The organism is Rhodopseudomonas sp. G2_2311, from assembly GCF_047501505.1.
In the GTDB taxonomy this organism is placed as follows: domain Bacteria; phylum Pseudomonadota; class Alphaproteobacteria; order Rhizobiales; family Xanthobacteraceae; genus Rhodopseudomonas; species Rhodopseudomonas palustris_H.
Genome location: NZ_JAZDRK010000004.1, coordinates 1 through 108,063, shown reverse-complemented (window position 1 = coordinate 108,063; position 108,063 = coordinate 1). Strand labels below are relative to the sequence as shown.

At 65.1% G+C, this 108,063-nt stretch carries 101 protein-coding genes, 1 pseudogene and 1 riboswitch; of the genes and pseudogenes, 62 read left to right on the top strand and 40 right to left on the bottom strand.

Going from position 1 to position 108,063, the window contains the following annotated elements:
• Positions 1 to 922: pseudogene (locus VRZ08_RS08245) on the bottom strand (histidine kinase); the annotation flags it as partial.
• Positions 923 to 1,189: 267 nt separating this feature from the next.
• Between VRZ08_RS08245 and VRZ08_RS08240 the strand changes: the two are divergent.
• From VRZ08_RS08240 to VRZ08_RS08165, 16 genes are all read left to right on the top strand, one after another.
• On the top strand, positions 1,190 to 2,986 hold the full coding sequence (locus VRZ08_RS08240; protein WP_264074382.1) for a flagellar hook-basal body complex protein: 1,797 nt from the start codon (positions 1,190 to 1,192) through the stop codon (positions 2,984 to 2,986).
• 38 nt (positions 2,987 to 3,024) lie between these two features.
• Positions 3,025 to 4,896, top strand: coding sequence for a flagellar hook-associated protein FlgK (gene flgK, locus VRZ08_RS08235; protein ID WP_414532245.1), 1,872 nt, complete (start codon positions 3,025 to 3,027; stop codon positions 4,894 to 4,896).
• An 8-nt stretch (positions 4,897 to 4,904) separates the two neighbouring features.
• Complete coding sequence (locus VRZ08_RS08230) at positions 4,905 to 6,512, top strand: flagellar biosynthesis protein FlgL (RefSeq protein WP_264074380.1); 1,608 nt, start codon at positions 4,905 to 4,907, stop codon at positions 6,510 to 6,512.
• Between the two features lie 307 nt (positions 6,513 to 6,819).
• Positions 6,820 to 9,486: a DUF1522 domain-containing protein gene (locus VRZ08_RS08225; protein WP_346295415.1), complete on the top strand. Its 2,667-nt coding sequence runs from the start codon at positions 6,820 to 6,822 to the stop codon at positions 9,484 to 9,486.
• A gap of 155 nt (positions 9,487 to 9,641) precedes the next feature.
• Positions 9,642 to 10,562 (top strand): FkbM family methyltransferase, encoded by a 921-nt coding sequence (locus VRZ08_RS08220; protein ID WP_414532244.1) that lies wholly within the window; start codon positions 9,642 to 9,644, stop codon positions 10,560 to 10,562.
• Between the two features lie 122 nt (positions 10,563 to 10,684).
• Positions 10,685 to 11,353, top strand: a complete 669-nt coding sequence (locus tag VRZ08_RS08215; protein WP_011159463.1) for an SIS domain-containing protein — start codon at positions 10,685 to 10,687, stop codon at positions 11,351 to 11,353.
• A 141-nt stretch (positions 11,354 to 11,494) separates the two neighbouring features.
• Complete coding sequence (locus tag VRZ08_RS08210; protein WP_107356620.1) at positions 11,495 to 12,433, top strand: NAD-dependent epimerase/dehydratase family protein; 939 nt, start codon at positions 11,495 to 11,497, stop codon at positions 12,431 to 12,433.
• Positions 12,430 to 13,467 (top strand): GDP-mannose 4,6-dehydratase, encoded by a 1,038-nt coding sequence (locus VRZ08_RS08205; protein ID WP_107356619.1) that lies wholly within the window; start codon positions 12,430 to 12,432, stop codon positions 13,465 to 13,467. Before VRZ08_RS08210 ends, VRZ08_RS08205 begins: the two co-directional genes overlap by 4 nt.
• 8 nt (positions 13,468 to 13,475) lie before the next feature.
• On the top strand, positions 13,476 to 14,135 hold the full coding sequence (locus tag VRZ08_RS08200; protein ID WP_414532243.1) for a class I SAM-dependent methyltransferase: 660 nt from the start codon (positions 13,476 to 13,478) through the stop codon (positions 14,133 to 14,135).
• Positions 14,132 to 15,109 (top strand): thiamine pyrophosphate-dependent dehydrogenase E1 component subunit alpha, encoded by a 978-nt coding sequence (locus VRZ08_RS08195; protein WP_414532242.1) that lies wholly within the window; start codon positions 14,132 to 14,134, stop codon positions 15,107 to 15,109. The genes VRZ08_RS08200 and VRZ08_RS08195 overlap by 4 nt, the downstream gene beginning before the upstream one ends.
• A gap of 11 nt (positions 15,110 to 15,120) precedes the next feature.
• Positions 15,121 to 16,173 (top strand): alpha-ketoacid dehydrogenase subunit beta, encoded by a 1,053-nt coding sequence (locus VRZ08_RS08190; protein ID WP_414532241.1) that lies wholly within the window; start codon positions 15,121 to 15,123, stop codon positions 16,171 to 16,173.
• A 180-nt stretch (positions 16,174 to 16,353) separates the two neighbouring features.
• Entirely contained in the window at positions 16,354 to 17,409 is a 1,056-nt protein-coding gene (locus VRZ08_RS08185) for a zinc-binding dehydrogenase (protein WP_414532240.1), read from the top strand.
• Positions 17,410 to 17,414: 5 nt separating this feature from the next.
• On the top strand, positions 17,415 to 18,899 hold the full coding sequence (locus tag VRZ08_RS08180; protein WP_414532239.1) for a PfkB family carbohydrate kinase: 1,485 nt from the start codon (positions 17,415 to 17,417) through the stop codon (positions 18,897 to 18,899).
• On the top strand, positions 18,896 to 19,846 hold the full coding sequence (locus VRZ08_RS08175) for a nucleotidyltransferase family protein (RefSeq protein ID WP_414532238.1): 951 nt from the start codon (positions 18,896 to 18,898) through the stop codon (positions 19,844 to 19,846). Before VRZ08_RS08180 ends, VRZ08_RS08175 begins: the two co-directional genes overlap by 4 nt.
• On the top strand, positions 19,843 to 20,649 hold the full coding sequence (locus VRZ08_RS08170; protein WP_414532237.1) for an SDR family NAD(P)-dependent oxidoreductase: 807 nt from the start codon (positions 19,843 to 19,845) through the stop codon (positions 20,647 to 20,649). The genes VRZ08_RS08175 and VRZ08_RS08170 overlap by 4 nt, the downstream gene beginning before the upstream one ends.
• A gap of 23 nt (positions 20,650 to 20,672) precedes the next feature.
• Positions 20,673 to 22,475, top strand: a complete 1,803-nt coding sequence (locus tag VRZ08_RS08165) for a thiamine pyrophosphate-binding protein (RefSeq protein ID WP_414532236.1) — start codon at positions 20,673 to 20,675, stop codon at positions 22,473 to 22,475.
• Positions 22,476 to 22,487: 12 nt separating this feature from the next.
• On the opposite strand, the gene VRZ08_RS08160 is transcribed toward VRZ08_RS08165, so the two are convergent.
• Positions 22,488 to 24,635, bottom strand: coding sequence for a tetratricopeptide repeat protein (locus VRZ08_RS08160; protein ID WP_414532235.1), 2,148 nt, complete (start codon positions 24,633 to 24,635; stop codon positions 22,488 to 22,490).
• Between the two features lie 521 nt (positions 24,636 to 25,156).
• On the opposite strand from VRZ08_RS08160, the gene VRZ08_RS08155 reads away from it, so the two are divergent.
• The 3 genes from VRZ08_RS08155 to flaF all read left to right on the top strand — a co-directional run bounded on the left by VRZ08_RS08155 (position 25,157) and on the right by flaF (position 28,784).
• Positions 25,157 to 27,817, top strand: coding sequence for a DUF1522 domain-containing protein (locus tag VRZ08_RS08155; RefSeq protein ID WP_414532234.1), 2,661 nt, complete (start codon positions 25,157 to 25,159; stop codon positions 27,815 to 27,817).
• A 214-nt stretch (positions 27,818 to 28,031) separates the two neighbouring features.
• Positions 28,032 to 28,412, top strand: coding sequence for a flagellar biosynthesis repressor FlbT (gene flbT, locus VRZ08_RS08150; protein ID WP_264074367.1), 381 nt, complete (start codon positions 28,032 to 28,034; stop codon positions 28,410 to 28,412).
• A gap of 3 nt (positions 28,413 to 28,415) precedes the next feature.
• Positions 28,416 to 28,784 (top strand): flagellar biosynthesis regulator FlaF, encoded by a 369-nt coding sequence (gene flaF / locus VRZ08_RS08145; protein ID WP_107345617.1) that lies wholly within the window; start codon positions 28,416 to 28,418, stop codon positions 28,782 to 28,784.
• 110 nt (positions 28,785 to 28,894) lie between these two features.
• On the opposite strand, the gene VRZ08_RS08140 is transcribed toward flaF, so the two are convergent.
• From VRZ08_RS08140 to VRZ08_RS08125, 4 genes are all read right to left on the bottom strand, one after another.
• Positions 28,895 to 29,266 carry a hypothetical protein gene (locus tag VRZ08_RS08140; RefSeq protein ID WP_164636656.1) on the bottom strand — a complete coding sequence of 124 codons (372 nt, stop codon included), beginning with the start codon at positions 29,264 to 29,266 and terminating at the stop codon, positions 28,895 to 28,897.
• Positions 29,267 to 29,445: 179 nt separating this feature from the next.
• The gene (locus VRZ08_RS08135) at positions 29,446 to 29,937 is read right to left on the bottom strand and encodes a hypothetical protein (protein WP_414532233.1); all 492 of its coding nucleotides are present in this window, start codon (positions 29,935 to 29,937) and stop codon (positions 29,446 to 29,448) included.
• Positions 29,938 to 29,954: 17 nt separating this feature from the next.
• A complete protein-coding gene (gene flgJ / locus VRZ08_RS08130; protein ID WP_414532232.1) occupies positions 29,955 to 30,290 on the bottom strand; it encodes a flagellar assembly peptidoglycan hydrolase FlgJ in 336 nt (111 codons plus the stop codon).
• The gene (locus VRZ08_RS08125) at positions 30,290 to 31,411 is read right to left on the bottom strand and encodes a flagellar basal body P-ring protein FlgI (RefSeq protein ID WP_107345613.1); all 1,122 of its coding nucleotides are present in this window, start codon (positions 31,409 to 31,411) and stop codon (positions 30,290 to 30,292) included. The genes flgJ and VRZ08_RS08125 overlap by 1 nt, the downstream gene beginning before the upstream one ends.
• A gap of 297 nt (positions 31,412 to 31,708) precedes the next feature.
• On the opposite strand from VRZ08_RS08125, the gene VRZ08_RS08120 reads away from it, so the two are divergent.
• Entirely contained in the window at positions 31,709 to 32,119 is a 411-nt protein-coding gene (locus tag VRZ08_RS08120) for a flagellar assembly protein FliX (RefSeq protein WP_011159444.1), read from the top strand.
• 138 nt (positions 32,120 to 32,257) lie between these two features.
• Positions 32,258 to 32,668 carry an RNA polymerase-binding protein DksA gene (dksA, locus tag VRZ08_RS08115; protein WP_107345612.1) on the top strand — a complete coding sequence of 137 codons (411 nt, stop codon included), beginning with the start codon at positions 32,258 to 32,260 and terminating at the stop codon, positions 32,666 to 32,668.
• A 110-nt stretch (positions 32,669 to 32,778) separates the two neighbouring features.
• On the opposite strand, the gene VRZ08_RS08110 is transcribed toward dksA, so the two are convergent.
• On the bottom strand, positions 32,779 to 33,060 hold the full coding sequence (locus VRZ08_RS08110) for a DUF3551 domain-containing protein (RefSeq protein WP_164571951.1): 282 nt from the start codon (positions 33,058 to 33,060) through the stop codon (positions 32,779 to 32,781).
• 197 nt (positions 33,061 to 33,257) lie between these two features.
• A complete protein-coding gene (locus VRZ08_RS08105) occupies positions 33,258 to 33,821 on the bottom strand; it encodes a TetR family transcriptional regulator (RefSeq protein ID WP_263989383.1) in 564 nt (187 codons plus the stop codon).
• Positions 33,822 to 33,975: 154 nt separating this feature from the next.
• On the opposite strand from VRZ08_RS08105, the gene VRZ08_RS08100 reads away from it, so the two are divergent.
• Together VRZ08_RS08100 and VRZ08_RS08095 are read left to right on the top strand one after the other, a co-directional pair.
• Positions 33,976 to 35,163, top strand: coding sequence for an efflux RND transporter periplasmic adaptor subunit (locus tag VRZ08_RS08100; protein ID WP_414532231.1), 1,188 nt, complete (start codon positions 33,976 to 33,978; stop codon positions 35,161 to 35,163).
• A 12-nt stretch (positions 35,164 to 35,175) separates the two neighbouring features.
• On the top strand, positions 35,176 to 38,307 hold the full coding sequence (locus VRZ08_RS08095) for a multidrug efflux RND transporter permease subunit (protein WP_414532230.1): 3,132 nt from the start codon (positions 35,176 to 35,178) through the stop codon (positions 38,305 to 38,307).
• A gap of 198 nt (positions 38,308 to 38,505) precedes the next feature.
• Here the strand turns inward: VRZ08_RS08095 and flgH are convergent, their stop codons facing one another.
• Genes flgH through flgF form a run of 4 tightly spaced genes read right to left on the bottom strand, consistent with a single transcriptional unit; the run spans position 38,506 to position 41,872 of the window.
• Positions 38,506 to 39,264 carry a flagellar basal body L-ring protein FlgH gene (gene flgH / locus VRZ08_RS08090; RefSeq protein ID WP_011159438.1) on the bottom strand — a complete coding sequence of 253 codons (759 nt, stop codon included), beginning with the start codon at positions 39,262 to 39,264 and terminating at the stop codon, positions 38,506 to 38,508.
• Positions 39,265 to 39,269: 5 nt separating this feature from the next.
• A complete protein-coding gene (gene flgA, locus VRZ08_RS08085; protein WP_414532229.1) occupies positions 39,270 to 40,298 on the bottom strand; it encodes a flagellar basal body P-ring formation chaperone FlgA in 1,029 nt (342 codons plus the stop codon).
• Positions 40,299 to 40,309: 11 nt separating this feature from the next.
• Positions 40,310 to 41,098, bottom strand: a complete 789-nt coding sequence (gene flgG, locus VRZ08_RS08080; protein WP_011159436.1) for a flagellar basal-body rod protein FlgG — start codon at positions 41,096 to 41,098, stop codon at positions 40,310 to 40,312.
• A 12-nt stretch (positions 41,099 to 41,110) separates the two neighbouring features.
• Positions 41,111 to 41,872, bottom strand: coding sequence for a flagellar basal-body rod protein FlgF (flgF, locus tag VRZ08_RS08075; RefSeq protein WP_107345605.1), 762 nt, complete (start codon positions 41,870 to 41,872; stop codon positions 41,111 to 41,113).
• Positions 41,873 to 42,236: 364 nt separating this feature from the next.
• Here flgF and fliL point away from each other — a divergent pair, with 364 nt between their 5' ends.
• The 6 genes from fliL to VRZ08_RS08045 all read left to right on the top strand — a co-directional run bounded on the left by fliL (position 42,237) and on the right by VRZ08_RS08045 (position 47,483).
• On the top strand, positions 42,237 to 42,737 hold the full coding sequence (gene fliL / locus VRZ08_RS08070) for a flagellar basal body-associated protein FliL (RefSeq protein ID WP_107345604.1): 501 nt from the start codon (positions 42,237 to 42,239) through the stop codon (positions 42,735 to 42,737).
• A 6-nt stretch (positions 42,738 to 42,743) separates the two neighbouring features.
• Entirely contained in the window at positions 42,744 to 43,946 is a 1,203-nt protein-coding gene (gene fliM / locus VRZ08_RS08065; RefSeq protein WP_011159433.1) for a flagellar motor switch protein FliM, read from the top strand.
• On the top strand, positions 43,943 to 44,374 hold the full coding sequence (locus VRZ08_RS08060) for a DUF6468 domain-containing protein (protein ID WP_107345603.1): 432 nt from the start codon (positions 43,943 to 43,945) through the stop codon (positions 44,372 to 44,374). The genes fliM and VRZ08_RS08060 overlap by 4 nt, the downstream gene beginning before the upstream one ends.
• Positions 44,371 to 45,135: a MotE family protein gene (locus tag VRZ08_RS08055; protein ID WP_107345602.1), complete on the top strand. Its 765-nt coding sequence runs from the start codon at positions 44,371 to 44,373 to the stop codon at positions 45,133 to 45,135. Before VRZ08_RS08060 ends, VRZ08_RS08055 begins: the two co-directional genes overlap by 4 nt.
• Before the next feature lie 175 nt (positions 45,136 to 45,310).
• Complete coding sequence (locus VRZ08_RS08050; protein ID WP_414532228.1) at positions 45,311 to 45,934, top strand: TetR/AcrR family transcriptional regulator; 624 nt, start codon at positions 45,311 to 45,313, stop codon at positions 45,932 to 45,934.
• A 25-nt stretch (positions 45,935 to 45,959) separates the two neighbouring features.
• Positions 45,960 to 47,483 carry a carboxylesterase/lipase family protein gene (locus VRZ08_RS08045; protein WP_414532227.1) on the top strand — a complete coding sequence of 508 codons (1,524 nt, stop codon included), beginning with the start codon at positions 45,960 to 45,962 and terminating at the stop codon, positions 47,481 to 47,483.
• Between the two features lie 29 nt (positions 47,484 to 47,512).
• On the opposite strand, the gene VRZ08_RS08040 is transcribed toward VRZ08_RS08045, so the two are convergent.
• Positions 47,513 to 47,842, bottom strand: coding sequence for a GrlR family regulatory protein (locus VRZ08_RS08040; protein WP_263989375.1), 330 nt, complete (start codon positions 47,840 to 47,842; stop codon positions 47,513 to 47,515).
• A gap of 477 nt (positions 47,843 to 48,319) precedes the next feature.
• On the opposite strand from VRZ08_RS08040, the gene VRZ08_RS08035 reads away from it, so the two are divergent.
• A complete protein-coding gene (locus VRZ08_RS08035) occupies positions 48,320 to 52,063 on the top strand; it encodes a tetratricopeptide repeat protein (protein ID WP_414532226.1) in 3,744 nt (1,247 codons plus the stop codon).
• A gap of 169 nt (positions 52,064 to 52,232) precedes the next feature.
• Here VRZ08_RS08035 and fliP read toward each other — a convergent pair whose 3' ends face one another.
• Both fliP and VRZ08_RS08025 read right to left on the bottom strand, forming a co-directional pair.
• Positions 52,233 to 52,997 carry a flagellar type III secretion system pore protein FliP gene (gene fliP / locus VRZ08_RS08030; RefSeq protein ID WP_414532225.1) on the bottom strand — a complete coding sequence of 255 codons (765 nt, stop codon included), beginning with the start codon at positions 52,995 to 52,997 and terminating at the stop codon, positions 52,233 to 52,235.
• On the bottom strand, positions 52,994 to 54,142 hold the full coding sequence (locus tag VRZ08_RS08025) for a flagellar biosynthetic protein FliO (RefSeq protein WP_414532224.1): 1,149 nt from the start codon (positions 54,140 to 54,142) through the stop codon (positions 52,994 to 52,996). Before VRZ08_RS08025 ends, fliP begins: the two co-directional genes overlap by 4 nt.
• Positions 54,143 to 54,461: 319 nt before the next feature.
• Here VRZ08_RS08025 and flgB point away from each other — a divergent pair, with 319 nt between their 5' ends.
• From flgB to VRZ08_RS07980, 9 genes are all read left to right on the top strand, one after another.
• Positions 54,462 to 54,869, top strand: a complete 408-nt coding sequence (flgB, locus tag VRZ08_RS08020; protein ID WP_012497251.1) for a flagellar basal body rod protein FlgB — start codon at positions 54,462 to 54,464, stop codon at positions 54,867 to 54,869.
• A gap of 21 nt (positions 54,870 to 54,890) precedes the next feature.
• On the top strand, positions 54,891 to 55,316 hold the full coding sequence (gene flgC, locus VRZ08_RS08015; protein WP_011159423.1) for a flagellar basal body rod protein FlgC: 426 nt from the start codon (positions 54,891 to 54,893) through the stop codon (positions 55,314 to 55,316).
• A gap of 35 nt (positions 55,317 to 55,351) precedes the next feature.
• A complete protein-coding gene (gene fliE / locus VRZ08_RS08010) occupies positions 55,352 to 55,657 on the top strand; it encodes a flagellar hook-basal body complex protein FliE (protein WP_011159422.1) in 306 nt (101 codons plus the stop codon).
• A gap of 163 nt (positions 55,658 to 55,820) precedes the next feature.
• On the top strand, positions 55,821 to 56,084 hold the full coding sequence (fliQ, locus tag VRZ08_RS08005) for a flagellar biosynthesis protein FliQ (protein ID WP_011159421.1): 264 nt from the start codon (positions 55,821 to 55,823) through the stop codon (positions 56,082 to 56,084).
• A 106-nt stretch (positions 56,085 to 56,190) separates the two neighbouring features.
• Complete coding sequence (gene fliR, locus VRZ08_RS08000) at positions 56,191 to 56,958, top strand: flagellar biosynthetic protein FliR (protein WP_107346693.1); 768 nt, start codon at positions 56,191 to 56,193, stop codon at positions 56,956 to 56,958.
• A gap of 26 nt (positions 56,959 to 56,984) precedes the next feature.
• Positions 56,985 to 58,058, top strand: a complete 1,074-nt coding sequence (flhB, locus tag VRZ08_RS07995) for a flagellar biosynthesis protein FlhB (protein ID WP_263989373.1) — start codon at positions 56,985 to 56,987, stop codon at positions 58,056 to 58,058.
• A 187-nt stretch (positions 58,059 to 58,245) separates the two neighbouring features.
• Positions 58,246 to 60,810, top strand: coding sequence for a cell cycle histidine kinase CckA (cckA, locus tag VRZ08_RS07990; RefSeq protein WP_414532448.1), 2,565 nt, complete (start codon positions 58,246 to 58,248; stop codon positions 60,808 to 60,810).
• Between the two features lie 329 nt (positions 60,811 to 61,139).
• A complete protein-coding gene (locus VRZ08_RS07985; protein ID WP_264053136.1) occupies positions 61,140 to 62,171 on the top strand; it encodes a Tim44 domain-containing protein in 1,032 nt (343 codons plus the stop codon).
• A 123-nt stretch (positions 62,172 to 62,294) separates the two neighbouring features.
• Positions 62,295 to 63,005, top strand: a complete 711-nt coding sequence (locus VRZ08_RS07980; protein WP_414532223.1) for a glutathione S-transferase — start codon at positions 62,295 to 62,297, stop codon at positions 63,003 to 63,005.
• A gap of 158 nt (positions 63,006 to 63,163) precedes the next feature.
• Here VRZ08_RS07980 and VRZ08_RS07975 read toward each other — a convergent pair whose 3' ends face one another.
• The 3 genes from VRZ08_RS07975 to VRZ08_RS07965 form a co-directional block, all read right to left on the bottom strand.
• Complete coding sequence (locus VRZ08_RS07975; protein WP_414532222.1) at positions 63,164 to 63,523, bottom strand: GFA family protein; 360 nt, start codon at positions 63,521 to 63,523, stop codon at positions 63,164 to 63,166.
• 148 nt (positions 63,524 to 63,671) lie between these two features.
• The gene (locus VRZ08_RS07970) at positions 63,672 to 63,842 is read right to left on the bottom strand and encodes a hypothetical protein (protein ID WP_199851760.1); all 171 of its coding nucleotides are present in this window, start codon (positions 63,840 to 63,842) and stop codon (positions 63,672 to 63,674) included.
• A 216-nt stretch (positions 63,843 to 64,058) separates the two neighbouring features.
• Complete coding sequence (locus VRZ08_RS07965; protein WP_414532221.1) at positions 64,059 to 64,523, bottom strand: hypothetical protein; 465 nt, start codon at positions 64,521 to 64,523, stop codon at positions 64,059 to 64,061.
• A 448-nt stretch (positions 64,524 to 64,971) separates the two neighbouring features.
• Here VRZ08_RS07965 and VRZ08_RS07960 point away from each other — a divergent pair, with 448 nt between their 5' ends.
• Complete coding sequence (locus VRZ08_RS07960; protein WP_414532220.1) at positions 64,972 to 66,468, top strand: hypothetical protein; 1,497 nt, start codon at positions 64,972 to 64,974, stop codon at positions 66,466 to 66,468.
• Between the two features lie 89 nt (positions 66,469 to 66,557).
• The gene (locus VRZ08_RS07955; protein WP_414532219.1) at positions 66,558 to 68,213 is read left to right on the top strand and encodes a fumarate hydratase; all 1,656 of its coding nucleotides are present in this window, start codon (positions 66,558 to 66,560) and stop codon (positions 68,211 to 68,213) included.
• Between the two features lie 360 nt (positions 68,214 to 68,573).
• Here the strand turns inward: VRZ08_RS07955 and VRZ08_RS07950 are convergent, their stop codons facing one another.
• Positions 68,574 to 68,870: a hypothetical protein gene (locus VRZ08_RS07950; RefSeq protein WP_011159411.1), complete on the bottom strand. Its 297-nt coding sequence runs from the start codon at positions 68,868 to 68,870 to the stop codon at positions 68,574 to 68,576.
• 260 nt (positions 68,871 to 69,130) lie between these two features.
• Here VRZ08_RS07950 and VRZ08_RS07945 point away from each other — a divergent pair, with 260 nt between their 5' ends.
• A complete protein-coding gene (locus VRZ08_RS07945; RefSeq protein WP_414532218.1) occupies positions 69,131 to 69,841 on the top strand; it encodes an Ig-like domain-containing protein in 711 nt (236 codons plus the stop codon).
• Positions 69,842 to 69,848: 7 nt separating this feature from the next.
• On the opposite strand, the gene VRZ08_RS07940 is transcribed toward VRZ08_RS07945, so the two are convergent.
• Both VRZ08_RS07940 and VRZ08_RS07935 read right to left on the bottom strand, forming a co-directional pair.
• Positions 69,849 to 70,448: an inner membrane-spanning protein YciB gene (locus VRZ08_RS07940; RefSeq protein ID WP_414532217.1), complete on the bottom strand. Its 600-nt coding sequence runs from the start codon at positions 70,446 to 70,448 to the stop codon at positions 69,849 to 69,851.
• Positions 70,449 to 70,601: 153 nt separating this feature from the next.
• On the bottom strand, positions 70,602 to 71,231 hold the full coding sequence (locus VRZ08_RS07935) for a hypothetical protein (protein ID WP_414532216.1): 630 nt from the start codon (positions 71,229 to 71,231) through the stop codon (positions 70,602 to 70,604).
• A 141-nt stretch (positions 71,232 to 71,372) separates the two neighbouring features.
• Between VRZ08_RS07935 and VRZ08_RS07930 the strand changes: the two genes are divergently transcribed.
• Positions 71,373 to 72,113, top strand: coding sequence for an SET domain-containing protein (locus VRZ08_RS07930; protein ID WP_414532215.1), 741 nt, complete (start codon positions 71,373 to 71,375; stop codon positions 72,111 to 72,113).
• 119 nt (positions 72,114 to 72,232) lie between these two features.
• Here the strand turns inward: VRZ08_RS07930 and VRZ08_RS07925 are convergent, their stop codons facing one another.
• Positions 72,233 to 72,646 (bottom strand): hypothetical protein, encoded by a 414-nt coding sequence (locus VRZ08_RS07925; RefSeq protein WP_414532214.1) that lies wholly within the window; start codon positions 72,644 to 72,646, stop codon positions 72,233 to 72,235.
• Positions 72,647 to 72,781: 135 nt separating this feature from the next.
• Here VRZ08_RS07925 and VRZ08_RS07920 point away from each other — a divergent pair, with 135 nt between their 5' ends.
• Entirely contained in the window at positions 72,782 to 73,603 is an 822-nt protein-coding gene (locus VRZ08_RS07920) for a helix-turn-helix domain-containing protein (RefSeq protein ID WP_414532213.1), read from the top strand.
• A gap of 72 nt (positions 73,604 to 73,675) precedes the next feature.
• Positions 73,676 to 74,341: a DsbA family oxidoreductase gene (locus tag VRZ08_RS07915; RefSeq protein ID WP_414532212.1), complete on the top strand. Its 666-nt coding sequence runs from the start codon at positions 73,676 to 73,678 to the stop codon at positions 74,339 to 74,341.
• Here VRZ08_RS07915 and VRZ08_RS07910 read toward each other — a convergent pair whose 3' ends face one another.
• On the bottom strand, positions 74,342 to 75,496 hold the full coding sequence (locus tag VRZ08_RS07910; protein WP_414532211.1) for a GNAT family N-acetyltransferase: 1,155 nt from the start codon (positions 75,494 to 75,496) through the stop codon (positions 74,342 to 74,344).
• A 229-nt stretch (positions 75,497 to 75,725) separates the two neighbouring features.
• Here VRZ08_RS07910 and VRZ08_RS07905 point away from each other — a divergent pair, with 229 nt between their 5' ends.
• Positions 75,726 to 77,180: a caspase family protein gene (locus VRZ08_RS07905; protein ID WP_414532210.1), complete on the top strand. Its 1,455-nt coding sequence runs from the start codon at positions 75,726 to 75,728 to the stop codon at positions 77,178 to 77,180.
• A 56-nt stretch (positions 77,181 to 77,236) separates the two neighbouring features.
• Here the strand turns inward: VRZ08_RS07905 and VRZ08_RS07900 are convergent, their stop codons facing one another.
• Entirely contained in the window at positions 77,237 to 77,698 is a 462-nt protein-coding gene (locus tag VRZ08_RS07900; protein ID WP_414532209.1) for a PaaI family thioesterase, read from the bottom strand.
• Between the two features lie 128 nt (positions 77,699 to 77,826).
• Between VRZ08_RS07900 and VRZ08_RS07895 the strand changes: the two genes are divergently transcribed.
• From VRZ08_RS07895 to VRZ08_RS07885, 3 genes are all read left to right on the top strand, one after another.
• A complete protein-coding gene (locus tag VRZ08_RS07895; protein ID WP_107345578.1) occupies positions 77,827 to 77,955 on the top strand; it encodes a peptidylprolyl isomerase in 129 nt (42 codons plus the stop codon).
• Positions 77,956 to 77,994: 39 nt separating this feature from the next.
• Positions 77,995 to 78,261: a hypothetical protein gene (locus tag VRZ08_RS07890; RefSeq protein ID WP_107345577.1), complete on the top strand. Its 267-nt coding sequence runs from the start codon at positions 77,995 to 77,997 to the stop codon at positions 78,259 to 78,261.
• A gap of 160 nt (positions 78,262 to 78,421) precedes the next feature.
• A complete protein-coding gene (locus VRZ08_RS07885; RefSeq protein WP_107345576.1) occupies positions 78,422 to 79,099 on the top strand; it encodes a Crp/Fnr family transcriptional regulator in 678 nt (225 codons plus the stop codon).
• 72 nt (positions 79,100 to 79,171) lie between these two features.
• Here VRZ08_RS07885 and VRZ08_RS07880 read toward each other — a convergent pair whose 3' ends face one another.
• The 3 genes from VRZ08_RS07880 to VRZ08_RS07870 form a co-directional block, all read right to left on the bottom strand.
• On the bottom strand, positions 79,172 to 79,312 hold the full coding sequence (locus VRZ08_RS07880) for a hypothetical protein (RefSeq protein ID WP_414532208.1): 141 nt from the start codon (positions 79,310 to 79,312) through the stop codon (positions 79,172 to 79,174).
• 293 nt (positions 79,313 to 79,605) lie between these two features.
• Complete coding sequence (locus VRZ08_RS07875; RefSeq protein WP_107345575.1) at positions 79,606 to 79,992, bottom strand: hypothetical protein; 387 nt, start codon at positions 79,990 to 79,992, stop codon at positions 79,606 to 79,608.
• A 387-nt stretch (positions 79,993 to 80,379) separates the two neighbouring features.
• Entirely contained in the window at positions 80,380 to 80,526 is a 147-nt protein-coding gene (locus VRZ08_RS07870; RefSeq protein WP_164571538.1) for a hypothetical protein, read from the bottom strand.
• A gap of 293 nt (positions 80,527 to 80,819) precedes the next feature.
• Between VRZ08_RS07870 and VRZ08_RS07865 the strand changes: the two genes are divergently transcribed.
• Positions 80,820 to 81,008: a hypothetical protein gene (locus tag VRZ08_RS07865; protein WP_414532207.1), complete on the top strand. Its 189-nt coding sequence runs from the start codon at positions 80,820 to 80,822 to the stop codon at positions 81,006 to 81,008.
• A gap of 17 nt (positions 81,009 to 81,025) precedes the next feature.
• On the opposite strand, the gene VRZ08_RS07860 is transcribed toward VRZ08_RS07865, so the two are convergent.
• Together VRZ08_RS07860 and VRZ08_RS07855 are read right to left on the bottom strand one after the other, a co-directional pair.
• The gene (locus tag VRZ08_RS07860) at positions 81,026 to 81,283 is read right to left on the bottom strand and encodes a hypothetical protein (RefSeq protein ID WP_414532206.1); all 258 of its coding nucleotides are present in this window, start codon (positions 81,281 to 81,283) and stop codon (positions 81,026 to 81,028) included.
• Positions 81,284 to 81,710: 427 nt separating this feature from the next.
• Positions 81,711 to 82,385, bottom strand: a complete 675-nt coding sequence (locus VRZ08_RS07855) for a hypothetical protein (RefSeq protein ID WP_414532205.1) — start codon at positions 82,383 to 82,385, stop codon at positions 81,711 to 81,713.
• A 43-nt stretch (positions 82,386 to 82,428) separates the two neighbouring features.
• On the opposite strand from VRZ08_RS07855, the gene VRZ08_RS07850 reads away from it, so the two are divergent.
• Together VRZ08_RS07850 and VRZ08_RS07845 are read left to right on the top strand one after the other, a co-directional pair.
• Positions 82,429 to 82,662 carry a hypothetical protein gene (locus VRZ08_RS07850; protein WP_414532204.1) on the top strand — a complete coding sequence of 78 codons (234 nt, stop codon included), beginning with the start codon at positions 82,429 to 82,431 and terminating at the stop codon, positions 82,660 to 82,662.
• A gap of 240 nt (positions 82,663 to 82,902) precedes the next feature.
• The gene (locus VRZ08_RS07845) at positions 82,903 to 83,091 is read left to right on the top strand and encodes a hypothetical protein (RefSeq protein ID WP_414532203.1); all 189 of its coding nucleotides are present in this window, start codon (positions 82,903 to 82,905) and stop codon (positions 83,089 to 83,091) included.
• Between the two features lie 24 nt (positions 83,092 to 83,115).
• On the opposite strand, the gene VRZ08_RS07840 is transcribed toward VRZ08_RS07845, so the two are convergent.
• A complete protein-coding gene (locus tag VRZ08_RS07840) occupies positions 83,116 to 83,349 on the bottom strand; it encodes a hypothetical protein (protein ID WP_414532202.1) in 234 nt (77 codons plus the stop codon).
• A 188-nt stretch (positions 83,350 to 83,537) separates the two neighbouring features.
• Between VRZ08_RS07840 and recA the strand changes: the two genes are divergently transcribed.
• On the top strand, positions 83,538 to 84,629 hold the full coding sequence (recA, locus tag VRZ08_RS07835) for a recombinase RecA (RefSeq protein WP_107345572.1): 1,092 nt from the start codon (positions 83,538 to 83,540) through the stop codon (positions 84,627 to 84,629).
• A gap of 383 nt (positions 84,630 to 85,012) precedes the next feature.
• Here recA and gcvP read toward each other — a convergent pair whose 3' ends face one another.
• The 3 genes from gcvP to gcvT all read right to left on the bottom strand — a co-directional run bounded on the left by gcvP (position 85,013) and on the right by gcvT (position 89,624).
• Positions 85,013 to 87,919, bottom strand: coding sequence for an aminomethyl-transferring glycine dehydrogenase (gene gcvP, locus VRZ08_RS07830; RefSeq protein WP_414532201.1), 2,907 nt, complete (start codon positions 87,917 to 87,919; stop codon positions 85,013 to 85,015).
• Between the two features lie 181 nt (positions 87,920 to 88,100).
• Positions 88,101 to 88,466 carry a glycine cleavage system protein GcvH gene (gene gcvH, locus VRZ08_RS07825; protein ID WP_013501273.1) on the bottom strand — a complete coding sequence of 122 codons (366 nt, stop codon included), beginning with the start codon at positions 88,464 to 88,466 and terminating at the stop codon, positions 88,101 to 88,103.
• Between the two features lie 9 nt (positions 88,467 to 88,475).
• Positions 88,476 to 89,624: a glycine cleavage system aminomethyltransferase GcvT gene (gene gcvT / locus VRZ08_RS07820; RefSeq protein WP_414532200.1), complete on the bottom strand. Its 1,149-nt coding sequence runs from the start codon at positions 89,622 to 89,624 to the stop codon at positions 88,476 to 88,478.
• 133 nt (positions 89,625 to 89,757) lie between these two features.
• Positions 89,758 to 89,863: riboswitch (glycine riboswitch) on the bottom strand.
• 228 nt (positions 89,864 to 90,091) lie between these two features.
• Between gcvT and alaS the strand changes: the two genes are divergently transcribed.
• Together alaS and VRZ08_RS07810 are read left to right on the top strand one after the other, a co-directional pair.
• The gene (gene alaS, locus VRZ08_RS07815; protein WP_414532199.1) at positions 90,092 to 92,761 is read left to right on the top strand and encodes an alanine--tRNA ligase; all 2,670 of its coding nucleotides are present in this window, start codon (positions 90,092 to 90,094) and stop codon (positions 92,759 to 92,761) included.
• A 1-nt stretch (position 92,762) separates the two neighbouring features.
• On the top strand, positions 92,763 to 93,518 hold the full coding sequence (locus VRZ08_RS07810; RefSeq protein WP_414532198.1) for a GNAT family N-acetyltransferase: 756 nt from the start codon (positions 92,763 to 92,765) through the stop codon (positions 93,516 to 93,518).
• A 160-nt stretch (positions 93,519 to 93,678) separates the two neighbouring features.
• Here the strand turns inward: VRZ08_RS07810 and VRZ08_RS07805 are convergent, their stop codons facing one another.
• A complete protein-coding gene (locus VRZ08_RS07805) occupies positions 93,679 to 95,457 on the bottom strand; it encodes a cation:proton antiporter (protein ID WP_264053114.1) in 1,779 nt (592 codons plus the stop codon).
• A 165-nt stretch (positions 95,458 to 95,622) separates the two neighbouring features.
• On the opposite strand from VRZ08_RS07805, the gene ybaL reads away from it, so the two are divergent.
• Positions 95,623 to 97,374, top strand: coding sequence for a YbaL family putative K(+) efflux transporter (ybaL, locus tag VRZ08_RS07800; RefSeq protein WP_414532197.1), 1,752 nt, complete (start codon positions 95,623 to 95,625; stop codon positions 97,372 to 97,374).
• A 30-nt stretch (positions 97,375 to 97,404) separates the two neighbouring features.
• Here the strand turns inward: ybaL and VRZ08_RS07795 are convergent, their stop codons facing one another.
• The 6 genes from VRZ08_RS07795 to VRZ08_RS07770 all read right to left on the bottom strand — a co-directional run bounded on the left by VRZ08_RS07795 (position 97,405) and on the right by VRZ08_RS07770 (position 104,182).
• The gene (locus tag VRZ08_RS07795; protein ID WP_414532196.1) at positions 97,405 to 98,487 is read right to left on the bottom strand and encodes a PepSY-associated TM helix domain-containing protein; all 1,083 of its coding nucleotides are present in this window, start codon (positions 98,485 to 98,487) and stop codon (positions 97,405 to 97,407) included.
• Positions 98,488 to 98,507: 20 nt separating this feature from the next.
• On the bottom strand, positions 98,508 to 99,038 hold the full coding sequence (locus VRZ08_RS07790; RefSeq protein ID WP_414532195.1) for a hypothetical protein: 531 nt from the start codon (positions 99,036 to 99,038) through the stop codon (positions 98,508 to 98,510).
• 18 nt (positions 99,039 to 99,056) lie between these two features.
• Positions 99,057 to 101,279, bottom strand: coding sequence for a TonB-dependent siderophore receptor (locus VRZ08_RS07785; RefSeq protein ID WP_414532194.1), 2,223 nt, complete (start codon positions 101,277 to 101,279; stop codon positions 99,057 to 99,059).
• Between the two features lie 227 nt (positions 101,280 to 101,506).
• Complete coding sequence (locus tag VRZ08_RS07780; protein WP_414532447.1) at positions 101,507 to 102,367, bottom strand: helix-turn-helix transcriptional regulator; 861 nt, start codon at positions 102,365 to 102,367, stop codon at positions 101,507 to 101,509.
• Positions 102,368 to 102,497: 130 nt separating this feature from the next.
• Positions 102,498 to 102,830 (bottom strand): YnfA family protein, encoded by a 333-nt coding sequence (locus tag VRZ08_RS07775; RefSeq protein WP_346295369.1) that lies wholly within the window; start codon positions 102,828 to 102,830, stop codon positions 102,498 to 102,500.
• A gap of 128 nt (positions 102,831 to 102,958) precedes the next feature.
• Positions 102,959 to 104,182 carry an NADP-dependent isocitrate dehydrogenase gene (locus VRZ08_RS07770; protein ID WP_414532193.1) on the bottom strand — a complete coding sequence of 408 codons (1,224 nt, stop codon included), beginning with the start codon at positions 104,180 to 104,182 and terminating at the stop codon, positions 102,959 to 102,961.
• Between the two features lie 390 nt (positions 104,183 to 104,572).
• Here VRZ08_RS07770 and VRZ08_RS07765 point away from each other — a divergent pair, with 390 nt between their 5' ends.
• The 6 genes from VRZ08_RS07765 to greA all read left to right on the top strand — a co-directional run.
• Positions 104,573 to 105,769 (top strand): TrmJ/YjtD family RNA methyltransferase, encoded by a 1,197-nt coding sequence (locus tag VRZ08_RS07765; protein ID WP_414532192.1) that lies wholly within the window; start codon positions 104,573 to 104,575, stop codon positions 105,767 to 105,769.
• 63 nt (positions 105,770 to 105,832) lie between these two features.
• Positions 105,833 to 106,069: an antitoxin gene (locus VRZ08_RS07760; RefSeq protein WP_414532191.1), complete on the top strand. Its 237-nt coding sequence runs from the start codon at positions 105,833 to 105,835 to the stop codon at positions 106,067 to 106,069.
• Complete coding sequence (locus VRZ08_RS07755; protein ID WP_414532190.1) at positions 106,066 to 106,467, top strand: type II toxin-antitoxin system VapC family toxin; 402 nt, start codon at positions 106,066 to 106,068, stop codon at positions 106,465 to 106,467. The genes VRZ08_RS07760 and VRZ08_RS07755 overlap by 4 nt, the downstream gene beginning before the upstream one ends.
• Positions 106,468 to 106,583: 116 nt before the next feature.
• Positions 106,584 to 106,985, top strand: a complete 402-nt coding sequence (locus VRZ08_RS07750) for a DUF2147 domain-containing protein (protein ID WP_107345561.1) — start codon at positions 106,584 to 106,586, stop codon at positions 106,983 to 106,985.
• Positions 106,986 to 107,522: a mismatch-specific DNA-glycosylase gene (locus VRZ08_RS07745; RefSeq protein WP_414532189.1), complete on the top strand. Its 537-nt coding sequence runs from the start codon at positions 106,986 to 106,988 to the stop codon at positions 107,520 to 107,522.
• Positions 107,523 to 107,582: 60 nt separating this feature from the next.
• Positions 107,583 to 108,063 (top strand): transcription elongation factor GreA (gene greA / locus VRZ08_RS07740; RefSeq protein WP_414532188.1); only part of this gene is annotated, 481 nt, incomplete at its 3' end.

Here is a 108,063-nt window from a genome sequence, read left to right as displayed (position 1 = left end):
TGCGGTGCCGGGGGCGGGCGGGGGCGGAGCGGCGCGCCCGGCCCCCCCCGCGCGGCGGGGGCGCCGGCCCCCCCCCCCCCCCGGTCGGAAACGTGATCCCGAACCGGCCATAGAGATCCGGCACCACGACCGGCGCGTTGAGACGGAAGGCTTCGGCGACCGGCCATGGCTCGTCGCCGTCCGCGAGCGACAGCGTTGGCTTTACCGCGGGGTGCCCGGCATCGATCCCGGATGCAGCGGCCAGTTCGGCGTGAGCGCCGCCGAGGTCGGTCAGATAGATCAGCGCGAACGGCAGGTCCTGGGGATTGGTGGCAAGCGCCGCAGCGCTGCGTTCACATGCCTGGCCGATGCTGCGGGATTGGGCTGCGCTGGCGGCCAGGTCGCGCAGCAGCGACAGTTGCCGTTCGGTGATGACCCGCTGCGTATCGTCGGTGTTGGCGCAGAAAATGCCGCCCGGCGAGCCGTCGTCGGTCGGAATCGGGCTGTAGGAGAAGGTGTAGTAGGTCTCCTCGGGAAAGCCGTTGCGCTCCATGATCAGGAGCTGGGCTTCCACATATGTGCCCTCGTGGCCGCTCGTCGCCTTGGCCAGCAGCGGGGCGATGTCCTCCCAGATTTCCGACCAGACTTCCGAGGTCGGCCGGCCGAGCGCCCATGGGTGCTTGCCGCCGATGATCGACTTGTAGGGATCGTTGTAGAGATAAGTCAGCTCCGGGCCCCAGCCGATCCAGATCGGCTGTTGCGAGGTCAGCATGATGCGAACTGCGGTCTTGAGCGCCTGCGGCCAGCTCTCCGGCGGCCCGATCGGGGTCGATGCCCAATCGAACGCGCGCATTAGCGACGCTAGTTCGCCGCGGCCCAGAAAAAGACTGTCTGGGACCGCGTCTGTGCGGCCCAGGTGCCCGCCGGGCGTATTTTCAGCCAAGTGATCCCCCGATCAACCCCTCGCTGTCCCGGTTCGCAACGCGCGGGCTTGGGTTTGGTTCCCCGCCGTCAAAGGGGCTCCTTTCGCCAAATGGTCCCGGCAATAGTTGCCCGACCCGGCAAAACCGCCCCGGCCTCAGGACCCGTAGCTAATCGCCAACTATATGAAATGACTTCGTTTTGTCCGTTGGCACGAGGCTTGCGGGAAGCCTCATTGGATCTTGCTGTCAACAGCCGCCACGGGCGGCCGCATCGGGAGAAGTCAGTAATGGGTATTTTCGGCGCTCTCACCACGTCGGTCGCGGGCCTGCGCTCCAACTCCTATGCGCTGGAGAACATCTCCGGAAACATCGCCAACTCGCAGACCACGGCATTCAAGCGCATCGACACCTCGTTCCTGGACCTGATCCCGCAGGCCGGCAACAACCAGCAGCTCGCCGGCTCAGTGACTGCAGGATCGCGGCTGACCAACACCACGCAGGGCTCGGTGCAGTCCGCCTCGGTGTCGACCTACATGGCGATCAACGGCGAAGGCTTCTTCGTGGTGCAGAAGCCGAGCTCGTTCAGCGACAACAACCCGATCTTCCCAGGCGTCGACAATTTCACCCGCCGCGGCGACTTCTCGCTCGACAAGAACGGCTATCTGGTGAACGGCGCCGGCTACTATCTGGAAGGCGTCAAGATCGACCCGACCACCGGCAACCCGGTCGGTGGCAGCCCGGGCGTCCTGAAGTTTCAGAACGACTTCCTGCCCTCGCAGGCCACCACCAAGATCAGCTACCGCGCCAACTTGGCCTCCTATCCGCTGACCACCAAGCACGACAAGTCGATCCCCGGCTCGGAACTGCTGCGCGCGGCTGACTTCGCTACCAACCCGCAGGTTCTCGGCACCACTCCGCCCCCGTTCAGCGACAACACCAAGACCGGACTGCAGATCAACAACAAGCAGGGTGTCCCGATCACCGGCGCGACCAAGCTGAGCGGCGTCGCCGGCAGCGACTCGATCGGCGTCGACTTCGCAGTGGGCAACACCATCACGGTGAACGGCACGGCCATTACCTTCACGGCTTCGGGCGGCACCGACGATGCGACCCACATCCCGATCGACTCCACGATCGCCAACCTGTTGAGCAAGATCGATGCGATCTCCGCCGGCGGTGCGGCGTCGACTGTGACTTCGGGCGCGGTGGTGCTGCACACCGGCGTCGCCAGCGATCTGGCCATGACGTCCGGCGCTGCGGCGTTTGCCTCGCTCGGCCTCACCAGTCCCGTCAACGTGGTCCGCAACGGCGGTGGTTCGGTCGGTACCGGCAAGGTGACCGGCGTCGACAACCAGACGTTCCTCGACGAGTCGGTTTCTGGCGGATCCACCACGGCCTATGATGGCAATGGCGCGCCGGTGAACGTGCAGTTCCGCTGGGCCAAGGTCGACTCCGCTACGCTCGGCACTGGCCACACCGACGTCTGGAACCTGTTCTATCAGGTCAATCCGAATGCGACCGGCACGCAGACGGCGTGGCAGAACGTCAATACCAACTTCACCTTCGCCTCCAACGGTCAGATGAGCCCGGTGATCGGCCAGATCACGCTGACCGGCCTGACCGTGTCGGGTGTGTCGCTGGGCGACGTGACGATGGCATTCGGCACCGGCGGTCTGACGCAGTTCTCCGACACCAACGGCAACGTCCAGGTCAACCAGCTGCAGCAGGACGGCTACTCGGCCGGCCAGCTCGTCAGCGTGTCGGTCAGTAACGACGGCCGCGTGGTCGGTGCCTATTCCAACGGCCGCAATATCGACCTCGCCGAAGTGTCGGTCGCGACCTTCAACGGTGCGAACTTCCTCAAGCGCACTGATGGCGGCGCCTTCGAAATCACCAATGAATCCGGCCAGCCTTTGTACGGCAAGGGCGGCTCGGTGTCGGGCTCGTCACTGGAATCGTCGAACACCGACATCGCTGACGAATTCACCAAGCTGATCGTCACGCAGCAGGCCTATTCGGCGAACACCAAGGTGATCACCACGGCCAATACCATGGTGCAGGATCTGCTCAACGTGATGCGCTAGGCGGTGCGGTCCGCCCTCCAACCCCCGGGTAGGTAGTCATGAGTCTCGGAGACGCACTCGCTATTGCAATGGCCGGCCTTCGGGTGAACCAGGCGACGATGTCGCTGGTGTCATCCAACGTCGCCAATGCAGAGACGCCCGGCTATGTCCGCAAGACGGTCAACCAGTCGGCGGTGAATGCTGGCGAGACCGGAACCAGCGTCAAGGTCGTCGGTGTCGACCGTCAGCTCGATGACTACATTCTGGCCCAGCTTCGAACCGAGACTTCGGGAGGAGCCTACGCGTCATTGCGCTCTGACTTCCTGAAGCAGCTGCAGGGGCTGTTCGGCGATCCGAACTCCACCGGCACGCTCGAAAGCTCCTACAACGGCCTCACCACCGCGCTGCAGGCGCTTGCAACCAGCCCGGACAGCACCTCTGCGCGGATTGCGGTGCTGAACGCCGCGCAGGCGATTTCCAGCAATCTGAACTCGACGTCCAACGGCATCCAAACGCTGCGCGCCGGTTGCGAAACCGGCATCGCCGACGCAGTGACCACCGCGAACAATTTGATGCAGCAGATCGCCAACATCAACACCCATATCCAGGCCAATCCGCTCGGCGGCACATCGACCGATGCGGCCACCTCGGCGATGCTCGATCAGCGCGATCAGGCGATCAATCAGCTGTCGCAACTGATGGACATCCGCGTGGTGACCAACGGCGCCAATCAGGTGACGGTGTTCACCGGATCCGGCGTGCAGCTCGTCGGCATGGAGGCGGCGACGCTGAGCTTCAATGCGCAGGGTACGGTTTCGCCGACTACGGTGTGGAATCCAAACACGGCAATCAGCGATCTCGGCTCGATCCGGGTCGGCTACGCCAACGGCTCGTCTTCCGATCTGACCAGCTCGTTGAAATCCGGTAAGCTGGCTGCCTATGTCGAGCTGCGCGACAAGACACTGGTTCAGGCTCAGACCCAGCTCGATCAGTTCGCGGCGTCGCTGTCGAGCGCGCTGTCGGACAAGACGACGGCCGGCACGGCGGTCACCTCCGGCACCCAGGCGGGCTTCAATCTCGATCTGTCGTCGATGAAGACCGGCAACACCGTCAACATCTCGTACACCGATACCCTGACCGGTGCGCAGCATACGGTGACGGTGGTGCGGGTCGATGATCCGTCGGTGCTGCCGCTGCCGCAGAACGCCACGGCCGATCCGAACGACTACGCGGTCGGGATCGATTTCTCCGGCCTGTCCGGCTCGGTGGTGTCGCAGCTCAATGCGGCGCTCAACAGCCGCAACCTGCAGTTCAGCGGCACCGCGCCGAATATCACGGTGCTGAACAACGCTGGCTTCTCGACGATTACGGCAGCCTCCGTCACCACCACGGAGACGTCACTGACCGGCGGCACCGCGTCGGTGCCGCTGTTCAACGACAACGGAGCGGCTTACACCGGCGCGATCAACGGCTACGGCAGCCAGATGACCGGCTTCGCGCAGCGGATCTCGGTCAATGCCGATCTGATCAAGGATAACTCCCGGCTTGTGGTGTATTCGACCTCGCCTCTGACAGCCGCCGGCGACACCACGCGGCCGGACTTCCTGGTCAAGCAGCTCAACACCAGCAAGTATCTGTACTCGGCGAAGACCGGAATTGGTTCGGATGCGGCACCTTATAAGGGCACGCTGCTGAGCTATTTGCAGCAGTTCGTCAGCCAGCAGGGCTCCAACGCGGCGGCGGCGAAGCAGCTGTCGGAGGGCCAGAATGTGGTGCTGAACACGCTGCAGCAGAAGTTCTCGACGTCCTCCGGCGTCAACATGGACGAGGAGATGGCGCATCTGCTGTCGCTGCAGAATGCCTACGCGGCGAATGCGCGTGTGATGTCGACCATCAACCAGATGTATCAGTCCCTGATGCAGGCGATTTGAGGCGAGCCATGGCGATCGACGGCGTAAGCGGGCGTACTTCCTACATCGGCACCGGGATCCTCAATCTCCGCAGCCAGATCGATGATTTGAGCCAGCAGCTCTCGAGCGGGCGGATCTCGAACACTTATGCCGGCGACGGCACCGGCCGCAGCCTTGCGATCGGCCTACGCGCGCAGATGTCGAACATCGCCAGCTACGGCGACACGATGACCAACATCACCACCCGCATCAGCGTGGCGAACCTGTCGCTGCAGCGGATGGCGACGATCAACAGCGAGGTGAAGGGCGCGGCGGTGAGCGCCGGTTCGACGCTGGACAACACCGGTCAGACTCCGGGCCAAAAGACCGCGTCGCTCGATTTCTTCGACTCGGTCGACATGCTGAACGCACAGGTCGGCGATCGCTATCTGTTCGGCGGCCGGATCACCGACACCGCGCCGGTCACCGCGGCCGACAAAATCATGAACGGGGATGGCGCGGCGATCGCCGGGCTTAAGCAGGTGATCAGCGAACGCCACGATGCCGACGTCGGTACCAACGGCATGGGCCGTACGATCGTGTCGACCGGCGCGACTGTCACAACCGTGCAGATCGGGGAGGACTTCGCGGCCAATCCGTATGCCACTCCGACCCCGATCGGGCCGTCGCCGTTCGGCATGAAGCTGAATGCGGTTTCGACCACGATCAGCGGCGCGGTGGTGACGCAGCCGACCGAGACGCCGCCGACCACCCCGCCCGCGGCCCCCAATCCGAAGGCGATGTCGATCGACCTCAATGGTGTCATTCCGAACGAGGGCGACACCGTGAAGTTCACGTTCGACATGCCGGACGGAACGCAGGAGACCATCACGCTGACCGCGTCGTCAAAGACGCCGCTGCCGGACGGCTGTTTTGCGATCGATCAGGGCACGCCGACCGCAGTGCCGCCGGTGGCGCCTTCACCGTCCGTCACCGCGGCCAATCTGCAGACAGCACTGACGGCTGCAGTGAAGAAGATGGCCAATGGGCCGCTGGCGGCGGCCTCGGCGATCAAGGCCGGCGACGACTTCTTCAACAACACCCCGCCGCTGCGGGTCGCAGGTACCGCGCCGTTCGGCGCTGCCACGGCGCAAGTCGCCGGCACCAAAGCTAATACCATTTTCTGGTATAACGGTGAGCCGGACTCGGCGACAGACCCAGCCCGTGGCACGGCGGTTGCCAAGATCGATGACGCCATCACGGTGCAATACGGTGCCCGAGCCGATGAGCAGGCGCTGCGCAAGCAGTTGCAGACCGTGGCGGTGTTCGCGGCGGTGACCACCTCGGCGACCGATCCCTATAGTTCCGGCAAGATCGCTGCGCTCAACCAGCGTGTGGCTGCTAATCTGGCGGTCGTTCCCGGCCAGCAGTCGATCCAGAATATGCAGGCGGAGTTGGCCGGCGCTCAGGCTTCGATCAAGGCCACGGCTAACCGGCAGACGCAAAGCAAGGCCCTGGCGCAGACCATGCTGAGTTCGATTGAAGGCATCAACAACGATGAGGTCGCGACCAAGCTTTTGGCGCTACAGACCGCGCTCCAGGCCTCGTATCAGACGACGTCGAAACTCTATCAGCTCAGCCTCGTCAAGTTTCTCTAGTTAATTATCTCTGAACGGCGGGCCGCCGCTCCGGCGGCCCCGCGGCGACCGATTTGGCGCCGCTTGGCTGTTCCAGCTGCAGCCCAAGTCCTCCTAAACGCTCACTGATCCCAGCAAACCACGTAGTCTTGCGAGGCTGCGGGGCGCGTCTCGACGCCCGTGTCATCTTGCACAAACCAGTGATTTTACGGGCGATTCCTTCCGTTAAACCCGGTTCTCTACCTTTACGTATTTTTAGAGTCTGGCCGGCAAGGTTCCGCGACCGATCAAGAAGATCGCGTTTGCACACCAGGAAGGTAGCATCACAATGTCCGGTATCGTTCTATCCAACGCCGTTCGCCAGAATCTTTCTTCGCTCCAGGCCACGGCTGACTTGCTCGCCACCACCCAAAGCCGCCTCTCGTCCGGCAAGAAGGTGAACACGGCGCTCGACAATCCGACCAACTTCTTCACCGCCGCTTCGCTCGACAGCCGCGCCAGCGACATCAACAACCTGCTCGATGGCATCGGCAACGGCGTGCAGATCCTGCAGGCCGCCAATACCGGCATCACCTCGCTGAACAAGCTGGTGGACAGCGCCAAGTCGATCGCCAACCAGGCCCTGCAGACGACCTCCGGCTACGCCACCAAGTCGAACGTGTCGGCGACCATCTCTGGCGCCACCGCTGACGACCTGCGCGGCACCCAGAGCTACTCGAACGCGGTTGCCACCGGCAACGTGATCTTCGACGGCACCGCGGGCGGCAGCACCGCGGCGTCCGGCACCGACACCCTCGGTGGCGCGATCGTCAGCATCGCGGCGGGTACGGCTGTGACCGTGCTCGGCGCCGCTGACAACACCGCGCTCGGCAGCGTCCTCAGCGTCGGCACCGCCGCCGCCACCGCGGCCGGCTCCAACCTGATCAGCGACCTCACCAACGGTTCGACCACCACGGCGACCGGTCCGGCTGCGGGCGACTCGATCACGGTGAACGGCAAGACCATCACCTTCACTACCGCCGGTGCCGCCAGCAAGGACAGCAACGGCAACTACACGATCGGTCTCGACCAGACCCTGACCAAGCTGGCCAACACGATCGACGATATCAACGGCAACACCGGCCATTCGTCGACCATCACCGCCGGCAAGCTGGAACTGCACTCGGGCACCAACAGCCCGCTGACCATCGGCGACAACGCCGGCGGCGCCGTGCTGGCCAAGCTCGGCCTGACCGCGCAGACCGTCGACACCGCGGCTGCGACCGCCTCGGCCAACATCTCGGCCACGACGCAGCTGTTCAACACCCATGGTGGTCTTACCACCGCGGCGATCGCTGACGGCACCCAGCTGACGGTCAACGGCAAGACGATTACGTTCAAGACCTCCGACGCTCCGCAGGGCAACAACATCCCGACGGGCACCGGCGTTCTCGGCCGTATCGGCACCGACGGCAACGGCAACTCGACGATCTATCTCGGCGACCAGACCAAGTTCAGCAACGCGACCGTTGGTGACCTGCTGACCGCGATCGATCTGGCCAACGGCGTCAAGTCGGCGACCATCTCGTCGGGTGTCGCAACGATCAGCACCAACTCCGGCCAGACCGCTTCGGACGTCACCGGTGGTATCACCACCATCCGCAGCTCGACCGGCGCTGACCTCAACGTCACCGGCTGGACCGACCTGTTCAAGAACCTCGGTCTGACCAGCGCCACCGGTACCGGTCCGCTGACTCTCACCAAGCAGCGCACCACCAGCGGCACCACGATGGGCACGCTGATCGCGGACGGCTCCACGCTGAACGTGAACGGCAAGACCATCACCTTCAAGAACGCCGCTGTTCCGACCGCGTCGTCGACCCACCAGGGCATCTCCGGCAACGTCGAGACCGACGGCCAGGGCAATTCGACCGTGTACCTGCAGAAGGGCACGATCGATGACGTCCTGAAGGCCATCGACCTCGCCACCGGCGTCCGCACCGCCGCGCTCGGTGTCTCCGGTGCGACGATCTCGACCGCCAACGGCACGGCCAACTCGTCGATCACGAGCGGCTCGCTGAAGCTGTCGACCGGCCTTGCCTCCGACCTTAGCATCACCGGCACCGGCAACGCGCTGGCCGCCCTCGGCCTCACTGGCCCGAGCGGCAGCTCCAGCTCGTTCTCCGCGGCTCGTGGCGCTTCGGCCGGCAGCCTGAACGGCAAGACGCTGACCTTCACCTCCTTCAACGGCGGTGCGGCCACCAACGTCACCTTCGGCGACGGCACCAACGGCACCGTCAAGTCGCTCGCTCAGCTGAACGCTGCGCTGGCGTCCAACAACCTGACGGCGTCGATCGACAACGCCTCCGGCAAGCTCACGATCGCAGCGTCGAACGACTACGCTTCCCACACTCTGGGTGGCTCGGACGGCGGCGTGATCGGCGGCACTCTGGCTTCGACCCTGACCTTCTCGGTGCCGAACGCGCCGGTGGTCGACGTCAATGCCCAGACCACCCGCGCCGGCCTGGTCAAGCAGTTCAACGACGTGCTCGACCAGATCAAGACCACGGCTCAGGACGCTTCGTTCAACGGTGTCAACCTGCTGAACGGCGACACCCTGAAGCTGGTGTTCAACGAAACCGGCAAGTCGACGATCTCGATCCAGGGCGTCACCTTCAACCCGACCGGCCTCGGCCTGTCGAACCTGAGCTCTGGCGTCGACTTCATCGACAACAACGCCACCAACGCCGTGCTGAGCAAGCTGAGCACAGCTTCGACCGCCCTGCGGTCGCAGGCCTCCGCGTTCGGTTCGAACCTGTCGATCGTGCAGGCCCGTCAGGACTTCTCGAAGAGCCTGATCAACGTGCTGCAGACCGGTTCGTCGAACCTGACGCTGGCCGACACCAACGAGGAAGCGGCGAACAGCCAGGCGCTGACGACCCGCCAGTCGATCGCGGTGTCCGCGCTGTCGCTGGCCAACCAGTCTCAGCAGGGCGTGCTGCAGCTCCTCCGCTAATCGCCGCGTAGCTGATCGAACGACTGAGGGCGGCGGGGGCGACCCCGCCGCCTTTCTTTCTGCCCCGGCTGCCGCCGTCCCGACGTTCGTGTTGCGGACAGGGATGCAGTAAGGTGCAGGTGATTCGGGCTCATCTTTTTCAACGGCGCCGTTGCATGACCGATACCGCTCCGAGGGCCGATTCCAGTGCTGCGCCGGCGCCACATGCGCCGGGGCCCGACCGGATCCTCGCTGATATCATCACCGCTCTGCCCGAGCTGGCGCGGCATCACGCGCCGGGCGGAGCCGCCTATACGGCCTTGGCCTCGGCCGCGCGCAGCGCGGTGGTGGCGCTGTTCGCCGGCGGCGGCACCGACGTGCCGTTCGGGCCTTTCGGACCGATCAGTTTTCCGTATCACCGGATGGGAGCGGTGGACTCGCTCGACCTGTTCGGGCTCGACGAGCTGATCCTGTTTTCGTTCTACTGGCAGAACCGCGGTCGCTATCGGCGCGTCGCCGACATCGGCGGCAATATCGGCCTGCATAGCCTGGTGATGGCGCGCTGCGGCTTTACGGTCGAAACCTACGAGCCGGACCCCGAACATATCGCACTATTCCAGGCCAATATGCGCGCCAACGGAGTCACCACCGTCCACGTCAACGAGGCGGCGGTGTCGGCGCAAGCGGGTGAGGCGGAGTTCCTCCGGCTGCGCGGCAATACCACGGGCAGCCATATCGCCGGCGCCAAGCTCGATCCCTATGGTGAGATCGATCGCTTCAAGGTGCGGCTTGCCGCTTTCGATGATATCGCCGCAAAGGCCGACTTCGCCAAGATCGACGCCGAAGGCCACGAGGCGGTGATCATCACCTCGCTGCCGCGCGAGCGCTGGGCGACGATCGACGTCATGCTCGAGATCGGCAGCGAAGCCAATGCCGCCGCGATCTTCGACTATGCGCGCGGCGCGGGCGTGAAACTGTTCACCCAAAAGACCGGCTGGCGCCGGGCGGAGACGCTGGCTGACCTGCCGACCTCCTACAAGCAGGGCAGCGCGTTCCTCACCGCCAAGGACGCGATCCCGGGGCTGCCACCGTCATGACCTCACGCAAGGGCCAGGTAGTATTCCGAGGCGATTGGCGCCGGACGCCGCGGCCGGTCATGATTTACACATTGCTAACGAATCACGCGCAACCGTGATGGCTCGGAATGCCGAGGACGCCGATGACGCAGTCGCGTAACAGCACCGCCCCCATTCCCGACGACGTCCCAGAGGATGTCGCCGCGACGCCGCTGCTGTCGAAACGGCAGATGCTCGGCTATTACGACCACCTCCGGGCTACCCTTGCCGCTGCGCAGGCCTCCGATTGTGAGGGCCGGCCGTTCGCGCAGGAAGTCGCTGCCTCACTGGTGATTGCTTGGGCCCGCGAAGTCCATGCCGATGGCCGCAAGCTGATGTTCATCGGCAATGGCGGCAGCGCCGCGATCGCCAGCCATATGGCCACCGACTATTCCAAGAACGGCGGCATGCGCGCGCTCTGCCTCAATGACGGTGCGATGCTGACGTGTCTCGGCAATGACTACGGCTACGAGCAGGTCTTCGCCAAGCAGATCGAGCTGTTCGCGCAGGAGGGTGACCTGTTGATCGCGATCTCCTCGTCCGGTCGCTCGCCGAATATTCTCAACGCCGTCGCTGCGGCCCGTGCGCGCGGCTGTCGGGTGATCACCTTGAGCGGGTTTTCGGCCGACAATCCGCTGCGCCGCGAGGGCGACATCAATTTCTATCTGGCCTCCGATCAATATGGGTTTGTCGAGCTCGGCCATCTGACGATCTGCCATGCCATCCTCGATTTCGCCTGCGGCCAACGCGTGCCGCTGCCGGCGGCCGGCTGACCGGACCAGGCGAGCGGCGATCCGCGCGGCCCTATCAGGGCGTGCAAAAATGCGTGTATCTCTTGCATTCAGACTTGCAGTGATTCGTCGGCGCTGTGCTCTGGCGCGCCGTGGGACGGGCTTATCAGTAGGAATGACGCGATGAAGATCCTGGTGACCGGCGCCTGCGGCTACGTCGGAACCACGCTGGTGCCCAAACTGCTGGCACGCGGCGACGAGGTGGTGGCGTTCGACATCATGTGGTTCGGTAACGATCTGCCGCCGCATCCGGCGCTGACCGTCGTGCGTGGGGACGTTCGCGATACCAGCTCGATCGACCTCACCGGGATCGACGCGATCGTACATCTCGCCTCGGTCGCCAACGATCCGTGCGGCGATCTCGATCCGAAGCTGACCTGGGAGATCAGCGCGCTTGCCACCATGCAGCTCGCCGACCGTGCCGCGCGCGCCGGCATCCAGCGCTTCGTCTATGCGTCGTCCGGCAGCGTCTACGGCATCAAGGACGAGGAACAGGTCACCGAGGACCTGACGCTGGAGCCGATCTCCGAATACAACAAAACCAAGATGGTGGCCGAGCGGGTGATGCTGAGCTACGCTGGCGACATGGCGGTGCAGATCGTCCGCCCGGCAACCGTGTGCGGGCCGTCGCCGCGGATGCGGCTCGACGTCTCGGTCAACATGCTGACCATGCAGGCGCTGACCAACGGCGAGATCACCGTGTTCGGCGGCAATCAGGTCCGCCCCAACATCCACATCGACGACATCACCGATCTGTATCTGATGCTGCTCGATCGGCCCGAACTGCGCGGCATCTACAATGCCGGCTTCGAGAACATCTCGATCCTGGATATCGCCAAGATGGTCGACGCCCAGGTGCCGACCAAGATCACCGTCACCGCCTCGAACGATCCGCGGTCCTATCGGATCAACTCTGACAAGCTGCTGGCGACCGGATTCAGGCCGAAGAAGACGGTGAATGATGCAATCCGCGAGATCATTGTCAAATTTCAGCGCGGCGAATTGAAGAACGAGGATCGTCACTACAACCTGCGCTGGATGCAGCGGAGCCTGCAAGCGTGACCGGAATCGTTCCCGCGTCCGCGCCGTGTGCGATGGCCCGCGCGGGCTTCGACAAATACCTGGTGATCGGTTCGAACTCGTTCACCGGCGCCTCGATGGTCAGCTATTTGCTCGACCAGGGCGCCGACGTCGTCGGCATCAGCCGCTCCGACGAGCCGCATCCTGCCTTTCTGCCGTATCGTTGGAAGAAGGCTGATCGCTTCCGCTTTCGCAAGCTCGACCTCAACCACGATCTCGATGCGATCATGCAGCTGGTGACCGCCGAGCGGTTTCCCTGCATCATCAATTTTGCAGCCCAAAGCATGGTCGGCGAGAGCTGGGCCAACCCGGACCATTGGTTCATGACCAATGTGGTGTCGACGGTGCGGCTGCACGAGCGCTTGCGGACTTGCGACTTTCTCGAGCGCTACGTCCACGTCACCACGCCGGAAGTGTACGGCAACGCCACCGGCACGCTGACGGAGGACGCGGTGTTCGATCCGTCGACGCCCTATGCGGTGTCGCGTGCGGCCGGCGACATGAGCCTGCGCTCGTATTTCCGCGCCTACGGCTTTCCGGTGCTGTTCACCCGCGCGGCCAATGTCTATGGGCCGGGGCAGCGGCTGTACCGGATCGTGCCGCGCACCATTCTGTTCATCAAGCTCGGCCGCAAGCTGCAGCTGCACGGCGGCGGCACTTCGGAGCGCTCGTTCATCCATGCCGCCGATGTGGCGGATGCGACCCGCCGGATCGCCTGCAACGGCAAGCTCGGCGACAGCTATCACATCTCCACAGACCGCATCGTCACCATCCGCGCGCTGGTCGAAATGATCTGCGCGATGATGGGGGCGCGGTTCGAGGATCAGGTCGAAATCGTCGGCGAGCGGCTGGGCAAGGACGCCGCCTACAAGCTCGACAGCAGCAAATTGCGCAGCGAGCTCGGCTGGAGCGACCAGATCACGCTGGAGCAGGGCATCGAGCAGACGATCGCCTGGATCAATCGCTGGTTCGAGGAACTGAAGAGCCAGCCGTTCGACTACGCGCACAAGCCTTGAGGACCGCAATGGGTCAGGAAATCGATCTGCTCGTCAATTATCCGCGCACCAAGCGCAATGTCGACGAGCGCGGCCAGACCAAATCGGAAGAGGATCGCGCGATTGCGCGGCGTTTCGGCAAGGAGTTCTTCGACGGCGACCGCCGCCACGGCTACGGCGGCTTCAGCTACATGCCGCGGTTCTGGCAGCCGGTGATCCCGACCTTCCAGCAGCACTTCGGCCTGTCGGCGTCGTCTTCAGTGCTCGATGTCGGCTGCGCCAAGGGCTTCATGCTGCACGATATGGCTGAGCTGATCCCCGGCATCACCGTGAAGGGCGTCGACGTCTCGGATTACGCGATCGAGCACGCGATCGACGATATGAAGCCGCATGTCAGCGTCGCCAGCGCGACGAAGCTGCCGTTCGCCGACAAGTCGTTCGACGTGGTGATCTCGATCAACACCGTGCACAACCTCGTCCGAGACGACTGCGCAGAAGCGCTGCGCGAGATCGAGCGGGTGGCGCGCAAAGGGGCGTTCATCACCGTCGATGCCTATCGAGACGACGAAGAGAAGCGCCGGATGATGGCGTGGAATCTGACCGCGCAGACCATCATGCACGTCGACGAGTGGAAGGCATTCTTCGCCGAGATTGGCTACACCGGCGATTACTACTGGTTCATCCCATGAATCCCGAGACGTCGCGCCGCCTGCTGTTCGACATGCTGCGGATCCGCAGCGTGGAGGAGACCATCGCGGCGCGCTACGGTGAGCAGAAGATGCGCTGCCCGACGCATCTGTCGGTCGGGCAGGAAGCGGTTGCCGCGGCGGCAGGCGCGGCGCTGAGGCCGACCGATCTCGCGGTCAGCGGCCATCGTGCCCACGCGCACTATCTCGCCAAGGGCGGCAACCTGAAGGCGATGATCGCCGAGATTTACGGCAAGGTCACCGGCTGCGCCCGCGGCAAGGGCGGCTCGATGCATTTGGTCGACGAGAGCGTCGGCTTCATGGGCTCGACCGCGATCGTCGGCGGCACGGTGCCGGTCGGCGTCGGGCTGTCCTATCCGATGAAGCTGAACAACACCGGCCAGATTTCCTGCGTGTTTCTTGGCGACGCGGTGCCGGAGACCGGCGTGTTCTTCGAGTCGGTGAACTTCGCGGTGGTGAAACAGCTCCCCGTGCTGTTCCTGTGCGAGAACAATGGCTACTCGGTGTATTCGCCGCTGTCGGTGCGGCAGCCGCCCGGCCGCAAGCTGTACGAGCTGGTCGCCGGCTTCGGCCTCGAGACGCATCACGGCGATGGCAATGATGCGCGCGCGGTGTACGCGGCGCTGAGCGAAGGCGTGGCGGCGATCCGGGCCGGCGAGGGGCCGCGGTTCTACGAGTTCGAGACCTATCGCTGGCGCGAGCATTGCGGCCCGATGTACGACAACGACCTCGGCTATCGCTCGGTGGCTGAGTACGAGGCGTGGAAGCTGCGCGATCCGGTGCTGGCGCTGCAGCGCGCGCTGATCACCGAAGCCATCGTGACCGACGCCGACGTGGCCGACATGCAGGCGGAAATCGATGCCGAGATCGCGGAGGCGTTCGCCTTCGCAGAAAGCTCGCCGTTCCCGCCGCCCGAAGACGCGTTCACCGACGTCTATGCGTCGGCAGCAAGCTAAGGGAGGGCGGAATGGCAACAACCTTCGCCGCCGCCATCAGGGATGGGCTCGCCACAGCGCTTGCGGCCGATGACGACGTGATCTGCTTCGGTCTCGGCACGGATGATCCCAAGGGCGTATTCGGCACCACGCTCGATCTGCATAAGCAGTTCGGCCCGGATCGCGTGTTCGATATGCCGACGTCGGAAGCGGCGATGACCGGTTTTGCGATCGGCGCCGCGCTGAACGGCATGCGGCCGGTGCTGACGCATCAGCGGCTCGACTTCGCGCTGCTGTCGCTCGATCAGCTCGTCAACAATGCCGCGAAATGGCGCTTCATGTTCGGCGGCAAGCGCGGCGTGCCGATCACCATCCGGATGATCATCGGCCGCGGCTGGGGCCAGGGGCCGACCCATTCGCAGAGCCTGCAATCCTGGTTCGCGCATATTCCCGGCCTGAAGGTGGTGATGCCGACCACCGCCGCAGACGCCAAGACGCTGTTGCTCGGCGCGATCTTCGACGACGATCCGGTGATCTTCCTGGAGCATCGTTGGCTGCACAACATGAAGGGCGAGGTTCCGGCGGGTGATGTCCGCGAGCCTTTGGGCAAGGCGCGCCTGGTGCGCCGCGGCGATGCGGTGACCATCGTGGCAATGAGCTACATGACGGTGGAGGCGCTGCACGCCGTCGATCATCTCGCCGCGCAGGGCATCGCTTGCGATCTGATCGACCTGCGCAGCATTCGTCCGCTGGACTGGCCGACGGTGATCACCTCGGTGCAGAAGACCGGGCGGCTGCTTGCGCTCGACAGTGGGCATCTGACCGGCGGCGTCGCCGGCGAGATCGTAGCGCGGATCGCCACCGATCACTTCGCCAGCCTCAAGAGCGCGCCGCAGCGCCTCGCCGCGCCCGACGTGCCGGAAGCGACCAGCCCGGCGCTGACCAAGAATTATCACGTCCGCGCCGAGCACATCGTCGATGCCGTCGGCCGGATGCTCGGCCGCGACGTCGAAACCGCCTCTCTGGTCGCCCAGCGCACCTTCCCGCACGACGTGCCGGGCACCTGGTTCTCAGGACCGTTTTGAGGGCGCGATGATGGCACCGACTCTCAACGTCATTGCGAGGAGCACCCGGATCGGCGCTTTGCGCCGTCCGGGCAAAGGCTCCGCGACGAAGCAATCCAGCGCCGGGCATCACGCTATGGATTGCTTCGCTTCGCTCGCAATGACGGGGATGGTGTGGCCGTCTGCACAGCGGAGGCCATCATGCCTATGACCTTCCGTGCCGCGGTGCTGCATGAAGTCAATCAGCCGCTGCGGATCGAGACGGTGGAGGCGCCGCCGCTCGCGACGGGGCAGGTGCTGGTCAAGCTGGCTTACTCCGGCGTTTGCCACAGCCAGGTGATGGAAGCGCGCGGCGGACGCGGGCCGGATCGCTATCTGCCGCATATGCTCGGCCACGAAGGCTCGGGCGTTGTCGTCGAGACCGGCGCGGGCGTCACCAAGGTCAAGCGCGGCGACCGTGTCATTCTCGGCTGGATCAAGGGGCAGGGCGCGGACACGCAAGGTGTGCGCTACGCCAGCGGGGAGCGCGTCATCAACGCCGGCGCAGTGACGACATTCAACGAATATGCCGTCGTCGCGGAAAACCGCGTCACGACGTTGCCAGCCGGACTGCCGATGGATGTCGCGGTGCTGTTCGGCTGTGCGCTGCCGGTCGGCGCCGGCATCGTTATCAACATTGCCAAACCGCAGGCCGGCAGTACGCTGGCGATCTTCGGTCTCGGTGGCATCGGTCTCGCCGCACTGATGGCCTGCAAGCTGTTCGCCTGCAAGCAGGTGATCGCGGTCGACGTCGAGCCCGCAAAGCTTAAGATGGCGACCGAACTCGGCGCCACCTCGGTGATCGACGCGTCGATTTCAGATCCGGTCGAGGAGATCCGCAAGCTGACCGGCGGCCTCGGCGTCGGCTACGCGATTGAATCCGCCGGCCTCACCCGCGTGATCGAGCAGGCGTTCGACGCGACGCGGCGGTTCGGCGGGCTGTGCGTGTTCGCCTCGCATCCGCGCAGCGGCGAGAAGATCGCGCTCGATCCGTTTGAACTGATCTGCGGCAAGCGGATCCTCGGCACCTGGGGTGGCGACAGCAAGCCGGAACGCGACATCGAACTACTGGCGGGGCTGTATCGTGACGGCAAGCTGCCGCTCGATGCGATGTTCACCCGCCGCTATGCGCTCGACGAGATCAACGAGGCGCTGGACGATCTGGAGCATCGCCGCAGCGTGCGTCCGCTGATCGAAATCGATCCGTCGCTGAGGTGATGCCGATGCTGCATCCCGAAACAAGTACCGAGCTTGCGGAGATCCGGAAGAAGGCGGGTCGTCGGCGCAGCATCGTGTTCGTTGCCGGCAATTTCAACATCGTTCATCCCGGCCATCTGCGGCTTCTGAAATTTGCCGCCGATTGCGGCGACTATCTGGTGGTCGGCGTCACCGCCGAAACGGGTTACGACTGGATGCTGCCGGCCGAGCTGCGGCTCGAAGGCGTGCGTGCCATCGGCGTGGTCGACCACGCCTTCCTGCTGCACGATGCTGCGGAGGATTTCATCGCGGCGCTGAAGCCGAATGTCGTGGTGAAAGGCAAGGAGCACGAGGGTGCCGACAATCCCGAAAAGGCGGTGCTCGACGGTTATGGCGGCCGCCTGGTGTTCTCCTCCGGCGAGGTTGCGTTCTCGTCGCTCGATCTGATCAAGCGCGAGTTCCGCGAATTCAATCCGTCGTCGATCGTCAAGCCGCTCGACTATCCGCGTCGGCATCGCTTCGATATGGCCGAACTGAAGAACGTGCTGGCCGGATTTCCGAAGCTGCGCGTGCTGGTGATCGGCGATCTGATTGTCGACGAATACATCGCCTGCGATCCGCTTGGCCTGTCGCAGGAAGATCCGACCATCGTGGTGACGCCGGTGCTGCGCGAACTGTTTGTCGGCGGTGCAGGCATTGTCGCCGGTCATGCGGCCGGCATGGGCGCGCAGGTCAGCCTGCTCACCGTCGGCGGCGGCGACGCGATGGCGGACTTCGCTCGTGAGCGGCTGGCCTCGTACAACGTCGACGCCACCATCCTCACCGATGAGAGCCGTCCGACCACTACCAAGCAGCGGTTCCGCGCCGGCAACAAGACGCTGCTGCGCGTCAGTCATCTCAAGCAGCACGACGTCGATGCCGATCTGCAGACGCGGATGCTGGAGACGATCGAGCACCGGCTGCCGACGACTGATCTGGTGGTGTTCTCCGATTTCAACTACGGCTGCCTGCCGTCTCGGCTGGTCGAGGCGATCGGGCAGGCGTGCCGCGCCCGCGGCGTGCCGATGGTGGCCGACAGCCAGTCGTCGTCGCAGGTCGGGGATATCTCGCGGTTCACCGAGATGCTGCTGATCAAGCCGACCGAGCGCGAAGCGCGGTTGGCAATGCGCGATTTCGATTCCGGTCTCGTCGTGCTGGTCGAAGCCTTGCGCGAGAAGGCGCGCGCCAAGAACGTGATCCTGACGCTGGCAGCGGAGGGCCTGTTGGTGCACGCCGAAACCGGCAGCGCCGGCACGGTGGTGACCGATCGGCTGCCGGCGTTCAACACCGCGCCGAAGGACGCGGCGGGCGCCGGTGACTCGTTTTTCGTCTGCGCCGCGCTGGCGCTGGCGATCGGCACCGACATTTGGCGCAGTGCGTATTTGGCCTCGATCGCTGCCGCCTGCCAGGTCGGCCGGATCGGCAACATCCCGGTCACCGCCCGCGATATTATCCGGGAGCTCGACACGTGAGCGGCGGCGCCAAGGCGCTGCTGGTCGCGGCCGGCCTCGGAACGCGGCTGGCGCCGCTCACCGACGTGCTGCCGAAGTGCCTGATGCCGATCGCCGGCCGCCCGCTGCTCGGGCTGTGGCTGCAGATGCTGAGCGAAGCCGGGTGTTCGGAGATCGTCGTCAATCTGCATCACCACGCCGATCTCGTGAGCGAGTACATCCGCCGCAGTCCGTGGGCGGAGCGGGTGATCCTTGCGCCCGAAGCCACGCTGCTCGGCACCGCCGGCACGCTGCTGCGGCAGCGTGAGCGCTTCACGGACGGCCCGACGCTGTTCGCCCATGCCGATAATCTCAGCCTGTTCGCTCCGCGTGCGTTCCTGGACGCCCATGCGGGGCGGCCGTCCGATACGGCGATGACGATGATGAGCTTCGTCACCGACCAGCCTCAAAACTGCGGCATCCTCACGCTCGACTCGGCAGGCCGCGTGCTGGAGATGGATGAGAAGCCGCAGCATCCCAACGGCAATCTCGCCAATGCGGCGGTGTATATCGTCGAGCCCGAGGTGATCGACTTCATCGCCTCGCTGGGCAAGCCGGTGGTCGATTTCTCGACCGAAGTGCTGCCGGTGTTCATGGGACGCATCTTCGCGTTCCACAACGGCAGCTATCACCGTGATATCGGAAATCCGGCGAGCTTGGCGCTGGCGCAGCTCGATTTTCCGCTGTCGTTGTTGTCCGCAGCCTTTCCCCGTCATTGCGAGGAGCACCCGGATCAGCGCTTTGCTCCGTCCGAGTACAGGCTCCGCGACGAAGCAATCCATCGCCGCGCAGTGAAGCCCCTAGATTGCTTCGCTTCGCTCGCAATGACGCCCGACGATCCCTGGTATGGCCTGATGACCGACAATAACGGCGCTCTCGCCCAAGCCTTCGCCCAGGCTGCGGCAAAGACCTATGGGGGCCAGCGATGAGCGGCAGCGTCATCATCGCGGCGATCTCCAGCGACATCGGCAGCAAGCTGGCGCAGCTCTATCGGGCGCAAGGCTACGGTGTCATCGGCACCTATCGGTCGAGCGAGAATTTGAGCGAGCTGCAGGCTGACGCCGGCATCCATCTGGTGCATTGCGATCTGACGGATGCCAGCAGCGTGCGCAGCGCGGCGGCGGAGATCGCGGAGCTCGGCAGGCCGTGGGGGAGGCTGATCAGCGCCGCGGGGCAATTGTCGCCGATCGGCGATTTCTTCGGGCGTGATTTCGAGGCGTGGGCGGCATCGCTGTCGCTGAATTCCGTGGCACAGATGCGGCTGCTACACGCGCTGTATCCGCTGCGTGCGCAAGCCTCGACCGCCAAGGTCGCGTTCCTGGTCGGCGGCGGCATCAATGGCCCGTTCCGCAACTACTCGGCCTATTGCCTCGGCAAGGTGATGCTGGTGAAGCTGTGCGAGCTGCTCGACGACGAGTATGCGGACATGCACGCGATCGCGGTCGGCACCGGCTGGGTCAACACCAAGATCCATCGTCAGACCGTCGAAGCTGGCGACGACGCCGGCGTCAATCTGCGCCGCACGCTGGAATTTCTCGACAGCGGCGCGCAGGGGACGTCCTACGAAGACATCTTCGGCTGCATCGAATGGGCGTTCGAAGCCGGCCGTACAGCGACCGGCGGGCGCAATTTCTCGGTGGTGCACGATGCCTGGCGGGGTGGCGGTGCGGCGCTGATGGAACGGCTCGCCGCTGATCCGAACATCTACAAGCTGCGCCGGCACGGTAACTGATCGGCCGCGCAAGGAGGACACGCGTGAAGCTCTCCGACTACGTCATCGATTTTCTGGCGCGGCGCGGCGTCACCCATGTGTTCGGGATTTCCGGCGGTGCGGCGGTGCACATGTTCGATTCCGCCCAGCGTCACCCGGACGTCACGCCGATCTTCCCGCAGCACGAACAGGCGGCCGCGATCGCCGCGGACGGCTATGCGCGCGCCACCGGCAAGCTCGGCGTCGCCATCACCACTTCGGGCCCCGGCGCCACCAATCTACTGACCGGGGTGTGCTGCGCCTATTACGATTCGGTGCCGACGCTGATGATCACCGGTCAGGTTGCCACTCACCGGCTGAAGGGCAAGAGCCAGATCCGTCAACTCGGCTTTCAGGAGACCGACGTCACCTCGATCTTTGCCACTGTCACCAAGTACGCGGTGCAGATCTCCGATCCGACCACGATCCGCTATCATCTGGAGAAGGCGTATCATCTCGCGTTCGAGGGACGGCCCGGTTCGGTGCTGATCGATCTGCCGGACGATCTGCAGCGCGCCGAAATTGATCCCGACGCCCTGCCGGGTTTCACGCCCGAGCCTGCGGCCGCAACGAGCGATCTCGACGCGGAGATTGCGGCGCTGCTGCCGCTGATCGCGCGCGCGAAACGTCCCGTGCTGATTCTCGGTGGTGGGCTTGCAACACCACGGATCGGGTCGATGCTGGATCAGCTCATCGACCGCCTCGGCATGCCGGTGCTGACCACCTGGGCCGCCACCGATCTGATCGCGGCTGATCATCCGCTGCGGGTTGGGCCGTTCGGCGTCTATGGGCCGCGGCTCGGCAACTTCACGGTGCAGAACGCCGATCTGATCCTGTGCCTCGGCAGCCGTCTGTCGCAGAACGTCACCGGCGGCATCCTGCCGTCGTTCGCGCGCGAGGCGGCGATCGTGATGGTCGATGCCAGTCGCGGCGAGATGGACAAGTTCGATGATCGCGGCATCCGTATCGCCACTCGTATCGTGGCCCGACTGGACGAGTTCGTGCCGAAGCTGCTCGCCGCAGTCGAGGCGGCGCCGCCGCGCGAGTCTTGGCTGAACACGATCGCGCATTGGCGCATCGCCTTGCCGGATGATCGACCGGGCCCCGCTCCCGACAATGCCGGCTTCGTCGACGCTTATGATTTCGTCGATAAGCTCAGCGATGCAGCGCCGGCCGATGAGCTGATCTATGTCGATACCGGCGGCAACCTGACCTGGACATGCAATGGCTTTCGTATCAAGCGCGGCCAGCGGTTGATCTCGGACTGGAACAACACCGCGATGGGCTACGCGCTGGCGGCGTCGATCGGCGCCGCGGTGCAGGCCAAGGGCGGCGTCACCTGCATCATCGGCGACGGCGGCCTGATGTTGTCGCTGGGCGAACTGGCGCTGCTCAAGCGTCACGAGCTGCCGGTGCGGCTGATGCTGTTCAATAACCACGGCCACGGCATCCAGAAGCAGACGCTGGAGACCTGGCTCGATGGCCATTATGTCGGCGTCGATGCGCCGAGCGGATTGTCGTTCGTGGACTTCCGCAAAGTTGCCGAGGCGATGGACCTGCCGGTGGTCACGATCAGCCGCAGCGCCGATATCGCCGAGCAACTCCGCGAGGTCTATGCCCGCAAGGGACCGGTGTTCTGCAACGTCGAGATCAACCCGGCGCAGAAGCTGTATCCGGTGCTGAAGTTCGGCGCGCCGCTGGAGAGCCAGTTGCCGTCGATGGACGATGAACTGATCAAGCGCGAGATGCTGATCGCGCCGTTCGTCCCCGGCTCCGCGCCGAAGCACAGCGGCGGCGCGGGCGTCTAGCGGGAATGGGGCTCAGCGCCCGCGGCGCAGCGCGCGGTCCTTGGCCTCGTCGAACGGCGCGGCGCACCAACGCTTCCACATCGTCCGGTAGGCGTCTTCGACCGCGCGGGTGTAGGCGGCCGGGCCACAGCGCTGCAGGATGAAATCGCGCAAGCCGCGACGGATCGAACGCAGCCGCTCAAGGTCCGGCTTGCTGGCGATTTCGATGTAGCGCGCGTTGTTGGGCGCAATGAAATCCGGCAGCCCAGCGGCGGCGAGCACTGCGCAGCCGACCCGGCTGGGCACGGTGTGGCCGAGACGGCTGACAACCGGAACGCCCATATGCAGTGCTTCCCAGGTCGAGACGCCGCCCGCCTGCGGGAATGGATCGAGGCACAGATCGATCTGCTTCAGCGTTTCCAGATGGTCCTGACGCGAGCTCGAGCCCAACAGGGTGAGGCGGCCGGCGGCGATGCCGCGTGTAGCGAACTTCTCCAGCAGCGTCTGCCGCACCGCAGGGTCGTCGATCTGATGGTCTTTCAGGATCAGCCGCGACGTCGGCGACGCCGCGAGAATCTGCGACCACACCTCGATCGCCGCGTCCGAGATTTTTGAAATGCGGTTCAGCGAGCCGTAGGTCAGATAGCCATTGCGGTCGAACGGCAAGTCTTGCGACCGCCACTGCGCCGGCAGCGGCTCGATGATGACGATCGACGGCAGGTCATAGACCGCTTCGGCATAAAAGTGACGATCTTCGACTGGGATCGCCACCGGGTCTCCGAGCAGATAGTCCATCACTGGAAGACCTGTGCCGGTGGCGTGGCCCCAGGCGGTGACTTGAACCGGAGCGGGCTTGCGTGCGAACACGCGCAGCCGGTTGCCGTTGGAGTGGCCGGACAGGTCAACCAGAATATCGACCTTGTCCTGCTTGATCTGGTCGGCGAGCCCTTGGTCGCTCATCAGCGTCGCGTCCCGCCATTTGTCGGCGATCGCTTCGAAGGCTCGGGTGGAATCGTCCGGTACCACCACGCCCGAATACAGCACCACTTCGAACTGGCTATGGTCGTGATGCTCGATCACCGGCCGAAACGAGAACGCCGCCGAATGCGCACGGAAGTCGGCCGAGACGTAGCCGACCACCAGGCGCCGGTCGGGATCGCGGTCGTTGGTGGGCGGAGTGGCGAAGGCGCGATAGATCGGCGCGCCGATCTGCGTCCACCAGCTGCTGCGAACGGCCTGCTGCGCCTCGACGTCGGAGCCGGCGCAGAAGTCCATCGAGAAGATCTTGCTGGAGATTGCCGCTTCGTAGTTCGGCATCAGCTCCAGGGCGCGGCTGTGCAAGGCGATTGCGGTCTCGGCATCGCCGAGCGACGCCATGCAGTTGCCGAGCAGCGTGAGCGCGATCGCGGAATTCGGCTCGACCTTCAGCACCGCCGTGCAGGTCGCCATCGCGTCCTTGACGTTGCGCATGAACAGCAGAGTTTCGGCACGGGCGAGGCCTGCTTGGACCGGCCGCTTGCCGATCGACAGCGCGCGGTCGTAACTCGCCAGGGCTTGGTCTAACTGCTTCAGATCCTTGTAGGTGCCGGCGCGGTTCATGAAGGCGACGTCGTTGAGCGGGTCGATCTCGATCGCTTTGTCGTAGCTCTCCAGCGCGTCGGTATAGCGTCCGAGCTTGTGCAGCGCATTGCCGCGATCGTTCCAGGTATCGGCCCGATCCGGCATCAGTTCGATCGCCTTGTCGAAACTGGCGATGGCGTCTTCGTAGCGGGCCAGACCGGAGAGGGCGAGGCCGCGATTGGCGTAAGCCAGCATCAGTGTCGGATCGATCGCGATCGCTTTGTCGCACGACGCCAGCGAGTCCGCGAAGCGGCCGACGGAAATCAGCATGCTGCCCATGTCGGACTGCGCCTGCGCCGATTTCGGATCGGCCAGGAGCGCACGCTTCAGCGTCTTGATGCCGAGCTCGGCGTTGCCGCTCTGATATTCGGCGAGTGCGTAGAAGTGCAGCGCCATGAAATTGTCCGGCGCCTTCTTGAGTACCTTCTTATAGGCGGAGCGGGCCTCGTCGAGCTGGCCCTGCTGATGGAGCACGCGCGCACGCATCAGCAGCACCGCTGGCTCGTAGGCCTTGTCAGGGGCGTTGCGGGAGGGGATGGCCTTGCTGCGTCCGGGCTGCATCTCAGGATCCGAATCCGACGGAGTGATGGTAGCTCCTCAGGCCCTGTGACGCACCTCAGAGAGACCCGTAGGGCTGCTGGATCCTGCGCCAGCGGCTGTAAATAATTCATAAACCATACTGCCCCGGCCCAATAATCGCCGTCTCGCCAAGGCGATCGGCCGGTTTGGGGCGGGCCGCCGGTGCCCAATGAGCGAATCAGTTAATAAACTGGTTGCAAACCGGGCAGCGGCAATCGCGGGCAAACATCAGGTCTGTTGATTTAATTGACCTTTTTCCCCTTAAGACGCTGTTAACCATATTTTAAATGGCCCCCGCCATAGTCCCGGGTGCTCAGGAAGAAGGTAGGTCGAGAATCGGCCGCGTTGATCCGGTGCGCACGTGTGTCGTGCAGCCGAGGTCCCTCTCCAGAACAGGCGTCTAAACACAACCGGCAAGTGTCGCAGCGGCAACGACCGTTCGACGCGAGCAGCGACGTGCGACTGAAGGTCGACGTCCAGCGCGGATCAGGAAGGTTTGCACCATGGCTGATGTGGTTCTCTCGGCAGCGGTTCGCCAGAATCTGCTATCGCTGCAGTCGACTGCCGATCTGTTGGCGACGACGCAGAACCGTCTTGCTTCCGGCAAGAAGGTCAACACCGCGCTCGACAATCCGACCAACTTCTTCACCGCAGCAGGGCTCGATAGCCGCGCCAGCGACATCAACAACCTGCTCGACGGCATCGGCAACGGCGTCCAGATCCTGCAGGCGGCCAACACCGGCATCACCTCGCTGAACAAGCTGATCGACACTGCCAAGTCGATCGCCAACCAGGCGCTGCAGTCGAACGTCGGCTACTCCACTAAATCCAACGTTGCGGCGACCATCGCGGGCGCCACTCCGAACGATCTGCGCGGCACCCAGACCTTCGCCAGCGCGATCGCGACCAGCAACGTGATCTATGACGGCACTGCCGGCGGCACCAGCGGCGTGTCGCTGACCGACACGCTGGGCGGCGGCATCGGCGCGCTGGTCGGCACCGCGGTCACCAAGAACGTCCCGACTGATGCGACCTCGACGGGCGGTGTGCTCTACACCGGCACCGCGACGGCGACTGCGACCGGCACCGATCTGATCTCGTCGCTGACCAACGGTTTGACCACGACCCCGACCGGCCCGCAGGCCGGCGATGTGCTGGTCGTCGACGGCAAGACCATCACCTTCACCGCCACCGGCACTCCCACGGTCGACAGCAACGGCAACTATACGATCGGCGTCAATCAGCCGATCAACGCGCTGCTCGCCACAGTCGACACCATCAACGGCAACACCAGCAATCCGTCGGTGGTCAACGCCAGCGGCCACCTCGAGCTGCACACCGGCACCAACCGCGCGCTGTCGGTCTCCGACACCTCGGGCGGCACCGTGCTAGCCAAGCTCGGCTTCAGCGGACCGGTGTCGACGTCGCTCGGCACCGGCACCTCGGCGCCGATCACCGCCAGCACCAAGTTGTTCAACACCGTCGGCGGCCTGGGCGCTGCGATCGCCGACGGCACGACGCTGACGGTGAACGGCAAGACCATCACCTTCAAGGCGTCCGATCCGCCGTTGCCGGCCGGTCTGTTGGTCGGCTCGGGCGTGCTCGGCAACATCGTCGCCGACTCGCAGGGCAACTCGACGATTTATCTCGGCACCAGCAACACCTTCACCAACGCCACGGTCGGCGACGTGCTGACGGCGATCGATCTCGCCAGCGGCGTCAAGTCGGCCAACATCTCTAGCGGCGTTGCGACCTTCACGGCCAACGGAACTCCGTCCTCGATCAGCGGCACCGGTGTGGTGACGCTGAATTCTTCGACCGGTGCCGACCTCCACGTCACCGGTCCGGCAGACTTCCTGAAGTCGCTGAATCTCACCACCTCGACCGGTTCCGGTCCGACCACGCTCGACGTGCCGCGCATCACGGGCCCCACCACGATCGGCACGCTGATCGACGACGGCTCGATCCTCACCGTCAATGGCAAGACCATCACCTTCAAGAACGCGCCTGTCCCGCTTGCTTCGGCGACCCACACCGGCGTGACTGGTCACGTCGAGACCGACGGTCTCGGCAATTCGACCGTCTATCTGCAGGGCGGCACCGTGGCCGACGTGCTGAAGGCGATCGACCTTGCCACCGGCGTGCAGACCGCGACGCTGTCGCAGACCGGCGCGACGCTGACGACCCAGCTCGGCTCCGCCAATTCGTCGCTGTCGAGCGGCTCGCTGAAGATCTCGACCGGTAGCGCCTCCGACCTCACCATCAGCGGTACCGGCAACGCCATGCTGGCGCTCGGCCTCGCCGGCAACACCGGCACCTCGACGGTGTTCCAGGCGTCGCGCGCCTCCGGCGCCGGCGGCGTTTCCGGCAAGACCATGACCTTCACCGCCTTCAAGGGCGGCACGCCGGTCAGCGTCACGTTCGGCGACGGCACCGGTGGCACGGTGAAGACGCTGGCGCAGCTCAACGCCGCGCTTGCGCCGAACAACCTTACCGCGCAGGTCGACGCCAACGGCGTGCTGATGATCTCGGCGAGCAACGACTACGCGTCGTCGACACTCGGCTCGGTCGCGGACGGTGGCGTGCTCGGCGGCTCGATCACCTCGACGCTGACCTTCACCACGCCGAACCCGCCGGTCGCCGATCTCAATTCGCAGGCGGCGCGCGCCAAGCTGGTCGAGCAGTACAACAACGTCATCGCGCAGATCACCACCACGTCGCAGGACGCGTCGTTCAACGGCGTGAACCTGTTGAACGGTGACACGCTGAAGCTGGTGTTCAACGAAACCGGCAATTCGACGCTGACCATCGTCGGCACCGCGCTGACGCCCGCGGCCCTCGGCCTGCCGACGCTGGTGGCCGGCACCGACTTCATCGACAACGCCGCGACCAACAAGACGCTCGCCGCGCTCAACACCGCGTCGACCACGCTGCGCTCGCAGGCGTCGTCTTACGGTTCAAACCTGTCGATCGTGCAGATCCGTCAGAACTTCGCCAAGAGCCTGATCAACGTGCTGCAGACCGGCTCGGCGAACCTGACGCTCGCCGATACCAACGAAGAAGCGGCCAACAGTCAGGCGCTCTCGACACGGCAATCGATCGCGGTGTCGGCGTTGTCGCTGGCCAACCAGTCGCAGCAGAGCGTCCTGCAATTGCTGCGGTAATCGCAACGGCCCGGCCTCGCGCCGGGGCGGCGATCGCGGGGCGGCCACGTCCCGAGCGGCGGCGCGATTCGGCGCCGCGCAATCTCCCGTTGTATTTTTCCCCTGAAAGTACGGCGCGTTTGTACTGGATCGATTCGCAAACCCTGCGCATAAGGAAAAAGGGCTGGAGGATGAGTCGATCTCGGTCCCGTGACCATATGCGAAGGGAGAAGCGATGCCTCTGCGAGTCGAATTGAAGCCGTTCGAGCGGATCGTGATCGGCCAGAGCGTGATCACCAACTCCGACACCCGCACCACATTTCTGATCGACGGTGATGCGCCGATCTTGCGTGAGAAAGACATTCTCACCGCGGAGACGGCGAACACGCCGGTGAAGCGAATCTATCTGTGCGTGCAGATGATGTATTTGCAGAACGACATCCCGGCTTATCAGGATTTGTATCTAGGTTTCATCAAAGAGTTGATCGAAGCCGTGCCGAGCTTCCGTGAAACGATTGAAGCAACCAGTAATCTTATCTTAAGCGGCAATCTCTATAAGGCACTCAGAGAGCTGCGCCCCCTCATCAAGCGTGAAGAAGAATTGTTGTCGAGGTAGCCGATGTCGAGTGCCGCGCAAGCTTACGCCAGAACGGCGCAGAGAACTGCATCTCCCCGCGAGATCGAAGCGCAGGCGCTGCTGAAGGCGGCTAAGCAATTGCAGGACGTTGTCACGAACTGGGACGAGAAGGGCGCGATCGGACTTCAGGAAGCGCTGCTGTTCAATCGCAAACTTTGGTCGATCTTCGTCACCGAGGCGATGCGCGACGACAATCCGCAGTCGATCGAGATCCGTCAGAACATCGCCAACATCGGCGTGTTCGTGATGAGCCAGTCCAGCGCCTTGCAGATCAAGCCGGAAGTCGAACGCCTGCAGGCGCTGATCGACATCAACCGCAACATCGCCGCGGGTCTCAGCGGCCGTCCGTAACACGACCGACGTCGTGATGTTGCTTTGGTCCGCTTCCAATTCTTTCTTTGCCCAGCACGAAGCGCCCGCAACCGACGGGCCGGGAGATCCGGTCTCATTCCAACTCGGCGTCAGGCGACGCGGTCGGTTGCGAGCGATCCGATGCGCTGAGGCTTCGATTGATCGAGTTCGCGGAAGTAAGCGCGTGCCTTGAGCTGCCAGGAGTCAGGATACTGGCTGATCACCGACTGCGTGTTCTGATCGACCGCCACGTACACCATCTCGGCCGCAGCCTGATCGAAGATCACCTGGCGGGCAATCGAAGACGCAGGGTTGCTTCCGGACTTGGTGGCAGTCGTCGCCGATCCGCCGTCTGCCGCGGTGACGCTCTGTGGCGCCGGCAGATCGGTCGGTACGGCCGCTTGCACCGCCTCAGGCTCCGGCCTGAGGATCGGCGTGATCACCGGCGCCCCCACCGGCTTGATGTTGAAATCGATACTCATGTCAGCCTCCTGGCCTCCATCAGGTCAATCACACACCTCCTCGAGCATCGTGGCAAACAGTTCTGAAATTCCTCCTGCAAAGATTCCGATGATTTAAATCGAAAGCGTTGCATCGCGCGGGCGTGCAACATCCCGCGCCAATGCGCGTCGGGCCTGCAAGGTCGTCGTGAGGGGAGGCGTTACAGCGAGCGGCTGACTGCGATGGGCGTCAGCTGGCGCGGGCTCGGACCGGTGTGACGGCCGTAGGCAGTGTACGTCTGCGGCGCGTTGCGCTTCTGCACTTCGGCGTTGACGCCTCGCACGATGCCTTCCGACACCGCATGCGCGGTGGCCAGCACGGTGAGGTTGACCTGCAGCATCGCGCGAAACACTTCGTGATGCCGGTGCAGCGTCGCGAGCAGGTCCGGTGTCGCTTTGGACATGTAGGGCTGGCTGGCGCGCACCAGCGTGATCGCGCTGATGTAACGCTTGGTGCCTTCGGTCTTGTCGGCCTCGAGCCGCATCGCCTCGGCGATCTTGCCGGCGCGGACCAGCTCGGTCTCGTGCTCGATCACCTTCAGCAGCGAATCCATCAGCGTGATCAGGCCCTCGGCGAGCTTGCGCGCATCGGCGGGCGTTGCCACCGGTTGAACGGCGGCGGGCTGGGTTTGCGGGCGTTGCATCGCGGTCATGGCGTCGTCCTTTGCGCTTAGGAGCGGGCTGCCTGCTGCAGGATCAGCGAGCGATATACGTCGGTCGCGATGCCGACGCCGCCGGCCTTGGCGACCATCTGCGAATGTTGTTCGGTCAGCATCGAACGCCAAACGCCGGTACCGACGGTGTCGCCGAACGGTCCTTCGCCCTTCAGCCCGGAAGTCATCTGCGAGAACATGGTGTTGAGAAACATCGCCTCGAAGTCCTTGGCGGTCTTCTGGGCCTTCTCCTGGACCTGCGCCGGCACCTTTGACAGCGCTTCGGCGAGGGCAAAGTCGGGCCGCCCATTATAGGTCGGTAGGGTCGGCCCGTAGGTTGTGGCGATCGTCATCACATCACCTCGATGTCGGCTTCGATGGCACCGGCGGCCTTGATCGCCTGGAGGATGCCGATCAGGTCGCGCGGGCCGATGCCGAGGCTGTTGAGGCCGTCGACGAGCTGCTGCAGCGACACACCGTCCTTGACCACGGCGAGCTTCTTGCCGTCTTCGGTGACCCCGATCCTGGAATTCGGCGTGACGACGGTGCGGCCGCCGCCGAGCGGATTCGGCTGGCTCACCTGCGGGCTCTCGGAAATCGACACTGTCAGGTTGCCCTGGGCAACGGCCACGGTGGCGACTCGGACGTCACGACCCATGACTATGATACCGCTGCGTTCGTCGATCACGATCTTGGCGGCCTGATCCGGTTCGACCTGCAACTGTTCGATTTCGGTGAGCAGCGCCACCGCGTTGCCCTTGAACTCGCCCGGGATCGAAAGCTGGACGGTCGACGGGTCGAGCGGCTCGGCGCATTTGGTGCCGAGGTAGTCGTTGACGGCGGCGGCGATCCGCTTGGCGGTGGTGAAGTCGGCGTTGCGCAGCGCCAGCCGCACGTTCGGCAGCCGGTTCAGGGCAAATTCGATCTCGCGCTCGATGATGGCGCCATTCGCGATCCGGCCGACCGTTGGCACGCCGCGGGTGATCTTGGCGGCTTCGCCCTCGGCCTGGAAGCCGCCGATCGCCAGCGAGCCCTGGGCGACCGCGTAGACGTTGCCGTCGGCGCCGAGCAGGGGGGTGACCAGCAGGGTGCCGCCCTGCAGGTTCTTGGCGTCGCCCAGCGCCGAGACAGTGACGTCCATCCGGGTGCCCTGGGTGGCAAACGGCGGCAGATTGCCGGTGACCATCACGGCGGCGACGTTGCCGGTGCGGATGGTGGCGCCGCGGATGTTGACGCCCATGCGTTCCAGCATCGCCTGTAGCGACTGCTTGGTGAAGGGGATGTTGTTGAGGGTATCGCCGGTGCCGTTGAGGCCGACCACCAGGCCGTAACCGATCAGCTGGTTCTGGCGGATGCCTTCGATATTGGCGAGGTCCTTGATGCGCGAAGTCGCATTGGCCCCCACGCCCGACAGGAGCAGCACGCACAGCGCCGCCGCAGCCAGCCTTACGAGTTGGGTCGATACGCGCGGCATTGTCGGCTCCTGTCGATCCATCGCCGCTGTTGCGAACGATGCGGTCAGTCTTTCCTTGCCAGTCCTGTGCCACCCGCGAATCTGAAGCAACTTGTTGATTTTCCGAGGGGAAGTTCCCCTCTCCGGAGTTCCGTTTGGGTTCCAACCGCGGCGAAACTGCCGTCACCGGCAATTCTTGCCGGGCTGTTTACCCATCGTTAACCATAAACCGGTTTGCTGCGGGTCGGGGGCCTCAGCCCTGTTGCCGCCCTGGGTGTAAGCTGTTCCGCGGCGAGCCTGGACACGGCGAGAGACACGATGCGCATTTACGGTCCGAACGGCACCACCACATCGACCGGCTCCGGCACTGTTCGGCGCTCCGGATCGAGCACGTTTTCGCTCCCCACCGCCCCCACGCAATCGGAAGCCAAGCCGATCAGTGCGCCTCGGCCGCCGGCTGCGCTGGATGCGCTGCTCGCCATGCAGGGGGTGGAGGATGCCACCGAACGCCGCAAGCGCTCGGTGCAGCGCGGACGAACGGCGCTCGATGCGCTCGACGATCTGAAAATCGGCCTGCTGTCGGGGATGCTGGACGGTGCAACGGTGGCGCGGCTGCGCGCGGCGGCGGCCGAACTGAAGAACTCCTCCGGCGATCCCGGCCTCGACGCGGTACTGGCGGAGATCGAGCTGCGGGTCGAGGTCGAACTCGCCAAAGCCGGCCAAGCCTAAGCCTGCGATTCGTGTTCCCCAGCTATTCCGCCGTTCCGGTGCGATCGGTGCGGACGATATTGTCTGTCACAACCCAGCGCTATATAAGCTGCCGCGCAGGCGGGGTGTTTACCGCCTGATGTGGATCATGGATTGCCCTTGGAAAAGTTGAAAGACTATCGACCATCCGAGAAAGAGCCGTTCATGAACGAGCGGCAGCGCGATTATTTTCGCGCCAAATTGTTGGCTTGGAAGGACGAGATCCTGCGTGAAGCCAAACTCACGCTCCAGGCACTGCAGGAAGAGAACGTCAATCATCCCGACTTGGCTGATCGCGCCTCCTCCGAAACCGACCGCGCTATTGAGCTGCGCGCTCGCGACCGTCAACGCAAGCTGATCGCCAAGATCGACGCAGCACTGCAACGTATCGAAGATAACACCTACGGCTATTGCGAAGAGACCGGCGAGCCGATCTCTCTCAAGCGGCTCGAGGCGCGCCCGATTGCGACGCTCTCGGTCGAAGCCCAGGAGCGCCATGAGAAGCGCGAAAAGGTGTATCGCGACGAATAGGTCGGTGGCCTGATCAAAGTTTTACGGCGTCGCTTCCGAGAGGAAGCGGCGCCGTTGTTTTTTGGAGCTGGCGTTTCGGGCCGTTGCGCACGCGAAATAAGCGCAGCCGATTAGTGCCGGCGCTTGCGCGGCTGCTGTTGCGGCGGCGGAACGTCTTGCGGCTCGGCGGCCTGCTGCTGCGCGCGGAACGCGACCACCGGATTGATGTCGCAATAGGCGCGGGTGCCGGAAGCCGTCACCATGCACTGCTGGTACGAGTCGAACTGGCAATTACCCGGATAGCCCCATTCGCCGCCTTGCAGGCAGTAGGGGAAATCGCGGGCCGAGGCCGGAGCCGCCGCCAGGGTGAGGATGGTCGCTGCCGCGAGCAATGCGGCGCCGGTCTTGGTCATCTGATCTCTCCATTGGGCTCGGCCATTCCTTCCAGGAATCGCCGAACACGGCGGAACGTAGCGTCCCCGGGACGCGATACAACTACGATCGCGGGATGCCGTCGATGCGCCGGATCATGTCTGCGGATGTCTGGGCAAGTGAGTTGTGATCGGGCGTGATGCGGCGTGTGCGTCTCGCGGGTCTTTAGCTTTCCCGCTCAGTCTTTCCGAGTCATTGCCAACAGTCGCGCCAGCAGCTTCTTGGGGTCCATCCGAAGATCCGGGGCGAGGTGGCTGAGGTCGGCGAGCCAGGCGCCATCGGCGGCGAGTCGCACGATCTCCAGCGCCGGCGCCGAGTCGGTTTTTTTATACTTCGTCAGCCATGCCCGCATTCTGGCAGACCAGCGCGGTCGCAACAGCGGGTCGGTCATCATCGATACCGCCAAAGCGCCGCCGCACTGGCTTTCGTCTTGTTCGCTGAGATTGAAGGTCGCCCGGACGTAGGCGCGGGTGAAGCAGCCGTAACTGGAATGATCATCCTGTAGCGCCTCTTCGACGGCGGCACCGAAGATGTCGAGCTGGGCGTCGAAGACCGCCTCGATTAACTTCTCCTTGGTCGCAAAATGATGAAACAGGCCGCCTTTTGTGACACCGGCGGCGGCGGCAACGGCCTGCACCGTGACCGCTTGCAGCCCCCGCTCCATCGCCAGAGCGGCGGCACAATCGATCAGGGCGCGGCGGACGACTTCCGGTTGTTTCTTTCGCTCATGGGCGCTGCTCATTGCGGCGAGGCAACTTTCTTGAGAACGACTGTGGTGAATCCTGGCGTCGCCCCGTTGTCATTGTCAAGAATGTAATATACCAACCGGATGGTATCTTTTGAACGGTCTGCGGCGGCCGGGGGGCTCGCAGCCGTGCGGAGCAAAGGTGAGTTGCGTGACGACGAAGACAAAGGCCGCCCTCCGGGCCGCTTGCGCGTTTGGCGTGGTGGTGAGTCTGGCCGGCTGCGGTGATGGCAAACAAGCAGGAGCCGACAAGCAGGCGCCGCCGGTCGTGGTGAGCGTGGTCACAGTCGCGCCGGAGACGCTGCGCATCGTCAGCGATCTGCCCGGCCGCATCGCGCCGACTCAGATTGCGGAAGTGCGTCCGCGGGTCTCGGGCATCATCATCGAGCGGGTGTTCCAGCAAGGTACCATCGTCAAGCAGGGCGACGTGCTGTACCGGCTGGACCCGGCGCCGTTCCAGGTTCGTGTCGCCAGCGCCAAGGCGACGCTGCAGCGTGCAGTGGCAACCCGCACGCTGGCGGCCCAGCAGGCCGAGCGCCAGACCCGGCTGAAGGATCGCGACGTCACCACAGTCCAACTCTACGACAAGGCAGTCGCCGAATTGGCCCAGGCCGAGGCGGATGAGGCCTCCGCACGCGCCGGCCTGCAGGCCGCCGAGCTCGATCTGCAATACACCGAAGTCCGCGCACCGATCACCGGCCGCATCGGACGGGCGCTGATTACCGAAGGCGCTCTGTTCACCGTCGGTGGCAGCGAAAGCCTGGCGACGATTCAGCAGCTCGATCCGGTCTATGCCGACTTCACGCAATCCGCCAACGAGCTGTTGGCGTTGAAGCGGGCCGCGCAACAGTCAGCAAAGGCCGGCGATGCGATCGAAGCCGAGGTCCGGCTGCGGTTCGACGACGGCGCGAGCTACGCGCATCGCGGCCGCCTGCTGTTCTCTGAAGCTTCCGTCGACGCCACCACTGGCCAGGTCACGCTGCGCGGCGAGTTTCCTAATCCGGACGGCGATTTGTTGCCCGGCATGTATGTCCGCGTGCAGCTGGTGCAGGGCGAGCAGCCCAATGCGCTGGCCGTGCCCGAGCGCGCGCTCCGCCGCGATCCGGGCGGGCAGGCGCAGCTCTACGTCGTTTCGGCCGATGGCAAAGCCGAATTGCGGCCGGTGACGCCATCGCGGCTGGTCGACGGTCGCTGGATCATCGCCAGCGGTCTCCATCCCGGCGACGCCGTGGTCGTGCAGGGCTTTCAGGCGCTGTCGCCGGGAGCGGCGGTCGATCCGAAGCCGTGGCCGAACGCGGCGGCCGCTGGTACGACCAGCGCCGCCTCGCAGGCGAAGTGAGGCTCGGCGGTCATGCCCGATTTCTTTATCGCGCGGCCCGTGTTCGCGTGGGTCGTCGCCATCTTCATCATGATCGCCGGCGCGCTGGCGATCCCGTTTCTGCCGGTGGCGCAATACCCCAACATTGCCCCGGCCAAGATCTCCGTCACCGCGAACTATCCGGGTGCGTCGTCTGAAGAGATCTACCAGGGCGTCGTCCGGCTGATCGAAGATCAGCTCGCCGGCATTCCCGGCCTGATGTACTTCGAGTCGACCACGGATGCGACCGGCCAGATCTCGATCGAGGTGTCGTTCCAGCCGGGAACGTCGCTGGCGCAGGCGACCGTGGATGTGCAGAACCGCATCCGCCGCGTGGAGTCGCGGCTGCCCAGCGCCGTGACTCAGCGCGGCATCCTGGTCGACGAAGCTTCCAGCACCTTCCTGATGTTCATCTCGGTGCAGACCATCGACGGCTCGCTCGATAGCATCGCGGTCGGCGACTACATCACCCGCAATATCATCAGCGAGATCCGCCGGATCGAGGGCGTCGGCAAGGCGCAGCTGTTCGGTACGCAGCGCTCGATGCGGGTGTGGATCGATCCGGACAAGCTGTTCGGCGTCGGATTGACCGTCAGCGACGTCTCGGCGGCGATCGCCGCGCAGAACGCGCAGGTCGCCGCCGGGCGGATTGGAGCGACGCCCAATCCGGTGTCGCAGGAAGTGACCGCGCCGGTCCTGGTCAAGGGCCAGCTCGGCACGCCGGAGGAATTCGGCGCCATCGTGCTGCGCGCCAATCGCGACGGCTCGTCGGTGCGGCTGCGCGACGTCGCCCGGGTCGAGGTCGGCGGCGAGGATTACAATTCCGACAGTCGGCTGAACGGCCACCCCGCGGCGTCGATCGGCGTCCAGCTGTCGGCGACCGCCAATGCGCTCGCCACCTCCAGGGCCGTCACCGCCAAGATGAAGGAACTCTCGCAGTATTTCCCGAAAGGGATGACCTACGAGATACCCTACGACACCACCCCGTTCATCAAAGCGTCGATCGAGAAGGTGCTGTACACGCTCGCCGAAGCGATTGCGCTGGTGTTCGTGGTGATGTTCCTGTTCCTGCAGAACATCCGCTACACCCTGATCCCGACCCTGGTGGTGCCGATCGCGCTGCTCGGCACCTGTGCGGTGATGTTCGTCACCGGCTTCTCGATCAACGTGCTGACGATGTTCGCGATGGTGCTGGCAATCGGCATCCTCGTCGACGACGCCATCGTGGTGGTCGAGAACGTCGAGCGCCTGATGGCGACCGAAGGACTGTCGCCGCGCGAGGCGACCATCAAGGCGATGGGGCAGATCAAGGGCGCGATCGTCGGCATCACGCTGGTGCTCACGGCCGTGTTTTTGCCGATGGCGTTCTTCCCCGGCGCGGTCGGCATCATCTATCGGCAGTTCAGCCTGACGATGGTGGTGTCGATCCTGTTCTCGAGCTTCCTGGCGCTGACGCTGACGCCGGCGCTGTGCGCGACGTTCCTAAAGCCGGTGCCTGACGATCACCACGAGAAGGGTGGCTTCTTCGGCTGGTTCAACCGGACTTTCGCGCGCATCGCGGGCCGCTATCGCAATGGCGTCGGCTGGGCGACCAGCCGCACCGGGCGGCTGATGGTGGTGTATCTCGCGTTGCTCGCAGGGCTCGGCTGGGCTTACTTGCGGTTGCCTTCGTCGTTCCTGCCGACCGAGGATCAGGGCTATCTGATCGTCGACATGCAGGCGCCGACCGAGGCAACGCAGACCCGCGCGATGACCTCGATCGAGCAGGCCGAGAAGGTGTTCCTCGCCGACCCGAGCGTGTCGCAGGTGTTCACCGTCTCGGGCTTCAGCTTCTCGGGCAACTCGCAGAGCGCAGCGGTGGCGTTCGTGACGCTGAAGGACTGGAGCGAGCGCGGCCACGACAGCGCCGGTGTGATCGCCCGGCGTGCCAATGTCGAACTGGCGAAGATCGGCGACGCCACGGTGATGGCGTTCGAGCCGCCGCCGATCGACGGCCTCGGCAACTTCACCGGCTTCACCTTCCGCCTGCAAGATCGCGGCAGCCGCGGCAGCGCGGCGCTCGACGATGCCGCGACGCGCCTGACTGCGGCAGGCGCCGCCAGTCCGGTGCTGGCGGGCGTTCGGATCGAGGGGCTGGCCAATTCGGCCCAGCTGCATCTGGTGATCGACCGTGAGAAGGCGAACGCGCTCGGCGTGTCCTTCGCGGACATTAACGCCACCATCACCGCCAGCCTCGGCTCGGCCTACGTCAACGACTTCCCTAATGCAGGCCGGATGCAGCGCGTCACCATCCAGGCTCAGGACGATCGCCGCATGCAGGCGGACGATCTGCTCAAGCTGAACGTCCGCAACGCCAGCGGCCGGATGGTGCCGCTTTCCGCATTCGCGCGGACCGAATGGTCGAAGGGGCCGATCCAGGTGATCGGCTTCAACGGCTATCCGTCGGTGCGCTTTGCCGGCGATGGCGCGCCGGGCCACTCCTCGGGCGAAGCGATCGCCGAAATGGAACGGCTGGCCAAGCAGTTGCCGAGCGGGTTCGGTTTCGAATGGGCCGGACAGTCGCTGCAGGAAATAAAGTCGGGCAATCAGGCGCCGTTCCTGCTCGGGCTCAGCGTCCTGTTCGTGTTCCTGCTGCTGGCGGCGCTGTACGAAAGCTGGTCAATCCCGCTGTCGGTGATGTTGGTCGTGCCGCTCGGCATCATCGGCGCGCTGCTCGCCGTGATGCTCCGCGACATGCCGAACGATATCTACTTTAAGGTCGGCCTGATCGCGATCATTGGCCTCTCTGCCAAGAATGCGATTCTGATCGTTGAATTCGCCAAGGACCTGCATGCCGAGGGCAAGTCGCTGCGGGAGGCAGCGATCGAGGCGGCGGCGATCCGCTTCCGCCCGATCATCATGACCTCGCTCGCCTTCATCCTCGGCGTCACGCCGCTGGCGTTCGCGAGCGGCGTCAGCGCCGGCAGTCAGAATGCGATCGGAACCGGCGTGTTCGGCGGCATGCTGTCCGCGACCGTGCTGGCTGTGCTGTTCGTGCCGGTGTTCTATGTCTTCGTGCTGCAGAAGGTGGAGCGGCGGAAGGCGGCAGGGAGCAAGGGCGAGCCGCAATCGACGACGGTTGCGTGATCGCAGGTACTAACGCCAACTCTCTCGTGCCCGGGCTCGTCCCGGGCACGACGTCCTTGCACTGTCAGCATCGCTCACGGGTCTGCAAAAAGGCCGCGGCCTCCGTCCGGAGGGAGAGCCGGAGGAGGCCGCGTTGGAACACCTGACCGCGCCTAGGTTCGCGGCCGGGTGTGGGAGCTCGTTGTCAGGTCATGACGATCAGAACGGGAGCAGCACGTCCATCACCTGCTGGCCGTAGCGTGGCTGCTGCACGTCGGTGATCTGGCCGCGGCCGCCATACGCGATGCGGGCCTGGGCGATCTTACTGCTGTCGATGGTGTTGTCGCTCTGGATGTCCTCGGGCCGCACGATACCGGCGACGATCAGTTCGCGGATCTCGAAGTTGACCCGGATCTCCTGCTTGCCCTCGACCACCAGATTGCCGTTCGGCAGCACCTGCGTCACCACCGCGGCGACGTTGGTCTGCAATGCTTCCTGGCGCTGCACCGAACCCTTACCGTCCGACGACGAGGTGGAGTCGGTGGTCAAGATGCGGCCCGGCAGCACTGCGGTCGCGGGCGTCGTGATCGTCTTGCTGCCGATAAAGTCGGTGATGCCGGAGTCTTCTTTGCTGGTGCGGCTGCGCTGGGTCTCGTTGGCGATGTTGGCCTTGTCGGTGAAGTTCACCGTCACGGTGAGAATGTCGCCGACCTTGGCGGCGCGCTGATCCTTGAAGAACGCGCGGCTGCCGTTCCGCCACAGCGAGTTGGCGTTGTAGGACGCGACCTCCGGCTTCGGCATCGGCATCTGCACCGGCTTGTAGCCGGGCTGTGTGGTCGGGTTTTCGATCGGAGTGAGTGCCGGCCGTTCGCCGATCGCGGCGAGACGATCGATCGAGGAGCAGCCCCCGGCGAGGCCGCCCGTCGCCATCAGGGCGGCGACCAGAACGATGCGTTGCAACGGCACAGACTTGGACATGAACGTTACTCGGTTTTCGCGTCGGCCACGACGCGCGGAGAGATGACGGTGATCGCGACCTGGCCGCGACCGATCACCGTGCCGGTGATGGTGCGCTTGGACTGCAGGTTGAGCACGTTGACGACGTCGCCCTCGGCGCCGGTGTCGAGTGCCTTGCCGCGCGCGGTGAGATAGATGCCGGCCGCGCGATAGATCAGCGTGACGCCCTGGTCGCGGGTCACGAGGTCCGGCTTGGCGAGGTCGGCGCCGCGCAGCACCTGTCCGCTGCGCAGCGTCTGCCGCGCCTGCATGCCGATGGCCGCATCGCGAGACGCCGCATCGGACGCGACTTCGCTCTTCGGTCGGCGCTCGACGGTGATGTCTGAGGCCTTGATCACTTCGTTACGCTGCACCGGCCGGGTCAGCACGGTTGCCACAACGGTTTCGATCGCGGTGCCGGTCACCCGCATCCGGGCCGGCGCGCTACCTTCGCCGCCGTTGATTTCGTAGCTGATGTCGAACCGGCCGCTGCGCGGATCGAACTTTTCGTTGATGAGCTGCAGTTTGCCGGCGTAGTTCGCCGGCAGCGTCTTGGTCTCGACGTCGCGGTCGAAATTCACCGTCAGGTCTTCGGGCTCGCCGAGGCCGTGGCGCTGCTGCAGGGTCTGGATCACCTGCTGCTCGATTTCCTTCGCCGCCAGCGTGCGTGCCAGCCGGGTCACGGTGACTTCGGTGATGTCGCGGGTGTCGACGCCAATCACCTGATGGGCGCGCAACGCGGCGAGCACGGTGGCGGTCGGCAGCGCGCCGGTGGTGCCGAGGTCGGGCGAGCGATAGATCGCAATGCCGGCTGCGGCGCCGGCGTTCTCGATCACGTCGCCGATCCGAACCAGTTCGCCGGTGACTTCGACATGCGGGCGCAGCACTGGCGACTTCAGCACGTCGCTCGGGCGCAGCTCGCCCGCGGACTGCGCGGTCGGCGCTGCGGTCTGGCCGATCGCGCCGCTGCCGGCGGCGGCGATCAGGGTGGAGGCGAGGAGGAGAGCGCGGATCATCAGCCGTCTCCTCAGCGGAACATATTAGAGGTCGATTGCAGCATCTGGTCGGCGGAGCTGACGACCTTGGCGTTCATCTCATAAGCGCGCTGTGCCGAGATCAGGTCGGAGATTTCCGTCACCACTTCGACGTTCGCCATCTCCAGCGTCTTCTGCATGATGTCGCCGAGACCGTCGGCAGACGCGATGCCGTCCTGCGGCGTGCCGGACGCCGGGGTTTCGATGAACAGGTTGTCGCCCTGCGGCTGCAGACCGGCCTTGTTGATGAAACGGGTCAGGCCGATCTGGCCGATCACGGTGGGCGTGGTCGAACCGGAGATCGTCACCGACACCTGGCCGTTGGCCGCGACAGTGATGCTGGTCGCGCCGTTCGGAACGGTGATGGTCGGCTGCACCGGGTTGCCGTTGGCCGTGACCATGCGGCCGGTGTTATCCTTGGTGAACGAACCGTCGCGGGTGTAGGCGAAGGTGCCGTCCGGCATCTGGATCTTGAAGAAGCCTTCGCCGCGCACAGCGAGGTCGAGATCATTGCCGGTGGGGGACAGCGTGCCCTGGGTCATCAGCCGCGGCGTGCCGACGGTCTTGACGCCGCCGCCGATGTCGACACCGACCGGCAGGATCGTGCCCTGGTCCGACGCTTGCGCGCCGACGCGGCGGACGTGATCGTAGATCAGGTCCTGAAACTGCGCCGTCTGCTTTTTGAAGCCGGTGGTGCGCATGTTGGCGATGTTGTTGGAGATCACCTGAACGTTGAGCTCCTGGGCCGCCATCCCGGTCGCCGCAGTGTAGAGTGCGCGCATGGTCAGTCTCCGTTAGGCCGGCACTTCGGCGAGTTTCTCGATCGCGGATTTGCGCAGCTCGCTCTCCTGCTGCAGCATCGCCGAGATCTGGGTGTAGGTTCGGGTGACGTCGATCATCTTGGTCATTTCGAGGACCGAGTTGACGTTCGACTTCTCGACATAGCCCTGGCGCAGCATGGACTTGGTGTCGGGCGTGCCCTGGTCGGATGTGGCTGCGAACAGATTGCCGCCCTGCTTGATCAGGCTCTGCGGCCGGTCGAACGTCACCACCCGCAGCTTGCCCCGCAGCGAGTCGATGATCGAGGTGCCTTCGACCACGCTGACGCGGCCGTCGGACGAGATCGACAGCTCCTTGTCGGTCGGTTGGATCACGATCGGGCCGCCGGTGCCGAGCACCGGGAAGCCGGAGCCGTTCACGAGCTGGCCCTGGGCGTTGATCGTCAGCGATCCGTCGCGGGTGAAGCGCTCGCCCTGCGGCGTCTGCACCACCAGAAAGCCCTTGCCGTCGATCGCGACGTCGAGCGGGTTCTTGGTCTCTTGCAGCGCGCCGGTCGACAGATCGTGGTAGGTGGCGCGGTCCTGCACGAAGCTGACGCGCCGGTCCGGCCGCGCGAAATTGTCCTCGTGCGCGCCGGTGTTAAGAAATTCCTGGAACACCGACCGCTCCGCCTTGAAGCCGTTGGTGTTGAGATTGGCGAGGTTGTTCGCGACGACATCCATCTGCCGTTCGAGCACGACCTGCCGTGACAGTCCGACGAGAAGTGCATTCTCCATCGGTGGTTCTCCCTTGAATGACCCGCCGCCAAGTCCTCCCAGACCGGTGGCGGATCGTGCGAACCGCAGGCGCTCTCCCAAGCGCGCGGCTCACCAGACACCTAGCGAAGCTCGTGCCAACTCAGAAAATTCATCCAAATCAGTAGGTTGCTCATTTTAAGGGAGCGGTCGGGCCGGCAATAAAGGACTTGTTGACCATACCGGCCGGCAAAATCTTCCTACCCGCCACCGCCCTGGAAAGGTTCCGTTAACCATTGCCCCATAGCGTCGTGTCATCAGAGCCTTGGGCGCTGGCGGCGTTAGTCTCGCGTTTACGGTTCGCCTCGGCTGCGGCTCGCTTTTTGGGATATGGGCGATTCGGCCGATGGCGGACGCAGAGAAACCGGAAGAAGGCGCCGAAGCCGCCGAAGGCGGGGCGCCAAAGAGCAAGAAGAAGCTGATCATCATCGCTGCCGCGGCCGTGCTGCTGCTCGGCGGCGGTGCCGGCGCTTATTTCTTCCTGTTCGCCGGTCACGGCGAAGACGCGCATCAGGCCGAAGCCGCCAAGGAAGTGAAGCCGCCGAACTTCGTCGAAGTGCCGGAGATCATGGTCAACCTCGCCGGGACGCCGGGCGAGCGGGTGCAATATCTCAAGGCCAAGGTCGTGCTCGAGGTGAAGGACGAAAAGCTCGCCGAGCAGATCAAGCCGAACATGCCGCGGATCACCGACCTGTTTCAGACCTACTTGCGGGAGCTGCGCTCGGGCGACCTGAACGGCTCGGTCGGGATGTTTCGGATGAAGGAAGAGCTGACTCGGCGCGTCAACATGGCGATCGCGCCTGCGCAGGTGTCGGCTGTGTTGTTCAAGGAAGTGCTGGTGCAGTGAGCTGACATGGCCGGCCAGGACCAACTCGACCAAGACGCAATTGCCGCCCAATGGGAAGCCTCCATGGCGTCGGAGGATCCCGAGGCCGCGGCAAAGGCGGCAGCGGAGAACGAACTAACCGGGACGATGGCGGAGCAATGGGCCGCCATGGTCGAGGATGGCGGCCGCGATCTCGGCGGCGGCAAGAACGGCGGCGAGCGGGTGCTGTCGCAGGAGGAGATCGACAATCTCCTCGGCTTCAGCGTCGGCGAGGTCCACCTCGACGAGAACTCCGGCATCCGGGCGATCATCGACTCGGCGATGGTCTCTTACGAGCGTCTGCCGATGCTCGAAATCGTCTTCGACCGCCTGGTGCGGTTGATGACGACCAGCCTGCGTAACTTCACCTCGGACAACGTCGAAGTCTCGCTCGACCGCATCACCTCGGTCCGGTTCGGCGACTACATGAACTCGATCCCGTTGCCGGCGGTGCTGTGCGTGTTCAAGGCCGAGGAGTGGCAGAACTTCGGGCTCGCCACCGTCGACTCCAGCCTGATCTATTCGATGATCGACGTGCTGCTCGGCGGCCGTCGCGGCCAGGCCGCGCTGCGCATCGAAGGCCGGCCCTACACCACGATCGAAACCAATCTGGTGAAGCGGCTGCTCGAGGTCGTGCTCGCCGACGCCGAGCAGGCGTTCCGGCCGCTGTCGCCGGTGTCGTTCAGCATTGACCGACTCGAGACCAATCCGCGTTTCGCCGCGATCAGCCGGCCCGCCAACGCCGCGATCCTGGTCCGTCTGCACATCGACATGGAAGACCGCGGCGGCAATATCGAGCTGCTGCTGCCCTACGCCACGATCGAACCGATCCGCGGCGTGCTGATGCAGATGTTCATGGGCGAAAAATTCGGCCGTGATCAGGTCTGGGAAGGCCACCTCGCCACCGAGATCGTCCAGGCCGATATTTCGGTCGACGCCGTGCTGTACGAAGCCGAACTGCCGCTGCGGCAACTGATGGCGCTGCAAGTCGGCGACACCCTGCCGCTGGAGCTGCGCGCCGACGCCACCGTGGCGGTGCGCTGCGGCAGCGTCGTACTCACCGAAGGCCGGATGGGCCGGGTCGGCGACCGCGTCGCCATTCGCGTCACCAAACCGCTGCGCAAGCCGCTCACCACCTACGCCATGTTCGAACGTACCGACGAGCAGAGCAAAATGATGGAGGCACAATGAGCCACATTTTCGCAATCGTGATCGAAAGCCTGGTCGCCGTGCTGCTCCTCGTCACCGTCGGTTATTGTTGGCTGCTCAACAAACGCCTGCTGCGGCTGAAGGCCGACGAGCAATCGCTGAAGGCGACGATCGGCGAGCTGATTACCGTCACCGAGATCGCCGAACGGGCAATCGGTGGCCTCAAGCTCACGGTGCGCGAGGTCAACGAGAACCTCGGTCGTGACATCGCCGCGGCCTCCGCGCTGTCCGACCAGCTCAAGAAGCAGCTCGGCGAGGGCGACAACGTGCTGCGGCGCCTGTCGAAGATCGTCGCGGCGGCGCGCCCCGGCGGCGAGCAGCCGGCGGCGGCGGTGTCGGCGGCGCAGGCCAATGCGGCCGCGGCGCAGGCTTTTGCGGAACGCAGGCGACATAACGGCTTGGCTGCATGAACGCACTTCGGGATATCCGCATCCTTCCGGTTGTTCTGGTCGCGGTCTTCGGCCTCGCTGTGCTGAAGATCGCCGGACTGGTGCTCGATGGCGGCTACGTGTTCGATTACGATCCGAACGCGACCAAGCCGTCATGGGCTCAGGAGAACCTGAACTTCCCCGGACGGAAGCCGATCGATCCCGATATCACCGGCTCGGTGCATGGCGAGCCGAAGAAGAAGGAAGAAGAAAAGCCCGCGGTCGCGCCGCCGGAACAGACCAAGCCGGCCGAGACCGAGCCCGAGACCCCGGCAATTTCTCCATCTGAACGCGCGATCCTCGAGCGGCTGCAGGCGCGCCGCCAGGAGCTCGAAGCGCGTGCCCGCGAAGTCGAGATCCGGGAGAGCCTGCTCAAGGCTGCTGAGAAGCGGATCGAGTCCAAGGTCCAGGAGATGAAGGAGACCGAGGGCCAGATCGGCAAGGCAACTGAAGAGAAATCGGAAGCCGAAGCGGCGCGCTTCAAGGGCATCGTCACGATGTACGAGTCGATGAAGCCGAAAGACGCCGCGAAGATCTTCGATCGTCTGGAAATGCCGGTGCTGATCGAGATTGCCACCCAGATCGCGCCGCGAAAGATGTCCGACATCCTCGGCCTGATGTCGGCCGAAGCCGCCGAAAAGCTCACTGTCGAAATGGCGCGGCGCGCCACCGGGAAGGCGTCGGTGTCCGCATCGGTCGCGGTGCTGCCGAAGATCGAGGGCCGCCCAACGCCCCGGCAGTAGGCTGTCGGTTTCGAACCACACTAAGCCGCTTGGCCACTCGCAAAATTTGCCTGGACCGCTGGATGCTGCGCCAGCCACTAGCCGAATTGGTCTGTCGAAATTTAATGCAACGATATCGTTGCATTAATGGCTGACCTGCTCCATAGGATCGTTCGGGCAATGGTAGTGAGGCGGAATGAGCCGGCGCGGACGTCCAACACTTGAGCAGTCGGAAGAACTGACGGAGCGCATTGTCGCGGTGGCGATCGAGATGTTTCTCGAAAAGGGCTTTGCCGAAACGACGATCGACGAATTGGCCGTGCGGCTGGGCGTTGCCAAGCGCAGTCTTTACAGCCGCTTTCCATCCAAGGCGGAGTTGTTCCGAGCGGCTGCGAACAGTTACGCGGCATCCAGGATCGACGCGCTTCCACCGGTGGAGCCGGACGATCGTCCGCCCGCGGAGCAGTTGTTCGATGTCTGCGTCGTTCTTCTCAACTACTTCCTGCACCCTGATATCATCGCCATGGAACGCAGGTTCCTCGCGGAGGCGGTGCGGTTTCCGCAAATCGTCCCGGTGCTGGAGGATGTGCGGCTTCGAGCGATGAGCCGGCTTGATGTCGTGCTGAGCTCGATCGGTGCTGACCCGGAGGTTGATGCGCAGATCCTCTGGGATCTGGTGGTCGGCCCTCGCATGCGGGCGGCGGCCTTGGGGCTTTATCCGTGCGCGGTTACGGATGAGACCTTGGCGCTCGCCCGTCAGCGGATCGCGCTGTTCTTGGCTGCGCGCCGCGAACCATCAAGCTGCTCCAACTCACGATGACGTTGCTGATCGCACGAGGTCTCGAATGTCCAATCATCATCTAGACAGTGACCTACTCGTTGAGACTGAATGCGGCTCCGTTCGTGGGATCGTCGCCGATGGCGTGAGGACGTGGCGCGGTATTCCGTTCGCCGCCGCGCCTGCTGGTGCACTGCGCTTTAACGCGCCGCAGCCTCCCAATGCTTGGCAAGGCGTGCGCGACGCTTCCGAGTTCGGTCCGATCCCGATGCAGAAAAGGGGATACGAGGCGATCGGCGGAGCCGGAAAGACAACGCCGATCTCAGAGGACTGTCTGACCGTCAATGTTTCGGCGCCGCTCCAACCGAGCGGCAACCTTCGCCCCGTCATCGTATGGATTTACGGCGGTGGCTTTTCGGTCGGTGGCACTCGAGCTCCGCTGTACCGCGGCGATGGGCTGGTGAAATCCGGCGACGTGATCTACGTGAGTTTCAATTATCGCGTCGGCGTCTTCGGCTTCTCCGATTTCTCCGCGTGGTCGACGCCGGAAAGCCCGATCCAGAGCAACCCGGGCTTGCGTGATCAGGTCACAGCGCTCGGATGGATCAAGCGCAACATATCAGCCTTCGGCGGCGATCCGGATCGAGTGACGATCGTCGGACAGTCGGCGGGAGCGATGTCCGTCGTCACCTTGATGTGTATTCCATCCGCCGCTGGGCTCTTCCACCGGGCCATTGCGATGAGTCCGAACGCGGGGTCGGCTTTCGGGCCAGAGAGGCATCGAACCTGGGCCGCAGAGATTGTTAGACTGCTGGGGCTCGATCCGGACGACAAGGCCGCAGTCTCCCATTCATTGAAGCGGCTTTCGGCCGAGACGCTTTGCGAGGCGTCCGGCCGGTTCTTCTACGACGTGGCGCCGGATGCCGTTGCCGGAATGCTGCCCACCTCGCCGGTGGTGGACGGCGACTTCCTACCTTTCTCTCCAATTGATGCGTTTCGTTCGGGGAAGGCGCACCCAGTACCACTCGTTATCGGCACGATGTCGCGCGAGGGAGCTATTCTCGACAAGGTGCTTACGGTGATCGCCACCCGACCAAATCGGTTGGAGGACATGTTCAAGCGATCTGGTTGGGCTGTTCGCGAACGGATCGCGTCGGTCTATCATGGCTATCCGTCCAAGCGCGCGGCGATCGATGTCGGAGGCGACTTCACCTTTTGGCATCCGTCTGTGCTGATTGCGGAGGGCCATGCTCGGGTCGCGCCCTGCTGGGTCTATCGGTTCGACTATGCGACGCCATTGACGCGTTTGATATTTGGCGCCGCCACTCACGGGCTCGATTTGTCGATGCTGTTTGGAACGACCGGCGAGGGCGATTTGGGAAAGCTGGACTTGTTTAGCAAAAAGGCCTCGCGGGAGATGAGCCGCCGCTTTCAGGGCGATCTTCTCGGTTTTGCCCGCGGTGCCCAGCCGCGCTGGCCAACCTACGATCTCGATAGGCGTATGACGCGGATCTTTGATCACACCGACCGCGACGAAAGTGACCCCCGACGCGATCGCCGGTTGGCATGGGGCGAATTCGTCGTGACCTGACGTGCAGGGCTCGATCATACCTTTTTAAGCTATTGGCTGATCCGGGTCAGCAGCGCCTTGAAGCCGAGCGATGGGGCTTCCGCCGCCATGCCTTCGACCTGCGCGTAGTCGCCGATCGTCGAGCCGTGGAAGTCGACCCGCACCTCGTCGACGCCGAACACCGACTGGATCGCCGGATCGCTGGTGTGCCGGCGCGCCGTGATGGTGCCATGGATGGTCTGGCCGTTCTGTTCGTAGGCGCCGACATACGCGAATGCCGAACTGCCGCCGTGCAGCCTTCCATCGGATGCGAAGATCACGCCGACCGCTTTGCGCCGCGGCGTTTCGAATTCGACCTTGTAGAGACCCTTCAGCAGCATGGCGGTCGTCAGTCCAATTCCCAGTGGCGTATCCGCGCGCCAGATCGGCGGCGGGCGCAGCTTTGATCGTCCATGGTTTCCTCGGTGGCCCGAGCCGATCCGAAGCGTCGACGCGTCGTGCGGCGTCCGTCAGGACGGCCGACAACGGCGGGCGGGAAGGGCACAGCGATCGCGGTCACACAAAAGGATGGTTCGGGCGGTTGCGCTCCCCGCCTTCTGCATCACTATCAAAAACGTGTTTACCTCGACAATCTAAATCTCTGATTGTGACGCGATGCCGTGCCGAAGCTGGGTGAGCCTGCCGCAGCCGACGATGGTTAAACCACCGTTAACGGCTTTTGTGCCCTAGTGGGGCAGGCTGCGGTTCTGCGCGCTTCCGCCGCGCCGACGCGCATGCGTGAAGCGTAGTATCTTTGTTGGCGGCGAAGCCGCCTAGGACCGGCAGACGACAGAGTCGTTGACTGAAAGACACGACGGATGGCGCGGATGGCTGCCGCTGGAGTTTGGTCACAGGCGCTCGTCGGGCGCGTCGCACGACTCTGCCTTGCCGGCTTGCTGCTGCTGATCGCAGCCGCGCTGACCGTTGCGCCCGCGGCCGCGCAAGTGCGCGGCGAAGCCAGCTTCGAAGCAAAGGGCGGATACGGCCGGCTGCTGCTGAAGATGGCCGAGGACGTCGACTCCGACGTCGCCACCGCGGGCCTGATCGTGGTGATCCGCTTCAAGCGGCCGATCGATATTCCGGTCGACAAGCTCGCCGATTCCGCGCCCGGCTATATCGGCTCTGCGCGGCTTGATCCTGACGGCTATGCGCTGCGTCTGGCGCTGACGCGGAAGCTCACTGTCAACGCGATGGCGGCCGGCGAACGGCTGTTCGTCGATCTGCTGCCAGAAAATTGGACCGGCGCGCCGCCCGGACTGCCGCAAGACGTTGTGAAGGAACTGGCTGAACGCGCCCGCGCGGCCGAGCGCGCCCTGAAGGCGCAACGCGCCACCGCCGAAGTGAAGAAGCGGCCACCGATCCGGGTGCGGACCTCGGTGCAGCCGACCTTCGTGCGCTACGTGTTTGAAGTGCCGTCCGACGTGCGGGTGGCGTCGACGCTGACCGACCGCAAGCTGTCGGTGCAGTTCAACACGCCACTGACCTTCGACCTCGCCGACGCGCAACTTGCCTCGCCGCCGGGTGTCGCTTCGATTGCGCAGAACATCGACGGCGGTAATTCCACCGTCGACTTCACGCTGATCGGCGGCGCCGATGTGCATTCGTTCCGCGAAGAGAAGAACTTCATCATCGATGTCGGCTTCCAGCCGGGCGGCGCCGAGTCCGGTCAGACCATGGGGCCGCAGGCACTGAAGCTGCCGGAGATCGGCAAGCTCGATCCCAAGGCGCTGCAGGCGGAGATCCAGAAGCAGGAGCCCAAGGCCGACAACGGCCACAAGCCCGACGCGAAGGACGCAGGCCACAAGGCTGACGCCAAGGAAGCCGATCACAAGGCGGAGGCCAAGCCCGCGCCGGCTCCCGCGGAAGCCAAGGCCATGAAGCCGGCGACGCCGGCCGGTCCGCAGCCTGCACCTGCACCTGCGGCGGCTGCTGCGCCGTCTCCGTCTGTGGCGGGGCCCTCAGCGACGCCGTCGCCAGCGGGCCCGCCTGCCAAAGGTGGCCAAGTCGCGGCCGCGCCAGCGGGACCTGCGGCGCCGAGCATCGCGCCGCCGCAGACGGCTCCGGCTGCGCCTCAGGCTCCCGCACCTGCGCCGGCAGTGGCCGCCAAGCCGGTCTCGAATGAGGGGCGGCCGGTCGAGGTACGGCTGAATACGGATGGGCTTCGTCTGAGCTTCGCGTTTTCTGCTCCGACCCCGGCGGCGCTGTTCCGCCGCGGCGATGTGCTGTGGCTGGTCCTCGACAACACGGCGACGTTTGATCTGTCGGCAATCCGCCGCGAGGGCAGTGCGGTGGTCAGCGACGCCAGCCGCCTCCCGCTCGCCAACGGACAAGCAATTCGGATCCGGCTCAGCCGCCCGCAGATTGCGACGCTTACCGAAGACGACGGTGCAGGCAAGGGCTGGACCGTGACGCTTGCCGATGCCGGCCGCGCGGCGTCGCAGCCGCTGTCGGCGGTACGCAACATCGCCGATCCGACCCGCGCCAGCGTCTCGGTGTCGTTGCCGGCGCTCGGCCAGGTTCAGAAGCTCGCCGATCCCGACGCGGGCGATACGCTGACGGTGGTCACCGCGCTGCCGCCGCCGCGCGGCTTCATCAAGCGGCAGAACTTCGTCGAGTTCAATCTGCTGGAGTCGATCCACGGCGTCGTTGTCGAGCTGAAGTCCGATGACGTCACCGTAGAAACCACTCCTGATGCCGTGCTGCTGACGCGGCCTGGTGGCCTGACGCTATCCTCCGCCGCGGAGAGCGGCGGCGGTGATGCTGCATCCGAGAAGCCGTTTTTCGATGTCCGGCAATGGGCGAAGGATCAGACCGGTAGCTTCAAGGACATGCTCGACGAGCGTCTCAACGCTGCGTCCGTTGCGGGCGGTGACGACAAGTTGCCGGCCCGGCTCGATCTGGCGCGGTTCTACATGGCGCGTGGCCTTTATCCCGAAGCCAAAGGCGTGCTCGATCTTGCGCTGTCCGCCACCAAGCCCGGCCAGGAAGATGCCGCCACCATGCTCGGCCATGCGGCCGCGAGCGCGCTGATGTGGAGGCCGGAGCAGACGTTGAAGGACGTCGCCAATCCGGCGATTGCTTCGACCTACGACGCGCAGATGTGGAAGGGCGTCGCGCTGGCGCGGCAGGGCAAATGGGCCGAGGCGCGCGAGAAGCTGAAGAGCGTTCAGTTCGCCATCACGGCGCTGCCGCTGGACATCCAGCGCGCCGTGCTCGCCGCGGCGATGCGGGCCTCGCTGGAAGTGCGTGACTATTCGGGCGCCGCAAAACTCAGCACCGATTTCGATTTGGTCGGCATCCCGCCGGAGATCAAGCCGCAGGTCGCGGTGATGCGCGGCTGGCTCGACGAGGCGCTCGGCCGCGAGCCGGAGGCGCTGAAGAAGTACAAGGACGCGATGGCGTCGTCCGATCGCCAGGCCGCCGCCGAAGCACGGTTTCGCGAGATCGTGCTGCGCCTGAAGCGCGAAGAACTGACAGCCGCCGAAGCACTGCCTGATCTCGAGCGACTGTCGGTGAACTGGCGCGGCGACCAGCTCGAAGTGAACACCCAGCAGCTGCTGACCAAGATGTACGCAGACGCCGGCCGCTATCAGGATTCGCTGCAGGCGGCCCGGGTTGCGACCCAGCTTGCGCCGAATTCGGAAGCAGCCCGCAAGGCGCAGGACGATGCCCGCGCGCTGTTCGCGCAGATATTCCTAGGCAGCAAAGGCGACGACCTGCCGCCGATCGAAGCCCTCGCAATGTTCTACGAGTATCGCGAACTGACCCCGATCGGTCGGCGCGGCGACGAGATGATCCGCCGGCTCGCCGACCGTCTGGTCGCGGTCGATCTGCTCGATCAGGCCAGCGAGCTTCTGCAGTATCAGGTCGACAAGCGTCTCGAAGGCGCGGCGCGGGCGCAGGTCGCCGCCAAGCTGGCGATGATCTACCTGATGAACCGCAAGCCGGATCGCGCCATCGGTGCGCTGCATTCGTCGCGGATCGCTGATCTTGCCGGCGAACTCCGTCAGCAGCGGCTGTTGCTCGAGGCGCGTGCGCAGAGCGACATCGGCCGCCACGATCTGGCGCTCGACATCATCAGCAATATCAGTGGGCGCGAGGCGATCCGGCTGCGTTCCGACATCTACTGGGCGGCGCGGCGCTGGCGCGAATCTTCCGAGCAGATCGAGCTGTATCTCGGCGACCGCTGGAAGGACTTCACGCCGCTGTCGTCGGCCGAGAAGAGCGACGTGATCCGTGCCGTGGTCGGTTACGCGCTCGCCGAAGATGCGCTCGGTCTCGATCGTTTCCGCGAGAAGTTTGCGCCGCTGATGACCGATCCGGCCGATCGCGCTGCCTTCGACATCGCCAGCCAGCCGAGCGCCGGCAATAGCGCTGCGTTTGCGGCGATCGCCAAAATGGCCGCCAGCGTCGATACCCTCGAAGGCTTCCTGCGCGAGATGAAGCAGCGCTTCCCCGATGCCAGCGCCCGCCTCAACCCGCCGCCCGGCGCCGACCTCACCGCCACCGGTACGCTGCCCCAGGTGCCGCCGAAGATCCGCGCCATCCAGGCGACGCGGTAGCAGTTCTTCGCGGTCTCCAACCGTCATTCCGGCGCGCAGGCGAAGCCTGCGAACACGGAATCCCGAGGTTGTTGTGCGCAGCTGAGCGTCCGGGTTCACGCGCTTCGCACGTGCACCGGAATGAGCCGTGGAGAAGAGAACCAAATCCGCAGCGTCGATCTCGGCGAGACTATCCGCCGCCGGTGTAGCTCTGCACCAGCGAGCCGGCGACAAGCGACCAGCCGTCCACCAGAACGAAGAAGATCAGCTTGAACGGCAGCGACACCACGACCGGTGGCAGCATCATCATGCCCATCGACATCAGGATCGATGCGACGACGAGGTCGATGATCAGGAAGGGCAGGAACAGCAGGAATCCGATTTCGAAGGCACGTTTCAGCTCCGAGATCAGGAACGCTGGCATCAGGATGCGGAGCGACAGCTCTTCCGGCGTAGCCGGTGGCGGTTCGCCCGACAGGTCGAGGAACAGCTTGAGATCTTTCTCGCGGACGTTCTTCTGCATGAAGATCCGCAGCGGACCGGACGCCCGCACCATGGCGTCGTCGACGCCGATCTCGTTGGCGATCAGCGGCTTGATGCCTTCGTCATAAGATTTCTGCAGAGTCGGTCCCATCACGAAGGCGGTCAGGAACAGCGCCAGCGCGATGATCACCGCATTCGGCGGCGCTGTGGCCGTGCCAAGCGCCGTGCGCAGCAACGATAGCACCACGACGATACGGGTGAACGACGTCATCATCACCAGGATCGACGGTGCGATCGACAGCACCGTCAGCAGCGCGATCAGCTGGATCGCGCGCTCGGTGACGCCGGGGCTATTGCCGCCGAGATTGATGCTGATGTCTTGGGCCTGCGCAGGCACGATCATCGCGAGAACCGCGATGATCAGAACAGATGAACTGATGAAAACTCTACGCGGGCCGGCCGAGGCGCTCACGTAGGGGACTTCGGGCGGCCGAGCAGCGCGGCCATTTCGTCTTCGAGGCTCTCGAACCCGGTCTTACCGGCGGCCGGAGGCGCTTCCGCTGCGGCCGGCTCTTCGGGGGCAGGCTCGGAAGCGCGCGGGGTCGGCGGATTGGGACGGGCTGGCGGCTCCGGCGCGACCGGAGGAGCCGGCTCGGCCGGCGCATTCGGCGGACGGCGCAGCGCGGCTTCGAGGCGGTTGGCCATCTCGGCGAGATTTTGGTCTGCGGTCGCAAGGGCTGCGGTGACAGGCGCAGCGGGAGCGGGGGACGGGGCCAAGGGCGCGGGCGGCGCCGCGGGGCGCTCAGTGCGCATGGGGGCGGGCTTGGGTTCCGGACGCGGCGGCCGCGGCATGGCCGGCTCGGCGCGCGGACGGGGGGCCGGCTCCATGCGCGGCTCGGGGCGCGGCGGCTCCGGACGCAGCACCGGCGGTTCCGGGCGCAGAACGGGCGGCTCGGGGCGCAGGACCGGGGACTCTGGGCGTGCGATCGGTGGCTCGGGCCGCAGGATCGGCGGGTCCGCCCGCATGATCGGAGGTTCAGCCCGCATGATCGGCGCCTCGACGCGCGGCATCGGGGGCTCGGGCCGCGGCAAGGGCTGTAGCGGCTGTTCGGGGCGGGCGATCGGTTCAGGCACCAGGCTGGCGAACGGATCGGCCGGACGGCGCTCCGGCATCGGCGGCGCGCGGCGCGGCTCCTCGGCCGCACCCGGGCGCAACGGTCGTGTCGGGATCGGCGGCAGTTCCGGCTCCGGCAGCTCGGCGGCGGTATCGGATTCCCACTGGCCGGGCTCCGGCGCCGTCAGGCGCGGCTCCAGGCCGGCGCGGGTCGGCAACTGATCCCGCGACGGGGTGGCACGCACGATGTTGGGCTCGATCACGATGTCGCTCGGCCCGCCGATCATCAGCAGATGTTCGACATTGTCGCGCCGCACCAGAACCAGGCGGCGGCGGCCATCGACGGCGGCAGCGTCGATCACGGCGAGCCTCGGCATCCGGCCGCGGCTGGCATTGGTGCCGAGCCGATTGCCGGCGAAGCGGCGTACCAGCCAGGCGGCGGCGCCAATCAGCGCCAGAACGGCCAGAAATGCGAGAAAAAACATCAATGGCTGCGATGACATGCTGTATCCCCGGCAAACAACGCTGGCGCCCTGGCGCTTTCCGGAAGCGCCCATTCCGGAATGCGAACGCGACCAGTTCCGGTGACGCGCGGCGGCCCGCCTCGTCCCTTCTTAATAATCCCCGGCAAGAACTGCCATCCGTTTCTTCTTATAATCCACCAATCATGCCGCCCAAACCGCGTTTGGTGCGGTTTTCGCCGCAGTTACCACTGCGTCCGGCATGCAGCTCGGACCTCTTAACCAGTCGTTAACCATAGGGGCGGCAAATTCTGCCTACCCGGCGGAATCGCGTGGCGGCAAGACCGGGGCGGAGGCGGCTATGCCGATCAACGATCTCCCCGAGCTCAACGCGTTGCGCACCAAGATGCAGTGGCATCAGGAGCGCCAGAAGGTGCTTGCGGAAAATATCTCCAATTCCGACACGCCGAACTTCCGGCCGCGGGATCTGGTGGAGCCGAAATTCACCCCGGAAGGTCAGGCCGCCGGCGGTCCGGGCGGATCGCTGCCGCTGATGCGCACCAGCGCGTCGCATCTGACCCCGCCGGGCGGCTCGCCGAGCTTCTCCACCAACAACAACGGCGGCTTCCAGACCCGTCCGGCCGGCAATGCCGTGAACCTCGAGGACGAGATGCTGAAGGTCTCGTCCAACCAGATGGACTACGCCGCCGTGACCTCGCTCTACAGCCGCAGTCTCGGCCTGCTCAAGACCGCAATCGGCAAGCGCTGAGAAGCGCCGGGAGGCTAAACCATGGCAGACGACGGCAACGACTTCGCCCGCTCGATGGGTATCGCCACTTCCGGCCTGCGCGCGCAGGCGGGCCGGATGCGAGTGATCTCGGAAAACGTCGCCAACGCCGACTCCACGGCGCAGAACCCGGGCGGCGACCCGTATCGCCGCAAGGTGCCGACCTTCACGTCGGCGCTCGACCGCACGCTCGACGCCCGCGTCGTGGCGCTCGGCCGGGTCAAGCCGGACACCTCGGCGTTCCGCGTCAAATACGAGCCGACCAACCCGGCTGCCGACGCCAACGGCAACGTCAAGTACCCGAACGTCAATCCGGTGATCGAAATGACCGACATGCGCGATGCGCAGCGGTCCTACGAGGCCAACCTCAACGTCATCAGCGCCACCCGCCGGATGATCCAGCGCACGCTCGACATTCTCAAAGCCTGATCCGCTTCCCCAGCATCGCACCAGGACACTGACCCATGGCCTCCCCGATTTCAGCAGCGAATGCCTATGCGAGCCTCGCCCGCCTGGCCAAGCCGGCCGGCGCAGACAAGGGGGGCGAAGACGCTCCGTCATTCGGCAACCTGGTCAAGCAAGCGATGGGCAGCGTGCTCGACGCCGGCCGCAAGTCCGACGCGCAGTCGATGGCGATGGCCTCCGGCAAATCCAACGTGATGGATGTGGTGACCGCGGTCGCCGAAACCGACGTCGCGGTGTCGACGCTGGTGTCGGTCCGCGATCGGGTGATCCAGTCCTACGAAGAAATCATGCGGATGCCGATCTGACGGCGGCACCTTTACCGATAGGCATCGTCATTGCGAGCGAAGCGAAGCAATCCAGGGCCCGGCGCACCGCGCTCCTGGATCGCTTCGTCGCTCCGCTCCTCGCGATGACGATGGCGAGACCGAACACCACCACTGCCACAATCGTCGACACAAGGATTCTCTCATGACCGGCCCCGAAACCCTCGACGTCGCCCGCGACGCGATCTGGACCATCGTCGTGGTGTCGGCGCCGCTGATGGTGGTCGGCCTGGTGGTCGGCGTCGCGGTGTCGCTGGTCCAGGCGCTGACCCAGATTCAGGAACAGACGCTGGTGTTCGTGCCAAAAATCCTGGCGATGTTCGTCACCTTGGTGCTGGCGCTGCCCTTCATGGCCGACGCGCTGCACTCGCAGATGATGCGGATCTCATCGCGAATCATCGGCGGTTGACGCATGATCGGAGCCCGCGCCGCTTCGCTGGTCGCATCCGCCGTCGCCGCATCGCGCGGCTGTGGCGCACGACCTTTTGACGCGCGCTCCGAATCAGACAGCCGCGATGCGCATCGACCTGACCTTCCTGCCGGCGCTCGCCGCCACCTTCATGCTGGTGTTCGCACGCATCGGCTCGATGGTGATGCTGATGCCGGCGTTCGGCGAGAGCAACATCCCGACGCGGGTGAAGCTGTCGATCGCGCTCATGCTGACGCTGATCATGCTGCCGCTGCATCGCTCGGCCTATCAGATCGACATGTCGTCGCTGACGCCGCTGTTGGTGCTGATGCTGCAGGAGATTGCGGTCGGCATTGTGCTCGGCGCCACCGCGCGGGTGACGCTGTCGGCGCTGCAGGTCGCGGGCGCGGTGATCGCCCAGCAGCTCGGGCTCGGCTTCGTCTCGGCCGTCGATCCGACGCAGGGCCAGCAGGGCGTGGTGGTCGGCAATTTTCTGACGATGCTCGGCGTTACGCTGCTGTTCGCCACCGACATGCACTATCTGGTGATCCAGGCGCTGAGCGACAGCTACAAGGTGTTCGCGCCGGGCGAATTGATGCACACCGGCGACGTCGCGGCGCTGGCCACCAAGGCGTTCGCGGCTGCGTTCAAGCTCGGCCTGCAATTGTCGGCGCCGTTCCTGGTGTTCGGCCTGGTGTTCAACATCGGGCTTGGCGTGCTGGCGCGGCTGATGCCGCAGATGCAGGTGTATTTCGTCGGCGTTCCGCTTTCGATCGTGATCGGATTCATCGTGCTCGCGGTGGTGCTGACCACGATGATGGGCGCTTTCCTCGGCTATTTCGGCGGCGTGATGCACGATCTGATGCCACGCTGACGCTCGGCGTCGTTCGGAGCTGAACGATGTCCGAGGACAGTGACGAGAAAACAGAAGAGCCGACACAAAAACGTCTCGACGATGCACTCAAGCGCGGCGACGTCGTCAAGAGCCAGGAGGTCAACACCTGGTTCCTGATCGCCGGCGCGACGCTGGTGCTGTCCTCGTTCCACGAGTCGATCGGCGCCGGCATTCTCGCGCCGATGCGCAATCTGATCGAAAAGTCCTGGATGCTCCGCGTCGACGGCGACGGGCTGATCGCGCTCGCCAAGAGCCTGTCCTACGCGACGCTGGCGGCGATCGGCATTCCGCTGTTGATGCTGGTGATCGTCGCGATCGCCAGCAACATGATTCAGCACCGGCTGGTGTTTTCCGCCGAGGCGCTGACGCCGAAATTCAGCAAGCTGTCGCCGCTCGAAGGCGCCAAGCGGCTGTTCGGCAAGCAGGCGATGGCCAACTTCCTCAAGGGCCTGTTCAAGGTCGTGGCGCTCGGCATCGTGATGGTGGCGGTGCTGTATCCCGAGCACGACCGGCTCGACGCGCTGCTGAAGATGGACGTCTCAGTGCTGCTCGGCGTCACCGTGGCGCTGACGCTGAAGCTGCTCGGCGCGGTGGTGGCGATGCTCGCCTTCGTGGCGGTCGGCGATTACTTCTTCCAGTATCGGCAGTGGCACGAAAAGCAGAAGATGTCGCTGCAGGAAATCAAGGAAGAATTCAAGCAGTCGGAAGGCGATCCGCACATCAAGGGCCGGTTGCGGCAGCTCCGCTATCAGCGGATGAAGAAGCGGATGATGGCCGAGGTGCCGAATGCGTCGGTGGTCATCACCAACCCGACCCACTTCTCGGTGGCGCTGAAATACGAGCGCGGCATGTCGGCGCCGATCTGCGTCGCCAAGGGTGTTGACGCGGTGGCGTTCAAGATCCGGGAAGTCGCGAAGGAACACGACGTGCCAATCGTCGAGAACGTGCCACTGGCGCGCGCGTTGTACGCCACCGTGGAGATCGACGATGAGATCCCGGTCGAACACTACCAGGCGGTCGCCGAGGTGATTGGTTACGTCATGAACCTGAAGCGGGCGTGGTCCGGCCGCAGCAATTGAGCGGGGCGATGCATCAGCAGCGAGGAGCGGGGCGGGCGGCGCGCCGCCCTGGCGCGGGAAGCCGGAGCGGATTGTCCTTGATGGCCTGCGGACGGGCCGGAGGATGGTCTTGCGTTTCCGGCCGCGATTCAGGCAGTTGGAGCCGCGCCGCCGCGTGCCCGGCGGGCAAGGGACCGGTTCGGTGACCATGACCATCAACGATCAACAAGCTTCGCCCGAGCCGCGTCCGGCCTCGCCGGAGCCGGCCCGCCGCGGCGGCAGTATCGCGCTTGTGCTGCTGCTGGCCGGCGCCATCGTCGCCGCCGCCGTAGCGTTCATGACGCTCGGCCGAGCCGGCGCCCAGCCTTACATTCTCGGCCTGCTGGCGCTGCTGGCGATGGTCGGTCTGTTCATGCTGTTCGCGTTCGCGGCCGGTATCATCGGCTTCGCCGACCGCTCCGCCGAAGATCCGATCCTGCGGGCGATTCCCGAAAACGCGTTCGACGGTATCGCAGTCACCGACGCCGGCGGCCACGTCGTTTATGCCAACTCGACCTATCTGGCGCTGACCGGTGCGGCGACGATGCAGGACGTCCGCCCGGTGGAGCGGGTGTTCATCGGTAATCCCGATGTCTCCGAGGCGGTGTTCCGGCTGCTCAAGGCCGCGCGCGAGGGACGCCGGCTGCAGGAGGAAGTGCGGGTTGCCGGGGCCGACGGCACCCAGGGCCGCTGGATGCGTCTGCGGGTTCGCCCGCTCGGCACCAGCAAGCGCGAGGCTCGGCAGACGGTGTGGTCGATCGCCGACATCACCCGCGACCGCGAGCGCCAGGAGGACGTGTTCCAGACCCTGCAGCACGCGATCGAATATCTCGACCATGCGCCCTGCGGGTTCTTCTCGGTCAATCCGGCCGGCAACCTCGTCTATGTCAACGCCACGCTGGCGAACTGGCTCGATCATGACCTCGCCGAGATCGGCTCCGGTGGCCTGAAGCTGTCGGACGTGGTTTCGGGCGACGGCGCCGCGCTGCTGACTTCGATCGTGCCGGAGCCGGGCGAGGTGAAGACCGAAGTCTTCGACATCGACCTGAAGAAGCGCGGCGGCCAGACCGTGCCGGTGCGGCTCTATCACAAGCTCGCCTTCGGCGCCGACGGCACTCCGGGGCCGTCGCGCACGCTGGTGATCAGCCGTGCCCGCGACGATCGGCTCGATCCGCAGCGTGCCGCCGAAATCCGCTTCATGCGGTTCTTCGACCAGACGCCGATGGCGATCGCTACCGTCGATAAGACGGGTGCGGTGGTGCGGGCGAACGCGCGGCTTGCCAAGCTGGCGCAGAGCCTCGACCCGGCCGGCGCTTCGGCTTCCAAGTCGATCCTGGCGGCGGCGTCGGCGCGCGACCGCGCGGTGCTGGCAGGCGCGATCGAGCAGGCCGCCAAGGGTCAGGCCGATATCGCGCCGGTCGAAGTGATGCTCGACAGCGCCAAGGAGCGCTGGGGCCAGTTCTTCGTGACCGCGGTCAGCGACGAGACCGACAACGAAGCGGCCATCGTCCACATGCTCGAAACCACCGAGCGCCGCGCCCTGGAGAACCAGGTCAACCAGGCGCAGAAGATGGACACCATCGGCCAGCTCGCCGGTGGCATCGCGCACGACTTCAACAACGTGCTGTCGGCCATCATGATGGCCAACGACTTCCTGCTGAACGCGCACAAGCCGACCGACCCGTCGTTCCAGGACATTATGCAGATCAAGCAGAACGCCACCCGCGCCGCGACGCTGGTGCGGCAGCTCTTGGCATTCTCGCGCAAACAGACACTGCGTCCGCAGGTGCTCGATCTCGGCGAGGCGCTGACCGACATCGATCGGCTGTTGAAGCGGCTGATCGGCGAGAAGATCTCGCTGGAGATGCAGCACGGTCGCGATCTGTGGCGGACCAAGGCCGACGTCTCGCAATTCGAGCAGGTGATCGTCAATCTCGCGGTCAACGCCCGCGACGCGATGCCCGACGGCGGCAAGCTGACGATCCGCACCGCCAACGTCTCCGCCTCCGCTGCCTCGCAGCTCGGCCACAATGGCATGCCGGCCGCCGACTATGTCTGCGTCGAAGTCTCCGACACCGGCACCGGCATTCCGCCGGAAATTCTCGACAAGATCTTCGAGCCGTTCTTCTCGACCAAGGAAGTCGGCAAGGGCACCGGGCTCGGGCTGTCGACGGTGTACGGCATCATCAAGCAGACTGGCGGCTTCGTGTACGTCGATTCGGAAATCGGCAAGGGCACTACCTTCCGCATCTATCTGCCGCGCCACGAGCAGGTCGCCGAGCCGCAGGTTGAGACTCCCGCGGCCAGCGGCACGGCACCCGAGCCGGCACCGGCGGCGCCGAAGCCGCGCGCCGACCTGACCGGGCAGGGCACCATCCTCTTGGTAGAAGACGAGGAAGGCCTGCGCTCGCTCAACGCCCGCGGCCTACGCTCGCGCGGCTATGAGGTGATCGAAGCTTCCAACGGCGTCGAAGCGCTGGAAGAATTCGATGCCCATGGCGGCGAAGTCGATCTCGTCGTGTCCGACGTGGTGATGCCGGAAATGGACGGCCCGACGCTGCTGAAAGCGATGCGCGCCCGCAACCCGGACCTGAAGATCATCTTCGTCTCCGGTTACGCCGAGGATGCGTTCGAGAAGAGCCTGCCGGAGAACGAGCAATTCGCCTTCCTGGCCAAACCGTTCGCGCTGAGCGCGCTGGTCGCGAAGGTGAAGGAGACGATGGCGCCGAACTGAACGCGTGCGGCGGACAGCGCTCGCTTCGATGAGCGCAACGCCCTTCAATTTCGTCGTGGCCGGGCTTGTCCCGGCCATGCACGTTTTTGTCGTTGATATCTCCGCGTGTCGCGGATGCGAGCACGAGGCGGCATGACGAGACTGATGGTGGTGCCAGTTCGCATTGCCGATCAGTTGCAATGCGACGGCGGATTTCTTAACGCCTCGTTAGGTTCATCGTACTCCCCGCGACCGAGGGCCGCAGGTGTGCGACGACGCGCCCGCTTCCTTTTTGGAGGCTGGTGCCCATTTTTACGGAGCTTCCCCCTGCCGGGGATTGAGGGAGTAACATGAATTTCTTGCACCGCACCCGCGGCTTTATGACCGCTCTTGCTGTGGCGATGTCGCTCGCGATGCCGCTGTCGTTGGCGCTGACGTCGGCGGCCGACGCGCGCATCGGCGGCGGCTCGAGCTCCGGTTCGCGCGGCTCGCGCAGCTTCTCGGCACCGCCCAGCACCAACACGGCGCCGGGGGCCGCTCAACCGTTCAACCGCACCTATAGCCAGCCGGGCGGCCCCGGCATGAGCGGCCCGGCGGCGGGCGCCGCCGCCAACAAGGGCGGCTTCTTCAACCGCCCGGGCATGGGCATGCTCGGCGGCCTTGCCGCTGGCTTCCTCGGCGCCGGCCTGCTCGGCATGCTGTTCGGCGGCGGCTTCCTGTCGGGTCTCGGCAGCTTCGCCTCGATCATCGGGCTGGTGCTGCAGGTGGCGCTGGTCGTGATCCTGGCGCGTCTGGCCTGGGGCTGGTGGCAGCGCCGCAACAACCCGCAGGCGGCCTATGCGCCCGGTCCGGTGGCCGGCCAGGGCCCGCGGCCCGATGGCGCCTATGCGATGAACCAATCGGCCAACCCGGCGGCGCAGCCGGCCTCGCGCGGCGGCTTCGGCTTCGGTGGCGGCGCCAGCGCCAGCAACGACCGGCCGCTGGAGATCAAGCCGGACGACTATGAGGCGTTCGAGCGCCTGCTCGGCGACATCCAGGCGGCGTGGTCGAATGAAGACATCGACCGGCTGCGCCAGCTCGCCACTCCGGAAATGGCGTCGTACTTCGCCAAGGACCTGGAGGAGAACAAGGCCAACAACGACATCAACAAGGTGTCGGATGTGAAGCTGCTGCAGGGCGATCTCGCCGAAGCCTGGCGCGAGGGCGAAACCGACTACGCCACGGTGGCGATGCGGTTCTCGCTGGTCGACAAGACCCTGGAGCGCGGCACCAATCGCCTGGTCGCCGGCAGCGACACGCCGATCGAGGTCACCGAGATCTGGACCTTTACCCGGCGCCCCGGCGCGAGCTGGGAATTGGCCGCGATCCAGCAGACCAACTGACGCTCTGCTCCCGAGCGATCCAGCATCGAAGCGCCGCGGACCTTCCGCGGCGCTTTTTTGTTAGGCTCCGGAGCGGGGCGGCGCGGGGGCGGAGCCGCGCCGATCAGCATAGGGGCCGAACCGATGGCTTACGAACTGTACTACTGGCCGACCATTCAGGGCCGCGGCGAATTTGTGAGGCTGGCGCTCGAAGAGGCCGGCGCGGACTATGTCGATGCCGCGCGTCGCAACAAGGCCGGCATGTCGACGATGATGAAGCTGATGCAGGCGGAGCAGGGTACGCCGCCGTTTGCGCCGCCGTTTCTCAAAGCCGGCAAGTTGATCATCGGCCAGACCGCCAACATCCTGCTGTATCTCGGCAGCCGTCATGGCCTTGCACCCGCGAGTGAAGCCGGCCGGCTGTGGGTGCATCAGCTGCAGCTCACGATCGCGGACCTGGTGCAGGAGGTGCACGACACTCACCATCCGATCGGCACCATGCTGTACTATGAAGACCAGCGGAAGCCGGCGAAGAAACGCACCGCCGAGTTCTGGGACAATCGCGCGCCGAAATTCCTCGGTTACTTCGAACGCCTGGTTGCCGGCGGCGGCGGCACCTGTCTCACCGGACGCAAGCTGACCTATGCCGACCTGTCGCTGTTTCAAATCGTCGAGGGCCTGCGCTACGCCTTTCCAAGGCACATAAAGAAATTCGAGCGTGACATTCCCAAGCTGGTCGCACTGCACGACCGCATCGCCGAACGCCCGAACATCGCCGCCTACCTCGCCAGCGACCGCCGCATTCCCTTCAACAAAGAAGGCATCTTCCGGCACTACAAGGAGCTGGATAAGTAACAGCCTGTCCAGTGGCGCTCGACCTCTCTGCGAGGTCATTCCGGGGCGCGAGCGAAAGCTCGCGAACCCGGAATCTGATCCGAGCACACCACTTCGAGATTCCGGGTTCGCGCGTTTCACGCGCGCCCCGGAATGACTGTGGGAAGTGGGGACGCCGGCTACCGATGCCGCCCGTCGATCGGCGTCATTTTCAGCTGCGACAGCTCGATGCCGTCGATGCAGGCCACGTTCAGCGCCACCACTTCGGTGCCGTCGGGCTTTGCGCCACGGGCAAACACCTCGACGCCGCATTCGCCGCAGAGCTGGTGGCTGATGGCGCGCTTGTTGAACAGATATTCCTTCAGGCTGTCGCGCCCGGCGCGCAGCTGAAAACTCTTCGGCGGCAGGAAGGTGAAGTGCAGTCCCTTCTTGGTGCAGATCGAGCAATTGCACGCCGTTACCATTGCAAGGTCGGTGGTGCATTCGAACCGCACCAGGCCGCAATGGCAGCCGCCGGTCAGGACTTTGACGCCGCTCATCAGGAGGCACTCCGCTGGTCGTGCCGGCGGAGTCTAGCAGACGAAGGGTTGTGCCCGATAGCTGGCGCAGGCGGGGCGAACACCGTCCCACGAAACGCCAAAGCCCCGCGCGAGGCGGGGCCGGTCGTCGCATCGGAACTTGCGTCGCTTAAGCGAGCTGGTCGACGCGGGTGCCCTGTCCGGGCGGCAGCGCCGCTTTCGGCGGCTGGATGCTGGTCGTGTCCTTGTCGTCCTTCGGCGGCGGAGGCGGCGGTGGAGGGCTCGCCTGCGTCGTCGGTTGGGAGACAGGAGTCGACGACACGTTCGAAATGCTGCTCATCAGTCTTTCCTCGTGTTGGCCAACGTCCCCCATCAGATGGTGCGCCGGCGGCGGCTTGCCACCGACCGCGCCCGGGTAGGCATCGGATCAACCGCGATCATCGCGCTGCCCGGTGAACTTTGCGCGCACCCCTGCGCCGGCATTTGCTTCAAATGCCGGGCATTGGATTGCGGGACATCACGAGGCGGGATGGACGCCGCCGGCGCGGCCGCGCAGCTACTCGCTGCTGTCGCGGGTGATCGAGATCGACGCGTCGGTCTTGGTCCGGATGCAGCGCATGTTGAGCCGGCGGAAGCGGGTCTTGATGTCGTTGCCGCGCAGGATGCCGACCCGGCCGAAGCAGCGCTTAACGCCGCGCAGCGTGTCCGGCTTCGGGATCGTGAACACGATCGCGGCGGCGCTGGCGATCAGGTCCTGAAATTCCGGCGACGGCTTTCGCGCCGGCGCCTGGCCGTAAACCTCGTTCTTCACCGTGCGGCTCGGACACCCGAGCCGCAGCGCCTTCGCGGCCGGATGCGACAGGTAGATCATGTTGGCCGCGGTCTTGCCGACGCTGATCCCATCGATCTGCGCCTTGAGCTGCTTGGCGAGATCGTCGCAGCGATCGGCCCGGGCGGGGGAGGCGGCGAATGTCGAGGCGATAGCAGCGGTGGCAATGAGATAGGGCAGGCGGCTCAGCATCAGGTCTTCTCCTCAGTCCCTGGCGGTACTGAAGCTTGCGCCGAAGCCAGATGCAAGAGGACCAAGTTCGCGGCTACTGATCAGCGTGGACATCGGCCATGGACAATCAGGAGATCAGAGTTTCCCCGGATCGTATACTTGCCGGGATCTCAGATCCGGCTGGATGTGGGGACGGAGTTGGATGCTCAGCTCGCTGTAACGGTCGGCAGTTTTCGTCGAGCCCACCGCGGCGATCCAGAACTCGCCGCTAGCAGCCCGTGCAAGGGGCAATATCTGTGTGGGAGGTGGGCAGAATAGGCGGTGTTTGGATGAGGGCGGTGACGCACGAGGGTTCCGCCTACGCTTATCTTTGCGTTTCCCATACGGGATCGACGCAGATTTTCCGGCTTCCGGTTTGCGGGAAATCGCTGCAGTATTGCGACCCTGAGTTGCATTTCAGGGTGCCCCGATGTTGGATATTCCAAGCTATTTAAGTCGCGGTGAGCGTGCTCGGCTTTTCCCGGTTCTGGCCGATACCTCAAAGGAAGGTCGAACGGCGTCGATCCTGTTGGCGTGTCTTGCCAATGTGGATGAGTTCGGTCGCTCGATGATGAATACGGTCGGCCAGCGCGCTGGGCCCCGAACGAGGATCGAGACCTTTACTGAGGTCTGCTTCTCATCTCAGTCAGACAAAATGAGGCCGGACGGCCTGATTGTTCTCACTACGGGTAATCGTCAGTGGCGGGCTCTGGTCGAAGCCAAGGTTGGAAATTCTGAACTGGAGGTTGGCCAAGTCGAAAGCTATTTAGCGCTTGCGCGCGAGAACGACATCGACGCCCTGATTACGATCTCCAATCAGTTTGCCGCTGTCCCGGCTGTTCACCCTTTGCAGGTCTCAGTATCCGCGCGACGTAAGATCGAGCTGTTTCACTGGTCTTGGATGCACGTCCTTACCGAAGCGAGCCTGCTGCTTGCCAACGATGAGATCCTCGATCGCGATCAGAGGTTTGTCCTCAACGAAATGGTCCGCTTTCTCACGCACCCAAGCGCCGGAGTGAAGGGCTTTGATCAGATGCCCGCGTGTTGGACCGACCTGGTGGCATCTGTTCAGGCGGGGGCCGCGCCGTCGCCTAACTCTGCTGTGACACGCGAGATCGTTGGAGCATGGCACCAAGTCGTGCGCGACCTGTCGCTGACGATGAGCCGACAACTCGGCGTCGAAGTCTCGCCGCGAATCCCGAGGGAACATCTTCGCGACCTCGATGCGCGTGCCAAGGCTGATAGTTGTCACTTGTGCGAGGAGCATTCTCTCGCCGCCACGTTGATCGTGCCGGACGCGGCGTCTCCTCTGGAGGTCACTGCAGACATCAAAACGCGCTCGCTCGCAGTTTCGATGCATCTGAGGGCGCCTGACGACAAGAAGGGAACGAAGGCGAGGCTGAACTGGCTACTGCGCCAGTTTCCGCCCACGACGAACGAGAACTGGCATATCCGTCTGTACTGGCCGGGACGAACCAGTAGCACTCAGCGACCGCTCGCAGCGCTTCGAGAGAACGTCGATCAAGCTGCAGATGAGAAGGCGGGGCAGGTGGTGACGTCGTTCGACGTGATCATGGTGCGTGATATCGGCGCCCGCTTCGCACAGCGCAAGAATTTCATCGCCGAACTAGAGGCGATTGTCCCCCTCGCCTACGATCAAGCTGGGCAGCATCTGCGGGCTTGGCAGCGGACTGCACCGCGTCTTCCGGAGGCAAAGGCCGAGCCCGCGAGCGTCAATACGGAAGCGATGCGCGATGCGGCGGAGCAGGAGCTGACCGGACCGCAAGAGCGGCCCGTACTAGCCCAGCCCATCGTACTGAAATCTGAGCCGGATGTGGATGTCCCACAGGATGGCCTCCTGACTGAGCCGCCACCGGAAGATGCGGCAGGTCCAGTTGGTCCCGATCTGGCCGGGCAGGTCCCATGAAGCTCCCCACCCTCCCGTTTTGAACCCTTCAAAATCCCGCCGAAACCGCCTAGACAGGGCCGCGAATTTACCCATTCGAGGCCCTGTCCATGAACGCTCCCACGCCCGTTCCGTCTGCCGCCACCCCGGTTCCGCCCTATAAGCACACCCCGCTGTTTCCGCTGGGCAAGGACGACACCGTCTATCGCAAGATCACGTCGGATGGCGTGCGGGTGGAGAAGGTGCTCGGGCGCGACATGCTGGTGGTGGAGCGCGAGGCGCTGCGGGCGCTGTCGGAGGCGGCGTTCGGCGAGATCAACCATTATCTGCGGCCCGGGCACCTCAAGCAGCTCCGCAAGATCCTGGACGATCCGGAGGCGAGCCCGAACGACAAGTTCGTCGCGCTGGATTTTCTGAAGAACGCCAACATCGCCGCCGGCGGCGTGCTGCCGATGTGCCAGGACACCGGCACCGCGATCATCATGGGCAAGAAGGGCTCGAACGTCATCACCGACGGCGACGATGAAGCCGCGTTGTCGGAAGGTGCGCGCGACGCTTACTTGCGCCGTAACCTGCGCTACTCGCAGGTCGCGCCGCTGTCGATGTTCGAAGAGAAGAACACCGCCAACAACATGCCGGCGCAGTGCGAGATCTACGCCGAGGGCGATGATGCCTACAAATTCATGTTCATGGCCAAGGGCGGCGGCTCGGCCAACAAGAGCTTCCTGTTCCAGGCGACGCCGTCGCTGCTGACGCGCGACCGGCTGCTGGCGTTCCTGAAAGAGAAGATCATGACGCTCGGCACCGCGGCGTGCCCGCCCTATCACCTGGCGATCGTGATCGGCGGCACTTCGGTCGAGACCACGATGAAGACGGTGAAGCTCGCCTCCGCGCGCTATCTCGATGCGCTGCCGACCCACGGCTCCGAACTCGGCAACGCGTTCCGCGACGTCGAGATGGAGCAGGAAATCCACAAGATGACGCAGAGCCTCGGCGTCGGCGCGCAGTTCGGCGGCAAGTATTTCTGCCACGACGTCCGCGTCATCCGGCTGCCGCGCCACGGCGCCTCGTTGCCGATCGGCCTCGGCGTATCGTGCTCGGCCGACCGGCAGATGCTCGGCAAGATCACCAAGGACGGCGTGTATCTGGAGGAGCTCGAGCATAATCCGGCGCAGTATTTGCCGGAAGTCGAGCAAGCGCTCGGTGGCGAGGTGGTGAAGATCGACCTCAACCAGCCGATGAAGGACATCCTCGCGACGCTGAGCAAGCACCCGATCAAGACCCGGCTGTCGCTGACCGGCACCATGATCGTGGCGCGCGACGCCGCCCATGCCAAGCTGCGCGACCGGCTGGAGAAGGGCGAGCCGCTGCCGGATTACTTCAAGAACCATCCGGTGTACTACGCCGGCCCGGCCAAGACTCCGGATGGCTATGCTTCCGGCGCGTTCGGCCCGACCACCGCGGGGCGGATGGACTCGTTCGTCGATCAGTTCCAGGCGGCCGGCGGCTCGATGGTGATGGTCGCCAAGGGCAACCGCGCCCCCGCAGTGCGCGAGGCGTGCAAGAAGTACGGCGGTTTCTACCTCGGCTCGATCGGCGGCGCCGCGGCGAACCTCGCCGAGCACTGCATCAAGAAGGTCAAGGTGCTGGAATATCCCGAGCTCGGCATGGAGGCGATCTGGAAGATCGACGTCGTCGACTTCCCGGCCTTCATCATCGTCGACGACAAGGGCAACGACTTCTTCAAGGAACTGAACCTGGGCTGAAGCTTCTCCCCGCAATCACCACTCGCACCGTCATTCCGGGGCGCTCACGCAGTGAGCGAACCCGGAATCCCGAGGTTCGGGGCACCCGAGCGGTTTGACGCAGAACATCTCGAGATTCCGGGCTCGCGCGTTTCACGCGCGCCCCGGAATGACTCCCTCGGAGGAGTTAGCCTAAGTTATCCTCAGGAGCAGTCATGGCCGGGCTTGACCCGCCTGCGGGGCCGAAGCCCCTTCGGCGCGGCGAAGGCCCGGCCATCCATCTTCTTCAACTGATGGATCACCGGGTCTCGGCGCTGTGCGCCGGCCCGGTGATGACATTGGTAACTGCGGCTGCGGCGGAACGGCCGCGACGTCGAAGCCTTACGCCCGGGTGCCGGTGAACGGGAACGAGCCCATCGGGCCGATGCCCATTTCGCCGGAGATGCTATCGCCGCTCACCTTGCCGGTGTAGCTCAGCGTCAGCGGCATCGGGTTGGTGATCGACAGCTTCCAGGCGACGTCGTCGCCGTTCACGGTGCCGTCGAAGATCTCGCCGGCATCGCCGTCGGCGGATTGCGAGCCGGTGAGCGTCGAGCCGTCGGCCTTCAGCGTCAGGTCGGCCTGCCGCTCGCCCATCGGCGTGCTCATGGTGAGTTTCCAGTTTCCGTCGACTGCCATGTGTTTCTCCCCTTGGTCCCGGTCCTCGTGAGTTCACCGGGCCGCCCCTCTTAGTATGGTGCGGGAGCGACAAACAAGCCCGAACGTGCCGCCCCGCTGCGGCCAGGGGCCGCGATAGTCCGTCATCGTGAATCGGGCGGTGTTCTGCTCTGCCGGCCGCGCATGCAGATACCTGTGGTGCAGTGCACGCGTCGTGCTATCCTATGTTAACTTCGGAGGACGTCTCGAGGTTTCCAACGCCTTCAAGGTGGAGACCCGACATGCGTTTGTCATACGTAAGTGCCGCGCTTGCCGTTGCGGTGCTGATGCCCGGACTGACCAGCCTCCCTGCCGCCGCGCAGGTCGAGGTGGTGTCCGAGACGACCGTCACCCGCCTGGATATCACCGCCGAGCCCAGTGTTCCCGGAAGATTCGTACTGAACGCGACCGTCCGCACCGGTTACGGCGCCGGCGTCCCTGACGGCCGGGTGGTGTTCTACGATCTGTCGACCAGCACCGTGCTGGGCTGGATTGATGCCGGCAAACCGAGCCTCGCGGTCGACGGCCTCAAGCCGGGGCGGCATCTGCTGCGCGCCGATTACGCCGGCAGCGCCAGCCGGCTGCCGCTGATCGTGCTGCCGAGCCAGTCGGCCGAGGTCGCGCTCGATGTGCTGGCTCAGCCGCGCCTGACGTTGTCGTCGTCCGATGCTGCCCCGGTACCCGGCGCGGTGGTGACGCTGACCGCCGCCGTCACCGGTTCGCACGGCCTGCCGACCGGCACGGTGAGCTTCCGCGATGGCGACCGGGTGATCGCCGCGCACGTGCCGCTCGATCGCACCGGACTGGCGGCATTCACCACCTCGGCGCTCGACAATGGCGTCGGCGGCATCGTGGTCGTGTACGAAGGTGATCATCACTACGCGCGGGCCACTGCGCAGCTGGCACCGAACGAAGATCGCGCGCTGGCGCTCGCCGCCGCGCCGCGGATGTAAGTCGCCGCTAAGGCTCGGCCGTGATCGGGGTCGATGCGGCTGTCGCTGTCGCTGCAGTCGCTGCCGCGGCTCGCCGCCGGCTGCGGATCGCGAAGCGAAACACCAGATACTGCGCGGCGAACGCTGCGACTTTGAACGCCGGCGCGATTACCATCACGTAGAACGTCCACAGCTTGATATCGCCGGTCAGCGCCGCGGCGATCACTCCGGCGCCGAGCACCAGCATCAGCGCCGCCCATGCGTAGCCGGCGATCCGCACATAGTCCGGGATGGTGTCGCCGACGATCGGCGGCACGTAGCGCAGCATCCAGTCCCGGCGCAGCATCAGCAGCCCGACCGCGATGTGGCCGACGCTGGGCTTGATCAGCACGAAACGGGGATCGTTGGTCAGCAGCGTGGCGCCGCCGAGCACCACCACCAGCGCGACGCTGGCATAGGCCATCACGTCGAGCCGCTGTCCCTTCACTTTGGCGTAGATGAACTGCCCGACCGCGCCGAGCACGGCGACGATCGTCGCCAGCGCGACGTTGCCGGTCGAGAAATACAGCACCACGAAGACGATGGTGGAGAAGAAGTCGCTGCCGAGCTTGGCGAACACCGCCTTCATTGCACGTTTCTCCGCTGTCGCCGCCTGCGGAGGACCGCGGCGGAGCGCCGTCGCCCCGCCCGATTGTGCGTGCCCCCTCGAGGGAAGTAAACCGCGGCAGCCCGGCGGCAAGGGCCGGGCACCTAATTTAGGCAGGCATCAGTTTAGACCGCTTCAATTCGGCGCAGCCAGGGCGGTGGCGCGCCCCGGGCTGCCGAATGGCTTGGGCTTGTCCTTGCCGCAGGCAAAGCCGCGCGCCAGCTCGTCGGCAGCCTGCCGTGCCACCTCGTTGGCGTTGCGGTTGGCGGCGACGTCCACATAGGCGACGTGGCACACCGCGCCGGGCGGCAGCCGCGTCACCACCAGCATCTGCTTGGTGTTGGGCCGGCCGCCTTTGCCGAGATCGTCGTTGTCGGCGAGGTGCCAGCGCTGGATGATGGCGAACGGCTTGCCGGCACCGTCGAGCCGCCATTCGACCGTATCGGTGGTGGAGTTGAACGGGCCGAACGAGGTTTTGGCCGCCGGTTGGGCGCTGGCATCCTTGTAATTGCGGCCGACGCTGACGCTCTGGCGCAGGTCCATCTCCGATACGACCACCACCAGCCCGTCCTGGCCGGGGCACAGCCACTCGCCGCTGTCTTCCGGCGCGCCGCCCGGCCGCGCGACCCGGCACGCCTTGGGAGCGGTCGAACTATAGACGCTGCTGGCGCCGTCAGCCTGGGCCGGCGCCACGAGGGAGGCTGGAATGGTGAGCGGGAGCAGCAGGGCGAGGGCAGGGAGCAGTCGCATTGGCAGGCCTTGCATCGCAGCGGAACCTTTGTCGGTCGGCGTCCGGCTGGGGAAGGTTCGAGCAATTTCCGCTCAGGTACTGCCCTTTGCTGCGGAATCGCTCTAGAACGGCGCCTTCGTGTGTCCGTCCTTTAGCCGCGTTCGAATCGAAGAACCATGCCGCTGTTGTCGAATGACCATTACCGCGTTGGCCGCTCCAAAACCGGGCTCGGCCTGTTCGCCGTCAAGCCCATCAAGAAGGGCGCCAAGATCATCCGGTATTTCGGGCCGCTGCTTGACGCGCACAACAAGAAGCACGACGGCATCGAGAACAAATACCTGTTCGAGCTGAACAAGCGTTGGACCATCGACGGCTCGGTGCGCAAGAACGTCGCGCGCTACATCAACCACGCCTGCAAGCCGAACGCTGAGTCCGACGTCAATCCGCGCAAGAAGCGCGTGATCATCCGCGCCATCAAGAACATCGAGCCGGGCGAAGAGATCAACTACGATTACGGCACCGATTACTTCAAAGCCTATCTGAAGCCGATCGGCTGCAAGTGCGTCTCCTGCGAGAAGAAGCGCAAGAAGAAGGCCGCAGAAGCCCGCGCCGAAAAAGCCAAGCTGAAGCTGAAGGCCGAGCGCAAGGCGCAAGCCGAAGCCGAGAAGGCTACCCGAAAGGCAGCGAAGGCGGCCGGCAAGGCCAAGCCGGAAAAGCCTTCGAAGCCGGAGAAGGTCGCCAAGTCGAAGGCGCCGAAAGCGGTGAAGGCAAAAGCGGCGGCGACGACGAACGGCGCGAGCAAGGCAGCGAAGACGAAGGTCGTGACGGCAAAGGCCGGCAAGACCAAAGCGGCGAAGCCGGCCAAGACCACGTCGTCGCGCAAGACGGCTGCTGCGAGCAAATCCAAGGCAGCCTGATTGTAGTCGCAGCCTCTCGTCGCGTCATTGCGAGGAGGCGAAGCCGACGAAGCAATCCAGATCCGTGCAAGAAGCTGGATTGCTTCGCTTCGCTCGCAATGACGGCGGAAGCTTTGGTGCTAACTTGCCAAGGCCGCATCACTCCGCTTTAGCCCAATGAACTGCAGCTCGGCGAAGATCCCGACCGCGGTCGCCTGCATCAGCACGAAGGCAATGCCGAGCGCGTTCGGCGTCACTGCGCCGCTGAGCAGCAGGGCGACGCTCGCCAGCGTCCATAGTGCGTTCCCGCCGATCACGATCAGCACCAGTGCACGTGGCAGCACGCTGCGGGTACCGAGCCAGCCGACCAGGGCGGCGTAGCCGATCAGGAACAGTCCGGTCTCCAGCAGCAGCGGCTGCGGCAGGGCGAGCAGGCGCGAGAGCGTGCCGGCCGCCAAGCTCAGCAGCAACGCCATCGCGCCGCTGACGACAGCGTCGGCCTGCAGAGCGCGGCGGAGCAGCGTGGACGGGTGGGTCATAGAGGATTGGATCATGGAACATCTCCTTCGGTTGCAGCGATGCCCCGAAGGATGCCGCGATGCGCAACGCAATTCGATTACCTGGCAGGTCAGAAACGCTTTACCTCGGAGGTCATGGATGCTGTGCGGTGTGCGTGCTAGCTTTCGCGCATGAACACCAACGTGTCTTCGATCAATGCCGCCGCCGGGGCGCAGCCGGTCCGGATCGGCGATTACTTGCGGCAGTGGCGGCAGCGCCGCCGGCTCAGCCAGCTCGATCTCGCGCTCGATGCGGAAATCTCGGCGCGGCATTTATCGTTCGTCGAGACGGGACGTGCCTCGCCGTCGCGCGAGATGGTGCTGCGGCTCGCCGAGCGGCTCGACGTTCCGCTCCGTGAGCGCAACGTGCTGCTCGTCGCGGCGGGCTTCGCACCAGCGTTCCCGCAGCGCTCGCTGGATGACCCGGCGCTCGCCTCGGTGCGGGCTGCGGTCGATCAGGTGCTTGCCGCGCACGAGCCGAACCCGGCGCTGGCGGTCGATCGGCACTGGAACCTGGTGTCGGCCAACCGCATGGTTGCGCCGATGCTCGACGGCGTTGCGCCGCATCTGCTTGCGCCGCCGCTCAACGTGTTGCGGCTGTCGTTTCATCCCGAAGGTTTGGCGGCACGCACCGCCAATCTGGGCGAGTGGTGCGCGCATCTGCTGGAGCGACTGCACCGGCAGCGCGAGACCAGCGCCGATCCGAACCTGATCGCGCTGTACGAAGAACTGAAGACCTATCCGGTGCCGGCGCGCGCCGCGCCGATCGCAGCGGATGCGGTCGCGGTGCCGTTTCGCCTGCAGCTCGGCGACGAGGTGCTGAGCTTCATCTCCACCACCATGGTGTTCGGCACGCCGATCGACGTCACCCTGTCGGAAATCGCGATCGAGACATTCTTTCCGGCCGATGCGATCACGGGGACGCGATTGCGCGAACTGGCTGCGCGGCTCTGATCCGCCTTGTCCGGCGTTGCCTGCGCCCCATCTGTGTGGGACTGTGCCGGCAACGACAACGAGGAGACGCCGATGAGCACGCTGAAGCCGCTAACGATCGACGTGGTGTCCGATGTGGTCTGCCCCTGGTGCTACATCGGCAAGAAGCGGATCGAGCAGGCGATCGCGCTGGCGCCGGAGGTGCCGGTCGAGCTGATCTACCGGCCGTTCTTCCTCAATCCCTGGGTGCCGCGCGAGGGCATCAGCCGCGACGAGTATCTGACCAAGAAGTTCGGATCACCGGAGCGCTACAAGGAAATCGCCGGCCGCATCGCCGAGACCGCCGCGCAAGAGGGCCTGGAATATCACCCCGAGCGCGTGCAGCGGCAGCCGAACACGATCGATTGTCATCGCCTGATTCATTGGGCGAGCGCGGTCGGCCACGGGCCGGCAATGAAGCAGCGGCTGATGGAATTGTACTTCCGCGACGGTGGTGATCTCACCGATCCTGAGGTGTTGGTGCAGGCGGCGGCCGAATGCGGCCTCGATGCCGCCGACATCCGCGCCCGGCTCGCCACCGATCAGGACGTCGAGGAAGTCTCGGCGCAGGCGCAGGAAGCCGCCGACAAGGGAATCTCCGGTGTGCCGACCTACGTGTTCATGCACCAATACGCGGTGTCCGGCGCGCAGGAAGCGGCGCTGATCGCCCGTGCTATCCGTAAGCTGTCGGCGGAGCTGAATGCCGAGGCGGCGGAATAATCAGCGCTTCAACAGCCGCTTGGCGAAGTGCCGCAGCCGGTCGCGCGCCGACAGCGCAGCAACGATCGGCGCGAACAGCGGATCGCGTTTGCGCAGCGGCAACACCAGGTCGCCGACCGCGAACCGGCCGCGCCAGATCGGATCGATCATCGGATGCTGGGCGCTGGCGGTGGAGTCGGCAAAGCGGATGTCCGGATCGGCGCAGAGATGCCGGGTCAGCGCCAGTGTCAGCAGCACGCCGGGCGAACAGCGGGCGAAGCTCTCGTCGATGCCGAGCTTGAAGAAGTAGGCGCGATCGGCGTGGCGCAGCACGACGCCAGCCGCGACCGGTGTTGCACCCGCAGACAGGGTAATCACCTCGCATTGGCCGCGCGAGGCCAGCGCGGTCGCGGCGCTGCGCAGCCGGGCCGCAAGCTCCGGCTGCCGCTTCAGCGAGCTGCCGCGGCGGCCTTTCCAGCCGCTGTCTTCCAGCGCCAGAAAGATGTCGAACGCCCGCGCTGCCTCGTCGGCAGTTTTGGCCACGGTAAAGCGTACTTCGCCGTGCTCGCCGAGACGACGCTCGAGACGGCGCAGGTTCTTCAGTTTCTTCGTATCGAGATCCTGGCGCAGCAGGGCTTCGCCGTCGCGGCTGGCGTCGAGGCCGGCGCGGGTCCAGCCGTTGATCAGGCGCGGGCTGAGCCCTTCGGTGGCGAGCACACGCGTGAACGCCGCCATCGCTTCGCCTTCGCGGGCGACGTCGCGTAGCACCAGGGCGCGGGCGCCGGTAGCGCGGGCCTGCGCCATCATCTTAGCGGCGGCGTCATCGGCTGCATCGCGGTCCAGCAGCGGCGTATCGAGCGAGCGGAACGGATCGGCTGACACCAGCGCCGGCAGCGGCAGACGGAACGCACGCCAGCATGAGATCACCGGCAGGACGCCGATCAGCCGGCCGGCGGAGTCCTGCGCGGTCAGTGCGCGCGGGACCGCGTCGTCACCGTTCGCTGCGATCACCCACTCCGGCAGGTAGTAGCCGTTCGGCTCGATCACCCGGGTTGCCAGATCGCACCAGGCTGCCTTGTCGATCGCGGCGACCTCGGGCAGCGCGCCGGGAGCGGCGGTCGTTGGCGCGACGGCGCGGCGATGCACGAACGGCGTAGTGGGGAACGTCTCGGCCAAAGCTCTCGGTCCTGAATTGTCGAAGCGCGCCCGAAGCAAGCCCCGGCGCGACGGCCAGGAGACTAACCGCCGACTCCCAACATCACCTTGGTTCCACGAGGCAATTTGCCGACAATGTTAACCGCAGCTTTCCTCGCACGCCGCCTTTCGGCGTCGATTTGCCACGTCGCCTGAACCCGCTGTTGCCGGGCGGCGACCAAGAGCGGTCATTGGTCGGCAAGGAGACGCCATGCGACGCGCGATGCTGAGGGCCGCAGCGACCGCCGCCAGCCTGCTGTGCGGAGTGGCCGCTGCGGCTGCGGAAAGCCGGGTCGCGCTGGTGATCGGGCAATCGGCCTATCGGGCGGTGCCGGCGCTGCCCAATCCAGTGAACGACGCCAAGGCGATCGCCGCCCTCCTCGGCGAGGCCGGCTTCGAAGTGACCGAGGCGTCCGATCTCGGCCAGACCGAGCTTCGCGCCAAGGTCGGCGACTTCGCCGCCACGGTCGCGGCGAAAGGGCCGGAGACCGTTGCGCTGGTGTTCTATGCCGGTCACGGCATCCAGGTGGACGGCGAGAACTATCTGATCCCGGTCGACGTCGATCCGAAGCGCGAGGCCGACATTCCGCTGCAGGCGGTGCGGCTCGACGACGTGCTCAACACGCTTGGCTCGGTGCCGAGCAAGAGTCGGATCATCATGCTCGATGCCTGCCGCAACAATCCGTTTCCGAATATCAACAAGACCACGGGGCAGGGGCTGGCGCTGGTCGATACCAAGTCCGGCGCGCCCGGCACGCTATTGTCGTACTCGACCTCGCCCGGCGCCGAAGCCGAGGATGGGGGCGGCGCCAACAGCCCTTACACCACTGCGCTGCTCAAAGCGGGGCGCGAGAACGGCCTGAAGATCGAAGACACCCTCAAGCGGGTGCGGCTCGCGGTGCATCAGGCCACCGAAGGCCGCCAGACGCCGTGGGAGAGCTCGTCGCTGGTCGACGACTTCCAGTTCTTCGCCGCATCCGCCGCCGCGCCGACCGACATCGCGGCGCCGAAACCGCGCACGGTCGAGGAGTGGCGCGCCTCCTTGAAGGGCAAGCCGGTGGAGCAGGCAAACACGTTGATCGTGTCCGACGGTTCGGCCGACGCCTATGAAGCGTTTGTCGGACTCTACGCCGAGCCGCCGTTTGCGCCGGAGGCCAAGCGCTGGCTCGACCGCCATCGCCGGATGAAGGCGTGGAGCCGGGCGGTGCTCGTCAATACCGGTTCGGCCTATGCGGCGTTCCTGACCGAATATCCGGACAGCGACCTTACCGCGACCGCGCGCAAGCTCGCCGAGCGGCTGCGCAATCGCCCCGACAACGCGGTGGTGGTGCCGGCCGCGCTCGCGACGCCGGTGGTTGCCGCCGCGGCGCCGACCTGTCCGTGCGGGCCGGGCGCGCCGGCGCTGCAGCAGAAGGCTGAGCCCAAGAAGACCGATGTGAAGAAAACCAAGAGCCGGGCCGAGCGCGATGATCCGCCCAAACGCGGCGGCAAGGCCTCGCGGACGAGGGTCTATGTCGAGGACGAAGACGACGTCGTGGTGCGGCGGCCGCCGGTTTACGATCCGCCGCCGGGGCCGGTGATCCAATTCGGCGGCGGTTTCCGCGGCGGCTACGGCGGTCCGTATCGCGGCGGCGGCCAGACCGGACCGAGCCGCGGCCGCTATTGAACGCGGCATCTGGACGGCTGTCGGGCCGGCGCCTGTGAAGCCGCCGCCCGGCTTGCTTACAGCATCGCAAACGCGCTCGACACCATCGCGACCGGCTTGCCGTCGGAGGCGCCGAGCAGCGTGACCCGTCCAAAGCTCATGGTGCGGCCGAGCCGGACCAGGCGGGCGTCGGCGATCACGTCGGTCGAGGCGACGGCTTTGAGAAAATGGGTGGTCTGATCGACCGTGGTCATCGGCCGGAAGCCGCGGTTGCCGGCGCAGACCGCGAACACCATCGCGGTGTCGGCCAGCGCCATCAGGGCCTGGCCGCAGACCACGCCGCCGCTGCGGCACAGCCGCTCGGAGAACGCCATCCGCAAAGTCGCGCCGGGCTGCCAGTCGGCCGGGCCGCCCGACGGCGGATCGAGCTCGAGGGCTTCGATCGACAGGCCAAGGTCCAGCACCCAGGGCGCGAACGCCTCCTGCAGCATCTGCCGCGCCTCCTGAAGGCCGAACTCCACCGCCTGCTGCTCTGCCATGCGTCTCTCCCTGACTCGTTGATTATCCGCATGTTTCGCGGCGTTTCGCAGCATCCCATCCGATTCGGGACGGCTTGAAAACGACACGGTCGATCCCTTAAGTTCGGCGGCATCCGAAAGGGGACACGATGGTCAGACGAGTTGCGTTGGTGGTCGGCCTGGTGGTGACGGCGATCGTGCTGAACGGTTGCACCAAATGCGGTCCGATCTGGGAAGATTGGCAATCGCCGAAATCCTGCCGGTCGGATCATCTGTAGCGCTGCGGCCGGCACGGCTCGCGCGAGAGGGAGTTTGCGATGAAGATTCTGCACGGCGTTGCCGTCCTGGCCCTGCTGACGGGGCCGGCTTTGGCCCAGGGCGAGGGCCCGCACGTCAATCTGGTGCCGGAGATCGAGCACAAGTCCCCGGAAGAGAAGGCCCAGGACGCGGTCCGGCAGAAGGCCTACCAGGAATCGCTGCGTAAGATTCCGGATGCGCAGGCGCCGAACGATCCGTGGGGCGGCGTCCGCGGTGCCGAGGCGACCCAGCCCAAGGCCAAGCGCAAGACCCACCAGAGCAATTAAGCTCGTCTAACGGCCACTGCTGCGGCGATAGGCAGGTGGTCAAAACGGCACAGATTTTTTCTGCGATTTGAGGATGATGCGCGGACGGAACCCCGGCGTACGCAACTCGTTGCGCGGCCGGATCCGACTCACTCATTCGTTTTCGTTCGCAGGATATCACGTGACGTCGCGCGAGGTGCCGTTCGATCCAAAGGTCTTTCTTCGCAGTGCAGGTACGGGACGCGCCGTTCTGCAATTTCGCGCCGGCCAGACCATTTTCACGCAAGACGAAGCCGCCGATTGCGTGATGTACATCCAGCAAGGCCGCATCAAGCTGTCGGTGATGTCGGAGCAGGGCAAGGGCGCGGTGGTCGCCATCCTGCAGCCCGGACAATTCTTCGGCGAAAGCGGTCTGCTCGATCATCGCCGCCGTGCGACCGCGATTGCGCTGGAAGACTGTACCCTCACCAGCATCACCAACGCGTCGATGATGGCGACGCTGCAGCGTGAGCCGGCGATGTGCGAGCTGTTCACCCGGCACCTGGTGGCGCGCAATTCACGGGTCGAAGACGACCTGATCGATCAGCTGTTCAACAACAGCGAGAAGCGCCTGGCGCGGCTGCTGCTGCTGCTTGCGGACCCGGCCGAGGCGTCGCGGCCGGTGCCGATCGAGATCAGCCAGGAGACGCTGGCGGAGATGATCGGGACGACCCGGTCGCGCGTCAGCTTCTTCATGAACAAGTTTCGCAAGGCCGGCTTCATCGACTACAACGGCCGGATCGAGGTGCACCCCACCTTGCGCAATGCGGTGCTGCCGGACCGGCCGCGCGCGGTCGAGCCCGCCCGAAAGCCCGAATAGCCACAGCAATTGATCGATGGAGTGCAGCGGACCTCGTCCGTCTGTGCCCGGCGGCGCTATCGCGGGCGCCGGCTATTTCTTCTTGTCGCCGAGCAGGCTGCCGGTGCGGCGGTCGACGAAATGCATCTGCGCGCACGCCGGGCAATGCACCAGCTCGAACGTGGTCTGTGCCGAGCTTCCGGGGTCGTCCTGTAGCCAAGCCTGGACCTTCATCCCGGTCCGGGGACACTGATAAAGCACATGCGACATTGGAAGGCCGGTTCCGCCTTTAGTTCTAGGAGAACGACTTGCCGGGTGCGGCCGTCCATGCGCTTGATCTAGATCAATTAGCGTACGATTTTACCGTTAAATTGCGACTGAATCGCATGCAAGCTTAATCCGGTTAATACTGCCGGTAATCGATGCGGGCGTTCACAACCGAATCGTCAAGCCGCTGATCCTGAACGCAAAAGGCCGCCGGCGTTGGACACTGGCGGCCTGTGCTGGTTTGCTCAACCCTCGCGCGATTACTTGCGGGCGCAGCTCACCTCGATGCGCACCGAACTGGCGCCGCAGCGCGCGGTCATGATGCCGTTCTCGATCGTGATGTTGTCGCTGAACCGTGCCGAGCCGTTGCCGACGCACAGCGCCGAGACCAGCGCCTCGTCGGCACCGCAGGCGGTGGGGCAGCCGTTGGCCGGGCAGCTGGTCGAGGTCAGGGTGCGGACGCTGGAGATCGAGGCGCCGTCCTTGCCGGCAGGGCCGGCCGGTCCCGCCGGGCCGGCGGGGCCTTGCGGACCGGCTTCGCCTTGCGGTCCGCGCGAGCCTTCGCCGCAGCCCGCCAGGGCGATCGCCGCGCCCGTCAGCGCGATCAGCGTGCCGATCCGAAATCTGTCCATGGCCTGCCGGCGCATTCCTGTCTCCTTGTCGGTAAGAGCCGGTGCCGAAGCTGCACGCGGCGGTGACGAGCCTGATTGATGCAAGGCGGCGCTGTCCGCGCACCCGCGGCGCGGAGCCTAAAGCATGTCGGGTTCCGAATGAAACGGAACCTGCGCGTCACTCGCAATGATCAGAGGGCGACGATAGGGAGGGGCGACCTGTTGGGCGCTGCGACGGGCCGAGCGCGGTCACTGACCCACAAAAACTGTACCCACAAAAAAACAAGGAGCCCCGAACGAGGCCGTGTTCGGGGCTCCGGTCACGGTCGAAACTCCCCACCTCTAGAAAGCTCGGCAATGACGGCGGCAGGCTAGCGGCGGCCGCTCGGCATTGCCTATGCGTAAAATCAAATACCGTCGGCGTTACGAACCGCCATGCCCCTGGTGGGCATGATGCTGGGTGAGCTGCGCGATCAATTGCTTCAGCACCCGGCGGCGGTCTTCGTCGGTCGTCTCCGACAGCAGTCGGCGATACAATTTCAGGTTTTCGTCGCGGAGAAATTTGTCCAAGACGCTCTCCTGTTCGTTTGCTCCCATAGGACGCGGCGGCCATCGCAACGCGCGCGCCCGTCGGTCACGTCTCCTGTCGAAGCGGATGGCACCCTCAGGCTAGTACGAGCGAAAATGCCTGTCGATCCGAAATGCTGTCCGCCAGTTCCAGGGGGCGCGGCCAGTGCTGTCAGGAAAACCCTGATCTGCCGATACCGCCGCTGCGGCCGATTGCCCTCAGCCGAAGGAATGGATGGTAGAGCGGGGCGGCTGCGGTAAAGCTGGCGCGCGGTCATTGCACGGGACGATGGAAGATGAGTTTTTGGTACGTGGTCGACGCCGTCGCGGTCGGAATCATCCTGCCCTGGATCGTCGCGACCTATCGGCTGCTCGAAGCCTTCAAGCGCGGCACCGGCGCGGGCCTGACCAAATGGGCGATCTACGCCGTGGTCTGCGTGCCGGCGATGCTGCTGGTGATGTGGGGCATCCAGAACCTGCGCTGAGCCGGCCGGCGCAGCGCTCACAGCCGCTCAGTGCCGCCGCCATACACCGCCGCCGCGGCGCCGCCATTGCGGATCCGCCGTGCCTCGGTCATCGCCCGCTGCACGCCGAGATCGGCGGAGTCGCTGGAGAAGGTGATCAGCCGGTTGCAGTTCGGGCACTGGGTCTGAAACCCCTCCCGCATGTTCTTGATCTTCTCCCGGAACGGCACGCGGCAGCGGCTGCACAGCACCCGCACTTTGTCCGGGATCTTCGGAGTGGCAAGAAGGCTATCCATCCTTTCAGTTGTGGCGAAGCCGGGTTGAGAAAGGGTGAAGGCGCGGCACGGGACGGCGGTTCGTCCGGCGGGACGCGAGCTGATTTGAGTAGGAAGCTCGACCAAGCTGCAAGCGCGAGCTAATCGCTTGCTGATGCTATTCGGTCGGCAGAAATGCGACTTGCTGCGTAGCAGGTGGCCGTCCCGACCTGGTTAGTTTCGCAGCTCTATAGCTTGGCGTTTCTGTTCGATGCCTTTGCGGCCGCCGGCTTGGCTCTGTTGGCTAATCGGCCCTGGGTCGCCTCCGACCGCACGTCGTCAGGACTGGGCGGATGCATTCCAGCCCGAGCGGCCGCCCGAATTCCGAAATTGTGCTGCTGGCCGTCGGGAAGGCTCCGGACTTCGGTGCTGTCCTAATTAGGACACGTGCAAAGGGAACTTAGGACAGTCAGACCTGCGGCCAGAGCGCTGCAATAAACCGGCAGGCGTTTTCAATATCGTTCATTCGACGAGTGTTCGCGTCCGGTGCGGCGAACAGTTCGCCGTGTTGAACGTCGATCGACATGCACAATCGGTTCGCTACTTGGCGATCAGATGAAATGTTCTGTTCTATGTGAAGCCGTGCAAGCGTTGCCACATATAGGCCCATCTCCCGCCGTTTGCTTCTAGCGGCATCGCTGTCCGCATCATCCTGCGTCATTCGAAGGACGGCGGCTCCAATCAGATTGGTCCCTCTGGACGATCCGTAAACCAGAAGATCGGCGCGCACCGAGACCTCGACACCACCAAGCGTAAGACGATTTTGGTCTGCGGGTGCCGGGACAAATTCATATGGCGCAAGCTGGTTGCGCATCCTCTGAACCGCGTTCAGAACCTCGATAGACTGCCGAGCATCGTCTTGGCGGAGGGCGGATTCGGATGGGTCTGACATCCGTTGCGTAAACATTTGCTCTGCTACGACAAGCGGATTCACGTCGCGCCGCAAATCTGTTAAAAAGGCGCATATTGGTCCGCGGGCGTCACGGTAGCGGATTATCGGAGGGATTTGAGGGGCTTTGGCCCTGCGAACGATCCCGATCCGGGCCGTCTCAGAAGAGACCATGTAGAGGGCCAAATCGTTCACTGAAATCCTGGGTGTGGCCCGCACAGGTGTCGGAGGTCTCGCCATGGACGATATCCTTGCATCCGCGAATCTAGGGAATGGCAAGAGTATCCATGTCGCCACGCTTGCACGTCAAACGATAGTTGATGCAGGGGCGGACCACTTAGGGTTTAGTGGATATTTCGTCTTTGAAGCTGACGACACCGTTGAGAAGAAGGGCATCCAAGTACTGGGCAAGGCCAGCTCGTTTGAGGCGGCCTTGCGGTTGATTGACATCTGGAACCTGAGAGCGGCGTGACTACGCCCGACCTCCCTCAATTACCGTAAAATTGCGCTTCACCCGCACCGGCCGGTTCGGCTCCAGCGCCAACGTGGCGTCCAACAGGTCGCCGATAGCCCAGACGCGATCGGCGACGCCGATGGCGACGGCGGGCGTGGTCCGCAGGGCCTCGTGGACGCGGCACAGGAAGGCGGACCGAGCGCTAGTTCTTTGAAGCCGCCGAAGACACCCCCGATTCCGTCTGGAAAGGTTAATTTGATGGCAGGAGAGCGAGAACTTACAACGGGGTTGCTGGCGAAGGATGCGAGTTTTCGGCTGATCGTGAGCGGCAATATCGGGGTGAAGGAAATCGAGCGCCTGATTAAAAAGCTAGAACTCGACAAAGAAATCCTGGCCGATGATGATGGCACCCGACCGGACGATGAGGATCGCAACCCTTACGAATGAAAAAGGCCGCCAACTGAGGCAGCCTTACTTTTTCTGAAAAATGACTTTTGCTACCAGCATAACGATAACCAGCAGCGCGGCGATTATCGTCCCAATGGCTAGAGACCAAGCGCCTGAAATCAAAGAAAAAACAAACACCAAAAAGAATGAGTTTAGAACCGCGCTCACTAGCCTGTTGCCGGAGAGAAAGGCAAACACGCCTACCATCAGGAAGGCCACGACAGTGGCCGCAAAGAAGCTCGCCACCAACTCCGACATTTTTCGCTCAAAACGAAATTAGGACACCAAACAATCCAACTTAGGACACTCGGGGTCAAATACGGACAGTACCCGGACTTCAACAAGAACATATTGCGAACGGAGAACAAATAGGGTACGTTGATTTTGCCGGCTGAACCCGGCGCCTGTTTGTCCAGTTGGCGAATCCGTCCATAAGGAGCACGTTGATGGCTGCCCCCACCGCATTGCGTATCGTCGAAGGTTCTTCCATGGACAAATCCAAGGCGCTCTCCGCCGCGCTGTCCCAGATCGAACGTCAGTTCGGTAAGGGCTCGGTGATGAAGCTCGGCAAGAACGACCGCGCGATGGAAATCGAGACGATTTCCTCCGGGTCGCTCGGGCTCGACATCGCGCTCGGCGTCGGCGGCCTGCCGAAGGGCCGGATCGTCGAAATCTACGGCCCGGAATCGTCGGGCAAGACCACGCTGGCGCTGCATTGCGTCGCCGAGGCCCAGAAGAAGGGCGGTATCTGCGCTTTCATCGACGCCGAACACGCGCTCGACCCGGTCTATGCCCGCAAGCTCGGCGTCAATGTCGACGACCTGCTGATCTCGCAGCCCGACCATGGCGAGCAGGCGCTGGAAATCGCCGACACGCTGGTGCGCTCCGGCGCGATCGACGTGCTGATCGTCGACTCGGTGGCGGCGCTGGTGCCGCGCGCCGAACTCGAAGGCGAAATGGGCGACGCGCTGCCCGGCCTGCAGGCCCGCCTGATGAGCCAGGCGCTGCGCAAGCTGACCGCGTCGATCAACAAGTCCAACACCATGGTGATCTTCATCAACCAGATCCGGATGAAGATCGGCGTGATGTACGGCTCGCCGGAAACCACCACCGGCGGCAACGCGCTGAAGTTCTACGCCTCGGTCCGCCTCGACATCCGCCGCATCGGCGCGATCAAGGAGCGCGACGAGGTGATCGGCAACCAGACCCGCGTCAAGGTGGTGAAGAACAAGCTGGCGCCGCCGTTCAAGCAGGTCGAATTCGACATCATGTACGGCGAGGGCGTCTCCAAGATGGGCGAGATCCTCGACCTCGGCGTCAAGGCCGGCATCGTCGAGAAGTCCGGCGCCTGGTTCTCCTATGACAGCCAGCGGCTCGGCCAGGGACGTGAGAACGCGAAGTCGTTCCTGCGCTCCAACCCCGACATGACCGCCAAGATCGAAGCGGCGATCCGCCAGAACTCCGGCCTGATCGCCGAACAGATCCTCGCCGGCTCGCCCGAGCGCGACGCCGACGGCGAAGAGCCGATCGAGGAGTGAGATACGCTCGCGGCCGGCTGACGCCTGTCGCATGATTTCAGGTCGGCGAGCGGTATGCCGGCCTGGAGCCTATCTTTCTTGAAGCCAACGTTTTTTAAGACGGCGAGTGTTGCGGCCCCCTGTTGCCGGGGATCCCGCGGCGCTCGCCGCATTCGTTTGGGAGGCGGCTCGATTGCTGCACGGGACTGCAGATGCTGTGCTGAAGCGCCGCTCTCACACATCCGTCATGCGCGGCCCTGAACCGCCTGCGCGGCCGTAGCCGCTCGGCGCGCTCAACCGCGGTAGTTGCGAAGAGGATGGATCGCCGGGTCGAGCCCGGCGATGGCGTTGTGCTTCGTGGCCGAGGCTGCCGGCCTCTCAATGCGGCGAGCCAGCGGCGGCAGCTACTCTGCAGCCCGCGCGTAGTCCGCCGCCAGGGCGTAGTCTTCGACCGGCGGGCACGAGCAGATCAGGTTGCGGTCGCCATAGACGTTGTCGACGCGGCCGACCGGACTCCAGTATTTGTCGGTGCGCGAGTTCGGGGCCGGGAAACAGCCTTCGGTGCGCGGATAGGGCCGGGTCCATTCCGCGCTGGTGACGTCGTGCGCGGTGTGCGGCGCGTGGCGCAGCGGCGACTGTTCGATCTTGTAGCGGCCGTCCTCGACCTGCGCGATCTCGCGGCGGATCGCGATCATGGCGTCGCAGAACCGGTCGATCTCGGCCTTCGATTCCGACTCGGTCGGCTCGATCATCAGCGTGCCCGGCACCGGGAAGCTCATGGTCGGGGCGTGGAAGCCGTAGTCGATCAGCCGCTTGGCGATGTCGTCGACGGTGACGCCGGTGGTGGTCTTCAGCGCACGCGGATCGACGATGCACTCGTGCGCGACCCGGCCGCGGGCGTTGCGATACAACACCGGGAAATGCGGCTGCAGCCTTGCTGCGATGTAGTTGGCATTGAGGATCGCGATCTCGGTGGCCCGCTTCAAGCCGGCCGCCCCCATCATCAGGATGTAGATGTAGGAGATCGTCAGAATCGACGCCGAGCCCCACGGCGCCGCCGACACCGTGCCGCCGCCATGCAGGCCGCCGTTCAGCGGTTCGCCTTCGGCCGGATGGCCCGGCAGGAACGGCGCCAGATGCGCGCGCACGCCGATCGGACCCATGCCCGGGCCACCGCCGCCATGCGGGATGCAGAAAGTCTTGTGCAGATTGAGGTGGCTGACGTCGGCGCCGTAATCGCCGGGGCGGGCGAGGCCGACCTGGGCATTGAGATTGGCGCCGTCGAGATAGACCTGACCGCCATGGCCGTGGACGATGTCGCAGATGTCGCGGATGTGCTCTTCGAACACGCCGTGGGTCGACGGATAGGTGATCATCACCGCCGCGAGGTTCGCCGAATGCGCCTCGGCCTTGGCGCGCAGATCGTCGACATCGACGTCGCCATGGGCGTCGCAGCCGACCACCACCACGTCCATGCCGGCCATCGCGGCGGAGGCCGGGTTGGTGCCGTGCGCCGACGACGGGATCAGGCAGACTTTGCGGTGCGGCTCGCCGCGCGACAGATGATAGCCGCGGATCGCCAGCAGGCCGGCATATTCGCCCTGCGCGCCGGAATTCGGCTGCAGCGACACCGCATCATAGCCGGTGATCTCGGCGAGCCAGGTTTCCAGCCTGGCGAACAGCACGTGATAACCGGCGGCCTGCGCCTTCGGCACGAACGGATGCAGGCTGCCGAACTCGGGCCAAGTCAGCGGCATCATTTCCGTGGTGGCGTTCAGCTTCATGGTGCAGGAGCCGAGCGGAATCATTGCTCGGTCGAGCGCCAGATCGCGGTCGGACAGCTTGCGCATATAGCGCAGCAGTTCGGTTTCCGAACGATAGTCCTGGAACGCCGGCTGGGTCAGGTAATCGCTGGTCCGCTTCAGCGCCGCCGGCAGCGCGGTGCCGATCGCGTCGCCGGCGTCGCGTTCCACAGTGGCGTAGTCGAGCGATCCACCGAAGGCGCGCCACAGCGCTTCGACGGTCGCCGGCGTGGTGGTCTCGTCCAGCGAAATGCCGAGCGAAGACGCATTGATCCGCAGGTTGATCTTCTCGGCTTCCGCGCGCGCCACGATGGCGTCGCGGCGATCGCCGACTTCGATCGTCAGAGTATCGAAGTAGTTGCCGTGGGTCGGCATCAGGCCGAGCTGCTGCAGGCCGGCCGCCAGCACGGCCGTGCGCCGGTGGACGCGGCGCGCGATCGCGGCGAGGCCGTCGGGGCCGTGATACACCGCGTACATCGCATTGATCACCGCCAGCAGCACCTGCGCGGTGCAGATGTTGGAGGTCGCCTTTTCGCGGCGGATGTGCTGCTCGCGGGTCTGCAGCGCCAACCGATAGGCCGGCTGGCCATGGCTGTCGATCGACAGCCCGACGATGCGGCCGGGCAGGCTGCGCTTGAGGCTGTCGCGCACCGCCATAAAGGCGGCGTGCGGCCCGCCATATCCCATCGGCACGCCGAAGCGCTGCGCCGAGCCGATCGCGATATCGGCGCCGAGTTCACCCGGCGGGGTGATCAGCGTCAGCGCAAGCAGGTCGGCGGAGACCACGGCCAGAGCGCCCTTCTTGCGTAGCGCCGCGATCACCGTGCGCGGATCGCTCAAACGCCCGGACGATCCGGGATATTGCAGCAACGCGCCGAACACGTCGGCGCCTTCCAGCTCGGTCTCCGGATTGCCGACGATGATGCGCCAGCCGAGCGGCTCGGCGCGGGTGCGGAGCACCGCGATGGTCTGCGGATGGGTATCGGCATCGACGAAGAATGCCTTGGCGTTCTTGGCCGCGGCGCGCTCGGCCAGCGCCATCGCTTCCGCCGCCGCGGTGCCTTCGTCGAGCAGCGACGCGTTGGCGACGTCGAGCCCGGTGAGGTCGCAGATCATGGTCTGGAAGTTGAACAGCGCTTCCAGCCGGCCCTGGCTGATCTCGGGCTGATACGGCGTATAGGCCGTGTACCAAGCCGGATTTTCCAGAATATTGCGCTGGATCACGGTCGGCAGGATCGTGCCGTAATAGCCTTGACCGATCAGCGAGGTGAAGACTTGGTTCTGCGCGGCGAGTTCGCTCATATGCGCCAGCGCTTCACTCTCGGTGAGCGGCGCGCCGAGCTTCAGCGGCTCGCGATGCCGGATCGCATAAGGCAGCGTCTCAGCGACGAGTTGCTCCAGGCTGCCGGCGCCGGCGGTCGCCAGCATCGCTGCGATGTCCTGCGGCGAGGGCCCGATATGCCGACGCACGAAGTCGTTGGCGGCGTCGATCGGTCGGCGATGCGGCATGCTCTGGTCCTCGTCAAATGCAACGGCCCGCAAAGGCAGGTTGCTCGGAAATCTCAGGCGTCTAAATCTCAGCGTCGTCGTTGCGAGGAGCGAAGCGACGAAGCAATCCAGAGACACAGTGCGCTGGAATTGGATTGCTTCGTTTCGCTCGCAATGACGAACTCAGGCGAACGGACGTCCGTCAGGCCGTGTGGGCCTTGTAGGCCGCTTCGTCCATCAGGCCGTCGAGCTCGCTCTTGTCGGCGATCTTCAGCTTGAAGAACCACGCGGCGCCGCCGGCGTCGGAATTCACCAGGCCGGGCTCGGTGCCGAGCGTCTCGTTGACTTCGAGTACTTCGCCGGTGATCGGCGCGTAGACATCGGACGCCGCCTTCACCGACTCGACCACCGCGGCGGCTTCAGCCTTCTTCACGGCGCGGCCGACTTTCGGCAGCTCGACAAACACCACGTCGCCGAGCTGTTCCTGGGCGTAGTCGGTGATGCCGATCGTGGCGACGTCGCCCTCGATCTTCAGCCATTCATGATCGGGGGTGTAGAGCGTGGTCATGACAAGTCCTCAGCGCTTGTAGGTATTCGGAACGAACGGCATGGCCGCGACGCGCAGCGGCAGACGCTGGCCGCGCACTTCGGCGAAAACGACGGTGTCGCGCACAGCCAGCGCGGCCGGCAGATAGCCCATCGCCACCGGCGCATTCAGGCTCGGCCCGAAGCCGCCGGAGGTGACGGTGCCGACCGGCTCGGTCGAATCGGCGCTGGCGAACAGCGGTGCATTCTCGCGCACCGGGGCGCGGCCCTCGGGCCGCAGTCCAACGCGCAGCCGCGCGGTGCTGCCATCGAGCTGGCTGAGAATCGCCGAGGCGCCGGGGAAGCCGCCAGAACGGGCGCCGCCGCTGCGGCGGCTCTTCTGGATCGACCAGCTCAGCGCAGCTTCGACCGGCGTGGTGGTGGTGTCGATGTCGTGACCGTACAGGCAGAGGCCCGCTTCCAGCCGCAGGCTGTCGCGCGCGCCAAGGCCGATCGGCAGCACGTCGGGGTTGTCGAGCAGCGCGGTCGCAAGCCGTTCGGCGCCGTCCGCCGGCACCGAAATCTCGAAGCCGTCTTCGCCGGTGTAGCCGGAGCGCGAGACGATGCAGGCAAGGCCGTCGAGGCTGAGCTCGGCGACATCCATGAACTTCATCGTGGTGACGTCTGCACAGAATTTCGCCAGCGCGGCTTCGGCCTTCGGGCCCTGCAGCGCGATCAGCGCGCGATCGGTGAGGGCGGTGATATCGCAGGCATCCGACAGATGCGCGCGCAGGTGCGCCTCGTCCTCGGCCTTGCAGGCGGCGTTGACCACCAGAAACAGCCGGTTGCCGAGATTGGTGACCATCAGGTCGTCGAGAATCCCGCCGGATTCATTGGTGAACTGCGCGTAGCGCTGGCGGCCGGGCGGCAGCGCCACGATGTCCTGCGGGATCAGCGCTTCGAGCGCGCGGGCGGCGTCTTCGAGCTTGCCAGACTTTGCCCGCAGCTCGATCTGGCCCATATGCGAAACGTCGAAAAGCCCTGCGGCACTGCGGGTGTGCAGATGTTCTTTCAGCACGCCAAGCGGGTATTGCACCGGCATGTCGTAGCCGGCGAAGGGCACCATCTTGCCGCCGCGGGCCAGATGCAGCGCGTAGAGCGGCGTGCGTTTCAAGGATTGGGTGTCGTCACCCGCCAGCATATCCAGGCTCCCAAGGTTCCCGAGACCGATTTCTCGTCACCGTTCGAGCCCCATCTGTCGCTGTGCCTGAGAGCATTATCCCGTCGGCGGACCCGTCCCGGGATCGCCCGGCAGGGTCTCTTTCCAGATGTCAGTCGGCCGCGCGGTCCGTTTGCCTGAGAGTTTCCGGGGCGGTTGCTCCTTCGGCGCCGGCCCCCTTCACTGAAGGATTGGGACCGATCTCTCCCGACGCGACTTAGTCTTAGGTAGGTAGGACACAAACACGGCTTCAACAAGGCTGTCAACGCGGCTCGGCGAGCTATCAACGGGTCTTCGTAAACGCCCGTGGAAGTGGGCCTCCCGGCTGGCAAACAACTGGATCTATGCCCACTTTCTAGACAGCGCGCGCCCCCGCGTCTAAAAGGCATGACACCGGAAGAGGTGGGTTCGGCGGGCGTTTCGCGGGCATTCCGGGTGATTGGACGAACATGAGCGGCGTTAACGAAATTCGGTCTACGTTTCTGAACTACTTCGCCAAGAACGGCCACGAGATCGTGTCGTCGTCGCCGCTGGTGCCGCGCAACGACCCGACCTTGATGTTCACCAATGCCGGCATGGTGCAGTTCAAGAACGTGTTCACCGGGCTGGAGAAGCGCTCCTATCAGCGCGCCACCACCTCGCAGAAATGCGTGCGCGCCGGCGGCAAGCACAACGACCTCGACAACGTCGGCTACACCGCCCGGCATCTCACCTTCTTCGAAATGCTCGGCAACTTCTCGTTCGGCGATTACTTCAAGGAACGCGCGATCGAGCTCGCCTGGAATCTGATCACCCGCGACTTCGGCCTGAAGAAGGACAAGTTGCTGGTCACCGTCTATCACACCGACGACGAGGCGGCCGGCTACTGGAAGAAGATCGCCGGCTTCTCCGACGACCGCATCATCCGCATCCCGACCAGCGACAATTTCTGGGCGATGGGCGACACCGGTCCATGCGGCCCGTGCTCGGAAATCTTCATCGATCGCGGCGAGCACATTTTCGGCGGCCCGCCCGGCTCGCCGGACGAGGATGGCGACCGATTCCTGGAATTCTGGAATCTGGTGTTCATGCAGTACGACCAGGTGACGAAGGACGAGCGCGTGGCGTTGCCGCGTCCGTCGATCGACACCGGCATGGGCCTGGAGCGGATGGCCTCCATCCTCCAGGGCGTCGACAGCGTGTTCGACACCGATCTGTTCCGCAGCCTGATCGACGCGACCTCGTCGGCGCTCGGCCGCGGCCCGACCGAGCAGGACGCCGCGTCGTTCCGCGTCATCGCCGATCACCTGCGCTCGTCGTCGTTCCTGATCGCCGACGGCGTGCTGCCGTCGAACGAAGGCCGCGGCTACGTGCTGCGCCGGATCATGCGCCGCGCGATGCGTCACGCGCAGCTGCTCGGTGCCAGCGAGCCGCTGATGTGGCGGCTGGTGTGGGCGCTGGTACGCGAGATGGGCCAGGCCTATCCGGAACTGGTGCGCGCCGAGGCGATGATCGAAGAGACGATGCGGTTGGAAGAGACCCGCTTCCGCAAGACGCTCGATCGCGGCCTTGCGATCCTCGACGAGAAAAGCGCCGGCCTGAAGAAGGGCGACATGTTCGACGGCGAGACCGCGTTTACGCTGTACGACACCTATGGCTTCCCGCTCGACCTCACGCAGGATGCGCTGCGCAACCGCGGCATCAATGTCGATATCGCCTCGTTCACCGACGCGATGGATCGGCAGCGCGCCAAAGCCCGCGCCTCGTGGGCGGGCTCGGGCGAAGCCGCGACCGAGGCGGTGTGGTTCTCGCTGCGTGAAAAGCTCGGCGCCACTGAGTTCCTCGGCTACGACACCGAGACGGCCGAAGGCGTGGTCACTGCGCTGGTCAAGGACGGCGCTGAAGTCGACGCGCTGAAGGCCGGCGAGAGCGGTGCGATCATCGTCAACCAGACGCCATTCTACGCCGAGTCCGGCGGTCAGGTCGGTGACACCGGCGTACTCACCGCCGATGGCGTGCGCTTCGTCGTCACCGATACGATGAAAAAGGCCGGTGATCTGTTCGTGCATCTCGGCACGGTCGAGCAGGGCAGCATCAAGCTCGGCGACGCGCTGGCGCTCGACGTCGATCACGCCAGGCGCTCGGCGATCCGCGCCAATCACTCGGCGACGCATCTGCTGCACGAGGCGCTGCGCCAGGTGCTCGGCGACCACATCGCGCAGAAGGGCTCGCTGGTCGCGCCCGACCGTCTGCGCTTCGACTTCGTGCATCAGAAGCCGATCACGCAGGACGAGCTGCGCAAGGTCGAGGACATCGCCAACGACATCGTGCTGGAGAACGACGAGGTCGTGACCCGGCTGATGGCGGTCGACGATGCCCGCGAAGCCGGCGCCCGCGCGCTGTTCGGCGAGAAGTACGGCGACGAAGTCCGCGTGGTCTCGATGGGCAAGGCGGCGCGCGATCACGGCTCCAACGTGTTCGGCTGGTCGGTCGAACTGTGCGGCGGCACCCACGTCAAGCGCACCGGTGATATCGGCCTGGTGTCGATCACCGCGGAAAGCGCGGTCGCGGCCGGCGTCCGCCGCATCGAGGCGCTGACCGGGCGCGCGGCGCGGCATAACGCCAATGCGGCGATCTCCACCGCGAAGCTTGCGGCTTCCGAACTGCGGACCACGCTGGACGACATGCCGGCGCGTATCACTGCACTGATGGACGAGCGCAAGAAGCTCGAGCGCGAACTCTCCGAGGCGCGCAAGAAACTGGCGATGGGCGGCAGCGCGTCCGGTGACGGTGCGGCTTCCGACGTTCGTGACATCGGCGGCATCAAGCTGATGGCGCGCGCGGTCGAAGGCATCGAGATCAAGGACCTCAAGGGCCTGGTCGATCAGGGCAAGAAGCAGATCGGCTCCGGCGTGATCGCGCTGGTGGCAACCAGCGAAGACGGCAAGGGCTCGATCGTGGTCGGCGTCACGCCCGACCTGGTATCGCGGTTCTCGGCGGTCGATCTGGTCCGCAAGGCGTCCGAAGTGCTCGGCGGCAAGGGCGGCGGCGGCAAGCCCGACATGGCGCAGGCCGGCGGTCCCGACGGCTCCAAGGCCGGCGCCGCACTGGAAGCGATCGCGGCCGCCATCGGCGGTTGACGTGGACCACGCATTGGCGTGGCAGGTCGAACAGGCCTGCCACAACGCGTGGCCGTCGTTGCGGTGCGCGCTGATCGGCGACTGGCTGCTGCGGTTCGGCGACGGCGTGTCGCGCCGGATCAATTCAGCCAATCCGCTGCATCCGGGCATCACCACGATCGCGCCGCAGCTCGACGCGTTCGATCGGCTCTATCGCGCGCAAGGGCTGCCGCTGATCGTGCGGCTGGTCTCGCTGCTACCGCCGCAGGTGGAGCGCGAACTCGACACCCGCGGCTTCACGGCCGAAGGTGAGGCCTGCACGCTGTATCGCGATCTGGCGCGGGAGAACTTTTCCGCGCTGGCGCCGGATGTCACCATCACCCCGCGCGCCGATGCCGAGTGGCTGGCGGCCATCGCGCGGCTGCAGGCGCAATCACCGTCGCACGCCTCCGTGTATACCCGCGTCGTCGATGCGATCGCGCTGCCGACCGGTTTCTTCGCGCTCCGCCACGACGGCCGCATCGTCGCGACCGCCTGCGGCGTGCTGCATGGCGATCTGGTGGTGATCGAGTCGGTGGTGGTCGACGAGGCGCTGCGCGGGCATGGCCTCGGCAAACGCCTGATGACCGCGCTGCTCGCCTGGGCGGCCGCCCAAGGCGCCACCGGCGCCTGTCTGCAGGTCGTTACCGACAACATCGCCGGCCGCGCACTCTATGCCGGCCTCGGCTTCGACCGCGAGCTCTACCGCTACCACTTCCGCCGCGCGCCGACGAAGTAACAACTTCGCCCCGTCATTCCGGGGCGCGAGCGCGAGCTCGCGAGCCCGGAATCTCGATCGGTCGAGCACTGCGCACAACAATCTCGAGATTCCGGGTGCGCTCACTTCGTGAGCGCCCCGGAATGACGGGTGAGAAACGAACGTTTGCGGAGAAGACCGATCAGTCCGCCGGCACGCCGGCGCGGACGCGTTTCTTGCGGGTGTCGCGTTCGTCGTGGATCACGGCGATGACTTTGCCGACCGGCATGCCGAGCGCCTGCAGAACGGTGGAGGCGATCTCGAAGCTGGCTTCGAGGACTTCGCGGATCACCTCGGTGGCGCCAAGGGTGAACAGCCGCGCGGCGTGATCGGCATCGCGGGCGCGGACGATCACCGGCAGATCGGCGCGCTCGGCGCGGGCCGCGGCGACGACGTGCTCGGCGGCCGCGGCGTCGTGCATCGTCACCACCACAGCGGGCGCGTCGCCGAGCCCGCATTTGCGCAGGAAGGCGCGCTGGGTGGCGTCGCCATACACCACATTGACGCCGGCCTTGCGGGCGCGGGCGACCGCTTCGGGATCGACATCGATGCCGATGAACGGCTTGCCCTGCTTGTTCAGGATGTCGCCGACGATGCGGCCGACGCGGCCGTAGCCGACCAGGATGATGCGCGGCGTGTCGCCCGGCGTCGGATCGGTGTGGCCGGCCGCGACCGCCACTGCCTTGCGGGCACGCGCGCTGGCCTTGCGGCTGAGCCGCGCCAGATACGGCGTCAGCATCATGGTGCCCGACGACACCAGCAGCATGAACTGCTCGACCTCGCGGGTGACGAGGCCACTGGAGCTGGCCAGTCCGAGCACCAGGAAGGCGAATTCGCCGCCACCGGCGAGCAGCAGGCTGGCCTCGGCGATCACCGGCCGCGACAGCCGGAACAGCCAGGTGAGGCCGGCGATCACCACCGCCTTCAGCGCCGTCATGCCGATCACCGAGGTGGCGACCATCGCTGGATAGCGCGCGACCTCCGCCAGATCGATCCGCATCCCGACCGAGATGAAGAACAGCCCGAGCAGCATGCCCTTGAACGGCTCAATATCGACTTCGACCTGGCGGCGGAATTCGGTCTCGGCGAGCACCAGGCCTGCGAGAAAGGCGCCGAGCGCCATCGACAGTCCGGCGACGTGGGTGACCAGCGAGGTGCCGACCACGACGAACAGGATCGTCGCCATGAACAGTTCGCGGTTGTGGGTCGAGGCGACCAGGCGGAACAGCCGGCGTAGCACCAGCCGGCCGAAGCCGATGATCAGAAGGATCGCGGCGGCCGCCTGAACCAGCGCCATGCCGAGACCGAGCCACACCGCGCCGGTGCTGGTGGCGCTGCCGCCCGCCGCATCGCCGGCGGCTTTGCCGAACACCACGATCAGAAATAGGATCGGCACCACCGCGAGATCCTGCGCCAGCAGCACCGCGAAGATGCTGCGGCCGGCGACGGTGGCGAGCCGCTTCTGCTCGGCGAGAAGCTGCAGCACGATCGCGGTCGACGACAGCGCCAGACAGGCACCGATCACCAGGCTCGATTCCACGGTGTTGCCGAAGATCAGCGCGATGCCGCTGATCGCAGCGGTGGTCAGCACCACTTGCGACATGCCAAGGCCGAATACCAGCCGCCGCATCGTCCAGAGCCGGTCGAACGACAGTTCGAGGCCGATGGTGAACAGCAGGAAGGCGACGCCGAGTTCGGCGAGCCGGTCGACCGCATCCTGCGAGGTGATGGTAACGTAACTGAGCCAGGGCAGGTCGGCGCCGATCCGGCCGAGGCTGTGTGGGCCGAGCACCAGCCCGGCGACCAGAAAGCCGAGCACCGGGCTGACGCGAAACCGCGTCATCACCGGGATCAATACGCCTGCGGTCCCGAGAAACACCAAGGCTTCCCGGTAAACTCCGACATCGTTTTCGACTGACATCGTTCCTTCAATCACGTGAGGTAGCGGAGGGCGACGACATCGATCAAATCGTCGCAGGGCTGCGGCAATAGATCGCGATTCTGCACTTCGGCCCAAGCGGTTCCCTGGCGCCAGCGTGCACTGCGGCGATCGGTAGCCGCCGCTCGGGTGGACGGTCGCGGCGTCATGCCGCACAACGGAACGATGGAGCACAACACCCCACTGATTTCCACCATCGTGGCCGGCTTGGTGCTGGCATTTGCCTTCGGTGTCGCGGCCCAGCGGCTGAAAATCTCGCCGCTGGTCGGTTATCTGCTCGCCGGCGTTGTGATCGGCCCGTTCACCCCCGGCTATGTGGCCGATCAGAGCCTCGCCAACGAGCTCGCCGAGATCGGCGTGATCCTGCTGATGTTCGGCGTCGGGCTGCATTTCTCATTGAAGGATCTGCTCGAAGTCCGGGCGATCGCGATTCCCGGCGCAGTGGTGCAGATCGGCGCCGCAACCGTGCTGGGCGCCGGGCTCGGCCATGCGTTGGGCTGGCCGTTCGGCGCCGGCCTGGTGTTCGGTCTGGCGCTGTCGGTCGCGAGTACCGTGGTGCTGCTCCGCGCGCTGCAGGAGCGCCGGCTGGTCGACAGCGAGCGCGGCCGGATCGCGGTCGGCTGGCTGATCGTCGAAGACATCGCGATGGTGCTGACGCTGGTGCTGTTGCCCGCGGTCGCCGGCCTGCTCAAGGGCGAGGCGACCACCGCCAATTGGCAGACGGTGCTGTGGCCGGTGGCGCTGACGCTCGGCAAGGTGTTCGCCTTCATGGTGTTCATGCTGGTGGTCGGCCGCCGCATCATTCCGTGGATGCTGCACTATGTGGCGCACACCGGCTCGCGCGAGCTGTTTCGTCTCGCAGTGCTGGCGATCTCGCTCGGCGTCGCGTTCGGCGCAGCGGTGCTGTTCGACGTATCGCTCGCGCTGGGCGCATTCTTCGCCGGCATGATCCTGTCGGAGTCCGAACTCAGCCATCGCGCCGCCAACGAAACGCTGCCGCTGCGCGACGCGTTCGCGGTGCTGTTCTTCGTCTCCGTCGGCATGCTGGTCGATCCCGGCATCGTGGCGCGCGAGCCGCTGCCGCTCTTGGTCACCGTGTTGATCATCGTGTTCGGCAAATCGATCGCCGCGTTCTTCATCGTGCGGCTGTTCGGCCATCCCAACATGACCGCGCTGACGATCTCCGCGTCGCTAGCCCAGATCGGCGAGTTCTCGTTCATTCTCGCCGGGCTCGGCGTCGCGCTCGGGCTGATGCCGGAGCGTGGCCGCGATCTGGTGCTGGCCGGCGCGATCATTTCGATCATGCTCAATCCCGTGATGTTCGTGCTGCTCGACCGCTTCAGCGCCAAGGTCGCTGCGGCCGCGGAAGCCGCCAAGCAGGCCGCGAAGGAGGCTGCGGCCGCTGCAATGCCGGCGCAGCCGCGCGGCCACATCGTGCTAGTCGGGCACGGCAGGGTCGGCTCCAATGTCAGCGCCGCGCTGCGCCGTTCCGGCGCCGATATACTGGTGATCGAGAACGACGACGAGCGGGTAGCGCGGCTGCAGCGCGAAGGCTTCACGGCGATCAACGGCAATGCCGCTGCGCAGGAGATCCTCGACGAGGCCGAGATCGCGCAGGCACACGGTCTCCTCGTGGCGATCCCCAATGCGTTCGAAGGCGGTCAGATCGTCGCCAAGGCGCGCGCGGTCAATCCCGGCCTGCTGATCATCGCCCGCGCGCATTCGGCCGAGGAAGTCATCCATCTGCGCAGCAACGGCGCCAATCTGGTGATCATGGGCGAAGACGAAATCGCCCGCGCCATGATCGCGCGCCTCGGCGTCGATGCCATCAGCAGCGATGCGGCCGCCAGCCCGATCACCAGCGCTACGGCACCGGCTTCGGCCGGTGCTGCGGCTTGATCGAGACGGCTACGCGTACCCGCAGGGCACTCAGCCGTTTCGCCGGCGCCATATCCACAACCACAGCCCGGTCGCGTACAGCGCTGGCAACGCCATGCCGCAGATGAACACGACGGCCTGTCCCAGCAGGCCGAGCCGCAGATCGGCGTGCAGTGGGTTCAACCACTCGCGCCGGAGCGCGGAGTCGGTCTCAACCTTTTCCACCACAGGCGTGGCACATCCCGTTCTGACCTCGACGGTCAGGTCGCTGGGGATCGATGTCGGTGAACGCAACCTGATTTGATAAGCGCCGGCGGGGCCTCGCGGTAGAACCACTCCGACAATCTGCCTGCCGGGCTGAGCCCGCGCCGCAGCGCTCAACGCGCCGCTCAGGTCATTGCCCGCAGCACAGGACGGGGGTGTCGCCTGGGACGTTGGTTTGGCCGGTGCCGGGCCGGACAGTCCCAGCCACTGCGGCTTGATCAGGGCCACTCCGGTTGCCGCCAGCACGAGCATGGGTGCCAGCAAATATGCGGCCGACACGCCATGCCATTCGATGAGATACCGCCGACCGGCAGCCGATGAGCCGATGGAGAATGATCGCCACCATTTTCGCTGCCGCGGCCACCACAGATACACGCCCGACAGGAGCGACAGCGCAAGGCCGATGCCGCACCAAGCGACCACGTCTGCGCCTAGCGAACTCAGCAGCAGCAATCGGCGATGCAGATTCACCACCGCTGCGAACCACGATTGATCGAACGCGAACAGCCCGAGCGGCTCGGCGCTCTGGGGATGCACGAACACCACGCCGAGTTCGCCGGGAGGCAGGCGGCCGAATACGATCGCCGCGTAGCCGGGCAGGAATCCCACGCCCGGCGCGTTGGCTCCCATTACCCTCAGGTCGGGATAGCGCTCGCTCGCCCGCGCGATCCACGTATCGGCGCTGGCGTCCGGCCACCCCGATATGCGAGGTGGTTTGACGATCTCTCGTCCGACTTCAAGTATAAGCAATGGCTCCTTCAGAACCAGCATCGCGCCGCTCGCCCCGATCAGTGCAAAGGCAGCGCCGACGGTGAGGGCGAGCGAAAGGTGCAGCATGCGCCAGATGCGGCGGGCCGACAGCCGCCGCACGGGGCGATCCGGGCGCGTCATCACCGCGACAGCAGCTTCAATGTTCCGTTGCGATAGACGGGCCCTTGTACCTTGCCGCCAGTGACCACGTTGGTCTGATATTGCTGGCTGACACCGTCGAGGTTCTTCGACAGTTCGGCACGAAAGCTGGCAAAACCGGCCGAGTCGATCTGCTTCGGCACCTCACCCTTCGCGAACAGGCGCTGCTTGGCCTCGTCCGGAGCCTGCGCGCGAACTCCGCCGCTGACCATGAGATCGACGATCAAGCGGTCGCCCCGCCACCGAGCAGAGCCGCTGGCGCCGAGTTCGGCGTCGTCGAGCATCAACGAGCCGGCGACCAGATAATCGCCGCTCGGCAGCGCGGTGAAGCCGAGGCGCAAGGTGCCGGTTTCACCGTCCTCCGATCGCCACGCCCAGCGATGCTCGCCGCGATAGGTAACGTTGGTTTGGGTAAGCTCGGGCCGCAGCTCTTGTGCCGAAGCGGGGCACGGCATGGTTGCCGCCCACGCCGCAACGATCGCGGCCCGGGCCACGTAAGTCACGAAGCGCATTGTATCTCTCCTAAAAGCTCACCAACGGTAGCGAAGGCTGGCTATGACCGAGCGGTCGAAGCCGGCGTTGCAGCTCGTGGTGGAGCAGCTCACGTAGTACTGCTTGTTGGTGAGGTTGGTGGCGTTGATGGCGAGCCGCATTCCCTTCAGGTCGCGGTGAAGCTGGCCGAGGTCGTAGTGCAGCGCTGCGTCGAACAGCACGTAGGACGGCACGCCGATGGTGTTGGCGGCATCGGCGAACGTCTCCCCGACGTAGCGGGTTCCGAAGCCGGCGCCGAAGCCGGTCAGTGCTCCACTTTGGAAAGTGTAGTCTCCCCACAACGATGCGGTGTCCGCCGGCAGCCCGGTTGGGCGGTTGCCGAGCTCAACCAGGTTATTGCTCTTCGTCACGGTCAGCTCGGTGTGCGTGTAGGAGGCCACCAGATTGAGGCCTGCGATCGGATTGGCGACGCCCTGCAGTTCGAATCCGCGGGACCGCACCTCGCCGACCTGAAGACGATTGAGCGAGTTGTTCGGATCGGTTGTCTGCACGTTCTCCTGATAGAGGTCGAACACCGACATGGTGACGAAGCTGGTCGCCCCCGCCGGCTGGTACTTGACGCCGATCTCCGCCTGCCGCCCGGTGGTCGGCTTGTACGGCTGCCCGTAGAAGTCGGTGCCGAGCACCGGGCTGAACGAGGTCGAATAGCCGATATAGGGCGCGAGGCCGACGTCGCTGAGATAGACCAGCCCGGCCCGGTAGGTGAACGCTTTGTCGTCCTGCGTCGCAGTCGAGCTCTTGAGGCGGTTATCTGTGGCGGTGTTCGACCAGTCCTGCCGGCCGCCGAGGCTCAGCACCCAGCGTCCGTCGAATTTGATCTGTTGTTGGCCGTAAATGCCGACCTGGTCGGAGGTCTGCCACGTCGAGGCGTTTGGTGTGGCTGCCACGCCGATCGGTTGATCGTAGACGGGATTGAAGATGTCGATCGACGGAGCGCGCCCGCTGTTGAGATAGTAGTCCTCGGTCGAACGGCGATAGTCGACGCCAGCCAGTGACACGAACTGCGTCGAGCCCATCCACCAGTCGGCCTGGATCTGATTGTCAGACGCGTAGGTGTCGCCGACGATGCGGAATTGATACAGCGCACGGTTGAGCGTCCGCTGGTCGGCCGCAAGGCTCATGCCCGACGCAGTGTTGGTCAAAAGGTCGACGTGGCCGTAGCGGAAATTCGACCGCATCGTGAAGGTGTCGTCGAGGTGACGTTCGAACAAGTAGCCGGCCGAATATTGCGTGCGATCGTTGGCGAGCCCGGGCTGGTCGAGGAACTGGTTGCGCGGCAATTGCCCGTTCTTGTTCGGAAGCAGCGTGCCCTGGATCGGAATGTACGGGCGCGGCGGACCAAACTTCTCGTAGCTGTAGTCGGTCAGAATCGTGAGCGTGGTATCGATATCCGGTCGCCAGGTGAACGCCGGCGCGATGAACAGCTTGTCGTCCGGGATCGCCTTGAACTGTGTATTGCTATCCCGCGCCAGTCCGGTCAGCCGGTAGAGAAACTGGCCGTCCTTGTCGATCGGTCCGCTCAGATCGAACTGCCCCTGCAGCCGGTCGAAGCTGCCGCCCTGCAGCATCACTTCGTTAAACGGTGTGTCGAGCGGTCGCTTGGTGATGAGGTTGACCAGGCCGCCCGGTGCGTTCTGACCGTACAGCACCGAGCTCGGCCCGCGCAGGACCTCGACGCGTTCGAGACCATAAGGCTCGGTCTTCGGCCAGGCTTGCGCGGTCGTGCCGCGCAGGCCGTCGCGGAGAATTCCGGTGCTGCTGGCATCGAAACCGCGAATGCTGAACGTGTCGAAACGTTGCGAGATCGCCGGTGTGGTCGTTGCGACGCCGGCCGAGTAACGCAAGGCGTCGGTCACCGACTGAACGTTCTGCGCGTCCATCTGCTGACGATTGATCACCGAGATCGACTGCGGCGTTTCGATCAGCGGCGTGTTGGTCTTGGTCCCCGTCGTGCTGGTGCGCGCCACGTAGCCTGGCCCGTCCGCGGCGCGTGCGGTGCTTGGGCGTGATGTCTGGCGGGGAGGCGCTGCGGGAGCAGCGATCGCGGCCGGCCGTGCGGCGGCCCGCTTCGGCTTGCTGCGCTTCGGTGCGTTGACGACCACCGGAGGCAGCGCGCTCGCCGTCGGGACGGCGGGCGTCGGTGTAGTAGCCTGAGCCCGTGCATCCTCGATGACGGCGCCGACCAACAGCAGCGCGCTCATCGGCAACGAGGCGGCGAGTCTGCTGCCTCGGCGTATCGCGAGCTGTCGTGAATTGTGTAGTTCGGTGCAGCGCCGCTGTGTTGTCATCTTGATATTCCTCCAGGACGCGGCACAGAAGCGTGACTGTGAGGAATGCGACAAGTCGTCGGACTTTTGATTTCCGGACGAATTCTTAAGATTACAAAGGTTCTACGTCGGCGGTGGGATCAGGCGTGCGCGCAATGGAATTACAGCAGGTCGCGCGGAGAAACCCCGAAGCGCTTTCTGAAAACTGCCGAGAAGTAAGCGGGCGTGTAGCCGACGCGATGCGCGGCCTCCGAGACGTTGGTGGCGCCGCTCGACAGCAGCCGATACGCTTCGTTCAAACGTGCGTCTTGCAGGAAATCGTTCACGGTGGTCCCGAACGCCGCCTGGAAACCGTCCGTCAGCTTGCGGGTGTTCAATCCCACCGCCGCGGCCAATGCCGGCAAATTCGGTGGAGCCCCGAGCCGCTCCAGGAGGATGGCGCGGGCTTTCTTCAAGCGTTCGACATCGCCAAGTGAAGGTCGCGGGGGCTCGATCGCGGAGTTGGTCTCGATCGCGTCGCAGGCCAAGGCGAGGATCTCGAGTGCCTTGGCGGACAGGAACAGGTCCCGCGCTGCGCCGACGAAGGGGCAAACTTCGAGCTGCGTGCACAGCGCCTGCAGCGCGCGGGGCGCCGCGATGTGTTGCAGGCTGGGCCGATCGATCGGGATCAGTGACGCCAACGGATCGGTTGCGGACTCGGCCTTGCTGCCGGGTTCAAGGGCCGCCTTGACCATCACGTAATGCAGTGGCTCGTCGGCGCTCACCATCTGCCGACCGCAGGCATCGGCTGGCGAGCGGATGACGCAGACCCTGGGGCCGGCGATGCTGAACTCGCCGTTGCAACCGTCGATCTGTGCCCGCATCGCGCCGCGCAGGATGACGACCACTTTGGTGCCGTGATGCAGCTGTTCGTCGACCCAATCCCCGTCGGGCTGTTGCAGAACGCCGCTGGCCAGATCGAGCTGCGAGATCGCGCCCGTCCACCTGTGCTCCAAAGTCATGCTTCCGCCGTTGAACACCACTGGTGACAATGAGCAGCACTATGACACCGAAGTCCGACGACGACACCGCTACGCGCGGCGCGGAGTCGAGAAAAGCTCGAAGTTCGCTGTGCGGAATGAAATGCCAGCTGCGTCAGGGTCGAGAAGCGGCCTACGCCGGCAGCGAGCGCGGTCCGAACAGAATCACGCTCATGCCGACCAGGCAGATCGCGGCTCCGATCACGTCCCAATGGTCGGGACGATTACCTTCGACCGCCCAGCCCCAGGCCAGCGCACTGGCGATGTAGATGCCGCCATAGGCCGCGTAGGCACGGCCGGCCAGCGGACTGTCGGCCAGCGTCAGCAAGTAAGCGAACAGCGCCAGGGCGAGCATGCCGGGGATCAGCCACAGCGGCGATTTGTCGAGCCGTAGCCACGCCCAGAACGCGAAGCACCCGGCGATCTCCATCAGCGCAGCGGCGCAGAAGGTCAGCAGTGACGTCATGAGCGTGGCCGTGGCTTTCTGTGAGTCTGCGAGAGGTTGATGCGGCGAACTTTAAACCGATCGGCGCAGCAAAGAAAAAGGCGCGGGAAGCGATCCCGCGCCTTTCGTTCGTTCAGTTGGCGCGCTGATTAGGCGGCCTTGGCGTCCATCGCCTTGTGCAGGTTCTGCGCGACCTTGTCGAGGAAGCCCTCGGTCGACAGCCAGCGCTGATCGGCGCCGACCAGGAGCGCGAGGTCCTTGGTCATGAAGCCGGCTTCGACGGTCTGGACGCAGACCTTCTCCAGCGTGTCGGCGAAGCGGGCGAGTTCTTCGTTGGAGTCGAGCTTGGCACGATGCGCGAGGCCGCGGGTCCAGGCGAAGATCGAGGCGATCGAGTTGGTCGACGTCGCCTTGCCCTTCTGGTGTTCGCGATAGTGCCGGGTGACGGTGCCGTGCGCGGCTTCGGCTTCCACCGTCTTGCCGTCCGGAGTCATCAGCACCGAGGTCATCAGGCCGAGCGAGCCGTAGCCCTGCGCCACGGTGTCGGACTGCACGTCGCCGTCGTAGTTCTTACAGGCCCAGACGTAGCCGCCCGACCACTTCAGCGCCGATGCGACCATGTCGTCGATCAGGCGGTGCTCGTAGGTCAGGCCCTTGGCGTCGTACTCGGCCTTGAACTCGTTGTCGAAGATCTCCTGGAAGATGTCTTTGAAGCGACCGTCGTACACCTTCATAATGGTGTTCTTGGTCGACAGGTAGACCGGATAGTTGCGGATCAGGCCGTAGTTCAGCGAGGCGCGGGCGAAATCCTTGATCGACTCGTCGAGGTTGTACATCGACATCGCGACGCCGGCGCCGGGCGCCTTGAAGACTTCGCGCTCGATCACCGAGCCGTCTTCGCCGACGAACTTCATCGTCAGCGTGCCCGGGCCCGGGAACTTGATGTCGGTCGCGCGATACTGATCGCCGTAAGCGTGACGGCCGATCACGATCGGCTTGGTCCAGCCCGGCACCAGGCGTGGCACGTTGTTGCAGATGATCGGTTCGCGGAAGATCACGCCGCCGAGGATGTTGCGGATGGTGCCGTTCGGCGACTTCCACATGCTCTTGAGGCCGAATTCCTTCACCCGCGCTTCGTCCGGAGTGATGGTGGCGCACTTCACGCCGACGCCGACCTGCTTGATCGCATTCGCCGCATCGATGGTGACCTGGTCGTCGGTCGCGTCGCGGTGCTCCATCCCGAGGTCGAAATACATCAACTCGACATCAAGGAACGGGGTGATGAGCTTGTCCTTGATCATCTGCCAGATGATACGGGTCATCTCGTCACCGTCGAGTTCCACGACGGGATTGTTCACCTTGATTTTCGCCATGCGGGATCGGGCCTTCTTGTGATTCTGCGCTTAAAGGGGCGGGAATTGGACTAAAGCCGCGCCCGCTATAGCACCGCGCCGGACGGGCCGAAAGGCGATTGCGGAAGCAATTTGGACGGATTCGCAGCGCGGCTCCGCATGGCTCGGCAACGCCGCGATCGCAAGGCGTGCCGCGACCGGAAGCGGGTAGGGCGTGCGCTGTGTCAAGCGTACTTCACAGCGGTTCAAACCGGCCGGCAAATCCACTATTTGCTTGAGAAATCGCCGCCGCCTTGGCAACGGAAAGGCGCGGCGGTCGCCGGCGTCCGGCCCGCCCCGCCGCGGCTTCCCCCGATCCTCCCGCGCCGCCTCGGATCACTCCGAGGGCGCCCGTTTTTGAAAGACCTGCCCATGTCCGGCTCCGGCACCGACCGATCCAAGCCCCCGGCCGCGCTCGACGGCCCGGTGGTGATTCTGGTCGAGCCCCAATTGGGCGAAAACATCGGGATGTGCGCCCGCGCGATGGGCAATTTCGGGCTGACCCGGCTGCGGCTGGTGAAGCCGCGTGACGGCTGGCCGAACATTGCCGCCCAGCGCTCCGCCGCCGGCGCCGACCACATCCTGAACGCGGTCGAGCTGTTCGACAGCGTCGCCGACGCGGTGAAGGACTGTACGCTGCTGTTCGCCACCACCGCGCGCGCCCACGATCAGGCCAAGCCGGTGCGCGGGCCGGAAGCCGCCGCGCAGGAGATCGTCGCCGAGACCGTGTCGGGCGGCACCACCGGCATCATGTTCGGCCGCGAGCGCCACGGCCTGGAGAACGACGAGGTCGCGCTCGCCAACCGCATCGTCACTTTCCCGGTCAATCCGGCGTTCGCTTCGCTGAACCTCGCCCAGGCGGTGCTGCTGATGGGCTACGAGTGGTTCAAGCACGCCACCCAGAATGCGCTGCCTTACGAGATGCCCGAGCGCAGCCCGCGCGCCTCGCAGCATCAGATCGATGCGTTCTTTTCCAACCTGGTCGCCGAGCTCGACCGCGTCGAATTCCTGCGCCCGCCGGAAAAGCGCGACACCATGCTGGTGAACCTGCGCAACATCTTCACCCGGATGGAGCCGAGCAAGCAGGACATGCACACGCTGCACGGCGTGGTGATGGCGATCGCCGACGGTCGCAAGGGCCCGGCCAAAGGCGGCGTGCTCGATGGCGAGCAGGCGACGCGGCTGAGGGCATTGCTCGCCGAGCGCGCCTCCGGCGGCGCCGAGGCCGATGGCGGCTCGCTGCGCGGGCTGGCGCGGCTGCTCCGCCGCAATCCCACCGACGCCGAGCGGCTCTTATGGGAGAAGCTGCGCACCGACCGCCGCTTCGCCGGCAGTTTCAAGCGCCAGACCCCGGTCGGCCGCCACATCCCGGATTTCGTCTCCTTCACCCGCCGCGTCGCGATCGAGCTGATCAACGACGGTGAGAGCGAGGCGGTCGCCGCCGACCGCGCCGCGCGCAAAGACTGGCTCGAAGAGCGCGACTACCGCGTGGTGTGGGTCGAGGCCGCCGAGGTCACCGCCGACACCGCCGCGGTGCTGGAGCGGCTGGAGACGGCGCTGGCGCAGTAGGCGCCCTTGCGAGGGCGTTTCGCCCGGCATATGCTTTTGGCATATGCCTAAAGGAGGCCGCCCATGACCGATCGGCGCCACGTCCGTCTGTTCCGTAACGGCCGCAATCAGGCCGTTCGCATCCCGGTGGAATTCGAGATGCCGGGTAACGAGGCGATCATGCACCGCGAGGGGGATCGGCTGGTGATCGAGCCGGTCCGCAAACGCGGACTGATCGCTTTGTTGAAATCGATGACGCCGGTCGACGAGCCGTTCCCCGTCATCGAGGATCCCGCGCCGGCCCCGGAGAAGGTGCTGTGACGCGCTATATGCTCGATACCAACATTCTCTCCGATCTGATCCGCAATCCGCACGGCGCTGCAGTTCGCCGCATCGCCGAGGTCGGGGAGGGCAACGTCTGCACGAGTATCTTCGTCGCCGCCGAACTCCGCTACGGCTGTGCCAAGAGCGGGTCGGTCAGATTGACCACGGCCGCGGCCGATCTCCTCGAAGAAATCGACGTCCTGCCGTTCGAGCCGCCCGCCGACGAAGTCTATGGGGCGATCCGCTCATCGCTTGAAGCAGCAGGCACGCCGATCGGCAGCAATGACCTCCTGATCGCAGCTCACGCCAAGTCGCTCGGTGCGACCATCGTCACCGCGAACACGCAGGAGTTTGGTCGCGTGCAGGGTTTGGCAGTCGAGAACTGGCTGGCGTGATCTTTCCGGCAAGCGAGTTGTTTGCGTTCGGCAGGCCCCGTTGACTTGCGACGCGGCGCACGTTCAGCTCGTACCAAGCGGCGGCTCGCCGCAGCACAAGCAACTCGGGAGGGGACATGACAACGACATCGACGATGCGCCGCGCGGGATGGCTTACCGGCCTCGGCCTGCTCGCCGCAGCGCTGGCGACCACTGGCGCGCGCGCCGACGACGTCGGCGGCACCTGGCTGCGCGAGACCGGCGCCTCCAAGGTCAAGTTCGCGCCCTGCGGCGGCGCGGTGTGCGGCACGCTGGTGTGGCTCAAGCCGGGCGTCGAGACCCCCGCCAAGGTTGGCCAGAAGATATTCTTCGACATGAAGCCGACCGGCCCGAATGCCTGGGCCGGCAGTGCCTTCAATCCGGAGGACGGCAAGACCTACACCGGCAAGATGAACCTCTCCGGCAGTACGCTGACCACCCAGGGCTGCGCGATGGGCGGCATGATCTGCAAATCCGCCACCTGGACGCGGGCGAACTGAGTGGAGGAGGCGCGCCAGCAAGGTCAGGTGAGCTTGCCCAAAGTCATCTTGCCTGACGTTCTGCAACGTGGCCTCAGAGTCGTGTTCTGCGGCACCGCCGCCGGCCGTGCGTCGGAGAAGGCGCAAAGCTATTATGCGCACGGCCGGAACAAGTTTTGGAGCGTCCTCAGCGAAACAGGCCTCACCGATCGAAAGCTGGCGCCGCACGAGTTTCGCGAAGTGACGACATTCGGCATCGGCCTGACGGACCTGTGCAAGGATGTGGCCGGAAGCGACCATGAGGTTCGGCCGCGGCCGGAACATCGGGTGGTTCTCAGACGGAAGATCGAAGAGAACCGGCCCGACTTTCTCGCCTTCACCAGTCTGGAAGCTGCGAAGCGGTTCGTCGGTCGCAGGGTCGGCCTCGGGCGTTACGAGGAAAGCATCGGAACGACGTCGATCTATGTGCTGCCATCGACCTCGCCGATGGCGGATTGGAATTGGATGTCGAACAAGATCCACTGGTGGGAGTTTGCCGAACTGGTTCGCGCCTCTTGATCAGGGAGCGCCGTGTCGTTGCGTCAGGTCGCCGTCCGGCGACCGTCAATGGAGTTCAACTTGAGCGTCGCTTTCACCAAGGAAGATAGTGCCGAGACCGCCTCGGAGACCGTGCTGCCGGATCGGCCGATCTCGCCGCATCCGAACCTCGTCACCACAGCGGGCTTGGCGGCGCTGGAGGCGCAGTTAGCCGAGGCGCGCGCCGCGCTCGAAGCCGCTGGTGCGATCGAGGACGTCAACGAGCGCCGCCGCGCCGAAGCCATCCCGTTGCGTGACGCCCGCTACTACGCGGCCAGGGTGCGCAGCGCGCAAGTGATGCCGGATCCTGCCTCGATCGACGAGATCGCGTTCGGCTCCACCGTCACCTTCCGCCGCGCCGACGGCCGCATCCAAACCTACCGCATCGTCGGCGAAGACGAAGCCGATCCGAAGCAGGGCACGATCTCCTTCGTGTCGCCGGTGGCGCGCTTGCTGATGGGCAAGAGCGTCGGCGACGTGGTGGGGAAGGGGACGCAGGAGTTGGAGGTGGTGGGGATTGGGT

What these genes read in the sequence shown, in the direction of transcription:
- VRZ08_RS08240 (WP_264074382.1), top strand. Translation starts at nt 1,190, where the DNA reads ATGGGTATTTTCGGCGCTCTCACCACGTCGGTCGCGGGCCTGCGCTCC.
- flgK (WP_414532245.1), top strand. Translation starts at nt 3,025, where the DNA reads ATGAGTCTCGGAGACGCACTCGCTATTGCAATGGCCGGCCTTCGGGTG.
- VRZ08_RS08230 (WP_264074380.1), top strand. Translation starts at nt 4,905, where the DNA reads ATGGCGATCGACGGCGTAAGCGGGCGTACTTCCTACATCGGCACCGGG.
- VRZ08_RS08225 (WP_346295415.1), top strand. Translation starts at nt 6,820, where the DNA reads ATGTCCGGTATCGTTCTATCCAACGCCGTTCGCCAGAATCTTTCTTCG.
- VRZ08_RS08220 (WP_414532244.1), top strand. Translation starts at nt 9,642, where the DNA reads ATGACCGATACCGCTCCGAGGGCCGATTCCAGTGCTGCGCCGGCGCCA.
- VRZ08_RS08215 (WP_011159463.1), top strand. Translation starts at nt 10,685, where the DNA reads ATGACGCAGTCGCGTAACAGCACCGCCCCCATTCCCGACGACGTCCCA.
- VRZ08_RS08210 (WP_107356620.1), top strand. Translation starts at nt 11,495, where the DNA reads ATGAAGATCCTGGTGACCGGCGCCTGCGGCTACGTCGGAACCACGCTG.
- VRZ08_RS08200 (WP_414532243.1), top strand. Translation starts at nt 13,476, where the DNA reads ATGGGTCAGGAAATCGATCTGCTCGTCAATTATCCGCGCACCAAGCGC.
- VRZ08_RS08195 (WP_414532242.1), top strand. Translation starts at nt 14,132, where the DNA reads ATGAATCCCGAGACGTCGCGCCGCCTGCTGTTCGACATGCTGCGGATC.
- VRZ08_RS08190 (WP_414532241.1), top strand. Translation starts at nt 15,121, where the DNA reads ATGGCAACAACCTTCGCCGCCGCCATCAGGGATGGGCTCGCCACAGCG.
- VRZ08_RS08185 (WP_414532240.1), top strand. Translation starts at nt 16,354, where the DNA reads ATGCCTATGACCTTCCGTGCCGCGGTGCTGCATGAAGTCAATCAGCCG.
- VRZ08_RS08180 (WP_414532239.1), top strand. Translation starts at nt 17,415, where the DNA reads ATGCTGCATCCCGAAACAAGTACCGAGCTTGCGGAGATCCGGAAGAAG.
- VRZ08_RS08170 (WP_414532237.1), top strand. Translation starts at nt 19,843, where the DNA reads ATGAGCGGCAGCGTCATCATCGCGGCGATCTCCAGCGACATCGGCAGC.
- VRZ08_RS08160 (WP_414532235.1), bottom strand. Translation starts at nt 24,635, where the DNA reads ATGCAGCCCGGACGCAGCAAGGCCATCCCCTCCCGCAACGCCCCTGAC.
- VRZ08_RS08155 (WP_414532234.1), top strand. Translation starts at nt 25,157, where the DNA reads ATGGCTGATGTGGTTCTCTCGGCAGCGGTTCGCCAGAATCTGCTATCG.
- flbT (WP_264074367.1), top strand. Translation starts at nt 28,032, where the DNA reads ATGCCTCTGCGAGTCGAATTGAAGCCGTTCGAGCGGATCGTGATCGGC.
- flaF (WP_107345617.1), top strand. Translation starts at nt 28,416, where the DNA reads ATGTCGAGTGCCGCGCAAGCTTACGCCAGAACGGCGCAGAGAACTGCA.
- VRZ08_RS08140 (WP_164636656.1), bottom strand. Translation starts at nt 29,266, where the DNA reads ATGAGTATCGATTTCAACATCAAGCCGGTGGGGGCGCCGGTGATCACG.
- VRZ08_RS08135 (WP_414532233.1), bottom strand. Translation starts at nt 29,937, where the DNA reads ATGACCGCGATGCAACGCCCGCAAACCCAGCCCGCCGCCGTTCAACCG.
- flgJ (WP_414532232.1), bottom strand. Translation starts at nt 30,290, where the DNA reads ATGACGATCGCCACAACCTACGGGCCGACCCTACCGACCTATAATGGG.
- VRZ08_RS08125 (WP_107345613.1), bottom strand. Translation starts at nt 31,411, where the DNA reads ATGCCGCGCGTATCGACCCAACTCGTAAGGCTGGCTGCGGCGGCGCTG.
- VRZ08_RS08120 (WP_011159444.1), top strand. Translation starts at nt 31,709, where the DNA reads ATGCGCATTTACGGTCCGAACGGCACCACCACATCGACCGGCTCCGGC.
- VRZ08_RS08110 (WP_164571951.1), bottom strand. Translation starts at nt 33,060, where the DNA reads ATGACCAAGACCGGCGCCGCATTGCTCGCGGCAGCGACCATCCTCACC.
- VRZ08_RS08105 (WP_263989383.1), bottom strand. Translation starts at nt 33,821, where the DNA reads ATGAGCAGCGCCCATGAGCGAAAGAAACAACCGGAAGTCGTCCGCCGC.
- VRZ08_RS08095 (WP_414532230.1), top strand. Translation starts at nt 35,176, where the DNA reads ATGCCCGATTTCTTTATCGCGCGGCCCGTGTTCGCGTGGGTCGTCGCC.
- flgH (WP_011159438.1), bottom strand. Translation starts at nt 39,264, where the DNA reads ATGTCCAAGTCTGTGCCGTTGCAACGCATCGTTCTGGTCGCCGCCCTG.
- flgA (WP_414532229.1), bottom strand. Translation starts at nt 40,298, where the DNA reads ATGATCCGCGCTCTCCTCCTCGCCTCCACCCTGATCGCCGCCGCCGGC.
- flgG (WP_011159436.1), bottom strand. Translation starts at nt 41,098, where the DNA reads ATGCGCGCACTCTACACTGCGGCGACCGGGATGGCGGCCCAGGAGCTC.
- flgF (WP_107345605.1), bottom strand. Translation starts at nt 41,872, where the DNA reads ATGGAGAATGCACTTCTCGTCGGACTGTCACGGCAGGTCGTGCTCGAA.
- fliL (WP_107345604.1), top strand. Translation starts at nt 42,237, where the DNA reads ATGGCGGACGCAGAGAAACCGGAAGAAGGCGCCGAAGCCGCCGAAGGC.
- fliM (WP_011159433.1), top strand. Translation starts at nt 42,744, where the DNA reads ATGGCCGGCCAGGACCAACTCGACCAAGACGCAATTGCCGCCCAATGG.
- VRZ08_RS08060 (WP_107345603.1), top strand. Translation starts at nt 43,943, where the DNA reads ATGAGCCACATTTTCGCAATCGTGATCGAAAGCCTGGTCGCCGTGCTG.
- VRZ08_RS08055 (WP_107345602.1), top strand. Translation starts at nt 44,371, where the DNA reads ATGAACGCACTTCGGGATATCCGCATCCTTCCGGTTGTTCTGGTCGCG.
- VRZ08_RS08050 (WP_414532228.1), top strand. Translation starts at nt 45,311, where the DNA reads ATGAGCCGGCGCGGACGTCCAACACTTGAGCAGTCGGAAGAACTGACG.
- VRZ08_RS08045 (WP_414532227.1), top strand. Translation starts at nt 45,960, where the DNA reads ATGTCCAATCATCATCTAGACAGTGACCTACTCGTTGAGACTGAATGC.
- VRZ08_RS08040 (WP_263989375.1), bottom strand. Translation starts at nt 47,842, where the DNA reads ATGCTGCTGAAGGGTCTCTACAAGGTCGAATTCGAAACGCCGCGGCGC.
- VRZ08_RS08035 (WP_414532226.1), top strand. Translation starts at nt 48,320, where the DNA reads ATGGCGCGGATGGCTGCCGCTGGAGTTTGGTCACAGGCGCTCGTCGGG.
- VRZ08_RS08025 (WP_414532224.1), bottom strand. Translation starts at nt 54,142, where the DNA reads ATGTCATCGCAGCCATTGATGTTTTTTCTCGCATTTCTGGCCGTTCTG.
- flgB (WP_012497251.1), top strand. Translation starts at nt 54,462, where the DNA reads ATGCCGATCAACGATCTCCCCGAGCTCAACGCGTTGCGCACCAAGATG.
- flgC (WP_011159423.1), top strand. Translation starts at nt 54,891, where the DNA reads ATGGCAGACGACGGCAACGACTTCGCCCGCTCGATGGGTATCGCCACT.
- fliE (WP_011159422.1), top strand. Translation starts at nt 55,352, where the DNA reads ATGGCCTCCCCGATTTCAGCAGCGAATGCCTATGCGAGCCTCGCCCGC.
- fliQ (WP_011159421.1), top strand. Translation starts at nt 55,821, where the DNA reads ATGACCGGCCCCGAAACCCTCGACGTCGCCCGCGACGCGATCTGGACC.
- fliR (WP_107346693.1), top strand. Translation starts at nt 56,191, where the DNA reads ATGCGCATCGACCTGACCTTCCTGCCGGCGCTCGCCGCCACCTTCATG.
- flhB (WP_263989373.1), top strand. Translation starts at nt 56,985, where the DNA reads ATGTCCGAGGACAGTGACGAGAAAACAGAAGAGCCGACACAAAAACGT.
- cckA (WP_414532448.1), top strand. Translation starts at nt 58,246, where the DNA reads ATGACCATCAACGATCAACAAGCTTCGCCCGAGCCGCGTCCGGCCTCG.
- VRZ08_RS07985 (WP_264053136.1), top strand. Translation starts at nt 61,140, where the DNA reads ATGAATTTCTTGCACCGCACCCGCGGCTTTATGACCGCTCTTGCTGTG.
- VRZ08_RS07980 (WP_414532223.1), top strand. Translation starts at nt 62,295, where the DNA reads ATGGCTTACGAACTGTACTACTGGCCGACCATTCAGGGCCGCGGCGAA.
- VRZ08_RS07975 (WP_414532222.1), bottom strand. Translation starts at nt 63,523, where the DNA reads ATGAGCGGCGTCAAAGTCCTGACCGGCGGCTGCCATTGCGGCCTGGTG.
- VRZ08_RS07970 (WP_199851760.1), bottom strand. Translation starts at nt 63,842, where the DNA reads ATGAGCAGCATTTCGAACGTGTCGTCGACTCCTGTCTCCCAACCGACG.
- VRZ08_RS07965 (WP_414532221.1), bottom strand. Translation starts at nt 64,523, where the DNA reads ATGCTGAGCCGCCTGCCCTATCTCATTGCCACCGCTGCTATCGCCTCG.
- VRZ08_RS07960 (WP_414532220.1), top strand. Translation starts at nt 64,972, where the DNA reads ATGTTGGATATTCCAAGCTATTTAAGTCGCGGTGAGCGTGCTCGGCTT.
- VRZ08_RS07955 (WP_414532219.1), top strand. Translation starts at nt 66,558, where the DNA reads ATGAACGCTCCCACGCCCGTTCCGTCTGCCGCCACCCCGGTTCCGCCC.
- VRZ08_RS07950 (WP_011159411.1), bottom strand. Translation starts at nt 68,870, where the DNA reads ATGGCAGTCGACGGAAACTGGAAACTCACCATGAGCACGCCGATGGGC.
- VRZ08_RS07945 (WP_414532218.1), top strand. Translation starts at nt 69,131, where the DNA reads ATGCGTTTGTCATACGTAAGTGCCGCGCTTGCCGTTGCGGTGCTGATG.
- VRZ08_RS07940 (WP_414532217.1), bottom strand. Translation starts at nt 70,448, where the DNA reads ATGAAGGCGGTGTTCGCCAAGCTCGGCAGCGACTTCTTCTCCACCATC.
- VRZ08_RS07935 (WP_414532216.1), bottom strand. Translation starts at nt 71,231, where the DNA reads ATGCAAGGCCTGCCAATGCGACTGCTCCCTGCCCTCGCCCTGCTGCTC.
- VRZ08_RS07930 (WP_414532215.1), top strand. Translation starts at nt 71,373, where the DNA reads ATGCCGCTGTTGTCGAATGACCATTACCGCGTTGGCCGCTCCAAAACC.
- VRZ08_RS07925 (WP_414532214.1), bottom strand. Translation starts at nt 72,646, where the DNA reads ATGATCCAATCCTCTATGACCCACCCGTCCACGCTGCTCCGCCGCGCT.
- VRZ08_RS07920 (WP_414532213.1), top strand. Translation starts at nt 72,782, where the DNA reads ATGAACACCAACGTGTCTTCGATCAATGCCGCCGCCGGGGCGCAGCCG.
- VRZ08_RS07915 (WP_414532212.1), top strand. Translation starts at nt 73,676, where the DNA reads ATGAGCACGCTGAAGCCGCTAACGATCGACGTGGTGTCCGATGTGGTC.
- VRZ08_RS07905 (WP_414532210.1), top strand. Translation starts at nt 75,726, where the DNA reads ATGCGACGCGCGATGCTGAGGGCCGCAGCGACCGCCGCCAGCCTGCTG.
- VRZ08_RS07900 (WP_414532209.1), bottom strand. Translation starts at nt 77,698, where the DNA reads ATGGCAGAGCAGCAGGCGGTGGAGTTCGGCCTTCAGGAGGCGCGGCAG.
- VRZ08_RS07895 (WP_107345578.1), top strand. Translation starts at nt 77,827, where the DNA reads ATGGTCAGACGAGTTGCGTTGGTGGTCGGCCTGGTGGTGACGGCGATC.
- VRZ08_RS07890 (WP_107345577.1), top strand. Translation starts at nt 77,995, where the DNA reads ATGAAGATTCTGCACGGCGTTGCCGTCCTGGCCCTGCTGACGGGGCCG.
- VRZ08_RS07880 (WP_414532208.1), bottom strand. Translation starts at nt 79,312, where the DNA reads ATGAAGGTCCAGGCTTGGCTACAGGACGACCCCGGAAGCTCGGCACAG.
- VRZ08_RS07875 (WP_107345575.1), bottom strand. Translation starts at nt 79,992, where the DNA reads ATGCGCCGGCAGGCCATGGACAGATTTCGGATCGGCACGCTGATCGCG.
- VRZ08_RS07865 (WP_414532207.1), top strand. Translation starts at nt 80,820, where the DNA reads ATGAGTTTTTGGTACGTGGTCGACGCCGTCGCGGTCGGAATCATCCTG.
- VRZ08_RS07860 (WP_414532206.1), bottom strand. Translation starts at nt 81,283, where the DNA reads ATGGATAGCCTTCTTGCCACTCCGAAGATCCCGGACAAAGTGCGGGTG.
- VRZ08_RS07850 (WP_414532204.1), top strand. Translation starts at nt 82,429, where the DNA reads ATGGACGATATCCTTGCATCCGCGAATCTAGGGAATGGCAAGAGTATC.
- VRZ08_RS07845 (WP_414532203.1), top strand. Translation starts at nt 82,903, where the DNA reads ATGGCAGGAGAGCGAGAACTTACAACGGGGTTGCTGGCGAAGGATGCG.
- VRZ08_RS07840 (WP_414532202.1), bottom strand. Translation starts at nt 83,349, where the DNA reads ATGTCGGAGTTGGTGGCGAGCTTCTTTGCGGCCACTGTCGTGGCCTTC.
- recA (WP_107345572.1), top strand. Translation starts at nt 83,538, where the DNA reads ATGGCTGCCCCCACCGCATTGCGTATCGTCGAAGGTTCTTCCATGGAC.
- gcvP (WP_414532201.1), bottom strand. Translation starts at nt 87,919, where the DNA reads ATGCCGCATCGCCGACCGATCGACGCCGCCAACGACTTCGTGCGTCGG.
- gcvH (WP_013501273.1), bottom strand. Translation starts at nt 88,466, where the DNA reads ATGACCACGCTCTACACCCCCGATCATGAATGGCTGAAGATCGAGGGC.
- gcvT (WP_414532200.1), bottom strand. Translation starts at nt 89,624, where the DNA reads ATGCTGGCGGGTGACGACACCCAATCCTTGAAACGCACGCCGCTCTAC.
- alaS (WP_414532199.1), top strand. Translation starts at nt 90,092, where the DNA reads ATGAGCGGCGTTAACGAAATTCGGTCTACGTTTCTGAACTACTTCGCC.
- VRZ08_RS07805 (WP_264053114.1), bottom strand. Translation starts at nt 95,457, where the DNA reads ATGTCAGTCGAAAACGATGTCGGAGTTTACCGGGAAGCCTTGGTGTTT.
- ybaL (WP_414532197.1), top strand. Translation starts at nt 95,623, where the DNA reads ATGCCGCACAACGGAACGATGGAGCACAACACCCCACTGATTTCCACC.
- VRZ08_RS07790 (WP_414532195.1), bottom strand. Translation starts at nt 99,038, where the DNA reads ATGCGCTTCGTGACTTACGTGGCCCGGGCCGCGATCGTTGCGGCGTGG.
- VRZ08_RS07785 (WP_414532194.1), bottom strand. Translation starts at nt 101,279, where the DNA reads ATGAGCGCGCTGCTGTTGGTCGGCGCCGTCATCGAGGATGCACGGGCT.
- VRZ08_RS07775 (WP_346295369.1), bottom strand. Translation starts at nt 102,830, where the DNA reads ATGACGTCACTGCTGACCTTCTGCGCCGCTGCGCTGATGGAGATCGCC.
- VRZ08_RS07770 (WP_414532193.1), bottom strand. Translation starts at nt 104,182, where the DNA reads ATGGCGAAAATCAAGGTGAACAATCCCGTCGTGGAACTCGACGGTGAC.
- VRZ08_RS07765 (WP_414532192.1), top strand. Translation starts at nt 104,573, where the DNA reads ATGTCCGGCTCCGGCACCGACCGATCCAAGCCCCCGGCCGCGCTCGAC.
- VRZ08_RS07760 (WP_414532191.1), top strand. Translation starts at nt 105,833, where the DNA reads ATGACCGATCGGCGCCACGTCCGTCTGTTCCGTAACGGCCGCAATCAG.
- VRZ08_RS07750 (WP_107345561.1), top strand. Translation starts at nt 106,584, where the DNA reads ATGACAACGACATCGACGATGCGCCGCGCGGGATGGCTTACCGGCCTC.